This window comes from Pseudomonas sp. CP4, from assembly GCF_047758505.1.
Lineage (GTDB): Bacteria > Pseudomonadota > Gammaproteobacteria > Pseudomonadales > Pseudomonadaceae > Aquipseudomonas > Aquipseudomonas fluorescens_AO.
In genome coordinates, this window is the sequence record NZ_CP180489.1 from 1661523 (window position 1) to 1773811 (window position 112289).

General features: G+C 59.9%; 111 protein-coding genes, 1 tRNA gene and 1 pseudogene (2 of these 113 cut by a window edge). 53 read left to right on the forward strand and 60 right to left on the reverse strand.

What is annotated here, in order from left to right; all coding sequences use genetic code 11:
* Window positions 1–247: the beginning of a LysR family transcriptional regulator gene (locus tag ACMYUN_RS07345; protein ID WP_007956593.1), read on the reverse strand. The gene continues 647 nt to the left of window position 1, outside the view; the window shows 247 of its 894 coding nt (coding positions 1–247); it begins with the start codon at window positions 245–247; its stop codon lies off the left edge, out of view.
* Between the two features lie 356 nt (window positions 248–603).
* Between ACMYUN_RS07345 and speB the strand changes: the two genes are divergently transcribed.
* The 4 genes from speB to ACMYUN_RS07365 all read left to right on the forward strand — a co-directional run bounded on the left by speB (window position 604) and on the right by ACMYUN_RS07365 (window position 5085).
* A complete protein-coding gene (gene speB, locus ACMYUN_RS07350) occupies window positions 604–1554 on the forward strand; it encodes an agmatinase (RefSeq protein WP_003222717.1) in 951 nt (316 codons plus the stop codon).
* Window positions 1555–1564: 10 nt separating this feature from the next.
* Window positions 1565–1987 (forward strand): YybH family protein, encoded by a 423-nt coding sequence (locus ACMYUN_RS07355; RefSeq protein ID WP_310407294.1) that lies wholly within the window; start codon window positions 1565–1567, stop codon window positions 1985–1987.
* A 51-nt stretch (window positions 1988–2038) separates the two neighbouring features.
* Entirely contained in the window at window positions 2039–3541 is a 1503-nt protein-coding gene (locus tag ACMYUN_RS07360) for a purine-cytosine permease family protein (protein WP_415763351.1), read from the forward strand.
* A 164-nt stretch (window positions 3542–3705) separates the two neighbouring features.
* Complete coding sequence (locus tag ACMYUN_RS07365) at window positions 3706–5085, forward strand: sodium:solute symporter (RefSeq protein ID WP_415763352.1); 1380 nt, start codon at window positions 3706–3708, stop codon at window positions 5083–5085.
* 161 nt (window positions 5086–5246) lie between these two features.
* On the opposite strand, the gene ACMYUN_RS07370 is transcribed toward ACMYUN_RS07365, so the two are convergent.
* Entirely contained in the window at window positions 5247–5375 is a 129-nt protein-coding gene (locus tag ACMYUN_RS07370; protein WP_003184145.1) for a PA1414 family protein, read from the reverse strand.
* A 142-nt stretch (window positions 5376–5517) separates the two neighbouring features.
* The gene (gene ptrR, locus ACMYUN_RS07375) at window positions 5518–6411 is read right to left on the reverse strand and encodes a putrescine utilization regulator PtrR (RefSeq protein WP_415763353.1); all 894 of its coding nucleotides are present in this window, start codon (window positions 6409–6411) and stop codon (window positions 5518–5520) included.
* Between the two features lie 103 nt (window positions 6412–6514).
* Between ptrR and ACMYUN_RS07380 the strand changes: the two genes are divergently transcribed.
* Window positions 6515–7696, forward strand: a complete 1182-nt coding sequence (locus ACMYUN_RS07380; protein WP_415763354.1) for a YbfB/YjiJ family MFS transporter — start codon at window positions 6515–6517, stop codon at window positions 7694–7696.
* Here ACMYUN_RS07380 and ACMYUN_RS07385 read toward each other — a convergent pair.
* From ACMYUN_RS07385 to ACMYUN_RS07395, 3 genes are all read right to left on the reverse strand, one after another.
* On the reverse strand, window positions 7644–8573 hold the full coding sequence (locus ACMYUN_RS07385) for a DMT family transporter (RefSeq protein ID WP_129998989.1): 930 nt from the start codon (window positions 8571–8573) through the stop codon (window positions 7644–7646). The two genes, ACMYUN_RS07380 and ACMYUN_RS07385, sit on opposite strands and share 53 nt — an antisense overlap.
* A gap of 282 nt (window positions 8574–8855) precedes the next feature.
* Window positions 8856–9248: a DUF2177 family protein gene (locus ACMYUN_RS07390; protein ID WP_039761019.1), complete on the reverse strand. Its 393-nt coding sequence runs from the start codon at window positions 9246–9248 to the stop codon at window positions 8856–8858.
* A 112-nt stretch (window positions 9249–9360) separates the two neighbouring features.
* The gene (locus ACMYUN_RS07395) at window positions 9361–10197 is read right to left on the reverse strand and encodes a S1 RNA-binding domain-containing protein (protein ID WP_016771157.1); all 837 of its coding nucleotides are present in this window, start codon (window positions 10195–10197) and stop codon (window positions 9361–9363) included.
* A gap of 338 nt (window positions 10198–10535) precedes the next feature.
* On the opposite strand from ACMYUN_RS07395, the gene ACMYUN_RS07400 reads away from it, so the two are divergent.
* The 3 genes from ACMYUN_RS07400 (at window position 10536) to ACMYUN_RS07410 (ending at window position 12591) form a co-directional block, all read left to right on the forward strand.
* The gene (locus ACMYUN_RS07400) at window positions 10536–10724 is read left to right on the forward strand and encodes a hypothetical protein (protein WP_016985943.1); all 189 of its coding nucleotides are present in this window, start codon (window positions 10536–10538) and stop codon (window positions 10722–10724) included.
* 203 nt (window positions 10725–10927) lie between these two features.
* Entirely contained in the window at window positions 10928–11644 is a 717-nt protein-coding gene (locus ACMYUN_RS07405; protein ID WP_415763355.1) for a TorF family putative porin, read from the forward strand.
* Window positions 11645–11721: 77 nt separating this feature from the next.
* The gene (locus tag ACMYUN_RS07410; RefSeq protein WP_415763356.1) at window positions 11722–12591 is read left to right on the forward strand and encodes a DUF6279 family lipoprotein; all 870 of its coding nucleotides are present in this window, start codon (window positions 11722–11724) and stop codon (window positions 12589–12591) included.
* A 123-nt stretch (window positions 12592–12714) separates the two neighbouring features.
* Here ACMYUN_RS07410 and ACMYUN_RS07415 read toward each other — a convergent pair whose 3' ends face one another.
* Window positions 12715–13107 carry a hypothetical protein gene (locus tag ACMYUN_RS07415; RefSeq protein WP_056783658.1) on the reverse strand — a complete coding sequence of 131 codons (393 nt, stop codon included), beginning with the start codon at window positions 13105–13107 and terminating at the stop codon, window positions 12715–12717.
* Window positions 13108–13279: 172 nt separating this feature from the next.
* Here ACMYUN_RS07415 and ACMYUN_RS07420 point away from each other — a divergent pair, with 172 nt between their 5' ends.
* Both ACMYUN_RS07420 and ACMYUN_RS07425 read left to right on the forward strand, forming a co-directional pair.
* Window positions 13280–14014: a DUF899 domain-containing protein gene (locus ACMYUN_RS07420; RefSeq protein WP_415763357.1), complete on the forward strand. Its 735-nt coding sequence runs from the start codon at window positions 13280–13282 to the stop codon at window positions 14012–14014.
* Window positions 14015–14103: 89 nt separating this feature from the next.
* Window positions 14104–14379, forward strand: a complete 276-nt coding sequence (locus ACMYUN_RS07425) for a hypothetical protein (protein ID WP_024012041.1) — start codon at window positions 14104–14106, stop codon at window positions 14377–14379.
* Window positions 14380–14431: 52 nt separating this feature from the next.
* Here ACMYUN_RS07425 and ACMYUN_RS07430 read toward each other — a convergent pair whose 3' ends face one another.
* On the reverse strand, window positions 14432–15772 hold the full coding sequence (locus tag ACMYUN_RS07430; RefSeq protein ID WP_415763358.1) for a DEAD/DEAH box helicase: 1341 nt from the start codon (window positions 15770–15772) through the stop codon (window positions 14432–14434).
* Window positions 15773–15963: 191 nt separating this feature from the next.
* Here ACMYUN_RS07430 and ACMYUN_RS07435 point away from each other — a divergent pair, with 191 nt between their 5' ends.
* The gene (locus tag ACMYUN_RS07435) at window positions 15964–17262 is read left to right on the forward strand and encodes a mechanosensitive ion channel family protein (RefSeq protein ID WP_415763359.1); all 1299 of its coding nucleotides are present in this window, start codon (window positions 15964–15966) and stop codon (window positions 17260–17262) included.
* A gap of 106 nt (window positions 17263–17368) precedes the next feature.
* Here ACMYUN_RS07435 and ACMYUN_RS07440 read toward each other — a convergent pair whose 3' ends face one another.
* The 3 genes from ACMYUN_RS07440 to ACMYUN_RS07450 all read right to left on the reverse strand — a co-directional run bounded on the left by ACMYUN_RS07440 (window position 17369) and on the right by ACMYUN_RS07450 (window position 19762).
* Window positions 17369–18235: a carboxylate/amino acid/amine transporter gene (locus ACMYUN_RS07440; protein WP_039761003.1), complete on the reverse strand. Its 867-nt coding sequence runs from the start codon at window positions 18233–18235 to the stop codon at window positions 17369–17371.
* A gap of 361 nt (window positions 18236–18596) precedes the next feature.
* Complete coding sequence (locus ACMYUN_RS07445; RefSeq protein WP_415763360.1) at window positions 18597–19196, reverse strand: FMN-dependent NADH-azoreductase; 600 nt, start codon at window positions 19194–19196, stop codon at window positions 18597–18599.
* Window positions 19197–19447: 251 nt separating this feature from the next.
* Entirely contained in the window at window positions 19448–19762 is a 315-nt protein-coding gene (locus tag ACMYUN_RS07450) for a 3-phosphoglycerate kinase (RefSeq protein ID WP_310407519.1), read from the reverse strand.
* Between the two features lie 49 nt (window positions 19763–19811).
* Between ACMYUN_RS07450 and ACMYUN_RS07455 the strand changes: the two genes are divergently transcribed.
* From ACMYUN_RS07455 to ACMYUN_RS07470, 4 genes are all read left to right on the forward strand, one after another.
* Window positions 19812–20735 (forward strand): LysR family transcriptional regulator, encoded by a 924-nt coding sequence (locus tag ACMYUN_RS07455; protein WP_415763361.1) that lies wholly within the window; start codon window positions 19812–19814, stop codon window positions 20733–20735.
* Between the two features lie 14 nt (window positions 20736–20749).
* The gene (locus tag ACMYUN_RS07460; protein ID WP_415763362.1) at window positions 20750–21553 is read left to right on the forward strand and encodes an alpha/beta fold hydrolase; all 804 of its coding nucleotides are present in this window, start codon (window positions 20750–20752) and stop codon (window positions 21551–21553) included.
* A 3-nt stretch (window positions 21554–21556) separates the two neighbouring features.
* On the forward strand, window positions 21557–22120 hold the full coding sequence (locus tag ACMYUN_RS07465) for a peptidylprolyl isomerase (RefSeq protein ID WP_129998979.1): 564 nt from the start codon (window positions 21557–21559) through the stop codon (window positions 22118–22120).
* 88 nt (window positions 22121–22208) lie between these two features.
* Window positions 22209–24041, forward strand: coding sequence for an ABC transporter ATP-binding protein (locus tag ACMYUN_RS07470; RefSeq protein WP_415763363.1), 1833 nt, complete (start codon window positions 22209–22211; stop codon window positions 24039–24041).
* A gap of 175 nt (window positions 24042–24216) precedes the next feature.
* Here the strand turns inward: ACMYUN_RS07470 and ACMYUN_RS07475 are convergent, their stop codons facing one another.
* Window positions 24217–25341: a GNAT family N-acetyltransferase gene (locus ACMYUN_RS07475; RefSeq protein ID WP_415763364.1), complete on the reverse strand. Its 1125-nt coding sequence runs from the start codon at window positions 25339–25341 to the stop codon at window positions 24217–24219.
* Between the two features lie 281 nt (window positions 25342–25622).
* Here ACMYUN_RS07475 and ACMYUN_RS07480 point away from each other — a divergent pair, with 281 nt between their 5' ends.
* Window positions 25623–26945 (forward strand): putative porin, encoded by a 1323-nt coding sequence (locus tag ACMYUN_RS07480; protein WP_039760990.1) that lies wholly within the window; start codon window positions 25623–25625, stop codon window positions 26943–26945.
* 143 nt (window positions 26946–27088) lie between these two features.
* Here the strand turns inward: ACMYUN_RS07480 and ACMYUN_RS07485 are convergent, their stop codons facing one another.
* From ACMYUN_RS07485 to aceK, 5 genes are all read right to left on the reverse strand, one after another.
* Complete coding sequence (locus ACMYUN_RS07485; protein WP_415763365.1) at window positions 27089–27325, reverse strand: anti-sigma factor family protein; 237 nt, start codon at window positions 27323–27325, stop codon at window positions 27089–27091.
* Entirely contained in the window at window positions 27319–27930 is a 612-nt protein-coding gene (locus tag ACMYUN_RS07490) for an RNA polymerase sigma factor (RefSeq protein ID WP_415763366.1), read from the reverse strand. Before ACMYUN_RS07490 ends, ACMYUN_RS07485 begins: the two co-directional genes overlap by 7 nt.
* 135 nt (window positions 27931–28065) lie before the next feature.
* The gene (locus tag ACMYUN_RS07495) at window positions 28066–29187 is read right to left on the reverse strand and encodes a beta-ketoacyl-ACP synthase III (RefSeq protein ID WP_039760985.1); all 1122 of its coding nucleotides are present in this window, start codon (window positions 29185–29187) and stop codon (window positions 28066–28068) included.
* 399 nt (window positions 29188–29586) lie between these two features.
* On the reverse strand, window positions 29587–33498 hold the full coding sequence (hrpA, locus tag ACMYUN_RS07500; RefSeq protein ID WP_415763367.1) for an ATP-dependent RNA helicase HrpA: 3912 nt from the start codon (window positions 33496–33498) through the stop codon (window positions 29587–29589).
* 297 nt (window positions 33499–33795) lie between these two features.
* Complete coding sequence (gene aceK, locus ACMYUN_RS07505) at window positions 33796–35511, reverse strand: bifunctional isocitrate dehydrogenase kinase/phosphatase (protein WP_415763368.1); 1716 nt, start codon at window positions 35509–35511, stop codon at window positions 33796–33798.
* Between the two features lie 214 nt (window positions 35512–35725).
* On the opposite strand from aceK, the gene ACMYUN_RS07510 reads away from it, so the two are divergent.
* Window positions 35726–36634 (forward strand): DMT family transporter, encoded by a 909-nt coding sequence (locus tag ACMYUN_RS07510; RefSeq protein WP_415763369.1) that lies wholly within the window; start codon window positions 35726–35728, stop codon window positions 36632–36634.
* 113 nt (window positions 36635–36747) lie between these two features.
* Here ACMYUN_RS07510 and ACMYUN_RS07515 read toward each other — a convergent pair whose 3' ends face one another.
* A complete protein-coding gene (locus tag ACMYUN_RS07515) occupies window positions 36748–37611 on the reverse strand; it encodes a DMT family transporter (RefSeq protein ID WP_310407534.1) in 864 nt (287 codons plus the stop codon).
* Window positions 37612–38011: 400 nt separating this feature from the next.
* Here ACMYUN_RS07515 and ACMYUN_RS07520 point away from each other — a divergent pair, with 400 nt between their 5' ends.
* Both ACMYUN_RS07520 and ACMYUN_RS07525 read left to right on the forward strand, forming a co-directional pair.
* On the forward strand, window positions 38012–38605 hold the full coding sequence (locus ACMYUN_RS07520) for a hypothetical protein (RefSeq protein ID WP_415763370.1): 594 nt from the start codon (window positions 38012–38014) through the stop codon (window positions 38603–38605).
* On the forward strand, window positions 38602–38802 hold the full coding sequence (locus ACMYUN_RS07525; protein WP_129998968.1) for a hypothetical protein: 201 nt from the start codon (window positions 38602–38604) through the stop codon (window positions 38800–38802). The genes ACMYUN_RS07520 and ACMYUN_RS07525 overlap by 4 nt, the downstream gene beginning before the upstream one ends.
* A gap of 42 nt (window positions 38803–38844) precedes the next feature.
* Here the strand turns inward: ACMYUN_RS07525 and ACMYUN_RS07530 are convergent, their stop codons facing one another.
* Both ACMYUN_RS07530 and cysK read right to left on the reverse strand, forming a co-directional pair.
* Window positions 38845–39783: an aspartyl/asparaginyl beta-hydroxylase domain-containing protein gene (locus ACMYUN_RS07530; RefSeq protein ID WP_039760974.1), complete on the reverse strand. Its 939-nt coding sequence runs from the start codon at window positions 39781–39783 to the stop codon at window positions 38845–38847.
* Between the two features lie 184 nt (window positions 39784–39967).
* Window positions 39968–40942, reverse strand: a complete 975-nt coding sequence (gene cysK, locus ACMYUN_RS07535; protein WP_415763371.1) for a cysteine synthase A — start codon at window positions 40940–40942, stop codon at window positions 39968–39970.
* A gap of 154 nt (window positions 40943–41096) precedes the next feature.
* Between cysK and ACMYUN_RS07540 the strand changes: the two genes are divergently transcribed.
* Window positions 41097–42173: a DUF748 domain-containing protein gene (locus ACMYUN_RS07540; protein ID WP_415763372.1), complete on the forward strand. Its 1077-nt coding sequence runs from the start codon at window positions 41097–41099 to the stop codon at window positions 42171–42173.
* On the opposite strand, the gene ACMYUN_RS07545 is transcribed toward ACMYUN_RS07540, so the two are convergent.
* Window positions 42170–42667: a helix-turn-helix domain-containing protein gene (locus ACMYUN_RS07545; RefSeq protein WP_415763373.1), complete on the reverse strand. Its 498-nt coding sequence runs from the start codon at window positions 42665–42667 to the stop codon at window positions 42170–42172. The two genes, ACMYUN_RS07540 and ACMYUN_RS07545, sit on opposite strands and share 4 nt — an antisense overlap.
* Window positions 42655–42885 carry a DUF4160 domain-containing protein gene (locus tag ACMYUN_RS07550; protein WP_336353514.1) on the reverse strand — a complete coding sequence of 77 codons (231 nt, stop codon included), beginning with the start codon at window positions 42883–42885 and terminating at the stop codon, window positions 42655–42657. The genes ACMYUN_RS07545 and ACMYUN_RS07550 overlap by 13 nt, the downstream gene beginning before the upstream one ends.
* A 200-nt stretch (window positions 42886–43085) precedes the next feature.
* On the opposite strand from ACMYUN_RS07550, the gene ACMYUN_RS07555 reads away from it, so the two are divergent.
* Window positions 43086–43931: an AAA family ATPase gene (locus ACMYUN_RS07555; protein WP_039760966.1), complete on the forward strand. Its 846-nt coding sequence runs from the start codon at window positions 43086–43088 to the stop codon at window positions 43929–43931.
* Window positions 43932–43943: 12 nt separating this feature from the next.
* Window positions 43944–45122, forward strand: a complete 1179-nt coding sequence (locus ACMYUN_RS07560; protein ID WP_016771218.1) for a vWA domain-containing protein — start codon at window positions 43944–43946, stop codon at window positions 45120–45122.
* Between the two features lie 88 nt (window positions 45123–45210).
* On the opposite strand, the gene ACMYUN_RS07565 is transcribed toward ACMYUN_RS07560, so the two are convergent.
* The 4 genes from ACMYUN_RS07565 to ACMYUN_RS07580 all read right to left on the reverse strand — a co-directional run bounded on the left by ACMYUN_RS07565 (window position 45211) and on the right by ACMYUN_RS07580 (window position 48933).
* Complete coding sequence (locus ACMYUN_RS07565) at window positions 45211–46134, reverse strand: biotin-dependent carboxyltransferase family protein (protein ID WP_415763374.1); 924 nt, start codon at window positions 46132–46134, stop codon at window positions 45211–45213.
* Complete coding sequence (gene pxpB, locus ACMYUN_RS07570; RefSeq protein WP_415763375.1) at window positions 46131–46835, reverse strand: 5-oxoprolinase subunit PxpB; 705 nt, start codon at window positions 46833–46835, stop codon at window positions 46131–46133. Before pxpB ends, ACMYUN_RS07565 begins: the two co-directional genes overlap by 4 nt.
* On the reverse strand, window positions 46832–47584 hold the full coding sequence (locus ACMYUN_RS07575; RefSeq protein ID WP_415763376.1) for a 5-oxoprolinase subunit PxpA: 753 nt from the start codon (window positions 47582–47584) through the stop codon (window positions 46832–46834). Before ACMYUN_RS07575 ends, pxpB begins: the two co-directional genes overlap by 4 nt.
* Before the next feature lie 62 nt (window positions 47585–47646).
* Window positions 47647–48933, reverse strand: coding sequence for an MFS transporter (locus ACMYUN_RS07580; protein ID WP_415763377.1), 1287 nt, complete (start codon window positions 48931–48933; stop codon window positions 47647–47649).
* A 159-nt stretch (window positions 48934–49092) separates the two neighbouring features.
* Here ACMYUN_RS07580 and ACMYUN_RS07585 point away from each other — a divergent pair, with 159 nt between their 5' ends.
* The gene (locus tag ACMYUN_RS07585) at window positions 49093–50007 is read left to right on the forward strand and encodes a LysR family transcriptional regulator (RefSeq protein WP_415763378.1); all 915 of its coding nucleotides are present in this window, start codon (window positions 49093–49095) and stop codon (window positions 50005–50007) included.
* Between the two features lie 34 nt (window positions 50008–50041).
* Here the strand turns inward: ACMYUN_RS07585 and ACMYUN_RS07590 are convergent, their stop codons facing one another.
* The 3 genes from ACMYUN_RS07590 to ACMYUN_RS07600 are packed head-to-tail and all read right to left on the reverse strand — an operon-like array spanning window position 50042 to window position 51886.
* Entirely contained in the window at window positions 50042–50584 is a 543-nt protein-coding gene (locus ACMYUN_RS07590) for a DUF2937 family protein (protein WP_016771223.1), read from the reverse strand.
* A 12-nt stretch (window positions 50585–50596) separates the two neighbouring features.
* The gene (locus ACMYUN_RS07595; RefSeq protein WP_024012022.1) at window positions 50597–51373 is read right to left on the reverse strand and encodes a class II glutamine amidotransferase; all 777 of its coding nucleotides are present in this window, start codon (window positions 51371–51373) and stop codon (window positions 50597–50599) included.
* 15 nt (window positions 51374–51388) lie between these two features.
* A complete protein-coding gene (locus tag ACMYUN_RS07600) occupies window positions 51389–51886 on the reverse strand; it encodes a hypothetical protein (protein ID WP_016771225.1) in 498 nt (165 codons plus the stop codon).
* A 234-nt stretch (window positions 51887–52120) separates the two neighbouring features.
* Between ACMYUN_RS07600 and ACMYUN_RS07605 the strand changes: the two genes are divergently transcribed.
* Together ACMYUN_RS07605 and ACMYUN_RS07610 are read left to right on the forward strand one after the other, a co-directional pair.
* Window positions 52121–54175: a S9 family peptidase gene (locus ACMYUN_RS07605; protein ID WP_415763379.1), complete on the forward strand. Its 2055-nt coding sequence runs from the start codon at window positions 52121–52123 to the stop codon at window positions 54173–54175.
* Between the two features lie 236 nt (window positions 54176–54411).
* On the forward strand, window positions 54412–54885 hold the full coding sequence (locus tag ACMYUN_RS07610; protein ID WP_016771227.1) for a cyclic nucleotide-binding domain-containing protein: 474 nt from the start codon (window positions 54412–54414) through the stop codon (window positions 54883–54885).
* Here ACMYUN_RS07610 and ACMYUN_RS07615 read toward each other — a convergent pair.
* Window positions 54882–55166, reverse strand: coding sequence for a hypothetical protein (locus tag ACMYUN_RS07615; RefSeq protein WP_016771228.1), 285 nt, complete (start codon window positions 55164–55166; stop codon window positions 54882–54884). The two genes, ACMYUN_RS07610 and ACMYUN_RS07615, sit on opposite strands and share 4 nt — an antisense overlap.
* 81 nt (window positions 55167–55247) lie before the next feature.
* Here ACMYUN_RS07615 and ACMYUN_RS07620 point away from each other — a divergent pair, with 81 nt between their 5' ends.
* The 4 genes from ACMYUN_RS07620 (at window position 55248) to ACMYUN_RS07635 (ending at window position 57477) form a co-directional block, all read left to right on the forward strand.
* On the forward strand, window positions 55248–55934 hold the full coding sequence (locus tag ACMYUN_RS07620; protein ID WP_415763380.1) for a spermidine synthase: 687 nt from the start codon (window positions 55248–55250) through the stop codon (window positions 55932–55934).
* A gap of 49 nt (window positions 55935–55983) precedes the next feature.
* A complete protein-coding gene (locus tag ACMYUN_RS07625; protein WP_003222612.1) occupies window positions 55984–56355 on the forward strand; it encodes a YajD family HNH nuclease in 372 nt (123 codons plus the stop codon).
* A 192-nt stretch (window positions 56356–56547) separates the two neighbouring features.
* The gene (locus tag ACMYUN_RS07630) at window positions 56548–57018 is read left to right on the forward strand and encodes an RNA methyltransferase (protein ID WP_007911337.1); all 471 of its coding nucleotides are present in this window, start codon (window positions 56548–56550) and stop codon (window positions 57016–57018) included.
* 81 nt (window positions 57019–57099) lie between these two features.
* The gene (locus ACMYUN_RS07635; RefSeq protein WP_039760946.1) at window positions 57100–57477 is read left to right on the forward strand and encodes a DUF2892 domain-containing protein; all 378 of its coding nucleotides are present in this window, start codon (window positions 57100–57102) and stop codon (window positions 57475–57477) included.
* Between the two features lie 112 nt (window positions 57478–57589).
* On the opposite strand, the gene ACMYUN_RS07640 is transcribed toward ACMYUN_RS07635, so the two are convergent.
* The 5 genes from ACMYUN_RS07640 to ACMYUN_RS07660 form a co-directional block, all read right to left on the reverse strand.
* The gene (locus tag ACMYUN_RS07640) at window positions 57590–58039 is read right to left on the reverse strand and encodes a YcgN family cysteine cluster protein (RefSeq protein ID WP_016771232.1); all 450 of its coding nucleotides are present in this window, start codon (window positions 58037–58039) and stop codon (window positions 57590–57592) included.
* Window positions 58040–58293: 254 nt separating this feature from the next.
* Window positions 58294–59226, reverse strand: a complete 933-nt coding sequence (locus ACMYUN_RS07645; RefSeq protein WP_415763381.1) for a D-2-hydroxyacid dehydrogenase — start codon at window positions 59224–59226, stop codon at window positions 58294–58296.
* Between the two features lie 105 nt (window positions 59227–59331).
* Window positions 59332–59625: a YcgL domain-containing protein gene (locus ACMYUN_RS07650; protein ID WP_016771234.1), complete on the reverse strand. Its 294-nt coding sequence runs from the start codon at window positions 59623–59625 to the stop codon at window positions 59332–59334.
* The gene (rnd, locus tag ACMYUN_RS07655) at window positions 59622–60755 is read right to left on the reverse strand and encodes a ribonuclease D (RefSeq protein WP_039760942.1); all 1134 of its coding nucleotides are present in this window, start codon (window positions 60753–60755) and stop codon (window positions 59622–59624) included. Before rnd ends, ACMYUN_RS07650 begins: the two co-directional genes overlap by 4 nt.
* A 163-nt stretch (window positions 60756–60918) precedes the next feature.
* Window positions 60919–62568: a phosphoethanolamine transferase gene (locus tag ACMYUN_RS07660; protein ID WP_415763382.1), complete on the reverse strand. Its 1650-nt coding sequence runs from the start codon at window positions 62566–62568 to the stop codon at window positions 60919–60921.
* A 314-nt stretch (window positions 62569–62882) separates the two neighbouring features.
* On the opposite strand from ACMYUN_RS07660, the pseudogene ACMYUN_RS07665 reads away from it, so the two are divergent.
* Window positions 62883–64054, forward strand: a pseudogene (locus tag ACMYUN_RS07665) (cyanate transporter).
* A gap of 175 nt (window positions 64055–64229) precedes the next feature.
* Entirely contained in the window at window positions 64230–65165 is a 936-nt protein-coding gene (locus ACMYUN_RS07670; RefSeq protein WP_039760938.1) for a LysR family transcriptional regulator, read from the forward strand.
* A 3-nt stretch (window positions 65166–65168) separates the two neighbouring features.
* Here the strand turns inward: ACMYUN_RS07670 and ACMYUN_RS07675 are convergent, their stop codons facing one another.
* On the reverse strand, window positions 65169–65534 hold the full coding sequence (locus ACMYUN_RS07675; protein WP_039760936.1) for a 5-carboxymethyl-2-hydroxymuconate Delta-isomerase: 366 nt from the start codon (window positions 65532–65534) through the stop codon (window positions 65169–65171).
* Between the two features lie 167 nt (window positions 65535–65701).
* Window positions 65702–66631 carry a LysR substrate-binding domain-containing protein gene (locus tag ACMYUN_RS07680; RefSeq protein WP_415763383.1) on the reverse strand — a complete coding sequence of 310 codons (930 nt, stop codon included), beginning with the start codon at window positions 66629–66631 and terminating at the stop codon, window positions 65702–65704.
* Between the two features lie 201 nt (window positions 66632–66832).
* Here ACMYUN_RS07680 and ACMYUN_RS07685 point away from each other — a divergent pair, with 201 nt between their 5' ends.
* The 5 genes from ACMYUN_RS07685 to ACMYUN_RS07705 all read left to right on the forward strand — a co-directional run bounded on the left by ACMYUN_RS07685 (window position 66833) and on the right by ACMYUN_RS07705 (window position 71132).
* Window positions 66833–67024 carry a YegP family protein gene (locus ACMYUN_RS07685; protein ID WP_016771242.1) on the forward strand — a complete coding sequence of 64 codons (192 nt, stop codon included), beginning with the start codon at window positions 66833–66835 and terminating at the stop codon, window positions 67022–67024.
* Between the two features lie 133 nt (window positions 67025–67157).
* Window positions 67158–67382 (forward strand): hypothetical protein, encoded by a 225-nt coding sequence (locus tag ACMYUN_RS07690; protein WP_039760932.1) that lies wholly within the window; start codon window positions 67158–67160, stop codon window positions 67380–67382.
* A gap of 49 nt (window positions 67383–67431) precedes the next feature.
* Window positions 67432–67953, forward strand: a complete 522-nt coding sequence (locus ACMYUN_RS07695; RefSeq protein WP_415763384.1) for a DUF4142 domain-containing protein — start codon at window positions 67432–67434, stop codon at window positions 67951–67953.
* A gap of 33 nt (window positions 67954–67986) precedes the next feature.
* Window positions 67987–69513: an alpha-amylase family glycosyl hydrolase gene (locus tag ACMYUN_RS07700; RefSeq protein ID WP_415763385.1), complete on the forward strand. Its 1527-nt coding sequence runs from the start codon at window positions 67987–67989 to the stop codon at window positions 69511–69513.
* A gap of 2 nt (window positions 69514–69515) precedes the next feature.
* Window positions 69516–71132: an alpha-amylase family protein gene (locus ACMYUN_RS07705; RefSeq protein ID WP_415763386.1), complete on the forward strand. Its 1617-nt coding sequence runs from the start codon at window positions 69516–69518 to the stop codon at window positions 71130–71132.
* Here the strand turns inward: ACMYUN_RS07705 and ACMYUN_RS07710 are convergent.
* The 3 genes from ACMYUN_RS07710 to ACMYUN_RS07720 all read right to left on the reverse strand — a co-directional run bounded on the left by ACMYUN_RS07710 (window position 71121) and on the right by ACMYUN_RS07720 (window position 74018).
* Complete coding sequence (locus tag ACMYUN_RS07710) at window positions 71121–72098, reverse strand: SDR family oxidoreductase (protein ID WP_415763387.1); 978 nt, start codon at window positions 72096–72098, stop codon at window positions 71121–71123. The genes ACMYUN_RS07705 and ACMYUN_RS07710 overlap by 12 nt on opposite strands.
* A 19-nt stretch (window positions 72099–72117) precedes the next feature.
* Window positions 72118–72348, reverse strand: coding sequence for a hypothetical protein (locus ACMYUN_RS07715; RefSeq protein WP_039760929.1), 231 nt, complete (start codon window positions 72346–72348; stop codon window positions 72118–72120).
* A gap of 92 nt (window positions 72349–72440) precedes the next feature.
* A complete protein-coding gene (locus tag ACMYUN_RS07720) occupies window positions 72441–74018 on the reverse strand; it encodes a histidine kinase famiy protein (protein ID WP_415763388.1) in 1578 nt (525 codons plus the stop codon).
* Between the two features lie 218 nt (window positions 74019–74236).
* Here ACMYUN_RS07720 and ACMYUN_RS07725 point away from each other — a divergent pair, with 218 nt between their 5' ends.
* The gene (locus ACMYUN_RS07725) at window positions 74237–75226 is read left to right on the forward strand and encodes a ribonuclease Z (protein ID WP_415763389.1); all 990 of its coding nucleotides are present in this window, start codon (window positions 74237–74239) and stop codon (window positions 75224–75226) included.
* Window positions 75227–75275: 49 nt separating this feature from the next.
* Here the strand turns inward: ACMYUN_RS07725 and ACMYUN_RS07730 are convergent, their stop codons facing one another.
* Window positions 75276–75785 carry a ferritin-like domain-containing protein gene (locus tag ACMYUN_RS07730; protein ID WP_039760925.1) on the reverse strand — a complete coding sequence of 170 codons (510 nt, stop codon included), beginning with the start codon at window positions 75783–75785 and terminating at the stop codon, window positions 75276–75278.
* Between the two features lie 77 nt (window positions 75786–75862).
* Entirely contained in the window at window positions 75863–76747 is an 885-nt protein-coding gene (locus ACMYUN_RS07735; RefSeq protein ID WP_039760923.1) for a manganese catalase family protein, read from the reverse strand.
* Window positions 76748–77038: 291 nt separating this feature from the next.
* On the opposite strand from ACMYUN_RS07735, the gene ACMYUN_RS07740 reads away from it, so the two are divergent.
* Both ACMYUN_RS07740 and ACMYUN_RS07745 read left to right on the forward strand, forming a co-directional pair.
* The gene (locus ACMYUN_RS07740) at window positions 77039–77338 is read left to right on the forward strand and encodes a metal-sensing transcriptional repressor (protein WP_415763390.1); all 300 of its coding nucleotides are present in this window, start codon (window positions 77039–77041) and stop codon (window positions 77336–77338) included.
* A gap of 8 nt (window positions 77339–77346) precedes the next feature.
* Window positions 77347–78177: a nickel/cobalt efflux transporter gene (locus tag ACMYUN_RS07745; protein WP_415763391.1), complete on the forward strand. Its 831-nt coding sequence runs from the start codon at window positions 77347–77349 to the stop codon at window positions 78175–78177.
* A gap of 1 nt (window position 78178) precedes the next feature.
* Here ACMYUN_RS07745 and chrA read toward each other — a convergent pair whose 3' ends face one another.
* The gene (chrA, locus tag ACMYUN_RS07750; RefSeq protein WP_415763392.1) at window positions 78179–79534 is read right to left on the reverse strand and encodes a chromate efflux transporter; all 1356 of its coding nucleotides are present in this window, start codon (window positions 79532–79534) and stop codon (window positions 78179–78181) included.
* 286 nt (window positions 79535–79820) lie between these two features.
* On the opposite strand from chrA, the gene ACMYUN_RS07755 reads away from it, so the two are divergent.
* The 3 genes from ACMYUN_RS07755 to ACMYUN_RS07765 are packed head-to-tail and all read left to right on the forward strand — an operon-like array spanning window position 79821 to window position 81509.
* Window positions 79821–80366 (forward strand): PAAR domain-containing protein, encoded by a 546-nt coding sequence (locus tag ACMYUN_RS07755; protein ID WP_415763393.1) that lies wholly within the window; start codon window positions 79821–79823, stop codon window positions 80364–80366.
* 10 nt (window positions 80367–80376) lie between these two features.
* A complete protein-coding gene (locus ACMYUN_RS07760; protein ID WP_415763962.1) occupies window positions 80377–81159 on the forward strand; it encodes a hypothetical protein in 783 nt (260 codons plus the stop codon).
* On the forward strand, window positions 81144–81509 hold the full coding sequence (locus tag ACMYUN_RS07765; protein WP_415763394.1) for a hypothetical protein: 366 nt from the start codon (window positions 81144–81146) through the stop codon (window positions 81507–81509). The genes ACMYUN_RS07760 and ACMYUN_RS07765 overlap by 16 nt, the downstream gene beginning before the upstream one ends.
* 237 nt (window positions 81510–81746) lie before the next feature.
* On the opposite strand, the gene ACMYUN_RS07770 is transcribed toward ACMYUN_RS07765, so the two are convergent.
* The 5 genes from ACMYUN_RS07770 to dapA all read right to left on the reverse strand — a co-directional run bounded on the left by ACMYUN_RS07770 (window position 81747) and on the right by dapA (window position 85442).
* Window positions 81747–81836 (reverse strand) — tRNA-Ser (locus ACMYUN_RS07770).
* A gap of 84 nt (window positions 81837–81920) precedes the next feature.
* Window positions 81921–82634, reverse strand: a complete 714-nt coding sequence (gene purC, locus ACMYUN_RS07775; RefSeq protein ID WP_016771262.1) for a phosphoribosylaminoimidazolesuccinocarboxamide synthase — start codon at window positions 82632–82634, stop codon at window positions 81921–81923.
* A gap of 28 nt (window positions 82635–82662) precedes the next feature.
* A complete protein-coding gene (locus tag ACMYUN_RS07780; protein ID WP_024012002.1) occupies window positions 82663–83424 on the reverse strand; it encodes an MBL fold metallo-hydrolase in 762 nt (253 codons plus the stop codon).
* A 6-nt stretch (window positions 83425–83430) separates the two neighbouring features.
* Window positions 83431–84546 carry an outer membrane protein assembly factor BamC gene (gene bamC, locus ACMYUN_RS07785; protein ID WP_415763395.1) on the reverse strand — a complete coding sequence of 372 codons (1116 nt, stop codon included), beginning with the start codon at window positions 84544–84546 and terminating at the stop codon, window positions 83431–83433.
* Between the two features lie 17 nt (window positions 84547–84563).
* Window positions 84564–85442, reverse strand: a complete 879-nt coding sequence (gene dapA, locus ACMYUN_RS07790) for a 4-hydroxy-tetrahydrodipicolinate synthase (RefSeq protein ID WP_129998904.1) — start codon at window positions 85440–85442, stop codon at window positions 84564–84566.
* 328 nt (window positions 85443–85770) lie between these two features.
* Here dapA and ACMYUN_RS07795 point away from each other — a divergent pair, with 328 nt between their 5' ends.
* Window positions 85771–86331: a glycine cleavage system protein R gene (locus ACMYUN_RS07795; protein ID WP_042607411.1), complete on the forward strand. Its 561-nt coding sequence runs from the start codon at window positions 85771–85773 to the stop codon at window positions 86329–86331.
* A 10-nt stretch (window positions 86332–86341) separates the two neighbouring features.
* Entirely contained in the window at window positions 86342–86815 is a 474-nt protein-coding gene (locus ACMYUN_RS07800; RefSeq protein WP_415763396.1) for a peroxiredoxin, read from the forward strand.
* A 99-nt stretch (window positions 86816–86914) separates the two neighbouring features.
* On the opposite strand, the gene ACMYUN_RS07805 is transcribed toward ACMYUN_RS07800, so the two are convergent.
* On the reverse strand, window positions 86915–87985 hold the full coding sequence (locus ACMYUN_RS07805) for an AI-2E family transporter (RefSeq protein ID WP_016771268.1): 1071 nt from the start codon (window positions 87983–87985) through the stop codon (window positions 86915–86917).
* A gap of 32 nt (window positions 87986–88017) precedes the next feature.
* A complete protein-coding gene (locus tag ACMYUN_RS07810) occupies window positions 88018–88257 on the reverse strand; it encodes a sulfurtransferase TusA family protein (protein WP_415763397.1) in 240 nt (79 codons plus the stop codon).
* A gap of 98 nt (window positions 88258–88355) precedes the next feature.
* Between ACMYUN_RS07810 and ACMYUN_RS07815 the strand changes: the two genes are divergently transcribed.
* Complete coding sequence (locus tag ACMYUN_RS07815; RefSeq protein ID WP_039760903.1) at window positions 88356–89789, forward strand: M48 family metalloprotease; 1434 nt, start codon at window positions 88356–88358, stop codon at window positions 89787–89789.
* Between the two features lie 78 nt (window positions 89790–89867).
* Here ACMYUN_RS07815 and ACMYUN_RS07820 read toward each other — a convergent pair whose 3' ends face one another.
* The 4 genes from ACMYUN_RS07820 to rpoE all read right to left on the reverse strand — a co-directional run bounded on the left by ACMYUN_RS07820 (window position 89868) and on the right by rpoE (window position 93683).
* Window positions 89868–91301: a DegQ family serine endoprotease gene (locus ACMYUN_RS07820; RefSeq protein WP_039760902.1), complete on the reverse strand. Its 1434-nt coding sequence runs from the start codon at window positions 91299–91301 to the stop codon at window positions 89868–89870.
* Between the two features lie 208 nt (window positions 91302–91509).
* Window positions 91510–92475: a MucB/RseB C-terminal domain-containing protein gene (locus tag ACMYUN_RS07825; protein ID WP_122691665.1), complete on the reverse strand. Its 966-nt coding sequence runs from the start codon at window positions 92473–92475 to the stop codon at window positions 91510–91512.
* Between the two features lie 8 nt (window positions 92476–92483).
* The gene (locus tag ACMYUN_RS07830) at window positions 92484–93071 is read right to left on the reverse strand and encodes a sigma-E factor negative regulatory protein (protein WP_008077804.1); all 588 of its coding nucleotides are present in this window, start codon (window positions 93069–93071) and stop codon (window positions 92484–92486) included.
* Between the two features lie 30 nt (window positions 93072–93101).
* Window positions 93102–93683, reverse strand: coding sequence for an RNA polymerase sigma factor RpoE (gene rpoE, locus ACMYUN_RS07835; protein WP_003172477.1), 582 nt, complete (start codon window positions 93681–93683; stop codon window positions 93102–93104).
* 557 nt (window positions 93684–94240) lie between these two features.
* On the opposite strand from rpoE, the gene nadB reads away from it, so the two are divergent.
* Entirely contained in the window at window positions 94241–95857 is a 1617-nt protein-coding gene (gene nadB / locus ACMYUN_RS07840) for an L-aspartate oxidase (protein WP_039760896.1), read from the forward strand.
* On the opposite strand, the gene ACMYUN_RS07845 is transcribed toward nadB, so the two are convergent.
* Both ACMYUN_RS07845 and ACMYUN_RS07850 read right to left on the reverse strand, forming a co-directional pair.
* Window positions 95826–96278 carry a protein YgfX gene (locus ACMYUN_RS07845; protein WP_415763398.1) on the reverse strand — a complete coding sequence of 151 codons (453 nt, stop codon included), beginning with the start codon at window positions 96276–96278 and terminating at the stop codon, window positions 95826–95828. The genes nadB and ACMYUN_RS07845 overlap by 32 nt on opposite strands.
* On the reverse strand, window positions 96262–96516 hold the full coding sequence (locus ACMYUN_RS07850; protein ID WP_007963266.1) for a succinate dehydrogenase assembly factor 2: 255 nt from the start codon (window positions 96514–96516) through the stop codon (window positions 96262–96264). The genes ACMYUN_RS07845 and ACMYUN_RS07850 overlap by 17 nt, the downstream gene beginning before the upstream one ends.
* 150 nt (window positions 96517–96666) lie before the next feature.
* Between ACMYUN_RS07850 and ACMYUN_RS07855 the strand changes: the two genes are divergently transcribed.
* The gene (locus tag ACMYUN_RS07855) at window positions 96667–97608 is read left to right on the forward strand and encodes a YgfZ/GcvT domain-containing protein (RefSeq protein WP_415763399.1); all 942 of its coding nucleotides are present in this window, start codon (window positions 96667–96669) and stop codon (window positions 97606–97608) included.
* Between the two features lie 34 nt (window positions 97609–97642).
* Complete coding sequence (locus ACMYUN_RS07860) at window positions 97643–98464, forward strand: HDOD domain-containing protein (protein WP_039760890.1); 822 nt, start codon at window positions 97643–97645, stop codon at window positions 98462–98464.
* 146 nt (window positions 98465–98610) lie between these two features.
* On the opposite strand, the gene ACMYUN_RS07865 is transcribed toward ACMYUN_RS07860, so the two are convergent.
* A complete protein-coding gene (locus tag ACMYUN_RS07865) occupies window positions 98611–99996 on the reverse strand; it encodes a sensor histidine kinase (protein WP_039760888.1) in 1386 nt (461 codons plus the stop codon).
* Window positions 99989–100660 carry a response regulator gene (locus ACMYUN_RS07870; protein WP_007898613.1) on the reverse strand — a complete coding sequence of 224 codons (672 nt, stop codon included), beginning with the start codon at window positions 100658–100660 and terminating at the stop codon, window positions 99989–99991. The genes ACMYUN_RS07865 and ACMYUN_RS07870 overlap by 8 nt, the downstream gene beginning before the upstream one ends.
* Before the next feature lie 443 nt (window positions 100661–101103).
* On the opposite strand from ACMYUN_RS07870, the gene ACMYUN_RS07875 reads away from it, so the two are divergent.
* Genes ACMYUN_RS07875 through ACMYUN_RS07890 form a run of 4 tightly spaced genes read left to right on the forward strand, consistent with a single transcriptional unit; the run spans window position 101104 to window position 105141 of the window.
* Window positions 101104–102081, forward strand: a complete 978-nt coding sequence (locus ACMYUN_RS07875; protein WP_129998891.1) for a Bug family tripartite tricarboxylate transporter substrate binding protein — start codon at window positions 101104–101106, stop codon at window positions 102079–102081.
* A 55-nt stretch (window positions 102082–102136) separates the two neighbouring features.
* Window positions 102137–102595, forward strand: a complete 459-nt coding sequence (locus ACMYUN_RS07880; protein ID WP_415763400.1) for a tripartite tricarboxylate transporter TctB family protein — start codon at window positions 102137–102139, stop codon at window positions 102593–102595.
* Between the two features lies 1 nt (window position 102596).
* The gene (locus ACMYUN_RS07885; RefSeq protein ID WP_101158465.1) at window positions 102597–104111 is read left to right on the forward strand and encodes a tripartite tricarboxylate transporter permease; all 1515 of its coding nucleotides are present in this window, start codon (window positions 102597–102599) and stop codon (window positions 104109–104111) included.
* A complete protein-coding gene (locus ACMYUN_RS07890) occupies window positions 104104–105141 on the forward strand; it encodes an AbrB family transcriptional regulator (protein ID WP_415763401.1) in 1038 nt (345 codons plus the stop codon). The genes ACMYUN_RS07885 and ACMYUN_RS07890 overlap by 8 nt, the downstream gene beginning before the upstream one ends.
* A 112-nt stretch (window positions 105142–105253) precedes the next feature.
* Here the strand turns inward: ACMYUN_RS07890 and ung are convergent, their stop codons facing one another.
* A complete protein-coding gene (gene ung, locus ACMYUN_RS07895) occupies window positions 105254–105949 on the reverse strand; it encodes a uracil-DNA glycosylase (RefSeq protein WP_415763402.1) in 696 nt (231 codons plus the stop codon).
* Window positions 105950–106081: 132 nt separating this feature from the next.
* Between ung and ACMYUN_RS07900 the strand changes: the two genes are divergently transcribed.
* Window positions 106082–107194: an enoyl-CoA hydratase/isomerase family protein gene (locus tag ACMYUN_RS07900; RefSeq protein WP_415763403.1), complete on the forward strand. Its 1113-nt coding sequence runs from the start codon at window positions 106082–106084 to the stop codon at window positions 107192–107194.
* Between the two features lie 64 nt (window positions 107195–107258).
* Here ACMYUN_RS07900 and ACMYUN_RS07905 read toward each other — a convergent pair whose 3' ends face one another.
* On the reverse strand, window positions 107259–112289 hold the 3' portion of the coding sequence (locus tag ACMYUN_RS07905) for a calcium-binding protein (RefSeq protein WP_415763404.1). It continues 501 nt past the right edge of the window; the window shows 5031 of its 5532 coding nt (coding positions 502–5532); its start codon lies beyond the right edge, outside the window; its stop codon occupies window positions 107259–107261.

Genomic DNA, 112289 nt, shown 5'->3' on the forward strand with positions numbered 1-112289 from the left:
AGCCTTCAAGCTCGGCGAGCAGGCGCAGGGTTTCCTGATGGAACAGCTCGCCCTTGCTGGTCAAGCTGAAGCCACCGCGCCCGCGATGGCACAGCACCAGACCGAGCGCGGCTTCGAGCTGGCTCATGTAGGTGCTGATCGCCGAGGTCGACAGGTTGAGTTCCTGCTGCGCATTGGCAAAACCCTGATGACGCACGACGCTGACGAAGATGCGCAGGAGTTTCAGGTCGGGTAAAGCGTTGGCCATGGGGCTCTCCAAACATCTGTCGAACACTGATGACTTTGTGGTGAGGGGATTCATCCCCGACCGGCTGCGAAGCAGTCGTAATTCGATGCACGCGGGGTGCCTGATGAACCGAGCCGCAGGAATTGGGGCGGCTTCGCCACCCTTCGGGGATAAATCCCCTCGCCACAGGGGGTCAACACCTGAGGCGGAGTCTATCCCGGGGCTTGGCATTAGTTTAGAAAAATCTGAACTAAGTTTTTGCCCGTAGCGATTCTTCCCCGCCACTACATTTCGCATCATCGGCCCCACAGCGGCGTCCGAACCTGTGCTCAACGGCGCGCCGGCATAAATAAAACAAAGACGATGAGGCCCTACCCGTGGACAAGATTCTTCACCAACCACTGGGCGGCAACGAAATGCCGCGCTTCGGCGGCATCGCCACCATGCTCCGACTTCCCCATGTCCCGACCGCTGCCGGCCTCGACGCTGCCTTCGTTGGCGTGCCGCTGGACATCGGCACTTCGCTGCGCCCCGGCACCCGCTTCGGACCGCGCGACATCCGCACCGAATCGGTGATGATCCGCCCGTACAACATGGCCACCGGCGCCGCGCCGTTCGACTCGCTGTCGGTTGCCGACATTGGTGACGTGGCGATCAACACCTTCAACCTGCTCGACGCCGTGCGCATCATCGAAGAGGCCTACGACAATATTCTCGAGCACAACGTCATCCCGATGACCCTGGGTGGCGACCACACCATCACCCTGCCGATCCTGCGCGCGATTCATAAGAAGCACGGCAAGGTAGGCCTGGTGCACATCGATGCCCACGCTGACGTCAACGATCACATGTTCGGCGAGAAGATCGCCCACGGCACCACGTTCCGTCGTGCCGTCGAAGAAGGTCTGCTCGATTGCGATCGCGTGGTGCAGATCGGTTTGCGTGCCCAGGGTTACACCGCCGACGATTTCAACTGGAGCCGCGATCAGGGCTTCCGCGTGGTCCAGGCCGAAGAGTGCTGGCATAAATCGCTGGCGCCGCTGATGGCTGAAGTACGCGAGAAAGTCGGCGGCGGTCCGGTGTATCTGAGTTTCGACATCGACGGCATCGACCCGGCCTGGGCGCCCGGCACCGGCACCCCGGAAATCGGCGGCCTGACCACCATTCAGGCGATCGAAATCGTCCGTGGCTGTCAGGGCCTCGACCTGATCGGCTGCGATCTGGTAGAAGTCTCGCCCGCTTACGACACCACCGGCAACACCTCGCTGCTGGCCGCCAACCTGCTGTACGAAATGCTCTGCGTACTGCCTGGCGTGGTTCATCGCTGAGGGTCGGGTCATGCACGCACATGATCAGGTTTTGCACGCGGCCGCCGAGTTGGTCGCCGCGTTTGCGCGTAACGATCGCGAAGCTTATTTCGGGGCTTTCAGCGCCGATGCCAGCTTCGTTTTCTACACCCTCGATCAGCCGTTGCTGTCGCGCGATGCCTATCAGGCATTGTGGGACCGCTGGCGTGCCGAGGAGGGTTTCGAGGTGCTGTCGTGCACCTCGAGCAACGCCTTTGTCAGCCTGCAGGGTGACGTGGCGGTTTTCATCCATGACGTGGCCACCGAGCTGCGCATGCAAGGGGAGCAACACTTCAGCCAGGAGCGCGAGACGATTGTTTTCCGAAGACAAGCGTCGAGCCTAGAACAACAAGGCCTATGGCTGGCCTGTCACGAACATTTGTCCGCAATGCCGGAAGGGCTGCCACCCCCTTAGCCAATGGTGACGCTCACGCACGATGAGCGCGCCTGATGATCGGAGCAGATCATGAATAACAACAACAACGAAAAAAGCCTTAGCAGCATCGAAACAAACGGGGTCGAACAGATCCCGGATCATGAGCGCGACGCCCGACCCAGCGACTTGTTTCGCTTGATCTTCGGCGGCGCCAATACGTTTGCCACCGCTGTGCTCGGTAGTTTCCCGGTGCTGTTCGGCCTGTCGTTTCAGGCCGGTGTCTGGGCAATCGTTCTGGGCGTGGTGGTCGGTGCGCTGATCCTCGCGCCGATGGGCCTGTTCGGTCCGCTCAACGGCACCAACAACGCCGTGTCTTCCGGTGCGCACTTCGGCGTGCACGGGCGGATCGTCGGTTCGTTCCTGTCGTTGTTGACCGCGATCGCGTTCTTCTCACTGTCAGTGTGGAGCTCGGGTGATGCGCTGGTCGGCGGCGCCAAACGCCTGGTCGATTTGCCGGAAACCGACCTGACCCTGGGCCTGGCCTACGGTCTGTTCGCGCTGCTGGTGCTGACCGTGTGCATCTACGGTTTCCGCATCATGCTGTGGGTCAACCGCATCGCCGTGTGGGCCGCAAGCCTGTTGTTCCTGCTCGGCATCTTCGCCTTCGCCCCTGCATTTGACAGCCAGTACGCCGGCAGCGTGGCGCTGGGTCAGGCCGGGTTCTGGGCGGCATTCATCGGCGCGGCACTGGTGGCGATGAGCAACCCGATTTCCTTCGGTGCGTTCCTCGGCGACTGGTCGCGCTACATCCCGCGTGAAACGCCGAAAGGCCGAATCATGCTGGCGGTGATCGCCGCGCAACTGGCAACGTTGATTCCATTCCTGTTCGGCCTCGCCACCGCCACCATCGTCGCGATCAAGGCGCCGGACTACATCGCCGCGAACAACTATGTCGGCGGCTTGCTGGCGGTGTCGCCGAGCTGGTTCTTCCTGCCGGTGTGCCTGATTGCGGTGATTGGTGGCATGTCCACCGGCACCACGTCGCTGTATGGCACCGGCCTGGACATGTCCAGCGTGTTCCCGCGCGTGCTGTCCCGGGTCAAGGCGACCTTGCTGATCGGCGTGCTGTCGATCGCCTTCATCTTCATCGGCCGGTTTGCGGCGAACCTGGTGCAAAGCGTGTCGACCTTCGCCGTGCTGATCATCACCTGCACCACCCCGTGGATGGTGATCATGATCATTGGCCTGCTGGTGCGGCGCGGCTTCTACTGCCCGGATGATCTGCAAGTGTTCACTCGCGGCGAGCAGGGCGGACGCTACTGGTTCAGCCACGGCTGGAACTGGCGCGGTCTGGGGGCGTGGATTCCGAGTGCGCTGGTCGGCCTGTGCTTCGTCAACCTGCCGGGGCAGTTCGTCGGCCCGCTGGGCGAACTGGCCGGTGGCATCGACATCAGCTTGCCGGTGACATTGGGCCTGGCGTCGGTGGTGTATCTGACGCTGCTGCGCTTGTTTCCCGAGCCTCGGGAAGTGTTTGGGCCGAGCGATGTGCGCAGTGAAGCCGCCATAAAACCTCAACTGCGCCAGGCCGCCTGATTAAACACAAGACCCCGTAGGAGTGAGCCTGCTCGCGAAAGCGATCTGTCAGTCACATCTTTGTTGAATGTGCGTGCGTCTTCGCGAGCAGGCTCGCTCCCACAGGAAAGCCCTGCAGAACCCATTTGCCTCACCATAAAAAAGACAATCGGAGACACGCCATCATGGCTTTGGATTTATTCGTCGTACTCATTTATGCCGCTGCGATGCTGATTCTCGGCTACTACGGCATGCGCAAGGCCAAGACCCACGAAGACTATCTGGTGGCCGGGCGTAACCTGGGGCCGTCGCTGTACATGGGCACCATGGCAGCAACCGTCCTCGGTGGCGCGTCCACCGTCGGCACCGTGCGTCTGGGCTACGTGCATGGCATTTCCGGTTTCTGGCTGTGTGCGGCACTGGGCTGCGGCATCGTCGCGCTGAACCTGCTCCTCGCCAAGCCGCTGCTGAAGCTCAAGGTATTCACCGTTACTCAGGTCCTGGAGAAGCGCTACAACCCAATGGCACGCACCGCCAGTGCGACGATCATGCTCGCTTACGCGCTGATGATCGGCGTGACCTCGATTCTGGCGATCGGCACTGTGCTGCAAGTGTTGTTCGGTCTGCCCTTCTGGATCTCCGTATTGCTGGGCGGCGGTATCGTGGTGATTTATTCAACGATCGGCGGCATGTGGTCGCTGACCCTGACTGACATCGTCCAGTTCGGTATCCAGACCGTCGGCCTGATGTTCCTGCTGTTGCCGATCTGCCTGTACCGCGTCGGTGGCTGGGATCAACTGGTCGCGCAGCTGCCGGCGGCCAGCTTCAACTTCACCAGCATCGGCTGGGACACGATCATCACCTACTTCATGATCTACTTCTTCGGCATCCTGATCGGCCAGGACATCTGGCAGCGGGTGTTCACTGCCAAAAGCGAGAAAGTCGCCAAGTACGCCGGCACTTCAGCGGGGATCTACTGCATTATCTACGGTCTGGTCTGCGCCTTGATCGGCATGGCTGCGCATGTGCTGATTCCGGATCTGGACAACGTCAACAACGCCTTTGCCGCCATCGTCAAAGTCTCGCTGCCTGACGGCATCCGTGGCCTGGTGATCGCTGCCGCACTGGCGGCGATGATGTCCACCGCCAGCGCCGGCCTGCTCGCCGCGTCCACCACCCTGACCGAAGACCTGCTGCCGAAACTGCGCGGCGGCAAACAGTCCAACGTCGCGGTCAGTCGTCTGTTTACGCTGCTGACAGGGATCGCGGTGTTGGGGATTGCTCTGGTCGTCAACGACGTGATCAGCGCCCTGACCCTGGCTTACAACCTCTTGGTCGGCGGCATGCTGATTCCGCTGATGGGCGCGATTTTCTGGAAGCGTGCGACGACTGCCGGGGCGATCAGCGCGATGACGCTGGGCTTTATCACGGCGCTGGTGTTCATGGTCAAGGACGGCATGGACGCGAACACGCCGATCTATTACAGCCTGGGTGTCAGTCTGGTGAGCTTTGTACTGGTCAGCCTGTTCTCGCCACGCCCGGCGACCGTGGCAACGGCGGTGTGAATCGGCTGTAACGACTTGATGTTTTCTTCAGCGGGTGTGGCGTCGGAGGCCACACCCGTTTTTTTCGCTTGGCGAAAAGCAAAAGATCGCAGCCTCCGGCAGCTTCTACAAACTGTAGAAACTGTCGACGGCTGCGATCTTGAATTCTCTGATCGGAGCTATTAACGCCGACGTGGCTGGCGCCGACGCTGTTCGTCGTCCGTGCGAATCGGTACCGGTTGCAGAGGCGGTTCGATCAAACCGAGGGCAACTCCCAAATCGTGCAGCCAGTTCTGGATTTTCTCTTTCATCGTCATGCCCCCTTCAGGGTGGTGCTGAGCGGCCGGAATTCTGAGGCCGCTTCGCACTGATAATAGTCCGAAGTCCTACGCAATGCTCGGCCAAATCCGCAATGATCTGTTACTGAATTGAACAGAATCTGTTGCGATTGGTTCACGCTGTTTCACGCACTTCATGCAAAGCCACGGGATAGACCGCTTGCTGCACGTCGATCCAGGCATTCAGGTTGGCCCCGGCCATACCCTTGCGCCACATGAGCCACGTTGTCGCACCCGCGAACGGCTCGGCCAACGGATGCACGGCGACGCTTTCGCGACCCGGCAGGCTGGCCAACATCGACTCGGCCATCAACGCCACACCACTGCCGGCAATCACACACGCGAGCATGCCCTGATACGACTCGATCTCCATCGGCCGGCCCATCGCCGCGTGGTAGTGAGAGAACCACGCCTCCAGACGCATGCGATATGAACAGCCCCGACGGAAGGTGAATACCGAGCGCCCTTCCACGTCGCGCGCACTGAGTACCGGCGGATGGTCGATTTCGGTGATCAGCACCAGGCGTTCTTCGCACAGCGGCACGCCATCGAGCCCGGCCAGTTCCAGCGGTCCGTCGACCAATGCCGCGTCGAGGCGGCCGGTGAGCAACCCTTCGAGCAATTCCCCGGTCGGCGCCGATTGCACCTGCAAATTCACCATCGGGTACTGCTTGTGATAGCGCGCCAGCAACGCCGGCAGATGGATCGCCGCCGTGCTGTACATGGTGCCCAGCACGAAGTCGCCGGCCGGTTGCCCGCCCATCACCGCCGCACTGGCCTGATTGCGCAGAGCGAAGAGCTTGCCGGTGTAGTCGAGCAGGACCTTGCCCGCCGGCGACAACTGCAAGCGCTGCCGTTCGCGGACGAACAGCTCAACGCCCAGTTGCTCCTCGAGCTGTTTCAGGCGCGTCGACAGATTCGATGGCACGCGATGCAGACGCTCGGCGGCGCGGGTGATCGAGCCTTCCTCGGCGACCGCCTGAAATATCCGCAGTTGGCTGAATTCCACCTGCTTTCTCCTGAACAGAACAAGTTACTCACTATTATTCAATTTTAAAGAAAGTCAATCGATCCTAGCCTGACGGTCATTGATCCTTGAAGGAAGCCCGACCATGTCGCCGCTGATTCGCTTGTCTGCTTGCTTTGTTGCCCTGATGCTGGCCATGGGCATCGGCCGCTTCGCCCTGACGCCGCAAATGCCGCATCTGCTCAGCGAAGGGCAGATCGACCTGACCGCTGCCGGTCTGATCGCGGCGGCCAACTACCTCGGCTATCTGCTGGGTGCGGTGGATGCGATGTTCGCCCAGCGGCCGCAGCAGGTGCAGCGACGATTGCATGGCGGGCTGTTGCTGTGCGTGCTGCTGACCCTTGCGTCGTTCTGGGCCAATGGTTTCTGGTCGCACTTGCTGTTGCGTTTCGGCACCGGCGTGGCAAGTGCCTGGGTGCTGGTGATGATCACTTCACTCAGTCAGCCGCTGGCGGCGGCCGCGGGTCGTCCGCGCTGGGGTGCTCTGGTTTTTGCCGGACCGGGTCTGGGGATTTTTCTCACAGGGCTGCTGGCGCTGATCTCACACCGTTTGCAGCAGACATCGGCAACCCTGTGGCTGATTTATGCGGCCGCCGCGTTGCTGATGATGCTCGGCGTCTGGCGGTTGTTGCCGCAGCCCGCAACGGTAATGAAGACGACGATCGCCCCGGCGACTTCAGCGAACCGAGGCATTGGCCGGCTGGCGCTGGTGTACGCGCTGTACGGCATCGGCTACATCATTCCGGCAACGTTCCTGTCGCAGATGGCCAACGCGCAGTTTCACGGCCAGTGGCAGGCGGATCTGTTCTGGCCGTGCTTTGGCCTCGGCGCGGCAATCGGTGTGTGGTTGGTGAGTCTGCGCCGGCATGATCCCGAGACCACGCGGCACTGGTTGCTGGCGACGTTGTGGCTGCAAGCGGCCGGAGTGTTCGCCTGTCTGCTGGGCAGCGGCCTCGGCCTGGCGTTGGGGGGGATCCTCTGCGGCACGCCGTTTCTGGCCTGCATGCAACTGGTCATGCAGCGTTCGCGAGAGCTGGCGCCCCACGCCACTCAGCGCAACGCCGGGATGCTCACGGCGTGCTTCGCTGTCGGCCAGCTGAGCGGCCCGTTGCTGGCGGCGCTGAGCAGCCATTTCAGCGGCGGTTTGCAGCCAGCGCTGCTGATCGCCGGCGCCGGCCTGTTGTTGGCCGGCGCGCTGGCGATGCAGGCCAAGGCTACTGGCCCAGCGCCTTGCGCAAACGCCGACGCAGCCACTGTTCGGCGCTGACGAAAGTGATGCCGAGCAGCACCAGTACGGCGCCGATGACGAAGTTCACGCTCAACGCTTCACCCAGCAGGAGTACGCCGAAGGTCACGCCGAACAACGGCGTCATGAACGAGAACACCGCAAGGTTCGCCGCCAGATAACGGCGCAGCAGCCAGAACCACACCAGGTAGCTGAAGAACGACACCACCAGCCCTTGGAACAGCACACTGGCCACCGCCACGGTAGTCAGGCTGACGTGGGTGATCTGGCCGCTGAACAACGCGATCAACAGCAGACCGATGAAACCGACCATAAGCTGATAAAACAGGGTCAATGTCACCGGCGCTTCCGACAGTCGCGAGGCCCGTACCACCACGGTGGTCGCGCCCCAACAGGCGCCGGCCAATACGCCGAAGGCATCGCCCAGCAGCATGCGCCGATCAAGGTTGTCCCACGACACACCACCGGCGAAGGCAATCGCGATGCCGATGAACGCCAGCAGAATCCCCAGCCATTGCAACGGGCGCAACCGCTCGCTGGCCAGCAGGAAATGCACGCCGAGTGCGGTGAAGATCGGCGCGGTATAGAGGAACACCGACATATGCGCGGCGGTGGTCAGTTGCAGGCCTTCGGCGATGAACAGGAACTCCAGACCAAACAGCGCACCGGCCAGCAAGCCGCCGCGCCAGGTGCTGCCGACCTGATCCCAACCGCCCTTCCAGCAGATCAGCAAACCGACCAGTAACGCAGAAATTCCTGAGCGCCCCGCCGCTTGCATCACCGGCGCGATGTCCGTTGCCGCCCACTTGATCAGAACTTGCTGCACACCCCAGATCAGGCACAGGCCGATCATCACTTGCAGGGCAAAACCGTCGGCATTGCGCCGCTCGGCACTCACCGCAACACCTCTAACACACACAACATGGCAGGCCATCCAATGGTCAGAAAACAGTGTCGGGGATTATCAATCAGATGCGCGGAAAAAGCCGTCTGGAAAAGACCTTTATTTGGTCAGTGGCGTCAGCGCTGAATGGTTGACGGCTGCGCCGTCATTCGCGGGCAAGCCCGCTCCCACAGGGGATTTGTGGTGGAAGTGGAATTTGTGAACGACGGGAATTCATTGTGGGAGCGAGCCTGCTCGCGAAGAGGCCAGCATTGGCAACGCAACTGAAAGATCAGCTCACGCAAACCGCTTCGCCACCAAATAACCTACCGTGCAAGCAACTGCAGTCGCCACTATCCCCCACGCCCAATCCATCAAACTCACCTGCACCGACCAGTCGCGCAAGGTCGCCCAATTGGTCAGGTCATAAGTGCCGTACGCCACCAGCCCCAACAGCCCGCCCAGCTTCGCCGCTCGCTGCCAGCTCAGCGCCGGCAACACGACAAACACCACGCAGCCAATCACGTACAGGCAATAAAAAACCGCTGCGGGCAACAGCAGCGGTTTTTCCAGCATCAGCGAACCGAGCAGTTCGCGATAGGTCGGCGCCATCAGCAGCCCGAGCCAGATGCCATCGAGCAGCAGAAACGTCAGCAACGTAGCGACGTAAGCGATCAACGCCTTTTTCATTTGCCCTTCCCTCTAAATGTAGGAGCTGCCGAAGGCTGCGATCTTTTGATCTGTTTATTCAAGATCAACAGATCGCAGCCTTCGGCAGCTCCTACCATGGGCCTGCGGCGAGTCAGGTTAGTTCAATGCGATCGGCGTGGATGACGATCTTGCCTTCCTTGTACAGCGAGCCGATGGCTTTCTTGAAGTTGCCCTTGCTGACGCCGAACAGGCTGCTGATCAATGCCGGATCGCTCTTGTCACTGACCGCCAGGGTGCCGTCGTTTTCGCGCAACTTGCCGAGAATCTTCGAACTCAGGCTGCTGGCCGCTTCCTGGCCAACCGGTTGCAGGCTCAGGCTGATCTTGCCGTCGGCGCGCACTTCCTTGATGAAGCCTTTCTCGCGCATGCCCGAACGCATGAACTTGAAGATTTCATTCTTGTGAATCAGGCCCCAGTGCTTGTTGTTGATGATCGCCTTGAAGCCCATGTCGGTGGCTTCGGCTACCAGCAGATCAACTTCCTGGCCCGGGCTGTAAGTAGCCGGGGTTTTGTCCAGATAACGATCGAGGCGTGCTGTGGCGGTGATGCGGCGCGTGTGTTTGTCGAGGTAGACGTGCACCACGCAATATTCGCCAGCGGTCATCTGGCGCTTTTCTTCCGAGTAGGGCAGCAACAGATCTTTGGGCAGGCCCCAGTCGAGGAACACGCCGATGCTGTTGACTTCAACCACTTTCAGGCTGGCAAATTCGCCGACCTGAACTTTCGGTTTTTCCGTGGTGGCGAGAAGTTTGTCTTCGCTGTCCAGATAGATGAATACGTTGAGCCAGTCTTCATCTTCGCTGGGAATATCTTTAGGGATATAACGGTTAGGCAAAAGAATTTCGCCATCGGCACCGCCGTCCAGATATAAACCGAAGTTAGTGTGTTTAACCACTTGCAAACTGTTGTAACGCCCGACTAAAGCCATTTCCGAAACCCTCAATACGTGGGCGGCATTCTACCCGTTTTTGCCGCCAACGTCGGGCGACAGATCCTCGCAGCGGAAAATCTGCGTCAACCTGTTGATTTGCTTGAGCACTGCCCGACGAGGTGCCGCTCGTCAGTCCGCCCAAGCGGCTTGCGGCTGCGCCCGATCGCCTCGTCGCGCGCACATGTTCTTATTTAAAACAGCAGCTTAGCGGCATATTTAAAGTATCGAACCGGCAATAATGCAGCTCTGGGGTTGGTTATTCCGGGGGATATTTACCAAGCTATTGTCAAGTTATTCCTGTACGATGCTTGGCCGAGTTACTTTTCTAAAGGTTAATGGCCGCCATGCGTGTAAAAGCATCCACCAGCAAAGCAAAGCCAGCTCCAGCCGTTGAAACCAGCGAATCGATCAACGATCAGATCGCAGCATTCCTCAAGTCCGGCGGCGAGATTCAGCAAATTGCCAAAGGCGTCAGTGGCCAGACATTCGGCCCGTCCAAGCAGATCAGCCTGGGCAAGAAGTAATACCGGTTTCACCCCGTCCAGAGGCGCTTTGAGCTTCGAAGCGCCTGGACTGGCACCCCGCAACACCCCTTCGCTTTAAACAAAAATTCCCGAAAATCGACGAACGGCCATCAATGCCGGACATTCGCCGGTATCCTTGCACGCGTCTAGATCAAGCGTTTCAGCAGGCCTTCGCCCTGCGCTCGCGGTTCATGGAGTGACGCATGCGCCTATTTCCCTGTTTATTGTTCGTCAGCCTGCTCTCAGGCGCGACTGCGCACGCGCAGGTTTTTCAGGGTGAGTTGGGCGACTTCGATCTCAAGCTAGGCACCACGCCCAGCCGCAGCATGGCCCAGGGTCTGGTGAAACCGGCGGCGGTCGGCTCGTTCCACGGCGGCCTCGACCTGAGCCACGACAGCGGCGTGTATTTCGGCCAGTACGCGCCGAGCATGGGCATCAGCCCGGGCAAGAACCTCGAGATCGATTCCTACGTCGGCTTCAAGCAACCTTTCGATCAGGTGCTCGGCTATGAAGTCGGCATGATCCATTACAGCTATCCCCGCGTGGACACCCTCGACAGCCAGGAGCTGTTTGGTGGCCTGACTCTGCTCGGCAGTCGCTTCGGCATTGCCCTGAGCAACGACCCGGATAAACAGAACAACACCTTGTTTGCCGACCTCACTGGCAATCAACCGTTCGGCATTGGCGTGAGCATGAAATACACCACGCACCAGTTGAATACACCGGCAGCGGTGGACGGTGGTTACATCAGCAGTTTCACCGATTGGTCGGTAAAACTGTCGCGGCCGTTCATGGGCGTTGATCTTGATCTGATCTACAGCGACTCCAGCCTCAGCGGTAGCGATTGCTCGGCCTATTCCGGGCACAACAGCGAGTGCGACGGCCTTGTCACTCTCAAGGCTGTACGCACGTTCTATTGATCGGCTGAACTGCCGCGCGCATCCTGCATCACATAAGAATCAGATTTCCGACGCCAGGCTCTCGCAAGGATTTGCCCATGTCTCGCTGGTTCAAACAGATTGCCGCCCTGCTGATCTTCACCCTCGCCCTTGGCGCTTGCAGCCGCGTGGGCCTGGCCTACCGCAACCTCGACGTGATTATCCCGTGGTCGCTGAGCGATTACGTGGACATGAACGGCGAGCAGAAAGACTGGTTCAACGAACGGCTCAAAGAACACCTGAGCTGGCACTGCACTACGCAGTTACCCGATTACCTGGACTGGCTGGACCGATTGCAGGCCATGGTCGAAAGCAATCAGGTCACCGACGCCGCCCTGCAGGAGCGCACCGCCGAAGCCAAGCAGGCCATTGCCGAAACCGCCCGGGAAATCACCCCTTCGGCCATTGAGCTGCTGCAAGGTCTGGACGATAAACAGGTGGCGGAAATGAACGACGCGTTTGCCAAGGATTTGCGCAAACGTCAGCAGGAATACGTGAAACCGCCGTTAGCGCAGCAGATCAAGGAACGCGGCGAGCGCATGGAAAAACGCCTGAACGATTGGCTGGGCCCGCTCAGCGACACGCAGAAACAACGCGTTGTGGCCTGGACCAACGCCTTGGGCGACCAGAACACCCAATGGATCGCCAACCGCGCGCATTGGCAGCAACAGTTCAGCGCCGCGGTTGCGCAACGCAAAAGCGCGGAATTCCCACAACGCATCGAGACGCTTCTGGTCAACCGCGAGCGGTTATGGACAGCGGATTACCGCAAGGCCTACGCCAACACCGAAGCCCAGGCGCGCTCGCTGTTCGTTGACCTGATGGCAGAGAGCACACCGCAGCAGCGTGAGCGTTTGTTGAAGAAAATCGAGGGAGTGCGTAAGGACTTCAATGACCTCAAGTGCCTGAAGGCCGCGCAGAAACCTTAAATAAACCAATGGCCCATTGTGGGAGCGAGCCTGCTCGCGAAGGCGGAATATCAGACAGATCAAATGTCACTGACAGACCGTATTCGCGAGCAGGCTCGCTCCCACACGGCGGACTTCGCTGGTTCAGGCGATTTGAGCCTTTGAGGCGACTTCATCAAACGTCACTTCATCCAGCGCATCCTCCTGCTCATCCAGCACCTGACGCGGATGATCGTTGCCGGGGATGCTGCTGTCGATCAGGCTCAGCAGGCTGGAGCCGCGCGGGGTCAGAATGAAATTGTTGCCAGTACTGCCCTCATGATCCGGCCGCGGCTCGATGAATCCGCGCTCCAGCAAGAGCTTTTCATAATCACAGGCCAGGGTTTTCAAGTGATCGAGATTGTCGATCGGCTCGCCGGCGCTGGCTTTCTCGGCCGCATGGTCTTCGGCATAAGCGCGGGGTGCGAAGCTGTGGCCAGCGCTGTTCTGCACTTCATGCAGCAAACGTTCAATCAGATCCCAGTTATAAGTCGTCATCCTGATCCAACCTCCGGTGCGGGTGATTTTGTGCCGCGTTCAAGGTTGTGACCGAAGCGCTGCGCAGCCGTTCAGCAGTATTTCAGGCCTCGACCGACCGGCGGCTGTCGATTACCTCGCACGTTGAACGACTAGGCTGAAACAGCCGGTTCAATCCGCAGGAGACATCGTCATGAACGTTGCAAACCATCCGGTGGTATCACGCGAAGAATGGCTCGCCGCCCGCGAGCAGCATCTGGCCCACGAAAAAGCCTTCACCCGCGAACGCGATCGCCTCAGCGCCGAGCGCCGCGCCTTGCCGTGGGTGAAGGTCGACAAGGACTATCATTTTCAAGGGCCGAACGGCGAGCTCAAGCTCAACGACCTGTTTGGCAACAACAGCCAGTTGATCATCTACCATTTCATGTTTGCCAAAGGCTGGGAGCAAGGCTGCCAGGGCTGCTCGTTCCTCAGTGACCACATTGACGGCGCCAACCAGCACCTGGCCCATCACGACGTCGCCGTAGTCGCCGTTTCCCACGCGCCGTTCGACGAGTTTCAGGCATTCAAACAACGGATGGGCTGGAAATTTGACTGGGTCTCGTCAGAAGGCTGCGATTTCAATTACGACTTCGGCGTCTGCGCCCGGGCTGAAGACGTCGCCAAGGGAACGGCGACGTACAACTACGAGAAAACCGACAGCGCCGAGGAAGAAATGCCAGGGCTGAGCGTGTTTTATCGCAACGCGGATGGCGACGTATTCCACACCTATTCCACTTATGCCCGAGGTCTGGACATGCTGGTTGGCGCCTACCACTATCTGGATCTGACGCCCAAGGGCAGGAATGAAGACGAGATCATGCAATGGGTGCGGCATCATGATCGGTATGACGGTGCGACGAAGTCGGGCTGCTGTCATGCCGATTGAGCGCAACGCTGCCTCCACAGTTTCTGAACTTTTACCAGGCTTCGGCCCTCAACCGGTTAACCCGCCTTAACCGGAACTGAGGCCTGCCCATGAAAACCCTGATCAAGCTGTCCCTCGCCGCCACCCTTGTCTGCGCCCTGCCCGTCTGGGCCTGCACGCCGGAAGAGGCGACGATCAAACGCGAACAACTGGCCAAGGAAGTCTCCAAGCTCACCGAGCAGAATCCAGAAAAGGCCAAGGAGATCAACGCCGAGTTGCAGAAAATGGATCTGGGCACGGCCAGCGCCGATCTGCCGGACAAATGCCAGTTGATCGATCAGCGTCTGAAGGAACTGGGGTCGGCGGAGAAGAAAGCTGACAGTTAAGACGAAAAAAAAACCGGACAATGTCCGGTTTTTTTATATGTGATGCTAAAGCTTACTCAGCCGCAGGCTCGGCTGGCTTGCGGCGCTTGAGCGGGGCCATGCCGTCGCTGCTCACCAGAGAATCCGGCTTCGGACGGTTGACGCTCTTGCGCTTGGTCGGCGTCTTGGCGGCGGTTTTCTTTTTGTCGCCCTTGGCGTCAGTCTTTTTCTTTTTCACGCCGACGGCTTTGCCCGAAGCCTTGACCTTTTTCGGTCCGCCGTAGGTGCCTTTGACTTCCTTAATCGTGCGGCGCTCGAAGCTCTGCTTCAAGTAGCGCTCGATGCTCGACATCAGGTTCCAGTCGCCGTGGCAGATCAGCGAGATCGCCAGACCATCGTTGCCGGCACGGCCGGTACGACCGATGCGGTGCACGTATTCGTCGCCGCTGCGTGGCATGTCGAAGTTGATCACCATGTCCAGGCCATCGACGTCCAGACCACGGGCTGCAACGTCAGTCGCGACGAGGATTTTCACGCCGCCCTGCTTTAGACGATCGATCGCCAGCTTGCGATCCTTCTGGTCTTTCTCGCCGTGCAGCACGAACGCCTTGTATTCCTGCGCCACCAGACGACCGTAAATGCGGTCGGCCATGGCGCGGGTGTTGGTGAAGATGATGGCCTTCTGGTAGGTCTCGTTGGCCAGCAGCCAGTTCACAATCTGCTCTTTGTGCTGATTGTGGTCGGCGGTGATGATTTGCTGACGAGTCGTCGAGTTGAGCTGGCTGACCGCGTTGAGCTGCAGGTGCTCCGGGTTGTTCAGGACCTTGGCGATCATCTCGCGCAGACCGGAACCGCCGGTGGTGGCGGAGAACAGCATGGTCTGCTGACGGTTCGGGCACTCATCGACCAGACGCTGCACGTCCTCGGCGAATCCCATGTCGAGCATGCGGTCGGCCTCGTCGAGCACCAGCACTTCGACCTCTTTCAGGTCGAGGTTGCCAGCGTTGAGCTGTTCGATCATCCGCCCCGGAGTGCCGATGAGGATGTCCGGCACTTTGCGCAGCATTGCGGCCTGGACTTTAAAGTCTTCGCCGCCAGTGATCAGGCCGGACTTGATGAAGGTGAACTGCGAGAAGCGTTCGACTTCCTTCAAAGTCTGCTGGGCCAGTTCACGGGTTGGCAGCAGGATCAGCGTCTTGATGCTGACGCGGATCTTCGCCGGGCCGATCAGGCGATTGAGAATCGGCAGGACGAAAGCGGCGGTTTTGCCGCTACCGGTTTGCGCCGTCACCCGCAGATCACGCCCCTGGAGCGCCAGCGGGATGGCCGCGGCTTGCACTGGCGTTGGCTCGACAAATTTCAGCTCGGCCACGGCTTTGAGCAGGCGTTCGTGCAGGGCGAATTGGGAAAACACGGGTGCTACCTCGAAGATATGCAAAAAAACAGCTGCATAGGTTACCGGTTTCGAGCGCTCAGGCCGAGTTTCTTTGTGCAAACGGCGACAATCAGTGGTTTTTTTGTTGCCCGATTTGTCACTCGCTGCAATACACAGCGTTTTAAATGCTCTAATCGGCCCTCGCGTCTTACAGAAGAAACGTTTCGCTCATGGATATCAAACAGCTCTGGCTCAAAGCCCAAGGCCTCTGGGGCACGCTCGAAGAGCACCCACTTCTGCAATCGGGACTGGCGCTGTTGGTGCTGCTGGTCATCGCGCTGGTGCTCGGACGAGTGGCGCGTTATCTGATCCTGCACGCCAGCCGCATGCTCGGCCGTCAACCGGCGTTGCACTGGATCAACGACTTTCGCCACAACAAGGTGTTTCAACGACTGGCGCAGATGACGCCGTCGCTGGTGATCCAGTTCGGCCTGCACCTGGTGCCGGAGCTGAGCAAAACCGCGATGAATTTTCTCGGCAACGTCGCCCTGGCCTTCACCATCCTGTTCCTGCTGCTGGCGGTCAGCGCCCTGCTCAACGCCCTGCTCGACATCTACGCACGCACCGAACACGCTCGCACCCGCTCGATCAAAGGCTATGTGCAGTTGACGAAAATGGTCTTGTACGTGTTCGGCGCGATCATTATCGTCGCCACCCTGATCGACCGCTCGCCGCTGTTGCTATTGTCCGGTCTGGGTGCGATGTCGGCGGTGATCCTGTTGGTCTACAAGGACACGCTGCTGTCGTTCGTCGCCAGCGTGCAGTTGACCAGCAACGACATGCTGCGCGTCGGCGACTGGATCGAAATGCCGCAAGTCGGCGCCGATGGCGACGTGGTCGACATCACGCTGCACACGGTCAAGGTGCAGAATTTCGACAAGACGATCGTCTCGATCCCGACATGGCGGCTGATGTCCGAGTCGTTCAAGAACTGGCGTGGCATGCAGCAATCGGGCGGTCGGCGGATCAAACGCAGCCTGTTCATCGATGCCAGCGGCGTGCGCTTCATCCGCGACGACGAGGAAGAAAAGCTCTCGCAGGTGCACCTGCTGACCGACTACATGGGCCGCAAGAAAGCCGAGCTCAAGGCCTGGAATGAAGCCCAGGGCAATGTCGCGGCGATGTCGGCCAACCGCCGCCGCATGACCAATATCGGCACCTTCCGCGCCTATGCGCTGGCGTATCTGAAGAGTCACCCGGAGATTCAGCCGAACATGACCTGCATGGTCCGGCAGATGCAGACCACCGCGCAGGGCATTCCGCTGGAAATCTACTGCTTCACCCGCACCACGGTGTGGGCCGATTACGAGCGGATTCAGGGGGATATTTTCGATTATTTGCTGGCGGTGTTGCCGGAGTTTGGCTTGAGTCTGTATCAGCAGCCGAGTGGCGGGGATTTGCGCGCGGGGTTGCTGCCGGCGGTGTTGGGCTCGGCGAGTATTCCGCAGCCGGAAAAACACCTGATGTAACCCAAAGATCCAATGTGGGAGCGAGCCTGCTCGCGAATGCAATGTGTCAGTCGACCCATACTTATCTGACCCAACGCCTTCGCGAGCAGGCTCGCTCCCACAGGGGTTATGCAGTGACCGGTTTTTTTCGGACGCCCAGTCTGCTGATCCACACCGCTGCCAGAATCACACCCCCGCCGAGGAACAACCGCCCCAGTTCCTCATGCTGATTCCAGATCAGCAGATTCAACAGCAGCCCCACCGGCACATGCAGGTTGTTCATCACCGCCAGCGTGCCGCCGTTGACCATGCACGCGCCTTTGTTCCACCAATACAGGCCCAACGCCGTCGACACCAAACCGAGGAACAGCAACACCGCCCATTGCAGCGGCGCTTCCGGCAGGAAGTTCGACTTGCCGAACAACAGGAACGCCGGCAGCACCACCGCCAGTGCGCCCAGGTAGAAATAACCGAAGCGCCGGTAATGTGGCAGATCGCTCGGATGCTTGGCCACCAGATGCTTGTACAACACTTGTCCGGCGGCGTAGGTGAAGTTGGCCAGTTGCAGCAGCAGGAAGCCCATGAAGAAGTCCGGACTGATGCTGTCGAAGCGAATCACCGCTGCACCGCCCACAGCGACCAGCGCGGCAACCAATGCCCACGGATTAAAGCGGCGGTTCAGCGCGTCTTCGATCAACGTCACATGCAGCGGCGTGAGGATGGTGAATAGCAACACCTCCGGCACCGTCAGCACACGGAAGCTCAGGTAAAGGCAGACGTAAGTCACACCAAACTGCAACGCGCCGATCAGCAACATGCCACGCATGAACGCCGGCTCTACCGAGCGCCAGCGCGTCAACGGAATGAACACCAATCCGGCCAGCACCACACGCACCAGCACCGCGAAGTAACTGTCGACATGCCCGGCCAGGTATTCGCCGATCAGACTGAAGGAAAACGCCTGGATCAGCGTGACAAAAAGTAGATAGCCCATGTTCGCCTCGAAAATCGAATGGCGGCGACGATAGCGGGTTTTGCGCCAGACCGCGAACCCTCGAACAACACAAATCCCTGTGGGAGCGGGCTTGCCCGCGATGAGGGAGTGTCAGGCAAGTATTTGTCGACTGACACTCCGCCATCGCGGGCAAGCCCGCTCCCACAGGGACTTATGTGAAATTCGGATGTGCAGTGTTCAGAAAAATCGCAGACAAAAAAAAGCCCGATCTCGCTAAAGCGTTCAATCGGGCTACAGCACTCAGGAGCAAAAGTGCAAAGGGAGGTTCGATGCGCGTGGAACCTTGAAGGGGTTGCGCCAGGTCACTAGACCATCCAGCGATTATCTGGCGATTAACCGATCAAGCGACCTGAGACAATTTGGCATTGGCCTGATTCAGGCCCTTTTCCTGGAAGTCACCGCCCAGGTTCATGCCCTCGGCATGGATAAAGGTCACGTCGTTGATCCCGATGAAACCCATTACCTGCCGCAGGTACGGTTCCTGGTGATCCGCCGGACCACCGGCATACACACCGCCGCGAGCGGTCAGGACAAAGGCGCGCTTGCCGTTGAGCAGACCTTGCGGACCGGTTTCGGTGTACTTGAAGGTCACCCCGGCGCGCAGCACATGATCGAGCCAGGCCTTGAGCGTGCTCGGGATCGCAAAGTTGTACATCGGTGCAGCCATCACCAGCACGTCGGCGGCGAGCAGCTCATCTGTCAATTCGTTGGAGCGGTCCAGCGACGCCTGTTCACTGTCGTTGCGCTGTTCGGCGGGCTTCATCCAGCCACCGAGCAAGTTGGCGTCCAGATGCGGCACCGGGTTCGCGGCGAGGTCACGCACGGTGATCTGATCGGCAGGGTGCGCGGCTTTCCACTGAGCGATGAAAGTCTGGGTCAGTTGACGGGAAACCGAGTCTTGCTGGCGGGCACTGCTTTCGATGATCAGAACGCGGGACATGGTGTGTAGCCTCCATCCGAATATGTTGTAAGTCGATGGAGTGAAGGTTAAACAGAGTCGAATCGATGAAAAAGCGCAAATATCCGCTGTAACCCATCGATAAATTCGTTTATAAGCTAGACCCACATACCCATGCGGGAGCGAGCCTGCTCGCGAAAGCGGAATGTCAGTCACATCATCTCTGGATGACACTCCGTCTTCGCGAGCAGGCTCGCTCCCACAATGGATCCATGGCGTTCAGAAGACCGAGCTTATTTCGGGGTGCAGGTCAGTTTGATGCGCAGCTTGATGATTTCGCGGGTGAACTTGGCCGTGGCGTTTTTATGCTTGCCGGCCGGCACATCGATGCTGCGCGTGCGTGGTGCTTCCGGGCCGTTGCTGAACACCGCACGGCAGGTCGCGTCGACATCACCGTAGTTGGCCACACGGATCGAGCCGATGTCGTTGTCGGTATCGAAGGTCTCGTAATCGATCTTCATGCCGTTGAGATCCTTTTGCACATCGATCGGATAGGCAAACGCGGTCAGCGGCAGCAGCGCCAGCACCACACAACAGATTTTTTTCATTCGGCAGTCTCCATGAGGGACGGCCAGCTTAGGACAAGAGGAGCTATTGATGAAAGCGCCCCGCGTGACCCTTGATCAATGGCGAACGTTGCAGGCCGTGGTCGACCACGGCGGATTCGCCCAGGCCGCCGAGGCCCTGCACCGTTCGCAATCATCGGTGAGCTACACCGTCGCCCGCATGCAGGATCAGCTCGGCGTGCCGTTGCTGCGCATCGATGGGCGCAAAGCTGTGCTCACCGAAGCCGGCGGCGTATTGCTGCGCCGTTCCCGGCAACTGGTCAAACAGGCCAGCCAACTCGAAGACCTCGCGCATCACATGGAGCAAGGCTGGGAAGCGGAAGTGCGGCTGGTGGTGGATGCGGCCTACCCAAGCGCGCGGATCGTCCGCGCCCTGACCGCGTTCATGCCGCAGAGTCGCGGCTGCCGCGTGCGTCTGCGTGAGGAAGTGTTGTCGGGCGTCGAGGAAGTGCTGCTCGAAGGCGTGGCGGATCTGGCCATCACCGGCCTGAGCATTCCGGGCTACCTGGGTGCGGAGTTGAGCGATGTCGAGTTCGTCGCCGTTGCCCATCCTGACCACCCGCTGCACCGGCTCAACCGCGAGCTGAGCTTTCAGGATCTGGAAACCCAGATGCAAGTGGTGATCCGCGACTCCGGCCGCCAGCAGCCGCGCGATGTCGGCTGGCTCGGCGCCGAGCAGCGCTGGACCGTCGGCAGCCTCGCCACAGCCGCGACCTTCGTCAGCAGCGGCCTGGGCTTTGCCTGGCTGCCGCGACACATGATCGACCGCGAACTCAAGGATGGCTCGCTCAAGGTGCTACCGTTGGATCGGGGCGGCAGCCGCAATTCGAGCTTCTATCTGTATTCGAACAAGGACAAGCCCCTGGGCCCGGCCACACAAATCCTAATCGAATTGTTGCGCACCTTCGACACCTTGCCGCTGGACGCACCGTTTGCCGCACCAGAACAAGCCTGACACGGAGTTCACCGATGGCGTATTTCGAGCACGAAGGTTGCAACCTGCACTACGAGGAATATGGCCACGGTGCGCCGTTGCTGCTGGTTCACGGGCTCGGCTCGAGCACCCTGGACTGGGAAATGCAGATCCCGGCGCTAGCTGCGCACTACCGGGTGATCGTCCCGGACATTCGCGGCCACGGGCGCTCGGACAAACCCCGCGAGCGCTACAGCATCGCCGGGTTCAGCGCCGACCTGCTGGCGTTGATCGAGCACCTGCGCCTCGGCCCGGTACATTACGTCGGGCTGTCGATGGGCGGGATGATCGGCTTTCAACTCGCCGTCGATCAGCCGCAGGCACTCAAGAGCCTGACCATCGTCAACAGCGCACCTCAGGTCAAATTGCGCACGCGCGATGACTACTGGCAGTGGTTCAAACGCTGGAGCCTGATGCGCCTGCTGAGCCTGGAAACCATCGGCAAAGCCCTCGGCAGCAAACTTTTTCCCAAATCGGAACAGGCCGATCTGCGGCGGAAAATGGCCGAACGCTGGGCAAAAAACGACAAACGTGCTTATCTCGCCAGCTTCGATGCGATCGTGGGCTGGGGCGTCCAGGAACGACTTTCCCGGGTGTCCTGTCCAACGCTCGTCATCAGCGCCGACCGTGACTACACACCGGTGGCGTTAAAGGAAACCTATGTAAAACTGCTGCCGGATGCGCGGCTGGTGGTCATCGCCGATTCGCGCCATGCCACCCCGCTCGATCAACCCGAACGCTTCAATCACACGCTGCTGGATTTTCTCGCCACAGCCGACCTTCACTCTCAGGATCACTGACCCATGCTGAAAAAACTCGCCCTCGCCGCCGGCTCCGTATTGTTTGCCGCCAACCTGATGGCTGCTACCCCGGCCAAGGCGCCCCACGTGCTGCTGGACACCACCAACGGCCAGATCGAAATCGAACTGGACCCGGTCAAGGCACCGATCAGCACGAAGAACTTCCTTGAATACGTCGACAGCGGCTTCTACAACAACACCATTTTCCACCGCGTGATCCCGGGCTTCATGGCTCAGGGCGGCGGCTTCACCCAGCAAATGCAACAGAAAGAGACCAAGGCGCCGATCAAGAACGAAGCCAGCAATGGCCTGCACAACGTTCGCGGTACCCTGTCGATGGCGCGTACTTCCAACCCTGATTCGGCGACCAGCCAGTTCTTCATCAACGTTGCCGACAACGCCTTCCTCGATCCGGGTCGTGACGCCGGTTACGCGGTGTTCGCCAAAGTGGTCAAGGGCATGGATGTCGTGGACATCATCGTCAACTCGCCGACCACCACCAAACAAGGCATGCAGAACGTGCCTGTCGACCCTGTGATCATCAAGTCGGCCAAGCGCATCGACTGAGTTTCGCCGGGCATATCGAGCGGCGTGGGGCTGAGCCTGCGCCGCTCGCACTGATAAAAGGAGAGCCCGGATTCCGGGCGGTTATCTGATGCTCTATCGCCGTTTCGAACAACTGATCGATATCTTCCGCGACGCCCCGACGGCGTCCCCGCCGGACCGCGTCTGGCCCTTCTACGTTTATTACCTGAAGCAGGTCTGGCCGAGTTTCGCTGCCCTGCTCGTCATCGGCCTGTTTGCCTCGTTGATCGAAGTAGCGCTGTTCAGCTACCTGAGCCGCATCATCGATCTGGCGCAAGGCACGCCCAACCCGAATTTCTTCAGCGACCACGCCCTCGAATTGACCTGGATGCTGGTGGTCGCTCTGGTGCTGCGACCGATCTTCTTTGCCCTGCACGACCTGCTGGTGCACCAGACCCTGAGCCCCGGCATGACCAGCATGATTCGCTGGCAGAACCACAGCTACGTGCTCAAGCAGAGCCTGAACTTCTTCCAGAACGACTTCGCCGGGCGCATCGCCCAGCGCATCATGCAGACCGGCAACTCGCTGCGCGATTCCGCCGTGCAAGCGGTCGACGCGCTGTGGCACGTGGTGATCTACGCGATCAGCTCGCTGGTGCTGTTCGCCGAAGCCGACTGGCGCCTGATGATCCCGTTGCTGACCTGGATCGTCGCTTACATCGGCGCGCTGTATTACTTCGTGCCGCGTGTGAAAGAGCGCTCGGTAGAGGCTTCTGACGCACGCTCGAAACTGATGGGCCGTATCGTCGACGGCTACACCAACATCGCCACGCTGAAACTGTTCGCCCACACCAACTTCGAACAGCACTACGCCAAGGAAGCGATCGAAGAACAGACCGTCAAAGCGCAAATGGCCGGTCGCGTGGTGACCAGCATGGACGTGGCGATCACCACCATGAACGGCCTGCTGATTGTCGGCACCACGGCGCTTGCCTTGTGGCTGTGGACGCAGTCGCTGATCACCGTCGGCGCGATTGCCCTGGCCACCGGCCTGGTGATTCGCATCGTCAACATGTCCGGCTGGATCATGTGGGTGGTCACCGGAATCTTCGAAAACATCGGCATGGTGCAGGACGGTCTGCGGACGATTTCGCAACCGGTCAGCGTCACCGACCGCGAGCAGGCCAAACCGCTGGCCGTGGCCTCGGGCGAAGTGCGTTTCGAGCACGTGGATTTCCACTACGGGAAGAAGCGCGGGATCATCGGCGACCTCAACCTGAACATCAGACCGGGGGAAAAAATCGGTTTGATCGGCCCGTCCGGCGCCGGCAAATCAACCCTGGTCAACCTTCTCCTGCGCCTGTACGACGTCGAGGGCGGACGCATCCTGATCGATGGGCAGAACATCGCCGAAGTCGGCCAGGAAAGCCTGCGCGCACGGATCGGCATGATCACTCAGGACACCTCGCTGCTGCATCGCTCGATCCGCGACAACTTGCTCTACGGCAAACCGGATGCGACCGACGCCGAACTGTGGGAGGCGGTGCACAAGGCTCGCGCCGATGAGTTCATCCCGCTGCTGTCCGACGCTGAAGGCCGTACCGGTTTCGATGCGCATGTCGGCGAGCGCGGGGTGAAACTGTCCGGCGGTCAGCGCCAGCGCATCGCGATCGCGCGGGTGCTGCTCAAGGACGCGCCGATCCTGATCATGGACGAAGCCACCTCGGCGCTGGATTCGGAAGTCGAAGCGGCGATTCAGGAAAGCCTCGAGACCTTGATGCAGGGCAAAACCGTGATCGCCATCGCCCACCGCCTCTCGACCATCGCGCGCATGGACCGCCTGGTGGTGCTGGAGAACGGCAAGATCGCCGAAAGCGGCACCCACGCCGAACTGCTCGCCCATCGCGGCTTGTATGCGCGGTTGTGGGCGCACCAGACCGGAGGCTTTGTCGGCATCGATTGAGTTACCCGCTTTCCACGATCGTTCTTACGCTCTGCGTGGGAATGCAGCCCGTGACGCTCCGCGTCACTGGACGCGGAGCGTCCCTTGAGGCATTCCCACGCAGAGCGTGGGAACGATCAGCGTTAACTGACACACCGCCTTCGCGAGCAGGCTCGCTCCCACAGGGGATCTGGAACTAGGTTTGGCGATAAGGCAACGCTGTCCGGGCCTCTTCGGCATAGGCCAGAACCCCGGCACGCTCTTGCTGGAGAAAATCCTTTACCGCCGCTTTCAACCCCGGATGGCGCAGGTAGTGCCAGGAATGGGTGATCACCGGTTCAAAGCCGCGAATCAACTTGTGCTCGCCCTGCGCCCCGGCATCGAAACGCTGGATGCCATGGGCAATCGCGTAATCCATGCCCTGATAGAAACACGTTTCGAAATGCAGCCGATCAAACTCGGCCAGGCAGCCCCAATACCGTCCGTAGAAACTGTCGCCACCGACCAGACTGAACGCCATCGCCACCGGCCGTGAGCCCTGTTTGGCCAGGACCACGCGAATCGCTTCGGGCATGCGTTCAGCCAGCAGACTGAAGAACTCCCGCGTCAGATACGGCGCCTGCCGCCGCACCGCGTAAGTATTGGCATAGCAGGCGTAAACAAAGTCCCACTGTGCCTCGTCCAGCTCACGCCCCTGCAACCACTCGAACTCAAAGCCCTGCCCCGCCACTTGCTCGCGTTCCTTGCGCATCTGTTTGCGCTTGCGTGAGCTGAGGGCGTCGAGGAAATCCTGAAAGTCGCGGTAACCACGGTTCTGCCAGTGATACTGACAGCCGATGCGCTGCAGCCAGCCCGGCTGTTCCGCCATCGCCGCGTCGGTAAACGGATCGGTGAAGTTGATGTGCGCGCTGGAGAGCTCTTCGATCTGCAAATAGCCCGGCAGGCTTTTCAGCAACTCGAAACCGTCCTCCACTTTTGCCGCCAGCAAGCGCGGCCCGCTGACCGGACTGAACGGCACGGCGGTCAACAGTTTGGGGTAGTAATCGATGCCGGCACGGGCGCAAGCGTCGGCCCAGCCGTGATCGAAGACGTACTCGCCGTAGGAGTGCCATTTGCGGTAACTGGGCAGCGCGGCGATCAGTCGATCATCTTCGATATGCAGTAAATGTTCGGGCTGCCAGCCTGAATGCGGGCCGACACTGCCGCTGTCTTCCAGCGCGCTGAGGAAGGCGTGACGCAGAAACGGCTGGTTGTCCGGCACCAGCGCATCCCAGCGTGCCGGGGCGATTTCTGACAGGTCTTGCAGGCGTTGCAACGGCATTCACTGGCACTCCACAGCTTGGCGACAAAGCCCGGCGAGTATCGCTGATCGCGGCCCGGTTGCACACGCTCAATCGGCCGACAGCGCTCTAGGTCGATAGTTCACGCTCGATACGCATCGTCATCAACCTGCCATCACTGTGCCACCGCTCTGTCATAAACCATCGCGATACTGGCGCCTGTTTTTAGAGCGCCGGGTTCTAACCCGGACACAGTTTTCCGGCCTTCAGGCCGGTTGTGCCCAGGATGGTTCAGCCATCCCCTTCATCTTCGGAGATTGCTATGCGTCTTGCTTCCACGAAAACTGCAGCGGCCCTGTGCGGCGGCTTGTTGCTGGCCATGAGCGTTCCGGCCAGTGCTGCAGTCGACGCCAAACTGCTCGACATGCTCAAGGCCAACGGGTCGATTTCCCAGGCGCAGTACATCGAGCTGCAAACAGAACTGGCCAAGGATCAGAAGGCTCAGCAAATCGCCCAACAGGCGCAGCAGGAAACCAACGAACAAGTGGCTGCGGTCGCGAAGAAGACCAACGAACAGAGCCTGTTCGACCAGAAACTGGCCTGGGCGGCCAAGACCCAGTTCAAGGGCGACGTACGTATCCGTCAGGAAACCATCAAGATCGACGGCGAGCCGAACAACGGCGGCCGCGACAAGGATCGCCAGCGCATCCGTGCGCGTCTGGGCGCCTACACCGAGATCAACCCGCAAGTCGACACCGGCATCCGTATCGCCACTGGCGGTGGCGACGACGCGCGCTCGACCAACCAGGATCAGGACAACTACTTCGACAAGAAGCAGATCTGGCTCGACCTCGGCTACATCGACTACCACCCGGATCAGATCAAGAACCTGCACGTGATCGGCGGCAAGATGCTGCAACCGTGGGTCAGCATGGGCGACGTGATCTGGGACAGCGACATCAACCCGGAAGGTCTGGCCGTTACCTACAAGTATCCACTGGGCGGTAGCGCCGAACTGTTCGGCAGCCTGGGTAACTACAACCTCAAGGACAACGTTGACGGCGACGGCGTGCAATTCCGCCACGACCTGCGCCTGACCGCTGGCCAGTTGGGCAGCCGCTTCAACATCACCGACAACCTGAAAATGACCTTGGGCGGCAGCGTCTACGCCTACCAGAACGACGAAGACAGCCGCTGCACCGGCACCTCAACGCCGTGCGCCCTGGCGGTCAACGGCAACTCGGCGAACAACGAATTCCGTCTGTATGAAGGGTTCAGCCAGATCGACATCGGCGGCCTGCCAATGCCACTGTCGTTCTACGGCCAGTACGTGAAGAACAACGATGCCGTGACCGATCAGGACACTGCATGGTTGCTCGGTGCCAAGTCGAAAGTGTTCGGTTTCAACCTCGACTACAACTATCGCGACGTGCAGCGCAACGCCGTGGTCGGCGCCTTCACCGACTCCGACTTCGCCAACGGCACCACCGGTTCGCGCGGGCACAAGTTCAAGGTCGGTTACGACATCGACAAGAACTTCGCCGTCGGCGCCACGTACTTCCTGACCAAGGCCGACTTCGCCAGCCGTGGCCAGCGCGATGCCGACGCCAACACCCTGCAGCTGGACGCTGAAGCGAAGTTCTAAGAAAACAGCTACAAGCTTCGAGCGACAAGCTGCAAGTCACCGCTCCCCTTGCGACTTGTCGTTCGAAGCTGATGTCCTGCAGCCCGGTGCAATGCCAGCGATCCCCATCATCCGTTCGCTGACGCTGCCCCGGGCTGACTCTTTCAAGGACTGTCGTCGCGCCTCTGCGCCGCCAGGCGTTCAGCCAAAGCATCCACTCCCTCTTCCGGTTTGTCCGGCAGCGCCTTCAGGGTTGCCTGCATCACGCGCATCTGCCGCATGAAGCGCCGGCAGTTGGGGCAGAACAACAGGTGATGACGCACCATCAGCGTCTCGCGAAAGCTCAGTCGGCCATCGAGATAATCGCTGGATCGTGCCACTTGCTCCTTGCAGGTCAGCATTCTCCTGTCTCCTCAAAATGTTCCACGGTCGCAAAAACCTTCAAGCGTGCCCGGTGCAGCAGCACGCGGACATTGGAGAGCGAGATCTCCAGAAGATTACAGATCTCTTCCAGCTCCAGGCCCTGGCGTTCGCGCAGCAGCAGAACACTGCTCTGCAACTCGGACAAACTCAGCAAAGTGTGTTCGAGGCATTCGCGCAGTTCGTTTTCGGTGAGCAGCGCTTCGGGGGTGTCCTGGTGCCAGGCGAACGGCGCGACCAGCCAGTGACCATCGCTGGAAGAGAAGCGATCGTCACCGATGGTGCCGTGGGGCGATGGCAGGTCGTCGAGCAGGACTTCCCGGCGATTGAGCTTGTAGCGGCTCTTGGCCGAATTGGCGGTGATGGTCAGCAACCAGGTCTTGAGGCTGGAGCGGCCTTCGAAACTGGCCAGATGGCGCACCACCGACAGCCAGGCATCCTGCACCACTTCTTCGACATGACGCTGGCCGACAATCGCGTAAGCCACCGCGCGCATCGCGCTCTGATACGTGGTGACCAGTTCCTTGAAAGCCTTTTGCTCCCCCGCCAGCAGGCGCGTGAGCAGTTGGTTGTCGTCAGCCGCCATCCATCAATCCCCTTGTCCGGACTTCGAAAATGAACGCGGCAGGTACTCACCTGCCGCGATGTCCGAAAAATTACAGCGTTTCAGCCGCTTCGAATGTAGGAAAGATCGACGCGATTAAGGGGAAATTAACCTGTTTCAGCGTTTGCGCAGCAACACGCTACCAATCGAGTAACCGGCGCCGAACGAACTGAGTACCGCCAGCGATCCTGAGGCCAGATCATCCTGATATTTGTGAAAGGCGATGACCGAACCGGCCGAGCTGGTGTTGGCGTAGCTGTCGAGAATCACCGGCGCTTCTTCTTCAGTGGCTTCGCGGCCGAGCAGCTTGCGCACGATCAGGTGGTTCATGCTCAGGTTGGCCTGGTGCAGCCAGAAACGCTTCACGTCGCCAACGTTGAGCTGGTTCTCTTCCAGGTGCTCGCCAATCAGCTCGGCGACCATCGGGCAGACATCCTTGAACACCTTGCGGCCTTCCTGTACGAACAGCTTGTCGCGGGCACCGATGCCCTCTTCTGCCGCGCGGTTGAGGAAGCCGAAGTTGTTGCGGATGTTGTTGGAGAACTTGGTCAGCAGTTTGGTGCTGACCACGTCGAACTGAAACTCGGAGGTCGCCAGATCCGCGCGCTCGATGATCACCGCAGTCGCGGCATCGCCGAAGATGAAATGGCTGTCGCGATCACGGAAGTTCAGGTGCCCGGTGCAGACTTCCGGATTGACCATCAGGATCGCCCGCGCCTGGCCCAGTTGCACGCTGTTGGCGGCGGCCTGGATGCCGAAAGTGGCCGAAGAACACGCCACGTTCATGTCGAAGCCGAAACCCTGAATGCCCAGTGCTTCCTGGACTTCGATGGCGATGGCCGGGTAGGCACGTTGCAGGTTGGAGCAAGCAACGATCACACCGTCGATATCGGCGGCGGTTTTGCCGGCACGTTGCAGGGCTTGTTCGGCAGCGCCGACAGCCATTTGGCAGAGCACCGACCATTCATCATTGGAACGCTCGGGCAGGCGCGGGGCCATGCGCAGCGGATCGAGAATGCCGTCCTTGTCCATGACAAAGCGACTCTTGATGCCCGAGGCTTTTTCGATGAACGCAGCGCTGGATTCGGTCAGGGCCTGGACTTCGCCGCTGGCAATGGCCTCGGCGTTATCGGCGTTGAACTGGGCGACATAGGTATTGAAAGACTGCACCAGCTCTTCGTTGGAGATGCTGTTGGCCGGTGTGTACAGGCCGGTGCCGCTGATGACGACGTTATGCATGGTCGTTTCTCTAATCTGTTCAGGCAGAAAGTGCTGGAACCGTCGTACCAACACGCAAAGGGTCTATTCCCATCCGGGGGACGCAAACCTGGCATCGTTTTATTCCGCAGCGCGACACGGCGAAGGCTCTGGGTCGCGAAACGGCGGGTTATGGTGGCGAAGTTTGCCATAAACCCGAGGTTTTGGCGCCGTTCTCAAGCACAACTGCCATTCACTCCATGAACTCAACTCTGTGGCGAGGGGATTTATCCCCGTTCGACTGCGAAGCAGTCGCTAACCCACCACGCTCGGTATCTGATGAACCGAGGCGTAGATTTTGGGGCGGCTTCGCCACCCAACGGGGATAAATCCCCTCGCCACAAAGACCACTTCCACAGGGGGATTGTGTATGGCTGCAGGTCAAGGCTCGACCTGGCTCCACTGTTTGCTCAGGCGCTTGTCCGAAATCGGCACTTTGGTGCCCAACTGCTGGGCGAACAGCGACACGCGGTATTCCTCCAGCCACCAGCGGTACAACTCCAGCTGTGGATCACGCTTGCCTTCCTGCGCATGCTTGGCCGCGCGGGCCTGATATTGCGCCCACAGGCCAGCAAGTTCGCCGCTCCAGACCCGATCTTTCTGCACCTGTGCGCCAAGTTTCTCGAAACGCTGCTCGACCGCTTTCAGATATCGCGGCAACTCCTTGAGCCACTGCATCGGCGTTTCGCGGACGAAACCCGGATGGACCAGATTGCCGATCTGCTGCTTGATGTCGTTGAGTGCCACCGCTTGCGCCAGATCGATCTTGCCCTTGAAGCGTTTTTGCAAACCGTGCCAGATCTTGAGGATCTCCAAAGTCAGCCGCGCGACACGTTCGGCGTGCTCGGTCCAGTCGCCGCGTTTGCGCTCGGCCAATGCCGCCAATCCGGCGCCATCCCGGGGCAACGGGTCTTCGCCTTCGAGAATGCAGCTGTCGAGGCTGGCCAACAGAATGTCTTCGACCAGCGCATCGACGCGGCCCAGTTCGCGGTACAGCAGGCCCAGTTCAGTCTGTCCAGGCAACTTGCCCCGGAGGAATTTCGCCGGCTCGGCCAGTTGCTGCATCAGCAAGCGCTGCAAGGCGCGACGGTGCTGGAACTCGGCTTCGGCCGGGGTGGAGAAACGCCCCTCCTTGACCGTGCCGCCCTCTTCCACCAGCGCCGGGTACACCGTCATCGACAGCCCGGCGATCTTCTGCTGGGTCTTTTCTGCTACCGGCGCGAAGACTTTTGCCTCGACCGGCTGCTGACTTTTCGCACTCTGCGGCACCGCCAGCGCGGCCTGGCTGGCTTCGGCGAAGCGTGCGGTCAACTCAGCCAAATCGCGGCCTTCGCCGAGGAACTTGCCCTGGCCATCGACGATTTCCAGGTTCATGCGCAGATGGCTCTCTACCTGCTGCGCCGCTTCCGCCCACGCTTCATCGCTGACCCGCGCGCCGGTCATGCGCAGCAGCTCGCGACCGAGCGCTTGCGGCAGCGAACCTTCGGCGAAAGTCATGCGCTGCAACGCGGCCTTGATGAAGTCCGGCACTGGCACGAAGTTCTTGCGCAGGGCTTTCGGAAGGTTGCGCACCAGGGCTATGCATTTGGCCTCAATCAAGCCCGGCACCAGCCATTCCAGACGCTCCGGCGGCAGCATCGGCAGCAGCGGCGCCGGCACGCGCAAGGTCACGCCGTCGCGCGGGTGATTGGGTTCGAAATGGTAGGTCAGCGCCAGTTCCAGATCGCCAATGTGCAACGTGTCCGGGTAATCACGGGCGGTGACTTCACTGGCCTCGCGGGCCAGCACATCTTCTTCGCGCATGATCAACAGCTGCGGGTCTTTCTGGCTGTTGACCTTGTACCAACTGTCGAAGGTCGCGGTCTGGTGGATCTCCGCCGGCAGACGCGCATCGTAGAAAGCGTAGAGGGTTTCTTCGTCGGCGAGAATATCGCGCCGGCGCGCCTTGGCTTCCAATTCGTCGAGCTGCTCGAGCAGCTTCTGATTGGCGCTCAGGCATTTGGCCCGCGACTGAATCTCGCCGCGCACCAGGCCTTCGCGGATAAACAGCTCACGGGATACCACCGGATCGACCGGGCCGTAATGCACCGGGCGGCGACCGACGACGATCAGGCCGAACAGGGTGATCTGCTCGTAGGCGACGACCTGGCCGCGCTTCTTCTCCCAATGCGGCTCGAAGTGGTTCTTCTTGATCAGGTGCCCGGCCAGCGGTTCGATCCAGTCGGCGTCGATCTTGGCGACCATGCGCGCGTAAAGCTTGGTGGTTTCCACCAGTTCGGCGGTCATCAGCCACTGCGGACGCTTCTTGCCGATGCCCGACGACGGATGAATCCAGAAGCGCCGCTGCCGCGCGCCGAGGTAATCGCCGTCTTCGGTTTTCTGGCCGATCTGGCTGAGCAAGCCGACCAGCACCGCTTTGTGCAGCTTCGGATAATCCGCCGGCTCCCTGTTCAGGCTCAGCTGCATGTCGCGGCAGATCAGGCTCAACTGACGATGCGAATCACGCCACTCGCGCAGACGCAAATAGTTGAGGAAATTCTTCCGGCACCAATTGCGCAGCGGATTGGCGGTCAGCGCCTGGCGTTGCTCTTCAAAACCACGCCACAGATTGACCAGCCCGGCGAAGTCGGAATCCGGATCCTTCCATTGCGCGTGGGCCTGATCCGCCGCTTGCTGACGCTCCGGCGGACGCTCGCGCGGGTCCTGAATCGACATGGCGCTGGCGACGATCAGCACTTCCTGCAGACTACCGAGCTTGGCCGCTTCGAGGAGCATGCGGCCCATGCGCGGGTCGACCGGCAAGCGCGCCAACTGGCGACCGAGCGGCGTCAGCTGGCTGTTGCGATCCACCGCCGAAAGCTCTTGCAGCAGGTTGAAACCGTCGCTGATCGCCTTGCCGTCCGGCGGCTCGATAAACGGAAACGCAGTGATTTCGCCGAGACGCAGATGGAGCATTTGCAAAATAACGGCGGCGAGGTTGGTACGCAGAATTTCCGGGTCGGTAAATTCTGGACGACCGAGGAAATCCTCTTCGCTGTACAACCGCACGCAGATGCCCGGCTCAACCCGCCCGCAACGACCTTTACGTTGATTGGCGCTGGCCTGGGAAATCGCTTCGATCGGCAAGCGCTGTACCTTGGCCCGATAGCTGTAACGGCTGATGCGCGCAGTGCCGCTGTCGATCACGTAGCGAATGCCCGGCACGGTCAGCGAGGTTTCGGCGACGTTGGTCGCCAGCACGACGCGGCGGCCCGGGTGCGACTGGAAAATCCGCTGCTGTTCAGCCGGCGACAGGCGCGCGTACAGCGGCAGGATTTCGGTGTGTTTGAGCTGAGCCTTGCGCAACATGTCGGCGGCGTCGCGAATCTCGCGCTCACCGGGCAGGAACACCAGCACATCACCGGGGCTGCGGCGTTCGCTGCGCTCGTAGGCGGCGATTTCGTCGAGGGTGGCGAGGATCGCCTGATCGACGGTGAGGTCGTCCTCGACCCGGTTGCCCTCTTCGTCCTGCTCCAGCGTCAACGGCCGATACCAGGTTTCCACCGGGAACGTGCGACCGGACACTTCGACAATCGGCGCATCATCGAAATGCTTGGAGAAGCGCTCCAGATCGATGGTCGCCGAGGTGATGATGACTTTCAGATCCGGGCGACGCGGCAGCAGGGTTTTCAGGTAGCCGAGGAGGAAGTCGATATTGAGGCTGCGTTCGTGGGCTTCGTCGACGATGATCGTGTCGTAGCGTTCCAGATAACGATCGTTCTGAGTTTCCGCCAGCAGAATGCCGTCGGTCATCAGTTTGATCAGGGTGTTGGAATCGCTTTGATCTTCAAACCGCACCTGATAGCCGACCAGCGCACCGAGGGGCGTGCCGAGTTCTTCGGCAACGCGGCTGGCGACGCTGCGCGCGGCGATCCGACGCGGCTGGGTGTGGCCGATCAGACCATGCTGGCCACGCCCGATTTCCAGACAGATCTTCGGCAGCTGAGTGGTTTTACCCGAGCCGGTTTCGCCGGCGATGATCAGCACCTGATGTTGCTCCAGGGCCTTTTTGATCTCGTCGCGCTTGGCCGCAATCGGCAAATTGTCGTCGTAACGAATCACCGGCAGGCTCGCACGGCGCGCCGCCACCTGATCACAGGACGCCTGCATCCGCGCTATCCACTGCGCCAGTTTGGCCTCGTCGGGTTTCTTGCGCAGCTCAAGCAACTGCCGCCGCAGCCGGTGACGGTCGGCGAGCATGGCGTGATCGAGGTTTTTCAGCAGTTTGTCGATGGAGGGCGATTCGTCGGTCATCGGGTAGGCAATTCGGTCGTCTATTTATGCAGGGGGCGGATTGTCGCAGAAAAGCAGCTGCAAGCGCCAAGCTACAAGCCGCAAGTCACTGAGGCTTTTAACTTGCAGCTTGTAGCTTGCCGCTTGCAGCTGCTCCTTGTTGTGATCGTTCCCACGCTCAGCGTGGGAACGCAGCCGGGGACGCTCCGCGTCCCAGAAGCGGACGCGGAGCGTCCGGTGAGGCATTCCCACGCGGAGCATGGGAACGATCGGGGAACTTGCAGCTTGTAGCTTGCCGCTTGCAGCTGCTGTCATTCGTTATCGCGGCCCTTTGCGCCGATATGGGAAGACGTCAATCACCTTCCCCGCCCGAATCGCCTCCTGCAAGCCCTTCCAGTAATCTGCGTTATACAACTCGCCGTGCAACTGATCGAACAACTTGCGCTGGCCCGAATCGGCAAACAGGAACGGCGGAAACTCTTCGGGAAACACGTCAAGCGGGCCAATCGAGTACCACGGCTCAGAGGCCATCTCGTCCTCCGGTGTGCGTGGTGCCGGGATGTGGCGGAAGTTGGCTTCGGTCAGGAAGCAGATTTCGTCGTAGTCGTAGAAGACCACTCGCCCGTGGCGGGTGACGCCGAAGTTTTTCAGCAGCATGTCGCCGGGAAAAATATTCGCCGCCGCCAATTGCTTGATCGCCAGACCGTAATCTTCCAGCGCTTCGCGCACTTGCGCTTCGTTGGCGTTTTCCAGATACAGGTTGAGTGGGGTCATCCGCCGCTCGGTCCAGCAGTGGCGGATCAGCACGGTTTCGCCTTCGACCGAAACCGTGGATGGCGCGACCTCTAGCAGTTCCTCCAGACACGCCGGATCGAATTTGCTCAGCGGAAAACGAAAATCGGCAAATTCCTGGGTATCGGCCATACGTCCGACCCGATCGACGCTTTTCACCAGACGATACTTTTCGATCACCGTGGCGCGATCGACGTTCTTCGACGGTGAGAAACGGTCCTTGATGATTTTGAATACGGTGTTGAAACCCGGCAGGGTAAACACGCTCATGACCATGCCGCGCACGCCCGGGGCCATGATGAACTGATCGTCAGTGTTGGCCAGGTGATTGATCAGCGCGCGGTAGAACTCCGACTTGCCGTGCTTGTAGAAGCCGATCGAGGTGTACAGCTCGGCGATGTGCTTGCCCGGCAGAATGCGTCGCAGAAAACCGATGAACTCCGCCGGCACCGGTACATCGACCATGAAATACGAACGGGTGAAAGAGAAGATGATCGACACATCGGCTTCGTCGGTAATCAACGCGTCGATCTGAATGCCCCGCCCTTCGCGGTGCAACAGCGGAATCACCAGCGGCCATTGCTCGTCGCGGGTGTAGATGCGCCCGACCAGATACGCGCCCTTGTTGCGATAGAGCACCGAGGAAAACAGCTCGACGCTTAGCTCCGGGTCCTTGCACACCCAGTCCGGCAGGTTCTCACGCAGTTGCGCTTCGAGTCGCAGCAGGTCGCCAGGCAAATCGGCGTAATCTTCGCTGAAGCGGTAGTCGGCGAAGATACTGGCGAGCATGGCGGACAACTGGCCCTGCGGCTTGTACGTGCGGGTTTGCGCGGCGCGGGCCCGGCGCAGGCTCGGGCGCGTGGTGTGGATGAACATGCAGCCGTCGCTGATCAAGTCGTGGCTGAACAGCCCGCAGAAAATCGAGTTGTACCAGGTTTCGGACAGCTCATCGTCAAAGCGCAGGTCGATCACACTGATGTAGGCGCTTTTCACCAGCGGCCAGCAGCTGACGTTCATCAGGGTTTCTTCGTCGAAATACTCGCGCAGGCGAGCGACGGTTTCGCCAACCTTTTCCTCATACAGACTGATCCGCGCCGCCGACGCGGCCTGCGCCTCCTGCCAGCGCGCCTGTTCGAAGCGCTCGCGAGCGCCATCGGTGATGCGGCGGAAATGTTCGCGGTAATCGTCGAAGCCGGCGAGGATCATCCGCGCGATCTCGGTGGCTGGCCATTGCTGCGACATAAATGAAACCTCGGCGGGAATTCGGTTGGTCTGAGCTTAGTCACGGAAACGCTCGCAGGAAAAGCGTAATTTCTGCCAAAACCGATACGGGACTGACCGTTGACGGGGTTTCTCGCGCAGGTAAATTCCAAGGCAGAATTAAAAGCCCGAATAGCGGTTGCCATGATCCGGACGCTCGGCAACACTCTCGTCCCGATCAAGCAAGGAGCCCGCCGTGAGCCCTGTCGATATTTTCCGTATGTTGTCGCTGGCCGCTATCTGGGGCGCGAGTTTTCTGTTCATGCGCATCATTGCCCCGGTGATCGGCACGATCCCGACCGGGTTCTTTCGCGTGTCGATCGCGGCTGCCGGGCTGCTGGTGATCCTTGGGCTGATGCGCATCAGTTGGGACTTCAAGGGCAAATTGAAAACCGTGATGCTGCTCGGCGTGATCAACTCGGGGATTCCGGCGACGCTGTATTCGGTTGCCGCCCAAGTATTGCCGGCCGGCTATTCGGCGATCTTCAATGCGACCACGCCGCTGATGGGCGTGTTGATTGGCGGTTTGTTCTTCAGCGAAAAACTCACAGCGGCCAAGCTCAGCGGCGTGTTCCTCGGTCTGTTCGGCGTCGGTGTGCTGACGCGCGCCGGTCCCGTAGCCTTCGATCTGCAACTGCTGATGGGCGCGGTCGCCTGCCTGCTGGCGACCACTTGCTACGGCTTTGCCGGATTCCTCGCGCGGCGCTGGCTGGATCAGGCCGGCGGGCTGGACAGCCGTTTGTCGGCACTGGGCAGCATGCTCGGGGCGACGTTGTTTTTGCTGCCGCTGTTCGCCTATAGCACCATCACTGCGCCGCCGGTGAGCTGGGGTGGCTGGCATGTCTGGCTGTCGCTCCTCGGCCTGGGTCTGGGTTGCACGGCGTTTGCCTACATCATCTATTTCCGCCTGCTCAGCTCGATCGGCCCGGTGAAATCGATGACCGTGACCTTCATGATCCCGCCGTTCGGCGTGCTGTGGGGGGCGTTGTTGCTGGATGAGCCGTTGTCGATGGCGCACATTTATGGCGGCGTGCTGATTGCGGCGGCGTTGTGGCTGGTGTTGAAGCCGGCGGTGGTGAAGCCTGCAAAGATGTCAGTCCGTTAGATTTTCTGCCGCAGATATTCGCGAGCAGGCTCGCTCCCACAGAAAAATACATTCCAATGTGGGAGCGAGCCTGCTCGCGAAAGGCGGCGCAACAAGCGCCACCTGCCTATCGGCTATCCGGTTTTACGGAACACAAATACCAATCCAACAATAATCAGCAGCATTCCCAACACGCTCAACGCCGCCAGCCGATTGCCGAAAATCAGGTAATCCATCACCGCCGTCACCGCCGGCACCAGATAGAACAGGCTGGTGACGTTCACCAGATTGCCCCGCGCGATCAGTCGATACAGCAACAGCGTCGCCAGCACCGACACCACCAGGCCCATCCATAACACCGGGACGATGAAGCCTGCGCTGTGCTCGAAGTGAAACGGCTGGAACGGTACGAAGATCGCGCAGAGCAACAGGCCGGCCAAGTACTGCACTGGCAGCGTACCGAGCGGGTTGTCGGTGATGCGTTTTTGCATGATCGAACCGAGCGTCATGCTCGCCAGCGCCAGCAAACCGAACAGCATCCCAGCCCAGGACATCCCGGCCAGACCGATACCCTGATAGACCACCATGATCAGCCCGGCCAGGCCCAGCGCCAAGCCGAACAGGCGGCTCGCCGAGCGCTGACGCTCCATTAGTACCACGGTGAGGATCGGTTGAACGCCCATGATCGTCGCCATCACCCCCGGCGTGACTTTGCAATCGAGCGCCAGCAGATAAAAGATCTGATAGGCCCCGAGCAACACCAGTCCCGTGGCAATTGCAAACAGCATCGCCTTGCTACCCTTGGGGAGCCTCAATCTCAGCAGCGGCGCCAGCAAGACCAGCCCGCACAGGGCGATGGCGAAGCGAATCAGCAGAAAGGCAAAGGGCGAAGCATGGGCCAGCCCCCATTTGGAGAAAATCGCCCCGCTGCTCCACAGCAGAACGAACAGGCTCGTGGACGTCGCCGCGAGCGCGGACTGTTTCGAAAGGACAAACATGAATACCACCTGTAGTCAGGCAAGAAGCCAACTCAGCCGAAGCTGAAATCCAGTAGCTTTTTCTGGCGGGCGCAGGGGTCAGCAGAAACTGCCGATCAGCCCCGAACACCAATGCCCGGCGGCGATACGACTGCGCACACCGGCGTGCTACTGACAGGTGGAGGGTAATGACTGATCTGCACAGGCTGCTGATTCCCGCACGGCACGACGCCAGCGTTGACCGCTGAATCGACTACCGCGCTGATGAGGGATGCAGGCATGGATACAGATCCACATTGAAGAAATGAAAGCGCGAGCCGGGCGGCTCGGGCGAGCTGACTATAACCAGCTCGCGACACAGATTGCAATGACTTGGGCAAAGGGCCGGTAGCGACAGTCTGGCGTCGGGTGATTAGGGTAAATGGCGGTGGCAATGGATTGTCAGGAGACACGGAATGCAAGAGATCATATGCCAAGGGAACGGACGTATTTGCGGTATCAGGTTTATCGGTCGGAGGCGAGGAAGCGGGCCGCTTCGCAGATTGGCGGCTTACAGGGCCAACTCAAGGCGGCCGACGCTTCGATTATGGATTTATCTCTGATTCGGTTCGAACCGATAAACAGGCATGCGCTGAATGCTTTTGAAACATGGGAAGAACCCTGCTTTTTCCGGCAAGAAGTCATCGCGTGGAAATCACGTGAACCACGCGCATTGGACATCTCTATCTGGTTCGACGGGCAGCTCTGCGGCCTGTGTTTTGCGAACCCGAACAATAGTCGACGAAGATTACGAGTTGTGAGATTGGAAGGACGCCCTGGCGGAACACATCCTTTGAAAAATCGGATAGGACTACTAGCGATGATGGTAATTGAGCAATACGCGCATTTCGTTGGCTGCGATGTTATCGAAATACAAGAGCCTCTGGACGGGGCGATACCCGTTTATCAGAAGCTGGGGTTCAGCTTCGACATCGAAGGCCGCCTTGTCAAAACCTTGGAGAATCCAGTACTGTGAAAGCCAATCAATTACTGATCAAACCGGGAGGCGACATGAAAAAAGCGAAACAGAGACCTCCCGAAGCATTGGTCAGATCGCTGAAAACCAGAAGATTGGCTGATCATGAATTGACCGCTAATCAACGGCGTCTCTTACAACTGCTGATCACCGGCATCGAAGATGAGCCCTCAGTGCTTGCCGCTGGCCGATTGTGAAAACCGCTCCTACGGAGCGGTTTTTTTAATTCTGGCCAAACGTTAACCGAACAACCAATACCCCAGCAATGTCAGCACCAGCACCGCCAGCACCGGGCGCATTACCCTGTAGGCCTTCGGATGGCGGCGTTTCCACTGTTTGACCACGCCGCTGAAACGGTCACTGAAGTTCTTGCTCCAGGCATAGGCCTGGTTGATCCCGCCGACGCGCTCATCATCAAGGTTCTGCGGCGCGGTGGCGCGCCCCAGCCAGCCGCTGATGAAGCGGTTGATCCGGGTCATCAAGCGGTTGCTCAGCGGGCGTTCGATGTCACAGAACAGAATGACGCGAGTCTGATCGGTTTCATTCTTGACCCAGTGCACGTAAGTCTCGTCGAACATCACGTCATCGCCGTCGCGCCAGGCGTAAACCTGACCGTCGACGAAGATCCGGCAATCGTCAGAGTTGGGTGTCGACAGACCGAGGTGATAACGCAGGGAGCCGGCGAACGGGTCGCGGTGCGGGTTGAGGTGGCTGCCGCCCGGCAGCAGCGCGAACATTGCGCCCTTGACGTTCGGTATGGCGCTGACCAGTGCCACGGTTTTCGGGCACAGGGCTTCGGCTGATGGCAGCGGTTTGTCGTACCACTTCAGATAGAAGCGCTTCCAGCCCTTCTTGAAGAACGAGCCAAAACCGGCGTCGTTGTTCTTTTCGGCGGCGCGAATATAGCCCTCGTCAAACAGATGCATGGCTTCGTCGCGGATGGTTTCCCAGTTATCGCGCAGCACATCCAGTTCCGGAAACTTGCTGCGATCCAGATACGGTCTGGACGGCACTGCGGAGAACAGGTACATCAAAGCGTTGTACGGGGCGAACAGCGCCGAGTGGTTGACGAACTGGCGCAATACCGGCAAACGCGCCTTGCCGCGCAAATGCACATAGAGCGTGCTGCCCAGGAACAGCAACAGCACAAACGCCTTGGCGGCAAAAGAAACGGTCATCAACGACTCCTTGGATAAAGACAACGCTGCGCAATGCCCTTTTCCCGGCATGGCAGCCGGCCATGATAAACACTACCGGCTCCGGGAAAAACCCGCCTGACGCAAGATTCAATGTTAAGCATTGCGCAACAAAGCCTTTATTAACATACAGCGCCTGAACCTCGGCTGACCTGAATCAACAGGATTACTGCTGGTTCTCCTGCTCGGTGAACAAGTCACTGAACAACATGCTCGACAGATAACGCTCACCCGAATCCGGCAGCACCACGACGATGGTTTTGCCTTGCATCTCTGGTTTCTCCGCCAGACGCACCGCCACCGCCATGGCGGCACCGCAGGAGATGCCGCACAAAATTCCTTCTTCTTGCATCAGGCGCAAAGCCATGGCCTTGGACTCTTCGTCCGTCACCTGCTCGACGTGATCGACCATCGACAGATCAAGGTTTTTCGGCACAAAACCGGCACCGATACCCTGAATCTTGTGCGGGCTGGGCTTGATCTCGTCACCGGCCAATGCTTGCGTGATGACGGGCGAAGACGCCGGCTCGACGGCAACCGACAGAATCGGTTTGCCGGCGGTGTTCTTGATATACCGCGACACGCCGGTAATGGTTCCGCCGGTGCCGACCCCAGCCACCAGCACATCCACGGCGCCGTCGGTGTCGTTCCAGATCTCAGGACCGGTGGTCTTTTCGTGAATCGCCGGGTTGGCCGGGTTATCGAATTGCGCCGGCATGAAATATTTCTCGGCATCACTGGAGACGATTTCCGCGGCTTTCTCGATGGCGCCCTTCATGCCCTTGGCCGGCTCGGTCAATACCAGCTCCGCACCCAGGGCTTTGAGGACCTTGCGGCGCTCGATGCTCATCGACGCCGGCATGGTCAGCATCAGTTTGTAGCCGCGCGCGGCAGCGACGAAGGCCAGGCCAATACCGGTATTACCCGAAGTCGGCTCGACAATGGTCATGCCCGGCTTGAGTTTGCCGCTGCTTTCGGCGTCCCAGATCATGTTGGCGCCAATCCGGCATTTGACCGAATAACCGGGGTTGCGCCCCTCGATCTTGGCCAGGATGGTGACCCCGCGCGGCGCGATGCGGTTGATCTGGACCAGCGGCGTATTACCGATGGAATGGGCGTTGTCAGCATAGATACGGCTCATGGCTGGGTCCTTATGCAGCGTTGAATTCAGCCTTTCAAGGTAAGCCTGTTGCCGGTCACAGTCCAGTCGGGGCGAACGTCTGGGAACGCGCGCAGTCAATCGCTTTGCACCGTCAAGCAACCTCATCAAGGAACACTGTTCAAGGAACACTCTCATGAAGCGTCGTTACAGCTGGCCGCTCTGGACCCTGGCGGGTGTCGTGGTGCTGCTGGTCGCCCTGCATTTCGCCCTGCCCTATCTGGTACGCGACTACCTCAATGACAAGCTCGCGGACATGGGCGATTACCGTGGCCAGATCACCGATGTCGATCTCGCGCTGTGGCGCGGCGCGTACAAAATCAACGGCCTGAAAATCGTCAAAGTCGACGGCAAGGTCCCGGTGCCGTTTGTCGATGCGCCATTGATCGACCTGTCGGTGAGCTGGCATTCACTGTGGTACGACCATGCCGTGGTCGCGCAGGTGCAATTCCTCCATCCGGAAATCAACTTTGTCGACGGCGGCCCAAACAAACAGAACTCGCAGACCGGTCAGGGCACCGACTGGCGTGAGCAATTGGGCAAGCTGCTGCCGATCACCCTCGATGAGGTGCAGATCAACGACGGTCGCATCACTTTCCGCAACTTCAATTCCAAGCCGCCGGTGAACATGAATGCCAGCAACGTCAACGCCAGCATTTATAACCTGACCAACGTGGTGGACAAGGAAGGCAAGCGCGACGCCCGTTTCGAGGGCAAGGCGCTGCTACTCGGCCACGCTCCGCTGGAAACCACCGCAACCTTCGATCCGCTGAGCAACTTCGAAGACTTCGAATTCCGCCTGCGCGCCCGCGACATCGAGCTCAAACGCATGAACGACTTTGCCTCGGCCTACGGCAAATTCGACTTCAATGCTGGCCACGGCGATGTGGTCATCGAAGCCAAGGCAGAGAAAGCCCGACTCACCGGCTACATCAAACCCCTGCTGCGCGACGTCGATGTATTCAACTGGCAGCAAGACGTCGAAAACAAGAACAAAGGCCTGTTCCGCTCAATCTGGGAAGCACTGGTCGGCGGCACCGAGACCGTGCTGAAGAACCAGAACAAAAACCAGTTCGCCACCCGCGTCGAACTCAGCGGCAATGTTCACCAGCAGAACGTCAACGCCTTCGAAGCGTTTTTGCAGATTTTGCGCAATGGCTTCATCCAGGCATTCAATGCGCGGTACGAACGGCCGAAGCCAGATGAGGATTAAGTTTTGCGGTTGACGACATATCGACCTGTGTCTTCGGCCGCTATCGATGAACGCTGTTGCAGCGAATCCCAGCCCAGACAGGCCAACGCCAAAGAACGTGGCACTGCTTCACGCCCATTGCTGTAACGGCTGATGCTGCGAGCGCTCACACCGAGCGCTTCGGCCGCATCATTGAGAGAAAGTCCGGTACGGGCGCGCCAATCGATAAAAATGCGCGTGTTCTCATCCTGGGCATTTTGCGCTAGCGCATCCATATACAAGGTGTCTGCACCCATCTGTACGTCGGGTTCAATCCATTCAACGATCCAACCCTCGTCCCCGACTGCGGCAGTCGCAAAGACTTCGCGATCAAGCAGTGGCCGCAGACCTGGATAAGTATGAATATCCGTCCCCAAATCAACTGTCAGTTCCTGACCATTGATAAATGTCAGCGCCAACCTGAAATCCGACAGGACGTGCGCAGATCGCAGACGCGGCCGTTTCATGGGTAACATCGTTTCCACTCCTTCAGTAGTTGCGCCTGATGTGCGCCCACCCAAGCCAACGCTTCTTTGACGATCAGCGGCGGGGCCTTGCCCATCATGACTTCAATCGTTTCCAGGCTGAGCATCACGTCGACGCCGCCACCGGTCAGGTGGACATGGGGCGGTGGGTGATCTTTCTCACGCAGCTGGATGCGGTATTTATCGCGAAACCGGTATTTAGTAGACATGGATTACAAGCTATCGCCAAATCGGCGATACCGGAATACTGGCCATCCGCCGAGACTGAGTCAACATGTGACGCTCCATTCAGAGACTGAATAAGCCGTCTGCGTTCACAGTCGACCGGCGTGCGCGTTATAGTCGGGCATCCGATTTTTTCGCCCCCGCCCTGCCCGTCAGGTCGGCGTTACCGTTCGAGGATTTGCAGATGAAGTTCGAAGGCACCCAGGCTTACGTCGCCACCGATGACCTGAAGCTGGCGGTCAACGCCGCCATCACCCTGGAGCGGCCGCTGCTGGTCAAGGGTGAGCCGGGCACCGGCAAGACCATGCTCGCCGAGCAACTGGCCGAGTCGTTCGGTGCCAAGCTGATCACCTGGCACATCAAATCCACCACCAAGGCCCATCAGGGCTTGTACGAGTACGACGCGGTCAGCCGTTTGCGCGACTCGCAGCTGGGCAATGAAAAAGTCCACGACGTGCGCAACTACCTGAAGAAAGGCAAGCTCTGGGAAGCCTTCGAGGCCGAGGAGCGGGTGATTCTGCTGATCGACGAAATCGACAAGGCCGACATCGAGTTCCCCAACGACCTGTTGCAAGAACTCGACAAGATGGAGTTCTACGTTTACGAAATCGACGAGACCATCAAGGCCAAGAAACGCCCGATCATCATCATTACCTCCAACAACGAAAAGGAGCTGCCGGACGCCTTTCTGCGCCGTTGCTTCTTTCACTACATCGCCTTCCCTGATCGCACTACCCTGCAGAAAATCGTCGACGTGCACTACCCGGATATCAAGAAAGATCTGGTCAGCGAAGCGCTCGACGTGTTTTTCGACGTGCGCAAGGTACCGGGCCTGAAGAAAAAGCCTTCGACGTCCGAGCTGGTCGACTGGCTGAAACTGCTGATGGCCGACAATATCGGCGAAGCGGTGCTGCGCGAGCGCGATCCGACCAAAGCCATTCCGCCACTGGCTGGCGCACTGGTGAAAAACGAACAAGACGTGCAACTGCTTGAGCGCCTGGCGTTCATGAGCCGGCGCGGCACCCGCTAAGAGGCTGCTGCCATGTTGCTCAACCTGTTCAACGAAATGCGTGCTGCCAAGGTGCCAGTGTCGGTGCGCGAGCTGCTGGACCTGATCAACGCGTTGAAACAGCGCGTGACCTTCGCCGACATGGACGAGTTCTATTACTTGTCGCGGGCGATTCTGGTGAAGGACGAACGCCATTTCGACAAGTTCGACCGCGCGTTCGGCGCCTACTTCAATGGCTTGGAAAAGCTCGACGACCACTTGCAGGCGCTGATTCCCGAGGACTGGCTGCGCAAGGAATTCGAGCGTTCGCTGAGCGACGAAGAGCGCGCACAGATCCAGTCCCTCGGTGGGCTGGACAAGCTCATCGAGGAATTCAAGAAGCGTCTGGAAGAGCAGAAAGAACGCCACGCCGGCGGCAACAAATGGATCGGCACCGGCGGCACCAGCCCGTTCGGCTCTGGCGGTTTCAACCCGGAAGGCATCCGCGTTGGCGATGCCGGCAAGCGTCAGGGCAAAGCTGTGAAAGTCTGGGATCAGCGCGAGTACAAGAACCTCGACGACTCGGTGGAGCTGGGCACGCGCAACATCAAGGTCGCGCTGCGTCGATTGCGCAAGTTCGCCCGCCAGGGTGCGGCGGAAGAACTCGATATCGATGGCACTATCGACCACACCGCCAAGGACGCCGGCCTGCTGAATATCCAGATGCGCCCGGAACGGCGCAACACGGTGAAGCTGTTGCTGCTGTTCGACATCGGCGGATCGATGGATGCGCACGTGAAGATCTGCGAAGAACTGTTCTCGGCCTGCAAGACCGAGTTCAAACATCTGGAGTACTTCTACTTCCACAACTTCATTTATGAATCTGTGTGGAAGAACAACATGCGCCGCACTTCCGAGCGCACCTCGACCCAGGATCTGCTGCACAAGTATGGCGCCGACTACAAAGTGATCTTCATCGGCGACGCCGCCATGGCCCCGTACGAAATCACCCAGGCCGGCGGCAGCGTCGAGCACTGGAACGAAGAGCCGGGTTACGTGTGGATGCAGCGCTTCATGGAAAAATACAAGAAGCTCATCTGGATCAACCCGTATCCGAAAGATACCTGGGGCTATACCTCGTCGACCAACATCGTGCGCGATCTGATCGAGGATCAGATGTATCCGCTGACGTTGCGCGGGCTTGAGGAAGGGATGCGGTTTCTTTCCAAATAATCGTTAACCCGACGAACGCCTTCGCGAGCAGGCTCGCTCCTACCTTGGAATGCTTTTACCTGTGGGAGCGAGCCTGCTCGCGAAGCTTTCAGCGATCTTTAAAGCGCTGCAAATACTCGACATGCTCGCGGTGCGCGACGTCCTGCACCACTGGTCTCAATCTCACCTTCGCTCCCGGCAGGCACTGCGCCAATTGCGCCAGTGCCAGCGGCGTCAACGCACCCAGGCGCGGATAGCCGCCAATGGTCTGCCGATCGTTGAGCAACACAATCGGCTGCCCGTCCGGCGGTACCTGCACAGCGCCCAAGGGAATGCCCTCTGAGATCATCGGCGCGCCCTGATACTGCAACGCCGCGCCGAGCAGGCGGATGCCCATGCGGTCGGCGCGACTGTCGATGGTCCAGGTGCTGTTGAACACATCGAACAGGCTCTGCCCGCTGAACTGGCCGATCTGTGCGCCGAGCACCAAATCCAAAGGCGCGTGCATTTTGAAATCCGGCCGCAGCGCCGAAGGCATTTCCCGTACTGCCAACGCTTCGCCGCTGTAACCGAGCGCCGCCCCTTCGGCGAGCGGAAGGCCCATGCCATCAAGTCCGCCCAATTCTTCTCGCAGTACCGTGGCACTGCTGCCCAGTACCTTGGGCGCAGTAAACCCACCGGGCGCGGCCAGATAAGCCCGGGCGCCGAGCAAGGGTTGGGTAATCCGCAATGTCTGCCCTTTCGCCAACCGGAAACTGCGCCACGGCGCCAGTGGCTGTCCATCGATCTGCGCGCCGAGATCGGCGCCAGCCAATGCGAGCAAGCAATCCTCCTCAGCCACCACGGCAAAGCCGCCGAGGGTGATTTCAACCACTGCTGCATCCACCTTATTGCTGAGCAGCCAATTGGCCCAGCTCATCGAGCACCAGTCCGCCGCGCCACCCTGGGTCACGCCCAGATGTCGCACGCCAAACCGCCCGGCGTCCTGCAACAGGCACAGCGGTGTGCTGGCTTCGATCATCAATCGACTCATGCCAACGCCTCCAGTGGTGTGTCGTCGCCGCCCAGACGGATGAACTCGGCATGCTCGACCGCTTCGAAGCGCACCGTGTCGCCAGGCTGCATCAGGCTGTAACCGTCGCGATGGCGATCGAAGAGTTTTGCCGGAGTGCGGCCGATCAGGTTCCAGCCACCGGGCGAGACCACCGGATATGCCGCCGTCTGCCGCTCGGCGATACCGACGCTGCCGGCGGCGACTTTCTTGCGCGGTGTGTTGAGCCGTGGCGCGGCGAGCATTTCCTCGACCAGCCCCATGAAGGCAAAACCCGGCGCAAAGCCAAGGGCAAACACCTGATATTCCCGTGCGCTGTGGAGACGTATCACCTCCTCCACCGCGAGGCCGCTACGTTCGGCCAACAGACTCAGTTCCGGGCCGACACTGAGGTCGTACCAGACTGGCAAGACGTGACACTGCCCGGCACGGCGCGCATTCGGCGACAGATCGACCAGCGCTTCGGCGATCAATTCACGCGCCTGCGCCGGATTCAACAGGGTCAGATCGTAATGCACCATCAACGTGGTATAGGACGGCACCAGATCGATCAACTGTGCACCAAACGCCGTGCGCAAACGCTCGCTGGCGGCAAGCATCCACGGCATGTTGGCTTCAGCGATGTCATCGAACAGACGCAGCATCAGGCAATCGAGCGCCACCACTTCAATCCGTGGATTCATGACGCACTCGACGGCTGCAAGGCCTGACGAATGCGCTGCACGGCGGCCACCGAACTGGCGTTGTCGCCGTGTACGCACAAGGTATTGGCATGCAGGACAAAGGCGCTGCCATCGCTGGCGGTGAGCTCACCGCCAGCGGCGATGGTCAGTGCTTGCCCGATGATCTTTTCGGCCTCGTGATGCACCGCGCCCGGCAATTGCCGCGAGACCAATCGACCCGCGCTGTCGTAGGCGCGATCGGCAAAAGCTTCGAACCACAACGTTACCCCGTATTCATCACCGATTTGCTGCGCGGCAGCGTTGTCACGAGTGGCCATCAACATCAGTGGCAGGTTGCGGTCATACGCGGCCACGGCCTGTACCACCGCGCGCAACTGCGCCGGGTTGGCCATCATGTCGTTGTACATCGCGCCGTGGGGTTTGACGTAGCTGACCCGCCCGCCCTGCGCCTTGCAGATGCCATCGAGGGCACCGATCTGGTAATGCAGGATGTCTTGCAGCTCTTGCGCGGAATAGGCCATGGAGCGCCGGCCGAATCCGACCAGATCCTGATAGGCCGGATGCGCGCCGATCTGCACGCCGTGCTCAAGGGCCAGCGCCACGGTTTTGCGCATGATGCTCGGGTCACCGGCGTGAAAACCACAGGCAACGTTGGCGCAATCGATGAAGGGCATGACCTCGGCATCCAGACCCATGGTCCAGCTGCCGAAGCTCTCGCCAATGTCGCAATTCAATAGCAGGCGGCTCACGGTGAACACTCCTGTAGCTGCTGATCTTTTTATCTGTAGGACATTGCTGCGCAGGTTATCAGTTACTGCGCGTCGAGTTGCTTGCCACGGGTTTCCGGCAGACTCAGCGCCGCCAGAATCACCACACCGTAGGACACCGCTGCGAAGGCGCCGATGCCCATGCTCAGCGGGACTTTCTGGCTGAGCAGGCCGATCAACAGCGGAAACAGTGCTGCCAGCGCGCGGCCGATGTTGTAGCAGAAACCCTGGCCCGAGCCGCGAATCCGCGTAGGGAACAGTTCGGTGAGAAACGCACCCATGCCGCTGAAAATCCCCGAGGCGAAGAAGCCCAGCGGAAAGCCCAGCCACAGCATCACGCCATTGCTGACCGGCATCTGCGTGTAGAGCAGAACGATGGTGAACGAGCCGACCGCGAACAGAATGAAATTCTTCTTCCGCCCGAGCAGGTCGGTCAGATAAGCGCTGATCACGTAACCGACGTAGGAACCGACGATCACCATCGCCAGATAACCACCGGTGCCGAGCACGCTGAGTCCGCGTTCATTCTTGAGAAAGGTTGGCAGCCAGGAAGTGATTGCGTAGTAACCGCCCAGCGCACCGGTGGTCAGCAAGGAAGCACGAAACGTGGTGAAGAGCATGCCAGGGGCGAAGATCTCGTAGAACTTCGCCGGGTTCTCTGGGGTTTGCGCGGCTTTGGCTTGGCGATAGATTTCCGGATCTTTTACCAGGCGGCGGACAAAAATCACGAATATCGCTGGCACGATGCCGAGGATGAATAGCGCCCGCCAAGCGTCTTCCGGCGGCAACACCGAGAACAGCAGCGCATACAGAATCGCCGTCAGGCCCCAGCCCAGCGCCCAGCCGGATTGCACCATGCCCACCGCTTTGCCGCGATCCTTGGCGCGGATCACCTCACCGATCAACACCGCGCCGGCGGTCCATTCGCCGCCGAAACCGAAGCCCATCAGGGTGCGTGCGATCAGCAATTGTTCGTAGTTTTGCGCGAAGCCGCAGAGGAAGGTGAAGAAGGCGAACCACAGCACCGTCAGTTGCAGGGTGCGCACGCGGCCGATGCGGTCGGAGAGAATCCCGGCGACCCAACCACCAATCGCCGAAGCGATCAGGGTGCTGGTGTGAATCAGCCCCGCTTCGCCCGTGGTGATGCCCCACATCGCGATCAGCGTCGGCACAACGAAGCTGAGCATCTGCGTGTCCATGCCGTCCAGACCGTAGCCGATCTTGCAGCTCCAGAACGTGCGGCGCTCCTGCTGGTTGATGTTGCGATACCAGTCGAACGGCCCGGGGCGCGCCGCAGACTTGGATAAAGGAAGGGTGTCGGGAGCACTCATGGCAAATCTCCGCAGGGCTTTTATTGGTCTTGTTCGAAGCTCCGACGACGCCTATCGTGGGAACCGGATGCGCCGATTTTTCGTCGCCCTGCCCTGCGCCGTCCAACGAATAAAAACCCGCCTTAGGCATAAGAAAAATTTGTCACTCGAGCCTTGCCCATGAATCTGAAGTTTCTCGAGACCTTTGTCTGGGTCGCGCGCCTGAAGAGTTTTCGCCTGACCGCCGACAAGCTGTTCACCACCCAAGCGTCGATTTCCAGCCGCATTGCGGTGCTCGAAGGCGAACTGGGCGTGAAGCTGTTTCTGCGCGATTCACGCGGCGTCAGCCTGACCCCGGAAGGCCTGAAAGTGCTTGAGTATGCCGAGCAGATGCTCGACACCATGGCGGCGCTGAAACAATCAATCGAGACCCGTTCGAGCAAGGTCGGGCGGGTGCGTATCGGCGTGATGGACACGGTGATCCATACCTGGCTGAGCCCTCTGGTGGCGCAGATGACCGATCTGTATCCGCACGTGGAAATCGAATTGGTCGCCGATACTGCGCTGAACCTCTGCGATCAGCTGCAAAAAGGCTTTCTCGATCTGGTACTGCAAACCGATCTGGTCCGGCATGAAAGCGTGCGCAGCCTGGAACTGGCCAGCCATCCGCTGGGCTGGATCGTCGCCAGCAATTCGATCTACAACCGCGACTACGTCGACCTCGCTGAACTGGCGCAGGAGCGGATCATCACCTACTCGAAAAACTCACGGCCGCATCAGGATATCGTCGCTTTGATGCAGGCCAACGGCGTGTTGGCACCACGGTTGAATTGCGTAAATTCGGTGTCGGCGATCACCCGCTTGTTGCGTGACGGCTTTGGCATCGGCGCCCTGCCACCGGTGCTGGTGGCCGAGGAGCTGGCGCGCGGCGAATTGACTTTGCTCGACATCGAGCAGCGACCGGCGAATCTGCCGGTGGTGGTGTCGTGGCGGGTCGGGGTTGAATGGGTCGAGGAGATTGTGACGTTGTGTCAGCAGGTGCTTGCAGAGTACGCGCAGAAAGTCGGTAAAAATTACATTTCCCTTACGTCATGATCGTTCCCACGCTCTGCGTGGGAACGATCAAACCTTACAAACCGCGTACGTCGCGATCTTCGATCGGCCGGCTCTGACGTAGACGCCGGCCGCCGAGCACTACCCAGTCGATCAGGCGGAACAGGCATTCGATGCCGAACGACAGCAGCAACGCGCCGCTCATGCCCCAGATCATCGCCTCGGGCGTCAGCAGAATCTGGTAGCTGTAGCCGTTCCAGGTTTCCTTGCGAATATCCGGATCAGCCGCCAGCACCACTTGCAGGAAACGCACGTACCACGGCCCTTGCATCGCCTGGAATTGTTTATCCAGCGCGACCTGGCGGGTGAGCAAGGTGTTCAGGCTGTCGGCATCGCTGCGGAAGATCGGGTCTTCGCTGGCACGGTAGTGCGCGACCAGCGCCTGCATGTCGCCTTTGAAAAACTGATCGGCCGTGCCTTGGAAACCACGCAGGCCGGTCTGCGCTTCGATCAGGTGCGCTTCGACACGCTGGGCGTAATCGTTGATGAATCCCGGCACCTGGACACCGATCAACAGGCCCGCCGCAAACAACACCAGCCGTAGATAACTGAGCAACATGGGTGCAAATCCTTATTCGGTCTTGCCCTGGCTGACGCATTCGCCGCGTCGCCACAGGCTCCATTGGCCCGGTTCGTAGCGGGTCCAGGTTTCATTTTCGGTCAAAGGCTCGGTAGCGATTACGGTGACCACGTCGTTGGGCGTGGTTTCGGCCTGGAAGTCGACAATCACATCGACATCCTTGAGCCGCGCCGGGCCGAACGGTGCGCGGCGGGTGATCTGAGCCAGTTTGGTCGAGCAGTAACAGAACAGCCAGTCACCGTCGCTGAGCAGGCAATTGAACACGCCCTTACTGCGATATTCAGCGCAAGCCGCGACCAGATCCGGCAGCAGCACTTCGATATCAACCGGTTCCGGAAACGCCGCACGGACACGGTTGAGCAGATCGCAGAATGCCGCTTCGCTGTCGGTATCGCCGACCGGGCGGTAAAAACTCTTGATCGGGGTGAAGTCAGCGAGCTGGCCGTTGTGCGCGAAACACCAGTTGCGCCCCCACAGCTCGCGGACGAACGGGTGGGTGTTGGACAGGCAGACCTTGCCGACGTTGGCCTGGCGGATGTGGCCGATGACCACTTCGCTCTTGATCGGATAACGCTGGACCAGATTGGCCACTTCCGACTCGCTGCTTGCTGCCGGATCCTGAAACAGACGCAAGCCGCGCCCTTCGTAGAAGGCAATGCCCCAGCCGTCGCGGTGCGGGCCGGTGCGGCCGCCGCGCTGCATCAGGCCGGTAAAGCTGAACACGATGTCGGTCGGCACGTTGGCACTCATGCCCAGTAATTCACACATGTGCGGACTCTCGGGTTACAGACGCGGCTCGACCCGCATGCGCTGCGGATTGTTCGGCACCGGCGGGCGACCGTAGCGGTCGTCACCGGCGCCGCCGAACGGTTGATCATCGTCGCGCTCTTCGGCACGGGCGGCGGCCTTGGCGGCCTCGGCGCGTTCACGCCGCGCTGTCGAGGCGCGCTCGATCGGCAGGCGGATCAAGACAAAAACCAGATAAACGCCGAAGGCGATCATGCCGTACATGAACAGATCGGAAACCGCGCGCCAGGCGTTGTTGCCGACCTTGAACAGCATGTCCAGGGCGGTGATGGCGATGGCCGGTGCCACTTTGGCTTTCACCGGATCGACGATGGTCGGGCTGAACAGCAACACTGCCATCAGCACACGCAGCGGCTCGCGCAGCCAGCGCCACATCCAGGTGGTCAGGCGCATCCATACCAGCAGGCAGCCCACGGCGGCAAAGGCGTAAAGGCCCCAGGCGATCAGATAGTCGTTCTCGGTCATGGTGTCCATGGCAAGGCAGGCAAATTGGCGCTTATAGTAACGACTTTTCGCCCATGCGGCTTGTCCCAATACCAGACGACCACTGTTATCCCTGTGGGAGCGAGCTTGCTCGCGAATGCGGTGTGTCATTGCAGCAAAAGTCATCTGCCAGGACGCCTTCGCGAGCAAGCTCGCTCCCACAGGGCTCTGCGGCGGTTTCAAAATACGCGAAACCTTTATCCGAATATTGTCCGAGAGCCTTCCATGCCCGAATCCGCCAATGTCATGACTGCCCCAATTGCCCAGCGGGCGCCCGGCGCCGACCCGTATGCCTGGCTGCAGGAGCGCGACACCGACGCGGTGCTCGACTACCTCAAGGCTGAAAACGCTTATCAGGAAGCGCAAACCGCCGATCAGACCGAGCTGCGCGAAAGCCTGTTCAACGAGATCAAGGGCCGGATCCTCGAAACCGACCTGTCCCTGCCCTCGCCTTGGGGCCCGTATCTGTATTACACGCGCACCACCGCCGGTGACGAATATGCCCGGCACTACCGCTGCCCGCGCCCGGCGGACGACAGCCTGACCCTCGATGAAAGCCGCGAGCAACTGTTGCTCGACCCGAATGCGCTGGCCAATGGCGGCTTCTTCTCGCTCGGTGCTTTCAGCATCAGTCCTGATCACCAGCGCCTGGCCTACAGCGTCGATACCTCGGGCGACGAGGTCTACACGCTGTTCGTCAAAGAGCTGTCCAACGACAAGGTCAGCGAACTGGAATTCGAGGACTGCGACGGCAGCATGACCTGGGCCAACGACAGCCTGACCCTATTCTTCGGCGTGCTCGACGACACCCATCGCCCGCATAAACTGTTCCGCTATCGCCTCGATGGCACTGCCGCTGAAGAAGTCTTCCACGAGCCGGACGGGCGGTTCTTCCTGCATTGCTACCGCGCCAGCTCCGAACAGCAATTGCTGCTGTCGCTGGGCAGCAAGACCACCAGTGAAGTCTGGGCGCTGGACGCCAATCAGCCACATCTGCCATTCAGCTGCCTGGCGCCACGGGTCGAAGATCACGAATACGACGTCGACCACGGCCTGCTCGATGGCGTCTGGACCTGGTTTATCCGCACCAACCGCGACGGCATCAACTTCGCCCTGTATCAGGCCCCGGACACTGGCGTGCCGCCAAGCGAGGCCGACTGGCAGAACCTGATCCCGCACAACGATGACGTGATGCTCGACGGCGTCAGCCTCAACGCAGAGGCGATGACCTTGAGCCTGCGCGAAGGTGGCCTGCCGATCATTGAGGTTCACCCGCAGGACCAGGCGTCGTATCGCGTGCAGTTGCCCGATGCGGCCTACAGTCTGCATGTGCAAAACAGCCTGGAATTCGAGAGTGATCGCATTCGCTTGCGCTACGAAGCGTTGAATCGCCCGGCCCAGGTGCGCCAGTTGATCCTCGCCAGCGGCGAGCAAACGGTGCTCAAGGAAACTCCGGTACTCGGCCAATTTGATGCCGACGCCTATGTCAGCCAACGTCTATGGGCCACCGCCCCGGACGGCACGCAGGTGCCGATCAGTCTGGTGATGAAGCGCGAGATGGTCGGTAAACCGGTGCCGCTGTACCTGTATGGTTACGGCGCTTACGGTTCCAGCCTCGATCCGTGGTTTTCCCACGCACGCCTGAGCCTGCTTGATCGTGGCATGGCCTTCGCCATCGCCCACGTGCGCGGCGGCGGTGAGCTGGGCGAAGCCTGGTATCGCGCCGGCAAGCAGGAGCACAAACACAACACCTTCAGCGACTTCATCGCCTGCGCCGAGTTTCTGATCCTCAACGGCATCACCACGGCGGAGAAACTGGCGATCAGCGGCGGCAGCGCCGGTGGCCTGCTGATCGGCGCGGTGCTCAACCAGCGCCCGGATCTGTTCGGCGTGGCGATCGCCGAAGTGCCGTTCGTCGACGTGCTCAACACCATGCTCGACCCCGAGCTACCGCTGACCGTCACCGAATACGACGAATGGGGCAACCCGGAAGAACCGGACGTCTATGATCGGATCAAGGCGTACGCGCCGTACGAAAACGTCACCGCGCAGGCTTATCCGCCACTGCTGGTGATCGCCGGTTACAACGACAGCCGCGTGCAGTATTGGGAAGCGGCCAAGTGGGTGGCGAAATTGCGCGCGACCAAGACCGACGACAATGTGCTGCTGCTCAAGACTGAATTGGGTGCCGGGCATGGCGGCATGAGCGGGCGCTATCAGGGATTACGTGACGTAGCGCTCGAATATGCATTTGTGTTCAAGGTTTTGCAGATTGCCTGAGGAACTCTGTGGGTGGCTTGGGTCTTAACAGCAGACCCTTGTGGCGAGGGGATTTATCCCCGTTGGGCTGCGAAGCGGCCCCAAAACCTGCAAACTCAGTATTCCTGAAGCACCGAGTTGGCAGGATTTGCGACTGCTGCGCAGCCGAGCGGGGATAAATCCCCTCGCCACAAAAGCCCATTCCTACGGGATCCGTGTATAGCCTTGAAATGTGATAACAAAAAGACCGCATCGACATGTCCGAACCGACCTTTCTGAACAACGAAATCCGCGACTGGCTGATGGACTGTGGCCTGTTCGATCAATTGCAGCTGGCCGACTTTGCGGCCGCTTCCGGTTACTTCAGCATCAGCACCGTGGCTGAGGGCGAGGCGATTTTTCGCGAGGGCGATGCCGGCAGTTTCATGTGCATCATCCACACCGGCCAGGTCGCCGTGCAGAAAACCGGCGCCGACGGCCAGGTGATCACCATGGCCACCCTGCGCAGCGGCCGGGCCTTCGGTGAAATGGCCGTGCTTGATGGCGAACGCCGTTCGGCCACGTGTATCGCGGCGAGCAATTGTCAGTTGCTCAACCTGGGCAAGGACTCGCTGGAGAAAATGCTCAACGACGCACCTAAAATCGCCGCAAAGATCATCCGCGCCCTCGCCGTCTCGCTGTCCAAACGCCTGCGCATGGCCGACGGCCAACTCGCCGCGCAACAGGTTTAACCGCCGGGGGATTTGACCTTGTTGCCGTTCGGCTCGATGCCCGGCACCGGTTGATCCTTGCTCGGCGGGCTGGGCATCTCGATCGGCACCAGCGGCGGGCTGCCGCTGCCGGCGCCCGACTTGGGCAGGGTGATCGGGGTGATCTGCGGATACGGCGTCGGCGTCGCGGTGCCGGGCGAACCGGGCTGCGGCGTCGGGCTGACCGGAACGCTCTGCTGGGCCTGCACCGCAGTAATCGCGAGCGCGGCCAGGGTAATGACCGTTAGAATGGTGCGCTTCATCAAGGGCTCCGTTTGGCCTCTAGTCTGTGCTCAGGCTACTCCCAACGCGCCTGCTTGCCTTCCCCCCCTTTAGAGATTTCCATGAAACGTTTCGTTCTGCTCGACACCACCCCGATCCCTGAAAACGGCGGTGCCCTGTGCCTGTTCGAGTATGGCGAAGATTTCGTCATCAAGATCCAGGGCGGCGACGGCGGGCAGTTGATGAACACGCGCATGCACGGTTCTGAAGATGCGCTGGCCGAGATTCCCTGCCGCAAGGTAGCTGGCCGGCCGGATTCGCGGGTGTTGATCGGCGGTCTGGGCATGGGTTTCACCCTCGCCTCGGCACTCAAGCACCTGGGCAAGGCCGCCGAAGTGGTGGTCGCTGAGCTGGTGCCCGGCGTGGTCGAGTGGAATCGCGGCCCGCTCGGGGAGAAATCCGGTCGGCCATTGCTCGACCCGCGCACGGTGATCCGCATGGAAGATGTGGCCAAGGTGCTGCAAAGCGAGCCGAACGGTTTCGACGCGATCATGCTCGACGTCGATAACGGCCCTGAAGGCCTGACTCAAAAGGCCAACAGTTGGTTGTACTCCGCCGCTGGTCTGAATGCCTGCGCCAAGGCACTGCGTCCCAAAGGCGTGCTCGCGGTGTGGTCGGCCAGCGCCGACCGGCAGTTTTCCGACAAATTGAAGAAGGCCGGTTTCAAGGCCGAAGAAGTCCAGGTCTTCGCCCACGGCAACAAGGGCACCCGCCACACGATCTGGATTGCCGAGAAGCTCAAGGGCTGAGCTAAACTCTGCGCATAACCGTCATCAGTCTTTCTGCAAAGGTGAACCCATGAGTTCGTCCACCCCCACCAACACGTCGAAGCTGGACCGCATCCTCGCCGACAACCAGCGCGACAAGGAAATGGGCTACCGCGACAAGGCCCTGAAGATGTACCCGCACGTCTGCGGCCGCTGCGCCCGCGAGTTTTCCGGCAAGCGCCTGAGCGAACTGACCGTGCACCACCGCGACCACAACCACGACAACAATCCGCAGGACGGCTCCAACTGGGAGCTGTTGTGCCTGTATTGCCACGACAACGAACACTCGCGTTACACCGATCAGCAGTATTTCGGCGACGGCTCGCTGAGCACACCGAAAATCGCCAAGGCCACGCATAACCCGTTTGCCGCTCTGGCCGGTCTCATGAAAAAAGAAGATTAAAGTTCTTCATTGGCCTGGCTGGCCCCTTCCCGAGCAAGCTCGCTCCCACACTGGATCGGTGTCATGCACAAAACCACTGTGGGAGCGAGCTTGCTCGCGAAGGCGGCCGTTCGGGCACCGCCAATCCATGATCTGACCACAACCGCCCAATCCCCGTATAATCCCGCTCTTTTTCCCGAAGGCACCCCGCTCGTGGCAGACAAACGGTACAGCTGCATTGGTTTGTATAACCCCAAATCACCGGAGAACGTCGGCTCGGTGATGCGCGCCGCAGGGTGTTACGGCGTGGCGTCGGTGTTCTACACCGGCAAGCGTTATGAACGCGCCGCCGATTTCGTCACCGACACCAAGCGCGTGCACTACGACATCCCGCTGATCGGCATCGACGACCTGAAAAAAATTCTCCCGCTCAACTGCGTGCCCGTGGCGGTGGAGCTGGTCGAAGGCGCCCGGCCGCTGCCGGAATACACCCACCCCGACCGCGCGCTGTACATCTTCGGCCCGGAAGACGGCTCGCTGGATAAAGAGATTCGCGACTGGTGCGAAGACGTCGTGTACATCCCGACCACCGGCTGCATGAACCTCGCCGCCACCGTCAATGTCGTGCTCTACGACCGCATGGCCAAAGGGCTGAATACCCGCTCCGGGCCGAAATTCCGCTGAAGCGTCGCACATTCGATGGAACAAGCTGACCGCCGTGGCAGTCAGCTTATCTATCAATCGCACCCTGCCTGGAGATAGATCATGAGCGAGCTCAAACGCGTAGAACGCATCGAATCCACCCCGTTCCAGTCGCCTGCGCACAAAAATGTGCATGGATGGGAGCGCGTCGGCTCGTTGACCGGCGGCGTGTTGATGGTCGGCAAGGGCCTGCGCCGGGGCGGCGTGTTCGGCCTGATTCAAGTGGCGCTCGGCGGCATGGCCGTGGCCCGTGGCATTACCGGGCACTGCTCGGCGAAAAGCCTGCTGGAAAAAGGCCGTCAGGACATGAGCAACGTGCGGGCGAAGATCGAACGCGCCGGGGAAGAACTGAGCAAGCTGAAGACCAATGCCGAAGTGGCTACTGAAACAGCCACTGTGACCGGCAATGATTCGCTGACCTCGCCGAAAGCCGGGGTTTGATCCGGGATCCTCAGCGCCGCTGATGGCCTCTTCGCTGGCAAGCCAGCTCCCACAGAAAAACCTGTGGGAGCTGGCTTGCCAGCGATTGCGATATACCTGAAGGGAGAAAATTTCAGCCCGCGCGAAAGATCAGATGATCTTCCCAGTCATCCTCCGGCACGCTGCCTTCAGCGAGCATGCGCCCGGATTGGGAAATCCGCTCATGGTGCACCGCATCGCGGTCGCCACACACCAGGTGATGCCATAACGGCAGATCCTTGCCCTCGCTGACCAGACGATAACCACAGGTCGGCGGCAGCCATTTGAATTCTTCCGCCTGACCCGGCGTTAGCTGAATGCAGTCCGGGACAAACTTGATCCGGTTCGGATAATCGCTGCACTGGCAGGTTTTCAGATCCAGCAGTTTGCAGGCGATGCGCGTGTAATAGACGCTGTTGTCTTCTTCGTCCTCAAGCTTTTGCAGGCAGCACAGACCGCAGCCGTCACACAGCGATTCCCATTCCTCGTGATCGAGTTGATCGAGGGTTTTGCGTTTCCAGAACGGTTCGACTATGGCGGCCATGGCTCAAGCATCAACATCAAGGTGGTGAAAAGGCCGCCAGTCTAGTGCCAGTGGACGCAAGGGCCAAGCGCTGGCGACTGCCGGTAAATCCGCTTGTCAGCGCCAGCGCCGCCCGCTGAGCAAACTGGTGGCTGCACTTTGAAACCAATGTGGGAGCGAGCCTGCTCGCGAAAGCGCTGTGTCAGACACGCTGTTGTCGACTGACACGCCCTCTTCGCGAGCGGGCTCGCTCCCACAGTGAAGTCGGTGGAGAGTCAGTAACCGCGGGTGAAATCCACTTCCCCACGCAACGCCTTACCCGCCTCGTACGCTTTCAGGTTCTGCACAAACAAATCCACCATCAGCGCTGGCGAGGTCGGTGCCGAGCTGTGTCCGGTGAGCAGCAAGCCCCAAGCGGTCCAGAAGGGGTGGCGTTGCGGCAATGGTTCCTGGCGGCAGACGTCGATCACCGCGCCGGCCAGATGCCCTTCTTTCAAAGCCTCGACCAGATCGGCATCAACCACCGCGACACCGCGTCCAGCGTTGATGAACAACCCGGTCGGTTTGAATTGCTTGAACAGCGCCGCGTCGTAGATATCGTGGGTGTGTTCGGTGTTCGGTAGCAGATTGACCACGTAGTCCACCTCGCCCACCAACCGTGGCAGATCGGCCAGCGCGCCGACTTCGACGAATGGCGCCTGTTCCCGCGCGGTGCTGGCGATGCCGTACAGCTCGACGCCGAACGGCAGCAGAAATTGCGCGACACTTTGGCCAATGTCACCGGTGCCGACGATCAGCACCTTGCGCCCGACCAGACTCTGGCCGCTGCGGTTGTCCCACTTGCGCTCGACCTGACTGACCAGCCGCGCGAGCACTTCGCGTTCGTGGCCAAGGATGTAGGTCAGCACGTATTCGGCCATGACCTGACCGAAAATCCCCACGGCGCGGGTCAGGCGATAATCGCGGCGCAGGCCGTCGGCGAGCAGCGGCGTGATGCCGGCCCAGGTCGATTGCAGCCATTGCGGTTGATGCCCTTGGCGCAGCAGGGTCGCCAGCAGATCCGGCTGGCCCAGCCACACCGGGCAATCGGCGGCCTGCCGCGCCAGTTCGGCGGAGTCGCCACTGGTCAGGACTTCAAGCTCGGGCAGTGCCTGACGCAGCAGGCGGGCGTATATCGCGTGGTCGTGTTCGGCAATCAGAACGCGCATCTTCAAACCTTTCGCAAACCGTGCAGACGGCCGCCGGGTTGGGGCCGGCCATCGCGGTAAAAACAGTTCCAGGGTTAACCGAGGCCCAGGACAGGGCCTCGCGGGTCAGACCGGGTCGTTGCGTCGCAGCAACTCTTCGGGCAGGTGCTCGATGTATTCGTCCTCGGCCGGTGGCATCTGCAGGTGATAGCCCTGCTTGTCGAGGTTTTCCAGGACCACGGTAATGTCTTCGCTGGCCAGCTTGCGCTCGGGCGACAGCACCAGATCGAACGAATGCTTCGCTTTGCCGAAAGCCGTCATCAGCGCATCCGGCACGCGCTCGAGCGCATCGCTCTTGAGCACGTAAAGATACATGCCGCTGCGCTTGGAGCTTTGGTAGATGGAGCAAATACGTTTCAAGGCTGTTCTCCGGCGGTGGCCAGGCTGTCGAGCAGCTTCTGGCCGAGCAATTCGCGGCGCCAGCCACGCAACGAATCGGGCAATTGGTAAGGCCCCTCGGGAAAGCCGCTTTTGACCAGGGCTTCGAGGGTTTTCTTGCGCAGCATCAGTTCCGGCGCAATACCCAGGCGTTCGGCCTCAGCCTGGCCCAGTGCGCGCAGTTGTTTGATCAGCGCAGCGGCTTCGATCGGCAACGGCTCCGGCACTGCCGGCGGCCATTGATCAGGGCTCACACTGCCAGAGCGCTTGATCAGATCAAGCAGAAACTGCCCGTCCTGACGTACGGTACGCGGGTGCATGTCTTCGATCTTGCCTAGCGCCGCGAGGTTATCCGGCTGCGTGCGGGCCAAGGGCCACAGCGAGTGTTCACGAACAATGCGGTTGCGCGGCAAGTCGCGCGCACGGGCTTCTTTTTCGCGCCAGGCGCACAGTTCACGCAGCACAGCGAGTTGCGCGCGGGACAGCTTCCACGCCAGTTTCGCCTCGCGATAGACCTCGTACGGATCGGTCTCGCGGCGCAGGTTGGCGACGAGTTCGGCGCCATCTTCCAGCACCCAGGCGAACTTGTCGTCGGACAGCTTGGGGCGTAACTCGACGAACACCTCGGCCAGATGCACGGCATCTTCGGCGGCATAGCTGATCTGGGTTTCGGACAGCGGACGCTGCAACCAGTCGGAGCGGGTTTCGCCCTTGGGCAGGTCGATGCCGAGCACCTCCTGCACCAGACGCGAGTAGCCCATCGAGAAACCGAGATTCAGATAAGCGGCGGCCAGTTGCGTGTCAAACAATGGCGCCGGCAGGCTGCCGGTCAGGCGCAGCAGCACTTCGAGGTCTTCGCTGCAGGCGTGCAGGACTTTCAGCACCGCCGGGTTCTCCAGCAGCGCGGCCAGCGGTTGCCAGGCGTTGATGGTCAGCGGATCGATCAGGTAGGCGCGCTTGCCGTCGCCGATCTGTAACAGGCCGGCAATCGGGTAGAAGGTGTCGACCCGCATGAATTCGGTGTCGAGGGCAACGAACGGCAGCTGCTGCCACTCGGCGCAAAACTGCGCGAGGCTTTCGTTGTCGCGAATCCAGTGAATATCGATAGCCACACGGCTCTCCCTTGAAGAATGGCGCGCAGTATATATCGCCACCGACGATTTACGCGCCTTTGCAGGGCAAGAGCTGTAAGGAAATATCTTGCCTGTCAGCAAGAATAGTCTGACAGCAGAAACAGAAAGGCCTGTCGCATCGACGCGACGGGCCGCAAACGCTTCACTCCTTGGCCAACACGCCGTCGATCACCGCGCCGCGACAGCCGGCAAACATGTCCAAGGCAGGTTGATAAACGCTGCTGCGCACCTCCAGCAGACCGAGCATCGAGTGGAACAGGTTGTCCTGACTCAGCGGTTTGTCCCGGCTCATTTGCAAACAGTGTGTGTCGACCGAGTAAGCCTTCTGATAACTGTCGGAGAACCACGCCAGCATCGCTACATGCTTTTGTTGCTCAGGCGCCAACATGTACGGCGTGCCGTGCAGAAACAGGTTGTACTCGCCCAGCGATTCGCCGTGATCGGACACATAAAGCATGGCGGTGTCGACTTTGTCCTGATTAATGCGCAACACATCGATCAGGCTCGCCAGCACATGGTCGGTGTACACCAGTGTGTTGTCGTAACCGTTGACGATACTTTCGCGGCTGCAATTGTTCAGTGCGTTACTTTCACAGACCGGAGTGAAGTGTTCGTACTCCTTGGGATAACGCTTGAAGTAATCCGGGCCGTGACTGCCCATCTGGTGCAGAACCAGCACGGTGTCCTTGTCCAGATGATCGATGAAACCTTGCAGGCCCTGCAGAAGTATTTCATCACGGCATTCGCTGTTGGCGCAGAGCGCCGGATCCTGCAACTTGCTGACATCCTGCACCGTGACGCGGTCGCAAGTGCCCTTGCAGCCGGACTGGTTATCGCGCCAGATCACATCAATGCCGGCCCGCTTGAGCACATCGAGCAAACCTTCTTCGTTCTTGGCTTTGCTGGCGTTGTAATCCTTGCGGCCCATGTTGGAGAACATGCATGGCACCGAAACCGCAGTTTCCGTGCCGCAGGAATGCACATCGGTAAAGGCGATCAGCCCGGCCTCCTTGTTCAGCTGCGGCGTGGTGTCTCGGTCGTAACCGAGAATGCCGAAGTTCTGCGCCCGCGCACTTTCCCCCACCACCAGCACCGTCAGCGATTTGCGTGGCTGGAACTGCAAGTCGGGATTGCGCTGGGCATCTTCGCCAATCTTGATAAACGTCTGCTGCGCCGAAACCACTTGCTCCTGCAGGTAACCAATGGATGCGCCGATGTAATTGCTCGGCACCAGCATCAGGCGAATTTCGTGATGATTGCGAAACAGCGACGACAAGCCTTGGTAGTTGGCCAATGCGACAACACCGATCACTGCCGCAGAGGCGACACTGACGATAACTTTGCTGAACAACTCACGATGCCAGCGCCGATAATTGACCGGTACTTTCCACAACAACAAACACGGCAAAACACCCAGCAAGAGAATATAAGCGAATAACTTCAACGAGAGCAGATCACGCACTTCCGTCGCATTGGTTTCGGCAAAGTTACGCAACATGCCGGCATCGATCATCACGCCATATTGGCTCATGAAATAAGCCACGCCGGCGCTGACTAAAAACAACAGGGTCAACAGTGGTTTAAGCAGTGGCCGGAAAGCGAATAACGTCAGCACGATATTGAACGCGGCAAAGATCATCACGCCAAACGCCACGCGCATGGCGATGCCCTTGCCGTCGGCAGCGGTGATCTCGAGCAGATGTTGCCAAAGCACCAGATTGAAACCGAGCAACAAAAAGGCGCTGGCGAACAACGTCACCCATTCCGGGCGCACGGCTTTTAACTTCAACATGATGAGTGACAGTTCCTGAAAGAAGAGCCTCGTCAATTGTGAAAAATTCATTCACCGAGGCATGACAAACTTTAGGCAGGCATGGATCAATTTTTCGTGAAAAAGATGCTAATGATTAGTTGAACTCGTTTAACGATGTGAAACTTTGCACGTATTTGAGAATGGTTCAGGTTTTATTCAGTTTCTCGCCGTTCACAATTTCCTTGCAGGAATGCGGTGTTATCGAGTTTTTAGGTCTGGCCCGGGATTTTCTGATTTGCTGATGCGCGCGTCGCCAACCTTAATCACCAGCCTCTGCAATCGAAGATCCGCTGATGAATCAAACCCGCCCTGCTGTCTGGCTGATGCTGGCAATCGTCCTCGTGGCACTCAACCTGCGCCCCTCAATGGCAGCCATCGGGCCGCTGCTTTCGGCGATCCGTGGCGATATCCCGTTGAGCTTTACCCTTGCCTCTCTGTTAACGATGTTGCCGGTCATGGCCATGGGACTGGCGATGTTCTTCGGCCTGAGCATCAGCGAGCGCCTGGGCGAACAGCGCACTATTTTGCTGTCATTGCTGATCATCGGGCTGGCGACCCTGTCGCGGCTGTTTATCGATTCGGCCATTGAACTGATCGTCAGCGCAATAGTGGTCGGTATTGGCATCGCGTTGATCCAGGCGTTGATGCCGGTGCTGATCAAGTCGCGCTTCCCTGACAACGTGGCGTTATGCATGGGCGTCTACGTCACGTCGATCATGGGCGGCGCCGCGATTGCCGCCTCGTTCGCGCCACTGGTGCTGGCGCAGGCCGGCAGTTGGCGTGTGGGGCTGGCCATCTGGGCCGCGCTGGCATTGATCGCGTTGCTGGTCTGGTGCTTGCAGCCGGCGCAAACCGTATCAAGGGTGACCCAGCGGGAGTCTTTCATAACGCGCCGCCGCGCCTGGTTGCTGGCGATTTTCTTTGGCCTCGGTACGGCGTCCTACACCTGCATCCTCGCCTGGCTCGCCCCGTACTACGTGGAAAAAGGCTGGAGCGAACAAAACGCCGGGTTGCTGTTGGGTTTTCTTACGGCGATGGAGGTCATTTCCGGCTTGGCAGTGCCGGCGATCCCAATCGCAGTCATGATCGACGCGCAATACTGGCGGTTTTGCTGATGCTGATCATCGGCGGTTTCTGCGGGCTGATACTCGCCCCGGCGCATCTGGTCCTGCTGTGGCCGTGTTTGTTGGGGCTCGGGATTGGCGGCCTGTTTCCAATGAGCCTGATCGTCGCGCTGGATCACTGCGACGAGCCGCAGCGCGCCGGAGGCCTGACCGCGTTCGTGCAGGGGATCGGCTATCTGATCGCCGGACTTTCGCCGCTGTTGGCAGGGCTGATCCGCGATCGGCTGGGCAATTTCGAAGGCGCGTGGTGGGCGCTGACGGCGGTGATGGTGATCATGCTGCTGCTGGTGATGCGCTTCGACCCACGCCACTACGCAAGCCACTTGTCTGGCCCGGACTAGAGGCCTCTGGCCATCTTTCCCGCACCGGGTTGGCAACGTCGTGTTGCTAAAAGTTTCTGTCCCACATGTATCCGTGAAATGCCCTACAAGGGTTTCTCCTGGCACCATCGTTCCGTTAGGATCGTACGCACACGTTTGCGCGAATTCTGCGCAAGGGCACAGCGAGACGGAACTCATGCTGAACAGTAATTTGCTTCGCAAGCTCGACATGCAGGATTTGATGGTATTTGTCGCCGTGTATGAGCAGAGCAGCGTCACCGATGTCTCGGAAACGCTGTTTGTCAGTCAGTCCACCGTCAGTTATTGCCTGAAGAAACTGCGCACCAGTTTCGAAGACGAGTTGTTCATCAATACCCGCACCGGCATGCGCCCGACCTACAAGGCCTGCAGCATGTATGGCCATGTGCAGAAGATCCTCGAAAGCATCAACCTCTGCCACGCCGGGGCCCCGGCCTTCGACCCGAGCCGGCAAGCGGTGACCTTCAACATCTGCGCGCCGGAATATTTCGAGCAATTGATCCTGCCGCGCCTGTTGAAGCGCTTCGATTTCGACGACTTGCCGGTGATGGTCAACATGCACAAGTTTGAAACCGACGTGCCGGCCGATGAGCTGCGCGACGGCAGCCTCGATCTGGTGATCAGTTTCGGCCCGCACTTTCACCGCCAGCATGCAGATCTGAAATCACGGATGCTGCTGGAAGATGACCTGGTCTGTGTCTTCGACAAACGCGCCACACCACTGGAGCCGCGCCTGAGCCTGCAAGCATTCACCGAGCGTCGACATGTATTCCCGACGCCGTGGACCTCGAGCACCAACATGGTCGACGGCTGGCTGGCGCGGCAGGCGCAGAAACGCCAGATCGTCGCGCGCTCGAACAGCTACAGCGCCGCGTTGAAAATGATTACCGGCACCGATTTCATCCTCACCCTGCCCCGCCGTATCCAGCGTTTGCTGACCAACGATGCAGTGTTCAATCACTGCGAGGCGCCGAATGGCTTGCCGGGTTTCACTCTCGACATGCAGTGGAGCCAGAACGCCGATCAGGACAGCGCCAACCTCTGGCTGCGCGAGCAGGTGATTCAGGTGTGCAGCGAGCTGGAAAGCGTCTGAGCCTCAGATGCCGATCGCGGCCTTGCTGTAGGACTCGCGATCGATGTCGAGCAGTTCGACGCACAGTTGAACTTGGAGCCCGGCCGGCCATTCGCACAGTTCCTGCAACACCGCCAGCAGACTTTGCGAGAGCTGCTTCTTGATCTCCGCCGAGCGCCCGCTGAGCAATGCCAGTTTCACATGGACGAAGGCGCGCTCGCCGAGGGCCGTGCCGACCTTGAAGTTCTCCACCTTGATCGCGCGGCTCTTGATATCGAACTCGGCACCAAACTGTCCGGAACCGACCAGCGTGTTGTTGAGCCGGATCAGGGCGATGTCAGCATTCAACTGCGTCAGGTTGGCGGTGTATTCCACGTGCAGGTGTGGCATTGCGGATCTCCAGTCGGCGGATGCGGGGGCGTACGTATACCACAGTCGGCTCAATGCATTACCTGCAGGAGCTGTCGAGTGAAACGAGGCTGCGAGCTTTTGATTTTGTGTTTTTCACAATCAAGATCAAAAGATCGTCCGATCGCGGCCCGAGCCGTCGGCAGCGCCTACAAGGGATCTTGGTGCTCAGTTGGTCGTTCACTCATGAACGCTTCCAGCCGCGAACGCAGCCAGCGTTCGGCCGGGTCGCTGTCGACGTGGCTGAGCCAGACCATCGACAGGTCCAGCGTCGGCGTCTTGAACGGGAACGGTTCCTGGAACAGCGACCCGGACGCCGCCATCGCCGCGGCGGTGTAATCCGGCAGACTGGCGATCAGGTCGGTGCCTGCCAGCAGTGCCGGTAGTGCGCTGTACTGGGGCACCGACAACACCACCTGCCGCGTGCGCCCCAACTCCGCCAGCCATTCATCGGCATAGCCACTGACATTGGCCGTGTGCGACACCAGCACATGCGGGCGAGCGCAATATTCGTCGAGGGTCAGCGGTGTATCAGAGGCATCGGCGCGCAGGATGCTCGGCTGAATATGGCGCAGCAGTTTGCGTTTGGCGTTGGCGGGCAGGCCACGGGTCTGGCTGATGCCGACGGTGATGTCGCCAGCCGCAAGAAGGTCGGGAATGCGCCAGTAATCGACATGCTGTACGACGAACACAACGTTCGGTGCCTCTTGGCGCAGCGCGCGCAACAGCGGCGGCAGCAGGCCGAATTCGACGTCATCGGAAAGGCCGATGCGAAAGGTCATGGTGCTGGTGGCGGGGTCGAAATCGCGGGTCAGGCTCAAAGCCGCCGACAGTGAATCCAGTGCCGGTTTCAGATGGCGGTAGATATCTTCGGCGCGGGCCGTCGGTTCCATGCGATGGCCGACGCGGATGAACAGCGGGTCGTTAAGCATCGTGCGCAAACGGTTGAGCGCCGAGCTGATGGTCGGCTGGCCGAGGAACAGCTTCTCCGCCGCGCGGGTCACGTTGCGTTCGAGCATCAGGGTCTCGAACACCACCATCAGGTTGATGTCGGCCTTGCGTAGTTCATTGCGATTCATCCATTGCCCCTGCTCCCGGAATAGCGGCAGTGTAGAAAGGCCTTGGGGATGCCGTCCATAAACGTTTATGCGGCGGCTTTTGCAGAAACATCCGCGAACGATTGGAAACAAATCCGCGATAGCCAAAAAAAACCGCTGCGCTAGGCTTGCGTCGATGCGCCACAGAGGTTGGCGCGCCTATCAATCGCAGGGAGCGAACCCATGTATTTCGAAATCTACCGACAAACCCGCGGCACCCCGAGCACTGGCAAAGGCCAATGGCGTTGGCGTCTGCGCGCGCGCAACCACGAGACGGTGGCCAGCGGCGAGTCGTATGTGAACAAGGCCGATTGCCTGCACGTGATCAACCTGATCAAAGCCGTACAGGGCGAGACGCCAATCAAGGAAATTTGAGCGAGACCCTTTTCATCGGCGAAGCGGCACCGTCTGTCGCCGTTCAAAGCGTTTATTTGAATGCTCGTCAGCGGTGTTCATCAAAGGTGCATGTACTGCAATGTTTGCTGCCATGCACTCAAGGATTTCAGCCATGTCCCATGAGCACCGCTACCTCATCAGTTTCATCGTCGACAACCAGCCGCAAAGCCGCACGCTGATCCACGATGGCGACACTCTCGACCCCGGTCTCGCTGAAACCCTGGTCAAGACCGCTTTCCCCGAATTGAAGGCTGCTTCACTGAGCGACGTCCAGGTGCAGAAACGCACCAAGCCCGACGAAGGCGACAATATCCCCGGCCACTATCAGCAACCATGAGTCGGGCCCGGGCCGCCACCCTCCATTGATGCTGCGGAGTTTACGCGCCATGAAATCACTCGCCGCGATCTGCCTTGCACTGCTGGCTGTAATCGTCCAGCCCAGCCATGCGGACACTATTGATGCCTTCATCGAAGAGGCGGCACAGCAAAGCCTGTTCCAGCACAACAGTTCGCGCATAGCACTGGAAAAGGCCACCCTGCCCGAGGTCAAAGCGTTTGCCCGGCAAATGATCGCCGAGCATGAGCGTTTCGATAAGCAAATCCGACAACTGGGGCAAAGCCAGCATATGGCAGTTCCCACCGAACCTTCGATGGCATCCAAAGCCAAGCAGCTACGCCTTGAATCAAGGGACAACGCCTTCGACCGCATCTACATCGACAGCCAGGCCGAAACCCTCGAGCAAAAGCTGATGCTGTTCAAGAAAGAAGCGATGTCATCGCAAAATCCGCAGCTCAAGGCTTTCGCCCGGTCCGCCTTGCCGGGCATCGAAAAACAGGCCAAAACCGCTCGGGATCTGCAGGAAAAACTCAAGCCCTCCGCCGGCGCACTGACGCCGCCCAAGCCCTAGATCGATTCCGCAAGCACGGTTCAAGGAGAAACCATGTCGACATCGCCCTGGTGGAAACACGCAGTCATCTATCAGGTCTACCCACGCTCCTTCGCCGACACCAATGGTGACGGCATTGGTGATCTGCCCGGCCTCATCGCTCGGCTCGATTACCTCAAGGCTCTGGGCATCGACGCGCTGTGGCTGTCGCCGGTGTACCGCTCGCCGATGGTCGATGCCGGCTATGACATTTGCGATTACACCGACATCGATCCGCTGTTCGGCCATCTCGCCGATCTCGACAATCTGATCTCACAAGCGCACAACCGTGGCATCAAGGTGCTCATGGATTTCGTGCCCAATCACACTTCCGATCAGCACCCTTGGTTCATCGAATCCCGAGCCAGCCGCGACAGTCGCAAGCGCGACTGGTACATCTGGCGAGATCAACCGAATAACTGGCGCGCCTCCATCGATGGCGGCAGTGCCTGGAGCTGGGACGACGGCAGCCAGCAATACTATCTGCACTTCTTCTTGCCGCAACAGCCGGACCTGAACTGGCATAACCCCGAAGTCGTGCAGGCCATGCACGAGGTGCTGCGGTTCTGGCTCGATCGCGGCGTCGATGGCTTCCGGATCGATGTGGTGCATTGCGTCGGCAAGGATCCGACATTCGCCGATGATCCGCGCTGCCTGGCCGGCGAAACCATGGTGCAGATCAATGACCAGCCCTACAGCCATGAAGTGCTGCGTGGGTTGCGCCGTCTGGTCGATGGCTACCCTGGCGACCGCGTACTGATCGGCGAGGTGAACATCCGTTCCACCGCTCAGGTAGCCGCCTACTACGGCGCCTGCGATGAACTGCATATGTCCTTCAATTTTCCGCCACTGGATGCGCCCTGGGATCCGGTGGTATTTCGCCTGTGCATTCGCGACGTGGAAAGCCTCCTCGGCGCTCAGTCAGCGTGGCCGACCTGGGCTTTATCCAACCACGACAACCGACGCATCCGCAGTCGTTACGGTGGTTCTCTGCGCAGGGCGCGGGCGGCCGCTGTGATGCTGCTGACTCTGCGCGGCACGCCGTTCATTTTTCAAGGTGATGAGCTGGCTCTGGAAGATACCGTGGTCGATGCGCAGACCCGCGTGGACCCCGGTGGCCGCGATGGCAGTCGCGGGCCGATTCCCTGGGCTGCCGATCCACCACACGGCTGGAGCGGGTCTGCGCCGTGGCTGCCCTTCCCGCCCGACGCTGCTGAACTGGCGGTGCAGGTGCAAGAAGCCTCAGCCGAATCAACGCTCACGTTGTATCGCCAATTGCTCGATTGCCGCCGCAAGAGTGAAGCGTTGCGTCTTGGCGACTGGCAGGAATTGCCGTCACACCCGCAAGTGCTGGCGTATCGGCGTCACTGCGCGGGAGACGAACGGATTGTCTGCATCAATTTCGACCAGCGCGAACACAGCTTTCCAATGACCGGTCATTGGCGGGTCGACGTCGCCAGTGACACCGTTGCCGCAAACCAGCCTTTCAACGGAACGCTGGCAGCGGAACAAGCGTTGATCCTGCGCCCGGCCGAGGGCTGATCATGAGCGCCGACTGGTATCGCAAAACCCTGATCTATCAGATTGATCCATCGCTGTTCCTCGACAGCAACGGCGACGGCTGCGGCGACTTGCGCGGAGTCATCGACCGACTCGACTACCTGCAGGCACTGGGTGTCGGCACACTGTGGCTGTTACCGATTTTCGCTTCGCCATTTCGCGATGCCGGGTATGACATCAGCGACCATCGACAGCTCGAGCCGCGCTTCGGCACCGAAGACGATTGGCGCCTGTTGCTCAGGGAGGCGGGCAAGCGCGGCATACGCGTAGTGCTGGAACTGGTATTGCAACACACCAGCAATCAGCACCCGTGGTTTGTTCAAGCACGGCGTGATCGTCATAGTCGCTATCGTGATTACTACATCTGGTCGGACCAGCCAGTGGACGATGGCAACCAGCCTATTTTCCCGTCGGTGGAGGACAGCATCTGGCAGTGGGACGAACAGGCCGGGCAGTTTTACCGCCATTTGTTCTATCGCCATGAACCTGACCTGAATCTGGCCAATCCGGCGGTGGTCGAGGAAATCGAGCAGATCATGGGTTATTGGCTTGACCTGGGTGTGGCCGGTTTTCGCCTGGACGCAGCGTCCCACGCGGTGGAACAGGCCGGTGGCGGCGACGAGGAACAAGGTGTCTGGCTGCTGGAGCGCTTGTCGACGCTGGCGCGGCGGATCAATCCCGAGTGCGTGCTGATGGGCGAAGTCGATGTCGAGCCGGAGCGCTTCGTTCATTACTTCGGTGACGGCAATCGCCTGACCCTGGCACTGGATTTCTGGGTCAATAATCACCTGTTCCTGGCCTTGGCTCGCGGTCAGGCCGAGCCGCTGATCCGTGCGCTGCACCGGCGCCCGACACCGCCCGATGGCGCCAGTTATGCCGTGTGGCTGCGCAACCATGATGAGCTGGATCTGGAACGTTTGACCGAACGCGAGCGCAAGGAAGTCATGGAAGTGTTCGCGCCGGATCCGCACATGCGCGTATATGGACGCGGGATCCGACGTCGCCTGGCGCCGATGCTGCGCGGGGATGTCGGTCATCAGGCCCTGGCCCAGGCACTGCTGGCGTCGCTGCCCGGTACGCCGATTCTGCGTTACGGCGAAGAAATCGGCATGGGCGATGATTTGCGCCGTCCGGAAAGACTCTCGGTGCGTACACCGATGCAGTGGTCAGCCGCGCGCAACGCCGGGTTTTCAACCGCCGCTTCAGCCAGGCTGGCCGCACCGATAATCGACCAAGGGCCGTTCGCTTTTGCGCAGCTGAACGTCGCCGCACAGCAAGCGGATGACCGCTCGTTGCTGAGTCGTTGCCGATGCATCCTGCGAGCGCGCGCGAACCTTGCTGAAGTCGGTGAAGGCCAATGGCAAATACTCGACAGCAGTCATCCTGCAGTATTCGCCATCGTGCACCGGGCGCAGTCGTGCACACTGATGTTGTGCAATCTCAGCGACAAACCGGTGAGTCTCGACGACACGCTCGATATCGTTTTGCAAGACTATGAACCGATCCTCGCAGACCGGAAATATGCCGCGCCGGACCGAGGCAATCTGGCCTTGGCCGGCTTCGGCTATCGCTGGTTTCGCTGGCAACCGTCAGAGCTGTAGAAGCACCACGGCCACGAGGCCGGCGATCAGCGCAGACACTGCCAGCACTTGTGTCGAGGTCAAGGCCAGCGCCGCGTCCTTTGATCGGCCGACGAAGCGGCCACGGGTCTGATGCAATCCCGGCTGCGCCTCGAACAGGTTGTCCGGATGCTCGTTGTCCTCAGGCTCGCTGGTTTGCTGGCCGGACCAGGCGGCACGCGCCATCAGACGGTCGAGCAAACCCGGCATGACCGATTGGCCGATAATCGCTTTGATCGTCGATCCTCCGAGCCAAAGCTCGCGAGGTGGATGCCTGACCACACTGAAAATCGCCCGTGCTGCCACGTCGGGGTCGTGGATCGGTGGCACCGGTTGCGGGCGCTTGGGCAGTTTGTTACGCGCCCAGTCGAACTGCGGCGTATTGATCGCCGGCAATTGCACCATGCATACGCGGATACGGCTACGCTCATGCAGTAACTCACAGCGCAATGAATCAGTAAAACCGCGTACAGCGAACTTTGCCCCGCAATAGGCGGCCTGCAATGGAATGGCGCGATAGGCCAGCGCCGAGCCGACCTGGATGATCAATCCTTTGTTGCGTGGACGCATCAACGACAATGCTGCCAAGGTACCGTGAACGGTGCCCAGATAGGTCACTTGAGTGACGCGCTCGATCTCGGCGGCGGACAACTGTTCTATCGGCGAAAGCACCGTAACCATCGCTGCGTTGACCCACACTGCCAGCGGCCCGAGGTTGGCTTCCAGTTGCTGCGCGGCCTCCTGCACAGCCAGCGCATCGGCGACATCAACGCTGACCGTTTCCACCTGGACGCCATACGATTGCAGCTCTTCCTGCGTAGCGGCCAGTCCCGCCGGATCCCGCGCCAGCAAGCCGATACGGTAGCCGCCAGCGGCAAACCGGTGAGCCACCGCACGCCCGACGCCGGCACTGGCGCCACTTATCACCACCAAAGGTTGCTCCTGCATGGATCGCCCTCCCTGACGCTCAGTCAATCGGCCCGATATTGATCATCAGGTCTTCGCCCAGCCCTTGCACCTTGGCCAGCACATCCACCGGCGTCTCGCTGGAAAAGTGCACGACGTAGCCCATGCCGCTGCCGTCTTCCTCAATCGCGCTGACCCAAAGCTCCACCTCGTCAGCATCCAGCCCCAGCGCCTGGCCGAACTGGCGGTTGCGGTGATCGGAATCGGTTTCGTCCATCGGATAATCGCTCACGGCCAACATCTCCTCGGGGATCGATCCCCTCACTGGTTGCTCAATGCGGTCTTTAGGATGGACGCCGAAGGCGCGCTGTCAGTTCGTTTTTTTCAGCCAAGCATCGAGCGCAGCTTGCGCAACAGATCCAAGGGCGCGTAAGGCTTGGCGATCAATTCGAATTCATTGTCCGCCAGCTCATTGGGCGTCGACTCGTCCGCGCAATAGCCGGTTGTGAGCAAAATTTTCATGGCCGGATAGCGCCGGCTGATTTCCCGTGCCAAGGCCAGCCCGTTCATCTCGCCGGGCATGACCAGATCGGTAAACGCCAAGTCATAATCGCCGCCCTGCAGTACTGCCAACGCCTCGCGCGCATCTGCAGCGATGTCGGTGCGGTAACCGTGTTCGGACAGGACCAGACGGGCCAGCTCAGCAACCTCCGGACGGTCCTCGACGATCAGAATGCGCTCGGTGCCTTTGAGCTTTTCGGCATCGGGCGACGATTCCAACGCCGTCGGCAGACTGTCGTCGGCCGCAAAGAACAGGCGCACCGTGGTGCCGAGTTCCGGCGTCGATTCGATTTTGACCACGCCGCCGGACTGCTTGACGAAGCCATAGACCATCGACAGCCCGAGGCCGGCGCCGCTGCCCTCCTCTTTGGTGGTGTAGAACGGCTCCATGACCTTATCAAGATCGTCGGCAGCAATGCCCACACCGTTGTCGGCGATTGCGATGCACACGTAACGGCCCTCGGCCAATCCGGCCTGGTGCGGATCCGTTGCGTCCGGCACCATGACATTGCGGGTCTGCACAGTAATCATCGGCTGGCGCTGCTGACTCAGCGCGTCGCGCGCATTGGACAGCAGATGGTTCAGCGCCATCTCGGCCTGCGCCGGGTCGAGGCGGCAATTCCACAAGTCTTCGGCGAGTTCGAACTGTGGCTCCAGAGCAGCAGATTCCAGCGACGGCAGCGTTGACCGCTCCAGCAAGGCATTGAGATTGATCACCCGGCCTTCGAGCCGTTGCCGCCGGGAAAAGGCCAGCAGATGCTGGGTCAGCAGACGAGCTTTTTCCGCCGCCGCGCGGGCGTGACCGGCGCCGACCACAATGCGCTGCGGATCGATGCTCGGTCGCTTGGCGGTGTGCTGGATCAGCTCGATGTAGCCGATCATCACTTGCAACAGATTGTTGAAATCGTGGGCAATGCCACCGGTCAACTGTCCCAGTGCTTCCATGTTTTCGCTGTAACGCAAACCGTCCTCGGCGTCACGGCGGCGGCTGACGTCCATTTGCGAGGCGAAGAAATACACCAGTTGCCCGCGCTCGTTGAATAACGGCGCGATAAACAGCTCGTTCCAGAACGACGAGCCGTCCTTGCGATAGTTGAGCACTTCCACGCAGGTTTCGTGGTGATGCTTCAGCGCTTGCTTGACCTGTTGCAACACGGCGCGATCAGTCTGCTCGCCTTGCAGAAATCGGCAGTTGCGCCCGAGCACTTCTTCCAGCTCGTAGCCGCTGAGTTCAAGAAACGCGTTATTGGCGAAAATGATGGGATCGTCGGGCTGCGCAGGGTCGGTAACGATCATGGCCATGCGGCTGACCTGTACCGCCGCGAAGAACAAATCTTTGCGTTCCTGCGAAAGGACCGCTGCGTCGGCGCGGTCGACGATCGGTCTGGATTTTTTAGGCAAGCTAACCTCCGCTAAGCTCATTGCGTTTCGCTGTGACCATTACCAGCGAGAAGAGTGCCAAGGCCGGGCGCCGACAGCACGGGTGTCCGATGAGTTGCCGCACAATATCGATGGATCCGAATCGCGTTGCTGAGTGTCGAAAGCACACCGAGCACTGCACGCGGTTACCGCGTCTGGCAGTCTGCATAGTCAAATCCGAACCGCCAGGGAGAACCACCGTGGATTTGTTGTTTCTGGGCACGTCTGCCGGCGTGCCGACCCGCCAGCGCAATGTCAGCGCCACGGCACTGATCGCATCTGCCGGCAAAGGCTGGTACCTGATCGACTGCGGTGAAGGCACTCAGCACCAGGTGCTGCGCACGCCGCTGTCACTGAGTGAATTGCGAGCGATTTTCATCACTCATGTGCACGCCGATCACTGCCTGGGCTTGCCGGGTCTGCTGGCGAGCACCGGCATGTCCGGACGCTCGCGGCCGCTGGACATTATTCTGCCGGCGGCGCTGCATCCGTGGCTGAGAATGAGTCTTGAGGTGACGCAATCGCATCTGCCCTTCGAGATCAACCTGCACGCGGTGGAAACGCTCACCGAATGGCGCAACGTTAACGTCCAAGTGCAGACCGTCGAGTTGTCGCACCGTGTGCCGTGTCACGGTTATGTGTTTACCGAATCCGACCCGGAGCCGCGTCTCGACGTGCGGCGCCTCGACGCCGAGGGCATCGAACGCGGCCCGCTGTGGGGTCAGTTGGCCCATGGTCAGGACGTGGCGGTTGATGGGCGGATGCTGCACGCTCGCGACTATCTGCTGAGCGCGCGACCTGATCGGCGCATCATCGTTTGCGGCGATAACGATCGCCCGGCACTGCTGGCAGAAGTGGCGCAATCGGCGGACGTGCTGGTGCATGAGGCGACATTCGTGCAGGCAGCAATCGACCGCGCTCGTGCCAGTTACGGCCACAGCAGCGCCGCTGCGATCGCCGGTTTTGCCGAGGCCGCAGGGGTGCGCAATCTGGTGCTGACGCACTTCAGCGCACGCTATCAGGCCAACCCGGCGCTGAGTCCGTCGATCGAAGATGTGCGTAGCGAAGCGGCGGCGCTGTATAACGGCCGACTGATTCTGGCGCGGGATCTTCAGCGCTATCACCTCGACCGCTTGGGTCATTTGCAGCCCGTGGCAATCGAGCGCAAACCGCTGGAAGTCGCGCCATAGCATTGATACCGCGTCCGCCCGGTTTGCAGGCGGACGCCGGTGGGCAGGGTTACTTCTTGGCTTCCTTGTCCGGATCCGCCGAGCGCTCGAGAAACGCGTCAGTCAGTTGCGGCAAATGCTTGAGCAGCCATTCAGCCATGGCCACTTCCTGCGGCAGAATCTGTTCGCAGGCCTTCTGCGTCTGCGTGTCCCCCGCTGCTTTCGCCGCTGCGATCAGCACGGTGTAGCTGGCAACCTCCATGTTCTCGAAAACGTAGCCGGCCATGGCGCCCTTGATCACTTCGTCGCTCATCAAGGAGCCGCCAACCGCCTGACCGAACGCCATCAGTTTGCCGCCCAAGTCCTTGATCGTTGACGAATCACCGCCCAGACGTTGCAGGCATTCGTCGATGAGTTTCTGCTGGCCGAGGGTTTCTTCGATGTGCTGGTCGATGCGTGCCTTGAGCTGCGGGTAATGCTCCAGGCGCTTGGATTGCGCCTTGAGCATCTGCTCGGCCTGTTGCTCCATGGCATGGGCATCACGCAGCCAGTCGAGCAGGTTTTCCTGTGGAGTAGCCATTGTCGAATCCTCTTCTTGATGATTTCACAGTGATCAACCGGGGCGCGCCGCCTGATGTCCGGCGCGCCCCACGTGCCTTACAAGCCTGGTTTAGCCTGCGCGCCGGAGCCCAGATCCGCACCGGTAACCGGCTCGCTGTTGGGATCGGACATGGTGCGCATCTTCATGTTTTCCAGCAGCGCTTCGTCGGCGCTATCCAGTTGCACGGTGGCCAGGCCATCACCGCCGTCGACCGCCGGCGTTGGGCTTTCGACAAACTCCCAATCGTCGCCCTGATTCCACGGCCCGCGCATGCTTTCGGTGCCTTGCGACATGTTGAAGTAGACGTTGGTGAACTCAGGCATGCCGGGCAGCTTGCCTTGCGGGAAGTTTGGCTGAATCGAATGCAGGGCTTTTTCGAACGACAACTGGTGGGCGATCTCGCGGGTCATCAGAAAGCCCAGCGCCTCTTTCACGCCGGGGTCATCGGTCACGTTCATCAAGCGCTCGTAAACAATCTTCGCCCGCGCTTCTGCAGCGATGTTGGAGCGCATGTCGGCGGTGGGCTCGCCGATCGTATCGATGTATGCCGCCGTCCAGGGCACACCGGCCGAGTTGGTCAACGGCGAACCGGCACCATAGAGCAGGCTGGTGATGTGCGAGTCATTGCCATTGCCATTCAAAGAGCGATACAGCTCACCCTCCTGCTCGACACCTTCGGCCATCCGGCCTTTGGCACCCTTGTTGAGCATGACGATGATCGAGCCGATGATTTCCAGGTGGCTGAGTTCTTCAGTGGCGATGTCCATCAGCAGGTCTTTGCGTCCCGGATCGTCCTCGGCCAGCGCTTGAGTGAAATAGCGCGAAGCCGCCGCCAGTTCACCTTGTGCACCGCCAAACTGCTCGAGCAACAGATTGGCCAGTCCCGGATTGGGCTGGGCGACACGAACGGTGTATTGAAGTCGCTTGTTATGTAGAAACATGACAAATCTCCTCAGTCGGATAAGCGTGGCAAGTCGTGGGTTAAAAGCCTGCCTACCCTTTTGTGAAGCATTGTCTTCGCGGAAATTTCAAAAAATTTGAAGTGACAGGACAAATGGTTTGAATCGCGCCAACAAGCGAAACGGCGGTGTGCCGCTTGCGCTGCTCGCTTTGAATTGAGCGGAACTAATCACACAGCAACGGGTTCACGACGCGCTGTTTCAGGGCTTGTTAGTATCCCCCCAGGGGGGATAGCGTTGGCGCACGTTCAGATCTGCTTCGAGGTGCAAAAAATGAGTAGGCACACACACGAACACGGGCATGCTCATGTTCACCAAAGTCACGAAGCAATCATCAAACGCCTCAAGCGTGCGGACGGTCATTTGCGCGGCATCATCACGATGATCGAAGAAGGCCGCGAGTGCGTGGACATCGCCCAGCAACTGCACGCGGTTGAAAAAGCCATCTGCCAGGCCAAGCGCACGTTGATTCAGGATCACATCGACCATTGCCTGGAAGACACCGTCTCGGCACTGGGCAACGGCGAGCGCGCACCGCTGGAAGCGTTCAAACAAATCACCAAATACCTCTAGGTTCCGACATGCCCGATTTTGCTCAACTGCTGCAACAAGGCGGGGCCAACGCCTGGCTGTATTTCCCCAGTGCGGTTCTGCTCGGCGCTTTGCATGGCCTGGAACCGGGCCATTCGAAAACAATGATGGCGGCGTTCATCGTCGCCATTCGTGGCTCGGTCAAACAGGCCGTGCTGTTGGGCCTGGCCGCGACGTTGTCGCACACGGCGGTGGTCTGGCTGGTGGCGATTGGCGGAATGTACCTGGGCGCCGGGCTGGATGCGCAGACCTCCGAGCCGTACTTTCAGCTGGCGTCTGCGGCGTTGATCATTGCGATTGCGCTATGGATGTTGTGGCGGACCTGGCGGGGTGAGCGGATGTTCAACGTTGCTCATGGGCATGATCATCATGACGATCATGATCACAAGCATCACCATGGTCACACCGAATCGGAAGGTCTGGCGCTGGCAGTTGACGGTTATCAGGACGCCCATGAGCGCGCGCATGCCGAGGATATTCGCAAGCGCTTTAGCCATCGCGAAGTGACAACGGGGCAGATTGTTGTATTCGGTTTGACCGGCGGTTTGATCCCCTGCCCCGCCGCGATCACCGTTCTGCTGCTGTGTTTGCAAGTCAAAGAGGTCGCGCTGGGCGGCATGCTGGTGTTGTGTTTCAGCATCGGCTTGGCGATCACTCTGGTGACCGTGGGAGCTGCGGCGGCGATTGGCGCCAGACAGGCGTCCAATCGTTGGCCGTGGTTGGGCACATTGGCGCGGAGGGCGCCGTATGTGTCTGGCGTTCTGATTATCGCGGTTGGGCTTTACGTCGGTTTCCACGGCTGGCTGGGCCTGACCGCATGAATCAACGCAGCAAATGCACCACCAACCCGATCAGCGCACATCCCAGCAGCACCTCAATCACCCCGCGCTTGAAGCGAAACAGCGCAATGGCCGCGGCAATCGCAATCAACGCCGACGGCCAGTCCAGGCTGGCGCTGAAGCCCTGCGGCCAGAGCACGTGATAACCGAAGAAACACGCCAGATTGAGGATCACCCCAACCACCGCAGCGGTGATCGCGGTCAGCGGGGCGGTGAATTTGAGTTCATCGTGCGTCGACTCCACCAGCGGGCCGCCGGCGAGGATGAACAGGAATGAGGGTAGAAAGGTGAACCAAGTGACCAGCGCGGCGGCAACCGCTCCGGCAAGAAACACCTGATCGGCACCGAACACCTGCGTCACATAAGCCCCGACAAAACCGACAGACGCCACCACCATGATCAGCGGCCCGGGCGTGGTTTCGCCCAGCGCCAGGCCGTCGATCATCTGCGTCGGGGTCAGCCAGCCGTAGTGGCCGACCGCACCTTGATAGACATAGGGCAACACCGCATAAGCTCCGCCAAAGGTAAGCAGCGCAGCTTTGGTGAAGAACCAGCTCATTTGCGTCAACGTGCCCTGCCAGCCGAACAGCGCGGTCAATACGCCCATCGGCAATGCCCAGAGCGCGGCGCCAATCACGGCGAGCATGGCCAGTTTCGTCCAGCTGAAACGGGCATGCGCCGGAGTTGGCGTGTCGTCGTCGATCAACGCCGCACCGAAAGACTTCTTCGCCGCGCTATGCCCGCCGGCCCTGAATTTCTCCGGCGCCAAGCGTCCGCCAAAATAGCCAATCACCGCCGCGCCCAGCACGATCAGCGGGAACGGCACATTGAACGCAAAAATCGCGGTAAACGACACTGCCGCAATCGCCCACAGCCAATTGTTCTTCAGCGCCCGCGAACCAATGCGATGCGCCGCCTGCACCACGATGGCCGTCACCGCAGGCTTGATCCCGTAAAACAGCCCGGCCACCACCGGCACTTCACCGAAGGCGATGTACAGCCACGACAGGAAAATCAGGATGAACAGCGAAGGCAACACGAACAAAGCCCCGGCCACAATGCCGCCCCAGCTTCGATGCATCAACCAGCCGATGTAGGTCGCCAACTGCTGCGCCTCCGGCCCCGGCAGCAACATGCAGTAGTTCAAGGCATGCAGAAAACGCCGCTCGGAAATCCAGCGTCGCCGCTCGACCAACTCCTGGTGCATGATCGAAATCTGCCCGGCCGGCCCGCCGAAACTGATAAAGCCCAGCTTCAACCAGAACCAGAAAGCCTCGCGCAGACTCACGGCCTGCGGCTTCACATCGTCATCCCCCGCCAACGGCTGAACTTCACTCATCGAGCTGTTCCTTTTATGCAGTCGGCAGGTTGTACCCGAAAAGCGTAACGAACAAAACGCCAGAAACGAAAAAGCCCCCGTAATCAGCAATGATTACGGGGGCTTCGTCTTGTTCAATAATGGCGGAGAGATAGGGATTCGTGGCCCTTACAATTGCAAAGGGCGAAGGGAGGTTCCGACCTCGTTTTCATCCCTTGGACGCAACCTTCTCTCTCACCTTCGGCGGCCGATTTTCAAAGCGAGTCTGATACAGTCATCCCAGTAATTCACTGACAGGGAGTCAATGATGGCAAAACCAGCGGCACGCATCACCGATCCAACCAGTTGTCCAATCCCGGGGCACGGACCGAAAGCTATCGCGTCCGGATCTCCTGATGTGTATTTCGACGGTCTCGCAGCCGCTCGCAAAGATGACAAGTGTACCTGCGGAAGTGCGTTAGCCTCCGCAGTATCCTCCACAGTGTTTATTAATGGCCAGAATGCTGCGCTAGTCGGCACTGTCGGTAGCCACGGAGACGTCGTAATCGGTGGCTCGGGTACGGTCATCATTGGAAGCTCCCATACCCCTGCCCCCTTCATTCCGCCTAAACCCATGGTCATTCATGGGAATTGGATCGGTTTTAAGATACCCGCGGAAGAAAGCTACGAAGGGCTCACCTGTACGGCACACTTTGACGATGGCTCTTCCATGCACGGCGTATTTGATGCAAACAATTCGGTCAAATTCTCCAACCCCACCGGAAAAACGTGCCACACCTTGGCATTCGCCCATCATGAGAATACCTGTACGACCGCAGGTATTGACGGACTGCTGAATGACTTCTTGGGATAAGGATATTCTTGTGACGGAACCAAACCTGGTAACTGGAAGCTATATTGTCAAAAGTGAACATACGCTCGAGCGCTCCCCCCTTGAGATGGCAGTCGCTGGCATGGAAGGGGCAGCCAGTCGTTTCGCAACTGATGCGATTAAGGATGAACGCGTCCGCGCAAACTACGAGCGCAATATTCGACGAATGTCCCAACAAATATTCGCCGACGTGAAAGCCGGCAATATCAGCGTTGAAGATGCGACCAAGTTCAGCAACGAGATGCGCAACAAAATCATGTTCGAACATCGCAAGATGACCTCCGCACAGGGTCTGGCCATCGCGGAAAAGAAGAAAAAAAATGGTCGCACATACAACGAAATCCTAAATGAGAAATCCCAGGCTCAATTCAAAAAAAACTACGACCAGCTTTCCAAGGCTCAACAGAAAGAGGTCTTGTACAGAGCTTTGGAACGATCGGGCAGCGCTAATGCAAAGTTCACTGCTGGAACTAAAATCATGTCTGTCATGGGCAAGGTTGGAATTGTCCTGACAGCGGTATTAGCCACTTATCAGATACTGAATGCAGACGACAAGGCCAAGGAGACGGCTCGTCAAGCCACGATTCTGGGCGGAGGTGCGGCGGGTGGATTTCTGGCAGGTTTGGGGATCTCCGCTATTTGTGGGCCGGGAGCCCCGGCCTGCGCCATAGCAGTTGTTCTCATTGGAAGCATCGCCGGTGGCATTGCCGGCGGAGTTGCCGCCGATACGTTCGACGCAGAGTTAGAGGAGCTGGCCCATTGGGACATATTCTGACTGATGCGGATCGAGCACGCATCCAGATCGCGCTGGCAGAAGCCTTTGTAGACAGCGCCGTTGACTATGGGTCCATTGCAGAGCGAATCCGAGGTTTTGATCCCGAGGTTGTTGAGCACATCCTGTACTCTGAGGTTGCCCCTGTGTGTTTCAGTAATCTTGAAACGCCCGTCCCGCCTGTTTGGAGTGGTTTCCAGGATGAGTGGTTATTAAACGAAATAGCCGAAGAACTCCAAGCACGGGAAACCAGTTGGCTACGACGCCGTTTACACGTGTTAAAGGTTGCATGGCTACGCTACAGCTATGGTTACATCTGGGAGGAACTTGCGAAATTTTCAAAATCTCAATAGCTCAATGCCACATAGTTCGCCTGGCGGATGACGGTGATGACACAGTGGAGAAAGCAATTGCTCTCTGTCCGAACCGTCACCGACGCACGCGTTTCGTTTGACTGACCGATGAGGCGAACCAGGCGCTTTGATAACAACGCAAAGAACACTCAATCGGCACACGCCCTAAATTTAACACCAAAACGAAAAAGCCCCCGTAATCAGCAATGATTACGGGGGCTTCGTCTTGTTCAATAATGGCGGAGAGATAGGGATTCGAACCCTAGGTACCGGTGAAGGTACAACGGATTTCGAATCCGTCCCATTCGGCCACTCTGGCATCTCTCCAACGGCGCGCATCATAACAACACTTTCGTTGGTTGCGAACCCCCCAAACGAAATTTTTTCCGTGCTATCAGATGCTTGCGTCGATTAAAGCGGTACGCCCAGACGAGCGGCGACTTCTTCGTAGGCTTCGATGACGTCACCGAGGCCCTGGCGGAAGCGGTCCTTGTCCATCTTCTTCTTGGTGTCCTTGTCCCACAGACGGCAGCCGTCCGGGCTGAACTCGTCGCCGAGGACGATGGAGCCGTCGCTGAACACGCCGAATTCAAGCTTGAAATCGACCAGCAGCAGGCCGGCGTCGTCGAACAGTTTGCTCAGGACTTCGTTGACCTTGAGCGACAGTTCTTTCATGCGCGCCAGTTGCTCGGCGGTGCCCCAACCGAATGCCACGACGTGGGATTCGTTGATGAACGGGTCGCCCTTGGCGTCGTCCTTCAAGAACAATTCGAAGGTGTACGGGTTGAGCTTCATGCCCTCTTCGACGCCGAGACGCTTGACCAGGCTGCCGGCGGCGTAGTTACGCACGACGCATTCCACCGGGATCATGTCGAGCTTCTTCACCAGGCATTCGTTGTCGCCCAGCAGTTTGTCGAACTGGGTCGGCACGCCGGCCGCTTCGAGCTTCTGCATGATGAAGGCGTTGAACTTGTTGTTCACCATACCTTTGCGATCGAGCTGTTCGATGCGCTTGCCGTCGAACGCCGAGGTGTCGTTGCGAAACAGCAGGATCAAGCGGTCAGCGTCGTCGGTCTTGTAAACCGATTTGGCTTTGCCGCGGTAGAGTTCTTCACGTTTTTCCATGATGGGCTCCGCTTGCTAAGTAGGTGGGCTAGGCGATGTGGCGCCAGTCGAGCCCTGAATCTTGATCGGCCAGTTGCAGCCAGTCCGGGTCGCACCCGAGGGTGTCGACAAAACATTGCCGGGCCAGCTGCGGCAGGTTGTTCTTGCTGCTCAGATGGGCCAGAACCAGGTGTTGCAAACCCTGCCAGCCCAACTCGGCCACCAGGAATGCCGCCTGATGGTTGTTCAGATGTCCGCGTTCGCCGCCCACCCGCTGCTTGAGAAAGTACGGGTAATGACCACGGGCCAACATGTCGCGGCAATGGTTGGACTCGATCATCAACGCATCGAGATCCCGATAGCCATCCAGCACCCGCTCGCAGAACGACCCCAGGTCGGTCAGCAGGCCGAAGCGCCGCTGTTCCTGATCGCTGAAGACATACTGGGTCGGCTCCTGCGCGTCATGGGCCACGGCAATGACCCCGACGTTCAGTGCGCCGATCTGCAGTTGCTCGCCGCCGGCCAGAAAGCCCGCCGGTTCAAGCGGTTTGCGCATCCCCCGCAACGTGCCGCGACTGAGGTAGACCGGCAGATTGTAGCGCCGAGACAGCAAACCCACGCCATGCACGTGGTCGGCATGTTCGTGGGTCACAAGTATCGCGCTCAGTTGCGCTGGGTGCACACCCAGGCGCAACAGGCGTCTTTCGGTTTCCCGCAGGGAAAAACCACAATCCACCAGCACATACGTATCAGCACTGGCGATCAGCGTGCCGTTCCCTTGGCTACCGCTGCCGAGAACGGCAAAACGCATATCGGATCAGCCCAGGTTGTCCTGAATCACGCTCAGCACTTTACGCGCGACATCGGCCGGCGCGACGGTGTTGATGTTCTTTTCGACGGTGACCTGGATGTTCTCGCCCACCTTGCTCAGGCGAACCTGATAGCGCTCGGCACGGGCTTCGACTTCTTCCTTGCTCGGCGCGCTGCCGAACAGACTGCTGAGGAAGCCAGGCTTGTCGTCTTTCTTCTCGGCTTTTTCGGCCAGGTTGATGTAGTACAGGCCCAGGCTGCGGTTGATGTCTTCAACGCGCCATTCGCCCTGTTCCAGCGCACGGCCGACGCTCGACCAAGCGCGGTCCAGATCGGTACCGACGTTCAACACCGGGTTGCCGCTACCGTCTTCGCTGAGGCTGACGCGGCTCGGCGCATCGAAATCACGCGAGGCCAGCATCGACACCGAACCGCCTTTCTCGGAAGTACGGCTCATGCTCGCGAGCATGTCGTCGACCAACGCAGCGTCCAGGCCAGTGTTGACCGAACGGTTGGTGAAGGCCACGTCGGCCGTGCTGCCGGCAGGACGCTCGGCGCTGACCACGTAGATTTCACTGGTGTTGCGCTGCACGCCCGGCTCGATGCGCACGCGCACGCGGGTTTCGCTGTCGCTGGCGATACCGGCCGCACTCAGGCGCTTGGCCATCGACGCGGACAGCTCGTCGGAGTGCTGCCAGGTGGTGGTGAATTCACCGGTCTGCGGACGCTGTTCATCCAGACGGAAACCGTTGTCCTGGAAGAACTGCAGCGCCACTGGCCAGACTTCGGCCGGCGGGTGCTGGGCCACGACCCAACGCGAATCACCGCTCTTCTGCAGCGAGTAATCAGTGGCATCTGCAACCGCCGACAACGGCTGAGGACGCGGGACAATGTATTCGCCCGTCGCGGTGTCATCGGCCACGTTGCGCGGGATCGGCAACAGCGGATCGAGACGTTTGGCAGTGCTCACATCCGGTGGCAATTGCATCGGTGCAGTCTGTTGCGCTTGCAGGTAATCGCTTCCACGGTCGCGGAAATAACCTTCCGGCCCCCAGACCCATCCGCAGCCACTGGTGCTGGAGATAATCAAGGCAAGTGCGGAAAGTCCGGCCATTCGCTTCATGCGTTGTACTTCCTCAATTAAACCAGGACGCTGCACTGGCGCAGGGCCGTGCGCAGCGTTTCATGACAAGGGGTGCTCAGCCAGGTCAGTGGCAGGCGGATGCCTTCGTGCATCAGGCCCATTTCGACCAAAGCCCACTTCACCGGAATCGGGTTGGCTTCGATGAACAGGTCCTTGTGCAGCGGCATCAGTTTTTCGTTGATTGCCCGTGCGGTATCGGCGTCGCCCTTCAGCGCGGCCTCGCACAGGTCAGCCATTTCGCGCGGAGCGACGTTGGCGGTGACCGAAATGTTGCCTTTGCCGCCCAGCAGGATCAGCTCGACAGCGGTCGGATCGTCGCCGGACAGCACGATGAAATCCTTGCTCACGCCATCGATGATCGCTTTGGCGCGCTTCAGGTCGCCGGTGGCTTCCTTGATGCCGATGATGTTCGGCACGGTGGACAGGCGAATCACCGTCTCGGCCTGCATGTCGCAGGAGGTGCGGCCGGGAACGTTGTAGAGAATCTGCGGAATGTCGACGGCTTCAGCGATGTGTTTGAAGTGCTGGTACAGGCCTTCCTGGGTCGGCTTGTTGTAATAAGGAACCACCAGCAGGCAGGCATCGGCGCCGGCGGCCTTGGCGTTGCGGGTCAGCTCGACGGCTTCGCGGGTCGAATTGGCGCCGGTGCCGGCGATGACCGGAATGCGCCCGGCAACCTGTTTGACCACGGCTTTGATGACGGCGATGTGCTCTTCTACATCAAGGGTGGCCGACTCGCCGGTTGTACCGACGGCGACAATGGCATGGGTGCCGTTCTTGAGGTGGAAGTCCACGAGTTTGCTGAGGCTGTCCCAGTCAAGACGCCCTTGTGCATCCATGGGAGTGACCAGTGCCACCATACTGCCCGCAATCATGAAACCGCTCCTGCCGGAAAAAGAGAGCGGTAATGGTACTGGCGCCAAGATGCTTGCACAAGCGAAGTACTGCGCCGCCGCCATTCCCCTTGGCGCCGCTTTTCGCTACCCTTCAGACTTTGATCGGTACAGATCAGCTTGTACGCCGGGTTTCAGCCTCCCTTTTCGGCCTCCCAGGGCCCGTTCCTGCGCCGCATCGACGCGCTCCCGCACAGTGGAGCGAGCCGCGAGCGCCGGCCGGGTCTCTTTATACGGACCGCCAGAACAGGCACTCCCGGCCACCAACGCCCGTCAACCTACCGACCGCTCATCGCTTTAGGAATGCTGCATGTCCACCCCCACAGTTCGCGAACAATTCCTTGTCATCAGTGCCCTCGGCGCCAACCCCATGGAGCTGACCAACGTCCTGTGCCGCGCCAGCCATGAAAACCGCTGCGCCGTCGTCACCTCTCGCCTGACCCGCCACGGCGAGTGCAGCGCCCTGGTGCTGGAAGTTTCCGGCAGCTGGGACGCCCTCGCGCGCCTCGAAGGCAGCCTGCCATTGCTGGCCAAGCGTCATGCGTTCACTGTCAACGTGGTACGCAGCGCGGCTCTGGAAAATCGCCCACAGGCGCTGCCTTACGTGGCTTACGTCAGCTCGGCGTATCGCCCGGACATCATCAATGAGCTGTGCCAGTTCTTCATGGACCACAACGTCGAACTGGAAAACCTCACCTGCGATACCTATCAGGCGCCACAGACCGGCGGCACCATGCTCAACGCCACGTTCACCGTAACCCTGCCGGCCGGTACCCAGATCAGTTGGCTGCGCGATCAGTTCCTCGACTTCGCCGACGCGATGAACCTGGATGCGCTGATCGAGCCTTGGCGCCCACAAAACCCAATGTAAGGAAGCTTTCATGGCCGTTGTCATCGACCAACCGGTTGCGGATTTCACCGCGCCTGCGACCAGCGGGCAGACCGTCAGCCTGTCCGAACTCAAGGGCAAGCAAGTGGTGATCTATTTCTACCCGAAGGACAGCACCCCGGGCTGCACCACTCAGGGTCAGGGCTTCCGTGATCAATATGCGGCTTTCAAGGCTGCCAACACCGAAGTCTTTGGCATTTCCCGTGACAGTTTGAAATCGCACGAAAACTTCAAAGGCAAACAGGAATTCCCCTTCGAACTGATCAGTGACAAGGACGAAGCGGTTTGCCAGTTGTTCGACGTGATCAAGCTGAAAAAGCTGTATGGCAAGGAATACCTGGGCGTTGATCGCAGCACTTTCCTGATTGATAAGGACGGTGTGCTGCGTCAGGAATGGCGTGGCGTGAAAGTGCCAGGGCATGTTGATGCCGTGCTGGCGGCGGCTGAGACCCTGAACAAAGCCTAAGATCAAAAGACCGCAGCCTTCGGCAGCCCCTACATGGGGAAAGCATTCCAAATGTAGGAGCTGCCGAAGGCTCGGGCCGCGATCGGACGATCTTTGCTTTTAAAGCAACGGCGCCACCACCGGCTCCTTGCGCGGCCACGCATCCAGCACAGCCTTGAACAGCGTCGCCAGCGGGATCGCAAAAAACACGCCCCAGAATCCCCACAACCCGCCAAACAACAGCACCGCGCAGATAATTGCCACCGGATGCAGATTCACTGCTTCCGAAAACAGCAACGGCACCAGTACGTTGCCATCCAGCGTCTGAATGATCCCGTAGACCGCCATCAGGTAGATGAACTGGTCGCTCCAGCCCCACTGGAACAGTGCAATCAGCAGCACCGGCACGGTCACCACCACCGCACCGACATACGGCACCACCACCGACAAGCCGACCAGCAACGCTAGCAGCGCCGCATAGTTCAGGCCCAGCGCGATGAAGGCGATGTAGGTCACGCCGCCGCAAATCACGATCTCGATGCCTTTGCCACGAATGTAATTGGCGATCTGCCGGTTCATTTCCTGGGCGACGCGGGTGATCAGCGCGCGCTCGCGAGGCAGATAGCCGCGCACCCACTCGCCGATCATCGCCCGATCCTTGAGGAAGAAGAACACCAGAATCGGCACCAGCACCAGGTAGATCATGATGTTCACCAGCAGCGGCAAACTCGACAGCGAAAAGGTCAGTGCCCACTGGCCAAACTTGCCAATCTCGCCCCGCGCCGCTTCGATCGCCTGCAAGACTTGCTCGTCAGACACCAGATGCGGATAGCGCTCGGGCAATAGAAGCAGCAGCGATTGCCACTTGGCGAGCATGCCCGGCAGTTCGTTGAACAGCGTGATCAACTGATGCCAGAGCAATGGCAGCACCACGACGATAAACAGCATCAGCGCGCCCATGAACAGCGCAAAGACAAGGCCCACCGCCACGCCACCGGGTACACGCAGCCGCTCAAGCGTCACCACCAGGCCTTGCATCAGATACGCCAGCACCATTCCCGCCAGCACCGGCGCAAGCATGCCGCCAAGAGTCAGCACGGCGGTGAAGGCGAGAAACAGCAGCACCGCCAGCACCACGGCTTCTTCATCGGAGAAGTAGCGCTGAATCCAGTCGCGTAACACTTTGAACATCAATATTCCCTTCGATCGTTAACGCGCTCGCGTCAGGCTTTTTTCAACCAGTAACGGTAGACGCCAGCCTCGTCTTCTTCGCGCAACAGCGCATGACCGGCCAGTTTGGCAAAGGTACGGAAATCCCGTTGTGAGCCCGCATCGGTGGCGATGACCTTGAGTACGGCGCCGCTTTGCATTTTATTGAGCTCCATTTTTGCCTTGAGCAACGGCAACGGACAGTTCAGGCCACTGGCGTCCAGTTCCACGTCGTGGGCTACAGCGTCGGTCATTGCGGCACTCCGGTTCAGGTTGTCGAGCTGCCTAGAATATCTGGTCGCGGCTTCGGTGTCCGGCTACAGTAAGGTCTTTGTCCTCCAAGGCTTTGTGCATGACTTTTCTGCGCCCTACCCTGCTGACGCTCGCTTGCCTGCTCGCCTCACCAGGCTTTGCCGACGATCTGCCGTCACTCGGCGACGCCAGTTCTGCCATCGTCTCGCCGCAACAGGAATACCAGCTCGGCCGTGCCTGGCTGGCCATGCTGCGCAGTCAGGTGTCCCAGCTCAACGATCCGCAGCTCAAGGATTACGTCGAATCCAGCGTCTACAAGTTGGTGGAGACCAGCCAGGTCTCCGACCGACGCCTGGAATTCATCCTGATCAACAGCCCGCAACTCAACGCCTTCGCTGCACCGGGCGGCGTGGTCGGGGTCAACGGCGGTCTGTTCCTCAACGCCCAGACCGAAGGTGAATACGCCTCGGTGCTCGCTCACGAACTGGCGCACTTGTCGCAACGTCACTTTGCTCGCGGCGTCGAAGCGTCACAAAGAATGCAGGTGCCGATGATGGCCGCTTTGCTCGCCGGCATCGTCATCGCCGCGGCTGGTGGCGGTGATGCCGGCATCGCTACCATTGCCGGCACTCAGGCTGCGGCATTGCAGGAACAACGACGCTTCTCGCGGCAGAACGAACAGGAAGCGGACCGTATCGGCATTCTCAATCTGGAAAAGGCCGGCTACGACCCGCGTTCGATGCCGACCATGTTCGAACGACTGATGCGCCAGTATCGCTTCGACGCCAAGCCGCCGGAATTCCTCCTGACTCACCCGGTCACCGAATCGCGTATCGCTGACACTCGCAACCGCGCCGAGCAGGCGAAACCGGGCGGCATTGAAGACAGCATGCGTTATCAGTTGATTCGTGCGCGCGTGCAGTTGATCTATGAGGAAACCCCGGGACTGGGCGCCAAGCGTTTCCGCGCCCTGCTCGATGAGAATCCGAAAAACGATGTGGCGCGTTACGGCTTGGCCATCGCGCAAATCAAGGGCGGCCAGCTCAACGAAGCTCGCGAGAACCTCAAGCAGCTATTGGCCAAGTCGCCGAACGAAATCATTTACAACCTCGCTCAGGTCGATCTGGACATCACCAACAATCGCCTGCCGGATGCGCAATCGCGGGTCGATCGCATGCTCACTCAATACCCCGGCAATTACCCGCTGAATCAGGTGCGCGTCGATCTGCTGCTGAAACAGAATCGCGCCGCCGATGCCGAGAAGGCGCTAGACAGTTTGCTCAAGACCCGCCCGGATGATCCGGACGTCTGGTATCAGGTTGCCGAAACTCGCGGCCTGTCGGGCAACATCATTGGCCTGCATCAGGCGCGCGCTGAGTACTTTGCGCTGGTCGGCGATTACCGCCAGGCCATTCAGCAACTGGACTTCGCCAAGCGCAAGGCCGGCAACAACTTCCCGCTGTCCTCGCGCATCGACGCCCGTCAGCGCGAGCTGATGGAGCAGGAGCGCATGGTCAAGGACATGATGGGCTGAGTTTCCCCGCAAGGTAGAAGCTGCAGACACAAAAAAACCGCCTCTTTCGAGGCGGTTTCTTTTTACCTTGTAGCTGGTTTATTCAGCCAGTTTGAAGGTGATGAAGCTGGCACGGCCCTGACGCAGCACGCGCATCGACACCGAACGGTTCTTCGGCAACGCCTTGGCGATGTCGGTGAACTCCTTGGCCGAGCCGATGGCCTGGTTGTTCAGGTGGGTGATCACGTCACCCGGTTGGAGACCGATCAGGGCCGCAGGACCGTCCTGCACTTCCTTGATCACCACACCGCCTTTGAGGTCGTAGGTTTTCTTCTGCTCGGCGGTCAATTCGCCGACTGCAACGCCGAGACGATTGCTGCTGCTTTCAGCGCCGGATTTCGGCAACGCGTCCAGCTCTTTGTCTTCGTCCGGGATTGCGCCGACGGTCAACTCGACGTTTTTGCGCTTGCCTTCACGAATCACTTCCAGATTGGCTTTGGCGCCAGCCTTCAACGCACCGACCAGATGCGGCAGGTCTGCGGACATGACGATCGGCTGACCGTTCATGCTCAGGATCACGTCGCCAACCTGCAGGCCGCCCTTGGCCGCGGGGCCGTCATCCTGAATCTGTGCAACGAGGGCGCCGGCCGGCTTGTCCAGACCGAACGACTCGGCCAGATCCTTGTTCACTTCCTGAATGACCACGCCCAGCCAGCCGCGGCTGACTTTGCCACCGCTTTTGAGCTGATTGGAAACGTCCATCGCCACGTCGATCGGGATGGCGAACGACACGCCCATGAAACCACCGGAGCGGGTGTAGATCTGCGAGTTGATGCCGACCACTTCACCGTTCAGGTTGAATAGCGGACCACCGGAGTTGCCCGGGTTGATCGGCACGTCGGTCTGAATGAACGGTACATAGTTTTCGTTCGGCAGGCTGCGGCCCACGGCGCTGACGATGCCTTGGGTCACAGTGTGGTCGAAGCCAAATGGCGAACCGATCGCGACGACCCACTGGCCGGCCTTCAGGTCCTGGGATTTGCCGAGCTTGAGCACCGGCAGATCCTTGCCTTCGATTTTCAGCAAGGCCACGTCCGAACGTGGATCGGTGCCGACCAGCTTGGCTTTCATCTCACTGCGGTCAGCCAGACGGACGAGGATTTCGTCGGCATCGGCGATCACGTGGTTGTTGGTAAGGATGTAGCCATCCGGCGAAATGATGAATCCTGAACCCAGCGATTGCGCTTCACGCTGGCGGCCGTCGCCACGCGGCGAGCGCTGCTGAGGCGGCATGCCGCGCTCGAAGAATTCGCGCAGCATCGGTGGCAGGCCTTCCAGATCCGGCATCTGCTGATTCACGCGACGGTCCGGCAGTTTCTGCGTGGTACTGATGTTCACCACCGCGGGCGACGCTTGTTCGACCAACTGGGTGAAATCAGGCAGATCGGCCGCTTGCGCAGCAGGCACCGCCTGACCGAGCAACAGCACGGTGGCGAAGATGGAAAGGTAAGACTTTAAACTTGGTATCGACATACAGCTCCCGTTACGACGAGCAGGGTTAAGCGATATGGAGCAAAGGAACACCGGAAACCACAGACCGGCATTTTTGTTCCGGGAACAACAAACAAGGCCAGAGCCGTGAGGCTCTGACCTATAAAAAATTTTCAGGGGTTTTGCAAATGAAAATGCTCAGCAAACATTTCGACGTCTCGACGACGAAGTGGAAATGACTGAAATCAGCTCACTGCTTGCTGGTCGCAGCGCCATCGTTGTTACGCATCGATAGAGCGATTCGTTCGGCGGTGCCAATCGGGATTTCGCCGACAACCGTGACCATCATTTCGCCTTGCGGCGTGGTCAGGCGACGGGATACCGCGACGGTGGGGCCCAACTGAGTGCGGGTGTCAGTGACGGTTGCGCCATTCAACGGTTCAAGGAACACCGAGAAACGCGCCAGACCATCGTCATACATCAGGCTGCTGACTTGGGTCTTGGTTTGCGCATCTTTGTGCGAACTGCTGCTGGTCAGCTCAAAGCCTGGCGGCAGCCAGTCCGAACGCCAGTTTTGCACGGTCTTGGCTGCAGAAGCCTTGTCGCTTGCGATGTTGATCGGCTTGCAATCGGCGTCTGCCAACAAGTCCTTGTCCGACGGGATCTCATCAGTGTCGAGGCTGGTGAACTGGAAACGCTCAAGCAACTGCCCTTTGTCGTTCAACAGCAACGACTTGAGCGGCAGCCCCGTCTTCTTGTCCAGATGCAGCTCGAAACCGTAGCGGTGCTGATCACGAGGCGTGAGTGACACGATCACGGCATCGCGACCGGCCACACGCGACTTGCCAATGACGGCAAGGTCATACCAATTCTTCAGCTTTTTGGGATCCAGCGCACGGGCGGCAGCGTTGGGTGAATCACCCAATCCCGCAATCAGGGTGCCGCTGACGCATTGAGTACGCCCATCAATGCGCACGACTTCCTGAGCCGAGCCGTCGAGCTGCAATAACCGCTCGCGGACTTGACCATTCTGGACGCGATGCCAGATGTTGTGCGTGGAAAAACTGCCGTTGCGCTCGTAAACGAAAGTACCGTGAAAGCTTTGCTGCTGCTCGGCCTGGCCCAGACGGGTCAACCAGTCCTGGGCCTCGTCAGCGTGGGCTGGAACAATGAACCAGCCACTGAGCAGAAGCGAAAGTAGAGGGATGGCGCGCATGATCCTCCTTAACGGTTTTCCAGGCTTGCGGCACGTGCGTATGGCAGCGCGCTTTCAGTTCCCTTGAGTGCAGCCTGCTGAGCGTGCTGGCGCAGGTAGCCTGGCAGACGCTGATCATGCCAGCCTGGCTGACCTTGCAGAACGCCATTGGCCATCGGGCCAGTCGCTTCCGAACTTTCGCTGTAGCCAGCCAGAACTGCCGGACCCTTGACCTGTGGAGTGGCCAGAGTAGGCTGATTCGACTGCTGGGCCAGCTCAACACCAGCGATTTCGTCCTGGTTGTACAGGCGAACACCGGCCAGAACGGCCACGGTTACCGAAGCGGCAACAGCGAGGCGACCCAGGTTACGCCATGGGCTGCGGGATACTTTGGCCGGAGCCGTTTCGTCTTCCAGCGCAGCAGATACTGCCGCAGCGATATCCAGACGCGGAAGCAGCAGATCCTTGTGCATGGCTGCCCGAGCGATCTGGTAACGAGCCCAGGTCTCACGGGTATCAACATCATCCAGTGCGCTGAGCACTCGACGCAATTCCAGTTCGTCCGCTTCGTTATCCATCACTGCGGACAGCGATTCCTGCAGGGCTTCACGACTCATGGCGTTCCTCTCTTGGCTGTCGCCGCTGTCTCAGTTTTCCTGCAACAACGGTTGCAGGGCTTTGTCGATGGCCTCCCGAGCGCGGAAAATCCGGGAGCGCACGGTACCCACCGGACACTGCATGACGCTCGCAATGTCCTCGTAACTCAGACCATCGAATTCACGTAAAGTTAAAGCCGTACGCAAATCCTCTGGCAGTTGCTGAATGGTTCGATGGACAGTGCCTTCGATCTCATCCCGCAGCAATGCGCGTTCCGGTGATTCGAGATCCTTGAGGCCGTGATCGCCATCGTAGAACTCCGCATCCTCTGAACTTACATCGCTATCCGGCGGCCTACGGCCGCGGGAAACCAGGTAGTTCTTTGCCGTGTTAATGGCAATACGATACAGCCACGTATAAAACGCACTGTCACCGCGGAAATTTCCAAGTGCCCGATACGCCTTGATAAAGGCTTCCTGAGCAACGTCCTGGGCTTCATGGGTGTCGTGCACAAAACGCACGATCAACCCGAGAATTTTGTGCTGATATTTCAGCACCAGCAGATCGAAAGCTCGCTTGTCGCCACGCTGAACGCGTTCGACCAGCTGCTGATCCTCTTCCTGGGTTAGCATGAACACTCCTCGATAAGCCCGGAGGAGACTTGCATTACTAAACGACCAGACTTGCAAACATAGACTCGGGCTTTTCGCAAAAGTTCTCCCCCTCCAAGCAAGTTTCCTGCGAGCTCTGATTTGGCACGCACGAAAAACGCAGCGCGGGATAAACCGGCTGCGCGAATAATCTTGTTATCGGTTTCGCCGGCAGGAATCCAAACGCAGATTCCGCACTGAAGCCGACACTGTCCGTGGTTTCTGGCACCGTCTATTGATCTTGGCCCTTTGGCAAAAGTTCCAATTATTTATAGCCGTACCCACCTGAGATTGCGCAACCGTGGGCGGAAAAGTCTGTTTCAGCGCCGATACAGGTGTCTTTTCCCACACCTGTGAAAAAAATCTTCCGACGAAGCACAGCCCTTTTCACCGCGCAGTAGTCTCACAATGCCATCTGGGCCCGGCTATTGTGCCGCCCAACCCCTCTATATACTAGTGGGCTGTGTGGCTGTCTTGACTCGCCGATCCAGCTGTCTTGCGCCAACCCCGACCCGGGTCGCTTTGAGCGGAATCCTGAAATGAGCCAACAGTTCCAACACGATGTTCTGGTAATTGGCAGCGGTGCTGCCGGTTTGAGTCTCGCGTTGACCTTGCCCGGTCATCTGCGCATTGCCGTATTGAGCAAAGGCGATCTCGCCAACGGTTCGACCTTCTGGGCCCAGGGTGGCGTGGCCGCAGTGCTCGACGATACCGACACTGTCGAATCCCATGTCGACGACACCCTCAATGCGGGCGGCGGCTTGTGCCATGAAGACGCCGTACGCTTTACCGTCGAGCACAGCCGCGAAGCCATCCAATGGCTGATCGACCAGGGCGTGCCGTTCACCCGCGACGAACAGTCCGGCACTGAAGACGGTGGTTTCGAATTTCACCTGACCCGCGAAGGCGGCCACAGCCATCGGCGGATCATCCATGCTGCCGACGCCACCGGCGCTGCGATCTTCAAGACCTTGCTGGCCCAGGCCAAAGAGCGCGCGAACATCGAACTGCTGGAACAGCGCGTTGCCATCGATCTGATCACCGAACGCCGCTTGGGCATGGAAGGCGATCGTTGTCTCGGCGCCTACGTACTGAATCGTGCCACCGGGGAAGTCGATACCTACGGCGCACGTTTCGTGATTCTGGCGTCGGGCGGCGCGGCCAAGGTCTATCTTTATACGAGCAACCCTGACGGCGCCTGCGGTGACGGCATCGCCATGGCCTGGCGCTCCGGCTGCCGGGTGGCGAACCTGGAATTTAATCAGTTCCATCCGACCTGCCTGTATCACCCGCAAGCCAAAAGCTTCCTGATCACCGAAGCCCTGCGTGGCGAAGGCGCGCATCTGAAGCTGCCCAATGGCGAGCGCTTCATGTATCGCTTCGATAAACGCGCCGAGCTGGCGCCTCGTGACATTGTCGCGCGGGCCATTGACCATGAAATGAAGCGTCTGGGTGTCGACTGCGTGTATCTCGACATCAGTCACAAGCCCGAAGCGTTCGTGAAAAGCCACTTCCCGACTGTTTATGAGCGCTGCCTGGGCTTCGGCATCGACATCACCAGACAACCGATCCCGGTGGTTCCCGCCGCGCACTACACCTGTGGCGGCGTGATGGTCGATCAGCATGGGCGCACCGACGTGCCCGGCCTCTACGCCATCGGCGAAACCAGTTTTACCGGCCTGCACGGCGCCAACCGCATGGCCAGCAACTCGCTATTGGAATGCTTCGTTTACGCCCGTTCGGCGGCGGCGGACATTCTCGCGCAGCTGGATGATATCGCGGCGCCGAGCGCCCTGCCCGTCTGGGACGCCAGCCAGGTCACCGACTCGGATGAAGATGTGATCATCGCGCACAACTGGGATGAGCTGCGCCGATTCATGTGGGACTACGTCGGCATCGTGCGCACCAACAAGCGTCTGCAACGGGCGCAGCACCGGGTGCGTCTGTTGCTGGATGAGATCGATGAGTTTTACAGCAACTATAAAGTCAGCCGTGACCTGATCGAGCTGCGCAACCTGGCACAAGTTGCCGAATTGATGATCAGCTCAGCCATGGAACGCAAGGAAAGCCGCGGGCTGCATTACACCCTCGACTATCCGGATATGCTGCCCGAAGCGCTCGACACTATTCTGGTGCCGCCCACCTACGCCGGCTGAACTTGAGCCGCACTCGCAGGCGTCGGTGCAGATCCGCCGCCTGCGAGTCACGCGGCACGCAGATCGACCTGACCCGCCACTCTCCGCGCAGGCGAAAGCGCAGCACCACGATCAATGGCAGCGCCAGACTGTCCGGGCGCAATTGCACTGCTTGCCAGCCATCAGCCTGATTCCAGACCTGCCAGCCATCGCCGTCGCGCCGTAATCCGCAGAATGCTTGCGGATGACTCAGCAGAATCTGCCGCGGAATCACCCAGAAGCCATGCAAAAAACAGCCGAAAACCCCAGCCATACTGGCCCAGAGTGGAATCGACAGCAGAAACAACGAGCCCATGGCGAACGCCTGGGCCAGCAGATACGCCGCCAGCAACTGCCGTGAGGCATGCCAGCGGCATTCGAACGTATTACTTGGGCTGGACACGATCCAGAATCATCCGGACCATGCGTTGCAGCTCGGGATCTTCCGACTCGCTGCGCTCCATGAACCAGCCGAACATGTCCTGATCCTCACAGGTCAGCAAACGCACGTACAGATCACGATCCACTTGATTGAGGTGCGGATAGACCTCCTGCACGAACGGCACCAGCAGCACGTCAAGCTCTAACATGCCGCGACGGCTGTGCCAAAAGAGGCGATTCAGTTCAACTTGTTCGACCATGGAGCCCTCCTCGAATTTGCCGGGCAGTATACAGCCCCGGCGCGGGCCGCACAGTCGGCTTTGGTCGGGCATCCCTGATCCTTTATCAACTACCCATTTCAACCCTGCCCCCTTATGATGTGCCCCAGTCTATTTACCCTGCGATGACCCATGGCCGATTCTGCTTTTTTCTGCACCCTGTCTCATGAAGGCGTACTCGCGGTTCGCGGTGCGGACGCCGGAAAATTCCTGCAAGGCCAGTTGACCTGCAATATCAATTACCTGAGTGACACCCGCGCCAGCCTTGGCGCCCGCTGCACGCAAAAAGGCCGGATGCAGTCGAGCTTCCGCATCCTGCTGGAAGGTGACGGCGTAGTGATGGCGATGGCCAGCGAGCTGCTCGAGCCGCAACTGGCCGACCTGAAAAAGTACGCAGTGTTCTCCAAATCGAAACTGACCGATGAAAGCGCCGCCTGGGTGCGCTTCGGTCTGGCGCATGGCGACGCAGCCCTGACAAGCCTCGGTCTGGCACTGCCCGCCGAAACCGACAGCGTTGTGCGCAATGAAAGCCTGATTGCCATCCGCGTCTCGCCCGACCGTGCCGAACTCTGGGTGCCTGCCGCTCAGGCGCAAAACGTGCAAAGCCAACTGTCGACCACCCTGCCCGAGGCCGGGCTGAATCAATGGTTGCTGGGCCAGATCCGCGCCGGTATCGGTCAGGTCATGCCTTCCACTCGCGAATTGTTCATCCCGCAGATGCTCAATCTGCAGGCGGTCGGCGGCGTGAGTTTCAAGAAGGGCTGCTACACCGGTCAGGAAATCGTTGCGCGCATGCAGTACCTGGGCAAGCTCAAGCGTCGTCTGTACCGCTTGCGCCTCGACGCGACTGAATTGCCAGAGCCCGGCACTCAACTGTTTGCACCCAGCCACAACAGTTCGATCGGCGAAGTGGTCCTGGCCGCCAATGCCGAGGGAAACATTGAACTCCTGGCCGTGTTGCAGGCCGAAGCTGCCGAAGCCGGTGATTTGCGTCTGGGCGCCCTCGAAGGCCCCGCGTTGCACGTGCTCGACCTGCCATACGAACTGGATCGCGACCGCGAAATCCAGCGCTGATCGCAGCATTGTTGCAAGACCCTAGAGAGTCCAAATGAGCGAACTGGCGGAAAAGGTCCAACAGGATTTGGTTGCGGCCATCGATAACGATGACCTGGTTCTGCCAACGTTGCCGGAAGTGGCCCTGCAAATTCGCAAGGCCGCCGAGGATCCGGAAATCAGCGTCAGCGATCTGAGCAAAGTCATCGGCCGCGACGCCGCGCTGTCGGCGCGCCTGATCAAAGTGGTCAACAGTCCGCTGCTGCGCGCCGCGCAGGAAGTCACCGACCTGCACACCGCCATTACCCGTTTGGGCATCAACTACAGCAGCAACCTGGCGATCGGATTGGTCATGGAGCAGATCTTCAACGCCCGCTCCGAAGTGGTTGAGCAGAAAATGCGCGAAGTCTGGCGCAGCAGTCTGGAGATCGCCGGCGTCAGCTATGCACTTTGCCGTCGTCATACCCAGCTCAAGCCTGATCAAGCAGCACTCGGCGGGTTGGTGCATCAGATTGGCGTGTTGCCGATTCTGACTTACGCCGAAGACCACAACGAGTTGCTCTCGGATGCGGTCAGCCTGACCCATGTGATCGAGCAGATTCATCCAGTGCTGGGCGAGAAGTTGCTGCGGGTCTGGGAGTTTCCCGAGCGTCTGGTGCAACTGCCGTTGCTCTATGAGGATTTCGAACGCGACTCGGCCCGCATCGATTACGTGGACGTGGTGCAAGTGGCGAATCTGTATTGCCGCAAGGGCACCGACCATCCCTTTGCGCGGATTGATCCGCTGAGTGTGCCGGCGTTCAGAAAACTGGGGATTGATCCGGAGAACAAGCAATTTTGCGCGGATCTGGAAGAATCGCGGTCGATGTTCTACTGACCTGTGGTGAGGGGATTTATCCCCGTTGGGTTGCGAAGCGACCCTAGACTCTGCGATCCGAACCGCGACTGCTGCGCAGCCGAGCGGGGATAAATCCCCTCGCCACAAGATTACTACCCGGGGAAAATCCCCTTGCCACAAAAGTACTACCCGGCAATAAAGCTGACCCGCACCTTCAACCCCGCCTGCTCGCCATCATGCAGGGTAATCTGCGCCAGATGCGCACGGCAGATCTCGCCGACAATCGCCAGTCCCAGGCCTGAACCGGCGACCTGCTGATTACGCCGGTAAAATCGCTCGAACACCCGATCACGCTCGTGCAGCGGAATCCCCGGCCCGTCGTCCTCAACCTCAAGCACCGCCGGCGCCGTGACCCGCAAAATCACATTGCCGCCCGGCGGCGTATGCGCCAGCGCGTTGTCGACCAGATTGCTCAGCAGTTCATTGAGCAGGGTCGGTTCGCCACGCAACCACACTGGCTCGTCCGCCTCCAATGCCAACGCTACGCCACGCTTGTGCGCCAACGGCGCCATGGCCATGCCCAGTTCACGGGCCAACTGACTCAGATCGAGCAACTGCGCGCCGCCCTCGGCAATCGCCCGTGCACCGTTTTCGACGCGGGCCAGCGACAGCAGCTGATTGGCCAGGTGCGTCAGGCGATCGGTGCTTTGTGCCGACGATTCGAGGGTGGTGCGCCAGGTTTCCGGCTCGTTCGAGCGCAGGCCCAGTTCCAGCCGCGCCTTCAGTGCCGCCAGCGGTGTGCGCAATTCGTGAGCGGCATCGGCGATGAACTGCGCCTGCCGTTCGAACTGGCCGCGCAGGCGCTCGGTGAAATGGTTGAGCGCGCGCACCAATGGCCCGAGTTCATGCTGCACTTCCACCAGCGGCAGTGGCCGCAAGTCGTCGGGCTGGCGCTCTTCCACTGCGGTGCGCAAGCGTTCCAGCGGGCGCAGCGCCGCACTCACCGCGAACCACACCAGCAACAACGCGCCCACGGCCAGCATGCCCAGACGTAGCAAAGTATCCGCCGCCAGACTGCGCGCCATGCTGACCCGCGCTTCGTCGGTTTCGGCCACGCGGATTTCCGCCATGCCGTTCATGTTCGGCTCGCTCACGGCTTTGAGCAGGCTGACCACGCGTACGTTCTGGCCGTTGTACTTCGCGTTATAAAAACGTGCCAGCGCCGGATAGCTGTCGGTGCGTGGCGTGCCGGGCGGCGGTCCGGGCAGATTTTCGTAGCCGGAAATCAGCTTCTGGTGAATGTCGTTGACCTGGTAATAGATGCGCCCGGCGCTGTCATAGGCGAAGGTATCCAGCGCCACATAAGGCACGTCGGCGCTGAGGCTGCCATCGCGCTGCGACAATCCCGCCGCAATAGTCCGTGCCGAGGCCAGCAGCGTGCGGTCATAGGCGGTGTCGGCAGCTTCGCGACCGTTCCAGTAAGCACTCAAGCCACTGGCGAGCATCAGCACCACCAACAACCATCCCAGGTTCCACAGCAAGCGCCAGCGCAGGCTGCTGGGCTTATGCATCGCGGCTTTCCAGCAGATAGCCGAGGCCACGGAAGGTCACGATAGCCACGGGCTGGCCGTCGAGTTTCTTGCGCAAGCGGTGCACGTAGATTTCGATGGCGTCGGGGCTGGCTTCTTCGTCGAGGCCGAACACCTGCGCGGCCAGTTGTTCTTTGCTCATCACTCGCCCCGGCCGCGCAATCAATGCTTCGAGGACGGCTTGCTCGCGCGAGGTCAGGGTCAGCAGTTCTTCGCCGAGGGTGAAGCGACGCGTATCGAGGTCGTAAGCCAGTACGCCACAGCGCTGCTGACGCTCGCCGCCGAGGACACTGCGGCGCAACAGGGCTTTGACCCGTGCCTCCAGCTCGGTGAGTTCGAACGGTTTGGCCAGGTAATCGTCAGCGCCAAGGTTGAGGCCATGCACGCGATCTTTCACATCGCTGCGCGCGGTCAGCATCAACACTGGCAGGTTCTTGCCGCGAGCGCGCAGCCGCGCGAGCACCTCGAAACCGTCCATGCGCGGCAGGCCGACATCGAGGATCGCCACGGCGTATTCCTCACTGCTCAATGCCAGGTCGGCGGCCACGCCATCGTGCAACACGTCCACCGTCAGACCGGTGCTCTTGAGCGCCTGAGCCACGCTTTCGGCCAGTTGCAAATGGTCTTCGACGAGCAGGACACGCATGGATTTGTACCTCGTTCAGGGTTGGCCGACGCCGCGCTTTGCCGCGGAGTTTACAGCCGCAACCGCCGCTGTGAAGCCCGAAAACCGTGAAAGACAACTGAAAGGTTGCTGAAAGGTTAGCCGGTTAGAGTCGGCTCACGGACAGTTTCGACTGTCGCGCTGCTGCCACACAGCGCAACGAAAAACGCCATGAAGCGTTTTCGACCCATAAGAACAATAACGGAGTACCCCAGCATGCCTTCCATGCGCACCAAGGCTGTAATGCCTGCTCGCCTTGCTCGATTCCAGAATTGCACTGTCGGTTTCTCACCGCGGTCCTGTTTCCCCTCCGTTGTTTCAATGCTTGCGCTCCCGCCGCGAGAAAACTGCGCCTGCCGCTAAGCTTTAGCGTTGCCCGTTGATCATTCAGTCCATCCATAACAACAACTCCTCTGGAGACTCAAATGAACGTATCACTGCGTAAAGTCGCTCTCGCCGCTGGCGCGATGCTGTTCGCCGGCCAACTCATGGCCGAGCCGAAACGCCCGGAATGCATCGCTCCTGCCTCCCCCGGCGGCGGTTTCGACCTGACCTGCAAACTGGTGCAGAGCGCCCTGGTCAACCAGAAGCTGCTGAGCAAGCCGATGCGCGTCACCTACATGCCCGGCGGTGTCGGCGCGGTGGCGTACAACGCGGTGGTCGCGCAACGTCCGGCGGATGCCGGCACGCTGGTCGCATGGTCGAGCGGTTCGCTGTTGAACCTGGCGCAGGGCAAGTTCGGTCGCTTTGATGAAACCAACGTGCGCTGGCTCGCGGCGGTTGGCACCAGCTACGGCGCCATCGCAGTGAAAAGCGATTCGCCCTACAAGACTCTGGACGATCTCGTTCAAGCCCTGAAGAAAGATCCAGGCTCGGTAGTCATCGGCTCCGGCGGCACCGTCGGCAGTCAGGACTGGATGCAAACCGCACTGATCGCCAAGGCTGCCGGGATCAACCCGCGCGAGCTGCGTTACGTGGCACTCGAAGGCGGCGGTGAAATCGCCACGGCCCTGCTCGGTGGTCACATCCAGGTCGGCAGTACCGACATCTCCGACTCCATGCCGCACATCCAGAGCGGTGACATGCGTCTGCTCGCGGTGTTCGCCGACAAGCGTCTCGACGAGCCGGAAATGAAAGACATCCCGACCGCTCGCGAGCAAGGCTACGACATCGTCTGGCCAGTGGTGCGGGGCTTCTACCTCGGGCCGAAAGTCAGCGACGAAGACTACGCCTGGTGGAAAGACGCGTTCGACAAACTGCTGGCTTCCGACGAGTTCGCCAAGCTGCGCGATCAGCGTGAGCTGTTCCCGTTCGCCATGACCGGCCCGGAACTGGACACCTACGTGAAGAAGCAGGTCGCCGACTACAAAGTGCTGGCCAAAGAGTTCGGCCTGATCCAGTGATCGTCTCTGTCTAGTGGCTGCGTCTCCTACGCGGGGACGCAGCCCAGGAGCTCCCATGCTAATTCAACGCATTTTCGCCTCGGTGTTGCTGCTGGTGTGTGCCGGCCTGGCACTGATGGCGTGGCCGTACCAAGCGGCCTTTTCCTACGAACCGGTCGGCCCGCGCGCCTTCCCGCTGCTGATGCTCGGCCTGATGGGCCTGGCGCTGCTGTACATGGTGTTTCGTCCGGCACCGATCAAACACAGTGAAGACGAGCCGCCGCTGGACCGCGAAACCCTGACCAAGATTGCTATCTGCGTGGCGCTGTTGCTGGTGTTCGCTGGCACCTTCGAACCCCTTGGTTTCATCGTGGCCAGCATTCTTACCGGCGTACCGATGGCGCGTCTCTACGGCGGCCGCTGGCTGCCGAGCGTGGTGATCATCAGCCTGATGGCGGTTGGTCTCTATCTGCTGTTCGATCGCTTGATGGATGTTCCGCTGCCCCTCGGCCTGCTCAGCGTCCTGGAGAACTGATATGGATACCCTTGGCTATTTGGGTCAGGGCTTCGGCGTCGCGCTGAGCCCGTACAACCTGGTGACCGCACTGTGCGGCACCCTGATCGGCACCGTCGTCGGCCTGTTGCCGGGCCTCGGTCCGATCAACGGCGTGGCGCTGCTGATCCCGATCGCGTTCGCCCTCGGCCTGCCGCCGGAGTCGGCGCTGATTCTGCTCGCGGCGGTGTATCTGGGCTGCGAATACGGCGGCCGGATCAGTTCGATCCTGCTGAACATTCCGGGCGAAGCCTCAACTGTAATGACCACCCTCGACGGCTATCCGATGGCCCGTAAAGGTATGGCCGGTGTGGCACTGTCGCTGTCGGCGTGGAGTTCGTTCATCGGCGCATTCATCGCCACTTGCGGCATGGTGCTGTTTGCGCCGCTGCTGGCGAAATGGGCGATTGCCTTCGGACCGGCGGAATACTTCGTGTTGATGGTGTTCGCGATTGTCTGTCTCGGCGGCATGGCCGGTGATCGACCGTTGAAGACCTTTATTGCGGCACTGATCGGTCTGTTCCTTTCCACCGTCGGCATCGACGCCAACAGCGGCGTGTACCGTTTCACCGGCGACAACATTCACCTGACCGACGGCATCCAGTTCGTCGTGCTGGTGCTGGGTCTGTTTTCCATCAGCGAAATCCTCCTGCTGCTGGAAAAAACCCACCACGGCCAGGAAGCGGTAAAAGCCACCGGCCGGATGATGTTCAACTTCAAGGAAGCGGCGTCGGTGTTCGTCGTCAACGTCCGCTGCGGTGTGCTCGGTTTCATCATGGGCGTCCTGCCCGGTGCCGGCGCAACGCTCGCCAGTGCCGTGGCCTACATGACCGAGAAGCGTATCGCCGGCACCAGCGGCAAATTCGGTGAGGGCGATCCCCGTGGTCTGGCCGCGCCGGAAACCGCGATCGGCGGCGCGGCGTGCGGCGCTCTCGTTCCGATGCTGACCCTCGGCGTTCCGGGTTCGGGCACCACGGCGGTGATGATCGGCGCGCTGTCGCTGTACAACATCACTCCGGGTCCACTGCTGTTCCAACAGCAGCCCGACATCGTCTGGGGCCTGATCGCGTCGTTGTTCATCGCCAACGTCATGCTGGTGATCCTCAACATCCCGATGATCCGCGTATTCACCCGCATCCTCGCCGTGCCGAACTGGGCGCTGGTGCCGATCATCGCGATCATCACCGGAATCGGCGTTTACGCGGTGCACGCGACCACCTTCGATCTGTTCCTGATGATCGGTATCGGCATCTTCGGTTACATCCTGCGCAAGCTGGATTTCCCGCTGTCGCCGCTGCTGCTGGGCTTTATCCTTGGTGGCCTGATGGAGCAGAACCTGCGTCGCGCCCTGTCGATCTCCAACGGTGCGCTGGAGATTCTCTGGTCGAGCCCGATCACCTTCGGTTGCTGGATCCTCACCGCGATCATGCTGCTGATGCCGCTGATTCGCATCTGGCGCAAGCGTTCGGCTGCGCGGCGCGCCATCGCCGATGTCTGATCGCGCTTCCCTGAAAGCCTGGTGGGGCACCCCGCTGGTCGGTCTGCTTGGCGGTTTCATCGCCAGCCAGATCGGCTGGCCGCTACCGTGGATGGTCGGCTCGTTGCTGGCGATCATCCTCGTGCGCTGCCTGACCCCGTGGCAACTGGCGGAAATCCTTGGCGGGCGCAAGTGCGGACAGTGGATCGTCGGCATCGGTATCGGCCTGCACTTCACCCCGCTGGTGATGGAACAGGTGCTCAGTCATTTCGGTTTGATCTTCTTCGGTGCGCTGGTCACCAGCCTGTCGGCGGTATTCGGCGTGTGGCTGATGCGCCGCACCGGCGAGGACCGTGCCACGGCATTTTTCTCGAGCATGCCCGGTGGTTCCGGGGAGATGGTCAACCTCGGCGCGCGCAATGGCGCCCGGCTCAGCCATGTTGCGGCCGGGCAGAGTCTGCGGGTACTGGTGGTGGTGTTGTGCGTGCCGGCGGCGTTCAAGTATCTGCTCGGTGACGGCACGCCGATTTCTCACGCCGGCAGCGTCGATTGGCGCTGGCTGGCGATTCTTTTCCCAGCGGGCGCCCTGCTCGCCTGGCTCTGGCAGCGTTTGCGCCAACCCAATCCATGGCTGTTCGGGCCGTTGCTGGTCAGTGCGGCGGTGAGCATTACGTGGGATTTGCACATCGGTTTGCCCAATGGCGGCAGTCAGATCGGCCAATGGCTGATCGGCAGCGGTCTGGGCTGTCACTTCAATCGCCAGTTCTTCCGCCACGCCCCATCCTTCATGGGCCGGACTTTGATCGGCACGGCACTGACCATGTTGATCGCGTCACTGGCCGCGTTGGGCTTGAGTGCGCTGACCCATCTGGATTTGCGTTCGCTGACCCTTGGGATGATGCCCGGCGGGATTGCCGAGATGAGTTTGACGGCGGAGACCCTGCAATTGTCGGTGCCACTGGTAACGGCGATGCAGGTGATGCGGCTGTTGTTTGTGCTGTTTCTGGCGGAGCCGTTGTTCAGGTACTGGAATCGTATTCCAGAGTCCTGACTAACTGATCGTTCCCACGCTCTGCGTGGGAATGCCTCAATGGACGCTCCGCGTCCGCTTTGGGACGCAGAGCGTCCCGGGCTGCATTCCTTTGCTGCGCGTGGGAATGATCTCAGGCGAGAGGTGGCAAGCGCCAATCGATCGGCATCTCGCCATTCTGTTCGAGAAACTTGTTGGTCCGGCTGAAGTGACCACAACCCAAAAATCCGCGATAGGCCGACAACGGCGATGGATGCACCGAGGTCAGCACCAGATGCTTGGTCGCGTCGATCAGCTTCTGCTTGCTCTGCGCATGGGCGCCCCAAAGCATGAATACCAGATGCGGCTGCTTTTCGCTGACCACTTCAATGATGCGGTCGGTGAAGTGTTGCCAGCCCTTGTCCTTGTGCGCGTTGGCGTTGGCGCGCTCGACGGTCATGGTGGTGTTGAGCAGCAGCACACCCTGTTCGGCCCAGCTCTGCAGGTAGCCGTGGTTGGGAATGTCGATATTGAGGTCGCGCTTCAGCTCTTTATAGATGTTGACCAGCGACGGCGGCGCCGGCACGCCCGGTTGCACCGAAAAGCACAGACCGTGGGCCTGGCCCGGGCCGTGATACGGATCCTGGCCGAGGATCACCACTTTCACCTGGTCCAGCGGCGTGGAGTTCAAAGCGTTGAAAATCATCGGTCCCGGCGGATATATCTCCTTGCCGGCTGCCCGCTCCTGCTGCAGAAAGTTGCGCAACTCTGCCATGTACGGCTGGTCGAACTCAGCACGCAGTGCCTCCTTCCAGCTCGGTTCGAGTTTGATACGGTCGTCAGCAGTCATGGTCATTTCCGGCAAAAACAATGGGGCGAACCCTAGGAAAGCCGACCACGCTTGTCAATTGATCTGACGCAGATCCGGCACTTTCCCCCATAGCGATCATACTGATCGCTCAAATTCCCGATCGAGGTCACGATGAATCTGCACTTCGAAGAACTTACCGGCACCGACGGCGCCCGCATCGGCATCGCCAGCCTGGATGCCGAAAAATCGCTGAATGCCCTGTCCCTGCCGATGATCAACGCCCTCAGCGACAAATTGAACGCCTGGGCCAATGACCCGCAAGTCGTCTGCGTGCTGCTGCGCGGCAACGGCGCCAAAGCCTTCTGCGCCGGTGGCGAAGTGCGCAGCCTGGTCGAAGCCTGCCGTGCTCACCCCGGCGAAGTCCCGCCGCTGGCCGCGCAATTTTTCAGCGCGGAATATCGCCTCGATTACAGCCTGCATACCTATCCGAAACCGCTGATCTGCTGGGGGCACGGTTACGTGCTGGGCGGCGGTATGGGCCTGTTGCAAGGCGCGAGCACGCGGATCGTCACGCCGAGCAGCCGTCTGGCGATGCCGGAAATCACCATAGGTCTGTATCCGGACGTTGGCGCCAGCTGGTTTCTTGCTCGGTTGCCGGGCAAGCTCGGCTTGTTTCTCGGCCTGACCGGCGCGCATATCAACGGCCGTGATGCGCTGGATCTGGACTTGGCCGACCGTTTCCTGCTCGACGAACAGCAACCGCAATTGATCGAAGGCTTGTTGCAATTGAACTGGCAGGAACAGACCGCGATGCAGCTCAACAGTCTGCTCAAGGCGCTGCAGCAGGAGGCTCTTGAGCAAATGCCCGAAGCGCAGTGGCTGCCGCGTCGCCAGCAGATCGACGAACTGCTCGACGTCAGCGACGTCACCTGTGCGTGGAAAGCCATCAGCCTGCACCGCGACAGCAGCGATCCGTTGTTCGCCCGCGCGGCGAAAACCATGGCCGAGGGCTCGCCGCTGACCGCGCATCTGGTCTGGGAACAGATCAGCCGCGCGCGGCACATGTCGCTGGCCGAAGTATTCCAGATGGAATACACCCTGAGCCTCAATTGCTGTCGCCACCCGGAATTCAGCGAAGGCGTGCGCGCGCGGTTGATCGACAAGGATCAGAAGCCACACTGGCATTGGCCGGATATCAATAACGTGCCGGATGCGGTGGTCGAGGCGCATTTTCACAAGGTTTGGGAGGGGCGGCATCCGTTGGCCGATCTGACCCAGTATTGAGGTGACGCGAGGCCCGCGATGGCGACTGGATTGCCATCGCGGGCCGGCTCAATCGGTCGTCTTGTCAGACATTCAGCTCGTAGAACTCAATGATTTCCTTCATCGCCCGCTGCGCTTCATCGTCGCCCTTTATCAAAATATCCTCGACATCCCTCAGTGGCGGAAGCGGGTGCAGACGTTCGGCAATTTGCGTCGCGCTGTAGTCCTGAGTCGCTGTTCCTTCGCTGACTCTTATGAAGCCAATAGCGCTTTCACCAGCGGCAAAATGACTGGAAACCCGGATTTTCGGCGCCATGCCGTAATCCACCACGATCACCAGATCATCGCGCTCACGGTGAAACTTCAGGTTGTCGATCGTCAGCCTGCGCTCGGAAAAATCGATCCCGTCCAGGCCGCCTCCGTTGTTGATGATCACGTCTCGGCCGAGGCCATCGTATCGGTAGATATCATTTCCAGCGCCGCCCGCCAGCGTGTCATCACCCGGCCCACCCAGCAGCAGATCATCACCGGGGCTGCCCGTGAGCACATCATCCCCCTGCATACCTCGGATCTCTCCCGCCCCGGTTATCGTGTCATTGCCACGACCGCCGACTAATGGAAGTGCTCGTCCGTCTCGCAAGGAAGTTGAACGGGTGGGATTGTTGACGATGACGCCCGCATGAAAAATCTCGGGCGCAGGTCCCAGCTGACTCGATTCCAGTAGCTGCTTCAAACTTGCGACCGACCCATCGGCGAACTTTACGAGCTCAATACCGGCGCCCTCAAGTTCACCGTTGTGGGGCAAGACGATGCGGACTTTTTGCGTCCCGCCCCATTGGATATCGAGTGTCGAATGAAGCATTTTCGCTCTCGGCGGGTTGCGGTAAGCCCCGCGACTCAAGTTGGGCTCCAGCTCGACATGGGTGGTTTCTATCAGCGCAGCACCCCAGCTCAATTGCAGTGCATCGCGCTGCGCGCCTGCGGGAAGGACGACCGTGTCCTGATCAATCGAACCGTACTCGTCTTTCCACCCCGCTACGCCAACTTCTGCTCGGTGGAAAACAGGGTTGAGCACGTCCGCAATCGTGGTTGTCGCTCCGGCATGCGCTTGCACGATGTAGGTGTCGGCGCCGTCTTCGCCGTAGAGCCAGTCATCACCCGAGCCGCTGAGCAGATAGTCGGCGCCCTCGGAGCCCAGCAAGGTATCGTCACCTGCCCCGGCGGATAAAAACGCGCCCGGTGCTCTGTCGCCGACAGTGCCGTAGTCAAGTGGGGAGCCTGCATAAGCGACGATCAGATCGTCTCCCGCGCCGCCGTGGAAAACGTTTTCCACTTCGACGTTGACTCGCCCGCCGGCATCGTTGCCATGGACGATTTTGCGTTTGATCTTTTCAGTCGTGACATCCCAGCGAAACGCCTTGGGCACTGTTGCGCCCGAACTGAAGCTTGCCGCCGGATAGACGTACCAGCCCTCAAGCGCGCCGGATTGCTGTCGGTCTTCAACCAATACATCGCCGGTATTGAATGAAAACCCGTTGGCCGAGCCGGATCGATAATAGCGAGGTGCCTGGCTTGAGGAAGGCATTGCTCCCTCGGCTTTCACCGGTTTATGTTCGACACGGGTTGTGGTGTTCGACTGCCTCTCACTGATCACGGCTTGCCCGGCATCAGCCTTCATCCATGGCGGCGTTTCAGACAGTGCCCCGGCCCCGATGCTGTCATCGTTCAGTTCGGCGTGAGTGGTGTAGCCGGTGGCGCTGGTGGAGATATGACTGCGAACCCAGACGCCTTGATCGTTCAAGGTAAAACCTGTGGCGAGTTTGCGGGCAGAGCGTTTTGACTTGAGTTGCGCGAGGAATTGATCGGTCCAGTTGACCGTTTGAACAGATGCCACCGGGGCTTGCGCCGCAGCGGTTACATCGTCTGGCTTAACCGGATCCTCAACTTTGCCTTCCTGGGTTCCTGTGGCGGCTACAACTTCCGATACGGGTGATTCGGGCACCTCTATCGGCGGCAATGTTTTGCGCAGGACATCTGTGTAATCAAGTGCCACGCCGTCGCTGAAACTGAATGTGGAATCCTTCCACATCTGGTGATTCTTGATGTGTATCGCATCGCCCGTGCCATTGGCCAGTCGCAACACCGTACCGACGGCAGCTTCGATAACGTCGGCTTTCAGACTTTGCGCGGAGAAACCTGCGCCGAACCTGACAACGTTGCGGCCACCCGAGTCGTTGACAACATCCAGCCCGTCGCCAGTGCCGAAATAGTAGATGTCAGCACCCTCCAGCCCGTCCAACACGTCGTGACCGGGACCGCCATCAAACACGTTATCGCCAGAATCGCCGCGCAGGTAGTCCGTCCCTTCCCCGCCCAGCAAGGTGTCGTTGCCAGCGCCTCCGAGCAGCGTGTCGTTGCCTGAACCACCGTCCAGATAATCGGCGTTGTGCTCGGCCTCAGCGCTGTTTTCGTAATCGCCGGCCAGGATGTCGTCACCCGCGCCGCCGTACAGCGTGTCCGCACCGAAACCACCCTGTAACGTATCGTTTCCTTCACCGCCCTGAAGCAAATCATCATTGATGCCGCCCGGCTGCAGGTCAGACACGTCACCATCGAGGAAATCAGCTCCCGCCCCACCCAGCAGCGTATCCGCGCCGCCCATGCCTCGCAGGGTGTCATCCCCCGCACCGCCATCAAGAAAGTCGTTACCCTGATAACGAACCGGATGCTCGGGGCTATCGCCAATCAGATCATCATTGCCTTCGCCGCCGAAGAGCAAATCATCGCCACCGCCGCCCCAGAGCTTGTCATCGCCGGGGCCACCGTCCAGCAGATCATCGCCAAAAAAATGCGCGGCATCGCCTTCGACGCCGTCCAGTACGCCGTCATCACCCTGCAAGATGTCGTTGCCAGGGCCGCCATACAAAGCGTCGCTGCCACCGTTACCGCCGAGTGAATCATCACCACTGCCGCCGTCCAGCATATCGTTGCCATGGTGTTTGCTGGGTAGACCACCGCCCCAATCGAGGTTGTCGCCGAGCATTACGTCGTTGCCGCTGCCACCGGCCAGGGTGTCGTTACCTTGATCGCCTTTGAGAAAATCGTCGTCAGCTCCGCCGTCAAGCAGGTCCTCACCCCAGCCGCCGTTGATAATATCCTTGCCGCCCTGCCCGTACAGCACGTCGTCAGCGCCCTCGGGCGCGCTGTTTATCGAGGCCTTTGAATAGACCGCTCGGTGACTGGTCACACCGCGAGCAATCGTGACGGCAGCGCGCTTGACCGCCCAACCTTGTTCCAGCGCACCGGTGGTTTCGTCCCCGGATAACACATCATCGCCAGCACCGCCGATCAGGGTATCCCGGTCATTGCCACCGAGCAGAACGTCTCGCGATGCCGTACCGATAAGCAAATCGTCACCTTGCCCGCCGTCGAGCCAGTCACCGCGATTCGCCTTGCCCTTGGCGTCACCGTCGGCCATGGCCTTTTCGATTGTCGTCTGCTTGTCGCCGAATAATCGATCGTCTCCAGCCTTGCCGAACAATCGATCGGAGCCGCCCAAGCCGAGAATGACGTCGTCTGCGGCGGAGCCGTAAAGTACGTCGGCCTTGTTGCGGTGTTTGACCTTGGGCAGCAGCACCGCGTTGCCCATCTCATCAAAGGAGGGCTGATCGCCAGGGACGGTGGGATCGGCGTCTTTGGCTTTCCAGTCGCCCTGAAGCGTCAAATCCGCAGCAGTGAGCGGCTGCCCCTCATATTCAGGGAGGCGGATGCCAAGCATCCCGGCCTGGAAGTTTTTGATCACCACCAGATCGCCCTCGCCGTATTTGATGTTGAGGGTGTTTTCAACAAGCGTCAGGGTGATGGACCGATCCTCGGTAGACCAGATATTGCTCAGAGGCGCGCGGCGTTTGAGTGCGGGAATCGGTGCGCCGTTGATCCACAGCTGCCCATCGGCGTTGGCCTCAAGAATCTCGTCGAGGCCATCGCCGCTGGAAAACTCATAGCGGTCACTGCCCTCGCCTCCGATCAGGGAGTCGTTACCCTTTCCTCCGATCAGAACATCGTCACCGGCCATTCCGTACAACCCATCATTGCCGTCACCTCCGGTAAGCGAGTCGTTACCGCGACCGCCTTCAATGACATCGTGGCCGGCCATCCCATCGATGGAGTCATTGCCCTCGCCGCCATACAGATGATCGGCATTGGCGCCACCGGCGAAAGATCGCCCACCGTCGTCACCGAACAGGGCCAGCGGGTTCAACACACCGGTGGTCATCGGCGCCTGTTTGCCTGAGGCGAGATCGGAGTAGGAAAACTGCTGCAGCGAGTGTTCGCCAAACGAGCCCTGGGTTCGGGCAATCAACCGCGCCAGCATTTGCGCTCGATCCGCCAGCCACGGCGCGGTGATGACGCCTTCGCCAGTGTGCGGATCGTAAAGTTCAAGGTTGCGGTCGGGATAAGCGTCGGCTCGTTCTATGACGACTTCACTGAGTTGCTGCAAAGAGTTGCGCAACGCCAGACCGAGCGGCGTCGCCTCGCCTGCCAGTTTCGCCCATGCATTGGCATTGCCGAACTCGCCTATTGTCCGGGTGACGATGCTTTGCGACTGCTCTGGGGAAAATGCCGAAAAGAATGCGTAAGCGTTGCTGGCGAAGGTTTCGTTGGTGGTGGGTGTGGCAGCAGAATCGCCGTCGTAAGTGCGCTTGAACATGTCGAAAAATTCGTTCTGGCCGTAGCGCAAGATCAGCTCGACCACGGCGGCAACAGGCGTGCCTTTCACTACATGCTGAATCAGCGGATTCACACTGCCACTGGCCAGCGCGATATTGATTTGCTCCGGCACCACTGAAAGCAGACTTTGCAGTGGATTGATGCCGAAATTATTGATGGCCGCTCGCAGGCCGACGCTGTAGGCGTCGATGGCGAAGAGAATGTTTTTATAGTCGTCGAGCCGGTTGGGCTTTGCCTGAGTAGGTGGGCCGTCATCCTCCGCATCCGGGTCGCCCGCAGAGATCAGTCTCCACGTTTCATAGGGAGGTTTACCGCCCAGCAGGCTGAATCCGACTGTTCCAGACCAGCCGGCATTGCGTTTCACGGCGGTATCGTCCTCCCCGCA

Excerpts from the sequence above, each read along its gene's own strand:
- ACMYUN_RS07355 (WP_310407294.1), top strand. The coding sequence starts at position 1,565 with ATGCACGCACATGATCAGGTTTTGCACGCGGCCGCCGAGTTGGTCGCC.
- ACMYUN_RS07360 (WP_415763351.1), top strand. The coding sequence starts at position 2,039 with ATGAATAACAACAACAACGAAAAAAGCCTTAGCAGCATCGAAACAAAC.
- ACMYUN_RS07365 (WP_415763352.1), top strand. The coding sequence starts at position 3,706 with ATGGCTTTGGATTTATTCGTCGTACTCATTTATGCCGCTGCGATGCTG.
- ACMYUN_RS07370 (WP_003184145.1), bottom strand. The coding sequence starts at position 5,375 with ATGAAAGAGAAAATCCAGAACTGGCTGCACGATTTGGGAGTTGCCCTC.
- ACMYUN_RS07380 (WP_415763354.1), top strand. The coding sequence starts at position 6,515 with ATGTCGCCGCTGATTCGCTTGTCTGCTTGCTTTGTTGCCCTGATGCTG.
- ACMYUN_RS07390 (WP_039761019.1), bottom strand. The coding sequence starts at position 9,248 with ATGAAAAAGGCGTTGATCGCTTACGTCGCTACGTTGCTGACGTTTCTG.
- ACMYUN_RS07395 (WP_016771157.1), bottom strand. The coding sequence starts at position 10,197 with ATGGCTTTAGTCGGGCGTTACAACAGTTTGCAAGTGGTTAAACACACT.
- ACMYUN_RS07400 (WP_016985943.1), top strand. The coding sequence starts at position 10,536 with ATGGCCGCCATGCGTGTAAAAGCATCCACCAGCAAAGCAAAGCCAGCT.
- ACMYUN_RS07405 (WP_415763355.1), top strand. The coding sequence starts at position 10,928 with ATGCGCCTATTTCCCTGTTTATTGTTCGTCAGCCTGCTCTCAGGCGCG.
- ACMYUN_RS07410 (WP_415763356.1), top strand. The coding sequence starts at position 11,722 with ATGTCTCGCTGGTTCAAACAGATTGCCGCCCTGCTGATCTTCACCCTC.
- ACMYUN_RS07415 (WP_056783658.1), bottom strand. The coding sequence starts at position 13,107 with ATGACGACTTATAACTGGGATCTGATTGAACGTTTGCTGCATGAAGTG.
- ACMYUN_RS07420 (WP_415763357.1), top strand. The coding sequence starts at position 13,280 with ATGAACGTTGCAAACCATCCGGTGGTATCACGCGAAGAATGGCTCGCC.
- ACMYUN_RS07425 (WP_024012041.1), top strand. The coding sequence starts at position 14,104 with ATGAAAACCCTGATCAAGCTGTCCCTCGCCGCCACCCTTGTCTGCGCC.
- ACMYUN_RS07435 (WP_415763359.1), top strand. The coding sequence starts at position 15,964 with ATGGATATCAAACAGCTCTGGCTCAAAGCCCAAGGCCTCTGGGGCACG.
- ACMYUN_RS07440 (WP_039761003.1), bottom strand. The coding sequence starts at position 18,235 with ATGGGCTATCTACTTTTTGTCACGCTGATCCAGGCGTTTTCCTTCAGT.
- ACMYUN_RS07445 (WP_415763360.1), bottom strand. The coding sequence starts at position 19,196 with ATGTCCCGCGTTCTGATCATCGAAAGCAGTGCCCGCCAGCAAGACTCG.
- ACMYUN_RS07450 (WP_310407519.1), bottom strand. The coding sequence starts at position 19,762 with ATGAAAAAAATCTGTTGTGTGGTGCTGGCGCTGCTGCCGCTGACCGCG.
- ACMYUN_RS07455 (WP_415763361.1), top strand. The coding sequence starts at position 19,812 with ATGAAAGCGCCCCGCGTGACCCTTGATCAATGGCGAACGTTGCAGGCC.
- ACMYUN_RS07460 (WP_415763362.1), top strand. The coding sequence starts at position 20,750 with ATGGCGTATTTCGAGCACGAAGGTTGCAACCTGCACTACGAGGAATAT.
- ACMYUN_RS07465 (WP_129998979.1), top strand. The coding sequence starts at position 21,557 with ATGCTGAAAAAACTCGCCCTCGCCGCCGGCTCCGTATTGTTTGCCGCC.
- ACMYUN_RS07470 (WP_415763363.1), top strand. The coding sequence starts at position 22,209 with ATGCTCTATCGCCGTTTCGAACAACTGATCGATATCTTCCGCGACGCC.
- ACMYUN_RS07475 (WP_415763364.1), bottom strand. The coding sequence starts at position 25,341 with ATGCCGTTGCAACGCCTGCAAGACCTGTCAGAAATCGCCCCGGCACGC.
- ACMYUN_RS07480 (WP_039760990.1), top strand. The coding sequence starts at position 25,623 with ATGCGTCTTGCTTCCACGAAAACTGCAGCGGCCCTGTGCGGCGGCTTG.
- ACMYUN_RS07485 (WP_415763365.1), bottom strand. The coding sequence starts at position 27,325 with ATGCTGACCTGCAAGGAGCAAGTGGCACGATCCAGCGATTATCTCGAT.
- ACMYUN_RS07490 (WP_415763366.1), bottom strand. The coding sequence starts at position 27,930 with ATGGCGGCTGACGACAACCAACTGCTCACGCGCCTGCTGGCGGGGGAG.
- ACMYUN_RS07495 (WP_039760985.1), bottom strand. The coding sequence starts at position 29,187 with ATGCATAACGTCGTCATCAGCGGCACCGGCCTGTACACACCGGCCAAC.
- hrpA (WP_415763367.1), bottom strand. The coding sequence starts at position 33,498 with ATGACCGACGAATCGCCCTCCATCGACAAACTGCTGAAAAACCTCGAT.
- aceK (WP_415763368.1), bottom strand. The coding sequence starts at position 35,511 with ATGTCGCAGCAATGGCCAGCCACCGAGATCGCGCGGATGATCCTCGCC.
- ACMYUN_RS07515 (WP_310407534.1), bottom strand. The coding sequence starts at position 37,611 with ATGTTTGTCCTTTCGAAACAGTCCGCGCTCGCGGCGACGTCCACGAGC.
- ACMYUN_RS07520 (WP_415763370.1), top strand. The coding sequence starts at position 38,012 with ATGGCGGTGGCAATGGATTGTCAGGAGACACGGAATGCAAGAGATCAT.
- ACMYUN_RS07530 (WP_039760974.1), bottom strand. The coding sequence starts at position 39,783 with ATGACCGTTTCTTTTGCCGCCAAGGCGTTTGTGCTGTTGCTGTTCCTG.
- cysK (WP_415763371.1), bottom strand. The coding sequence starts at position 40,942 with ATGAGCCGTATCTATGCTGACAACGCCCATTCCATCGGTAATACGCCG.
- ACMYUN_RS07540 (WP_415763372.1), top strand. The coding sequence starts at position 41,097 with ATGAAGCGTCGTTACAGCTGGCCGCTCTGGACCCTGGCGGGTGTCGTG.
- ACMYUN_RS07545 (WP_415763373.1), bottom strand. The coding sequence starts at position 42,667 with ATGTTACCCATGAAACGGCCGCGTCTGCGATCTGCGCACGTCCTGTCG.
- ACMYUN_RS07550 (WP_336353514.1), bottom strand. The coding sequence starts at position 42,885 with ATGTCTACTAAATACCGGTTTCGCGATAAATACCGCATCCAGCTGCGT.
- ACMYUN_RS07555 (WP_039760966.1), top strand. The coding sequence starts at position 43,086 with ATGAAGTTCGAAGGCACCCAGGCTTACGTCGCCACCGATGACCTGAAG.
- ACMYUN_RS07560 (WP_016771218.1), top strand. The coding sequence starts at position 43,944 with ATGTTGCTCAACCTGTTCAACGAAATGCGTGCTGCCAAGGTGCCAGTG.
- ACMYUN_RS07565 (WP_415763374.1), bottom strand. The coding sequence starts at position 46,134 with ATGAGTCGATTGATGATCGAAGCCAGCACACCGCTGTGCCTGTTGCAG.
- pxpB (WP_415763375.1), bottom strand. The coding sequence starts at position 46,835 with ATGAATCCACGGATTGAAGTGGTGGCGCTCGATTGCCTGATGCTGCGT.
- ACMYUN_RS07580 (WP_415763377.1), bottom strand. The coding sequence starts at position 48,933 with ATGAGTGCTCCCGACACCCTTCCTTTATCCAAGTCTGCGGCGCGCCCC.
- ACMYUN_RS07585 (WP_415763378.1), top strand. The coding sequence starts at position 49,093 with ATGAATCTGAAGTTTCTCGAGACCTTTGTCTGGGTCGCGCGCCTGAAG.
- ACMYUN_RS07590 (WP_016771223.1), bottom strand. The coding sequence starts at position 50,584 with ATGTTGCTCAGTTATCTACGGCTGGTGTTGTTTGCGGCGGGCCTGTTG.
- ACMYUN_RS07595 (WP_024012022.1), bottom strand. The coding sequence starts at position 51,373 with ATGTGTGAATTACTGGGCATGAGTGCCAACGTGCCGACCGACATCGTG.
- ACMYUN_RS07600 (WP_016771225.1), bottom strand. The coding sequence starts at position 51,886 with ATGGACACCATGACCGAGAACGACTATCTGATCGCCTGGGGCCTTTAC.
- ACMYUN_RS07605 (WP_415763379.1), top strand. The coding sequence starts at position 52,121 with ATGCCCGAATCCGCCAATGTCATGACTGCCCCAATTGCCCAGCGGGCG.
- ACMYUN_RS07610 (WP_016771227.1), top strand. The coding sequence starts at position 54,412 with ATGTCCGAACCGACCTTTCTGAACAACGAAATCCGCGACTGGCTGATG.
- ACMYUN_RS07615 (WP_016771228.1), bottom strand. The coding sequence starts at position 55,166 with ATGAAGCGCACCATTCTAACGGTCATTACCCTGGCCGCGCTCGCGATT.
- ACMYUN_RS07620 (WP_415763380.1), top strand. The coding sequence starts at position 55,248 with ATGAAACGTTTCGTTCTGCTCGACACCACCCCGATCCCTGAAAACGGC.
- ACMYUN_RS07625 (WP_003222612.1), top strand. The coding sequence starts at position 55,984 with ATGAGTTCGTCCACCCCCACCAACACGTCGAAGCTGGACCGCATCCTC.
- ACMYUN_RS07635 (WP_039760946.1), top strand. The coding sequence starts at position 57,100 with ATGAGCGAGCTCAAACGCGTAGAACGCATCGAATCCACCCCGTTCCAG.
- ACMYUN_RS07640 (WP_016771232.1), bottom strand. The coding sequence starts at position 58,039 with ATGGCCGCCATAGTCGAACCGTTCTGGAAACGCAAAACCCTCGATCAA.
- ACMYUN_RS07645 (WP_415763381.1), bottom strand. The coding sequence starts at position 59,226 with ATGCGCGTTCTGATTGCCGAACACGACCACGCGATATACGCCCGCCTG.
- ACMYUN_RS07660 (WP_415763382.1), bottom strand. The coding sequence starts at position 62,568 with ATGTTGAAGTTAAAAGCCGTGCGCCCGGAATGGGTGACGTTGTTCGCC.
- ACMYUN_RS07670 (WP_039760938.1), top strand. The coding sequence starts at position 64,230 with ATGCTGAACAGTAATTTGCTTCGCAAGCTCGACATGCAGGATTTGATG.
- ACMYUN_RS07675 (WP_039760936.1), bottom strand. The coding sequence starts at position 65,534 with ATGCCACACCTGCACGTGGAATACACCGCCAACCTGACGCAGTTGAAT.
- ACMYUN_RS07680 (WP_415763383.1), bottom strand. The coding sequence starts at position 66,631 with ATGAATCGCAATGAACTACGCAAGGCCGACATCAACCTGATGGTGGTG.
- ACMYUN_RS07685 (WP_016771242.1), top strand. The coding sequence starts at position 66,833 with ATGTATTTCGAAATCTACCGACAAACCCGCGGCACCCCGAGCACTGGC.
- ACMYUN_RS07690 (WP_039760932.1), top strand. The coding sequence starts at position 67,158 with ATGTCCCATGAGCACCGCTACCTCATCAGTTTCATCGTCGACAACCAG.
- ACMYUN_RS07695 (WP_415763384.1), top strand. The coding sequence starts at position 67,432 with ATGAAATCACTCGCCGCGATCTGCCTTGCACTGCTGGCTGTAATCGTC.
- ACMYUN_RS07700 (WP_415763385.1), top strand. The coding sequence starts at position 67,987 with ATGTCGACATCGCCCTGGTGGAAACACGCAGTCATCTATCAGGTCTAC.
- ACMYUN_RS07705 (WP_415763386.1), top strand. The coding sequence starts at position 69,516 with ATGAGCGCCGACTGGTATCGCAAAACCCTGATCTATCAGATTGATCCA.
- ACMYUN_RS07710 (WP_415763387.1), bottom strand. The coding sequence starts at position 72,098 with ATGCAGGAGCAACCTTTGGTGGTGATAAGTGGCGCCAGTGCCGGCGTC.
- ACMYUN_RS07730 (WP_039760925.1), bottom strand. The coding sequence starts at position 75,785 with ATGGCTACTCCACAGGAAAACCTGCTCGACTGGCTGCGTGATGCCCAT.
- ACMYUN_RS07735 (WP_039760923.1), bottom strand. The coding sequence starts at position 76,747 with ATGTTTCTACATAACAAGCGACTTCAATACACCGTTCGTGTCGCCCAG.
- ACMYUN_RS07740 (WP_415763390.1), top strand. The coding sequence starts at position 77,039 with ATGAGTAGGCACACACACGAACACGGGCATGCTCATGTTCACCAAAGT.
- ACMYUN_RS07745 (WP_415763391.1), top strand. The coding sequence starts at position 77,347 with ATGCCCGATTTTGCTCAACTGCTGCAACAAGGCGGGGCCAACGCCTGG.
- chrA (WP_415763392.1), bottom strand. The coding sequence starts at position 79,534 with ATGAGTGAAGTTCAGCCGTTGGCGGGGGATGACGATGTGAAGCCGCAG.
- ACMYUN_RS07755 (WP_415763393.1), top strand. The coding sequence starts at position 79,821 with ATGGCAAAACCAGCGGCACGCATCACCGATCCAACCAGTTGTCCAATC.
- purC (WP_016771262.1), bottom strand. The coding sequence starts at position 82,634 with ATGGAAAAACGTGAAGAACTCTACCGCGGCAAAGCCAAATCGGTTTAC.
- ACMYUN_RS07780 (WP_024012002.1), bottom strand. The coding sequence starts at position 83,424 with ATGCGTTTTGCCGTTCTCGGCAGCGGTAGCCAAGGGAACGGCACGCTG.
- bamC (WP_415763395.1), bottom strand. The coding sequence starts at position 84,546 with ATGAAGCGAATGGCCGGACTTTCCGCACTTGCCTTGATTATCTCCAGC.
- dapA (WP_129998904.1), bottom strand. The coding sequence starts at position 85,442 with ATGATTGCGGGCAGTATGGTGGCACTGGTCACTCCCATGGATGCACAA.
- ACMYUN_RS07795 (WP_042607411.1), top strand. The coding sequence starts at position 85,771 with ATGTCCACCCCCACAGTTCGCGAACAATTCCTTGTCATCAGTGCCCTC.
- ACMYUN_RS07800 (WP_415763396.1), top strand. The coding sequence starts at position 86,342 with ATGGCCGTTGTCATCGACCAACCGGTTGCGGATTTCACCGCGCCTGCG.
- ACMYUN_RS07805 (WP_016771268.1), bottom strand. The coding sequence starts at position 87,985 with ATGTTCAAAGTGTTACGCGACTGGATTCAGCGCTACTTCTCCGATGAA.
- ACMYUN_RS07810 (WP_415763397.1), bottom strand. The coding sequence starts at position 88,257 with ATGACCGACGCTGTAGCCCACGACGTGGAACTGGACGCCAGTGGCCTG.
- ACMYUN_RS07815 (WP_039760903.1), top strand. The coding sequence starts at position 88,356 with ATGACTTTTCTGCGCCCTACCCTGCTGACGCTCGCTTGCCTGCTCGCC.
- ACMYUN_RS07820 (WP_039760902.1), bottom strand. The coding sequence starts at position 91,301 with ATGTCGATACCAAGTTTAAAGTCTTACCTTTCCATCTTCGCCACCGTG.
- ACMYUN_RS07825 (WP_122691665.1), bottom strand. The coding sequence starts at position 92,475 with ATGCGCGCCATCCCTCTACTTTCGCTTCTGCTCAGTGGCTGGTTCATT.
- ACMYUN_RS07830 (WP_008077804.1), bottom strand. The coding sequence starts at position 93,071 with ATGAGTCGTGAAGCCCTGCAGGAATCGCTGTCCGCAGTGATGGATAAC.
- rpoE (WP_003172477.1), bottom strand. The coding sequence starts at position 93,683 with ATGCTAACCCAGGAAGAGGATCAGCAGCTGGTCGAACGCGTTCAGCGT.
- nadB (WP_039760896.1), top strand. The coding sequence starts at position 94,241 with ATGAGCCAACAGTTCCAACACGATGTTCTGGTAATTGGCAGCGGTGCT.
- ACMYUN_RS07850 (WP_007963266.1), bottom strand. The coding sequence starts at position 96,516 with ATGGTCGAACAAGTTGAACTGAATCGCCTCTTTTGGCACAGCCGTCGC.
- ACMYUN_RS07855 (WP_415763399.1), top strand. The coding sequence starts at position 96,667 with ATGGCCGATTCTGCTTTTTTCTGCACCCTGTCTCATGAAGGCGTACTC.
- ACMYUN_RS07860 (WP_039760890.1), top strand. The coding sequence starts at position 97,643 with ATGAGCGAACTGGCGGAAAAGGTCCAACAGGATTTGGTTGCGGCCATC.
- ACMYUN_RS07865 (WP_039760888.1), bottom strand. The coding sequence starts at position 99,996 with ATGCATAAGCCCAGCAGCCTGCGCTGGCGCTTGCTGTGGAACCTGGGA.
- ACMYUN_RS07870 (WP_007898613.1), bottom strand. The coding sequence starts at position 100,660 with ATGCGTGTCCTGCTCGTCGAAGACCATTTGCAACTGGCCGAAAGCGTG.
- ACMYUN_RS07875 (WP_129998891.1), top strand. The coding sequence starts at position 101,104 with ATGAACGTATCACTGCGTAAAGTCGCTCTCGCCGCTGGCGCGATGCTG.
- ACMYUN_RS07880 (WP_415763400.1), top strand. The coding sequence starts at position 102,137 with ATGCTAATTCAACGCATTTTCGCCTCGGTGTTGCTGCTGGTGTGTGCC.
- ACMYUN_RS07885 (WP_101158465.1), top strand. The coding sequence starts at position 102,597 with ATGGATACCCTTGGCTATTTGGGTCAGGGCTTCGGCGTCGCGCTGAGC.
- ACMYUN_RS07890 (WP_415763401.1), top strand. The coding sequence starts at position 104,104 with ATGTCTGATCGCGCTTCCCTGAAAGCCTGGTGGGGCACCCCGCTGGTC.
- ung (WP_415763402.1), bottom strand. The coding sequence starts at position 105,949 with ATGACTGCTGACGACCGTATCAAACTCGAACCGAGCTGGAAGGAGGCA.
- ACMYUN_RS07900 (WP_415763403.1), top strand. The coding sequence starts at position 106,082 with ATGAATCTGCACTTCGAAGAACTTACCGGCACCGACGGCGCCCGCATC.